General features: G+C 40.6%; 79 protein-coding genes and 2 pseudogenes. 75 read left to right on the forward strand and 6 right to left on the reverse strand.

Annotated features, from left to right (window positions below):
- Positions 1–146: 146 nt before the first annotated feature.
- From WMO18_RS02265 to WMO18_RS02275, 3 genes are all read right to left on the reverse strand, one after another.
- On the reverse strand, positions 147–719 hold the full coding sequence (locus WMO18_RS02265) for a GNAT family N-acetyltransferase (RefSeq protein ID WP_211147326.1): 573 nt from the start codon (positions 717–719) through the stop codon (positions 147–149).
- Positions 720–783: 64 nt separating this feature from the next.
- The gene (locus WMO18_RS02270; RefSeq protein WP_367286266.1) at positions 784–2,469 is read right to left on the reverse strand and encodes a HAMP domain-containing sensor histidine kinase; all 1,686 of its coding nucleotides are present in this window, start codon (positions 2,467–2,469) and stop codon (positions 784–786) included.
- Positions 2,456–3,130: a response regulator transcription factor gene (locus tag WMO18_RS02275; RefSeq protein WP_022505278.1), complete on the reverse strand. Its 675-nt coding sequence runs from the start codon at positions 3,128–3,130 to the stop codon at positions 2,456–2,458. The genes WMO18_RS02270 and WMO18_RS02275 overlap by 14 nt, the downstream gene beginning before the upstream one ends.
- Before the next feature lie 178 nt (positions 3,131–3,308).
- Here WMO18_RS02275 and WMO18_RS02280 point away from each other — a divergent pair, with 178 nt between their 5' ends.
- The 5 genes from WMO18_RS02280 to WMO18_RS02300 all read left to right on the forward strand — a co-directional run bounded on the left by WMO18_RS02280 (position 3,309) and on the right by WMO18_RS02300 (position 7,538).
- Positions 3,309–4,160 (forward strand): fumarate hydratase, encoded by an 852-nt coding sequence (locus WMO18_RS02280; RefSeq protein ID WP_329980397.1) that lies wholly within the window; start codon positions 3,309–3,311, stop codon positions 4,158–4,160.
- A 10-nt stretch (positions 4,161–4,170) separates the two neighbouring features.
- Complete coding sequence (locus WMO18_RS02285) at positions 4,171–4,668, forward strand: hypothetical protein (protein WP_022505277.1); 498 nt, start codon at positions 4,171–4,173, stop codon at positions 4,666–4,668.
- A gap of 13 nt (positions 4,669–4,681) precedes the next feature.
- Complete coding sequence (locus tag WMO18_RS02290) at positions 4,682–5,230, forward strand: Fe-S-containing hydro-lyase (protein ID WP_022505276.1); 549 nt, start codon at positions 4,682–4,684, stop codon at positions 5,228–5,230.
- Positions 5,231–5,233: 3 nt separating this feature from the next.
- Positions 5,234–6,646: an MBOAT family O-acyltransferase gene (locus WMO18_RS02295; RefSeq protein WP_022505275.1), complete on the forward strand. Its 1,413-nt coding sequence runs from the start codon at positions 5,234–5,236 to the stop codon at positions 6,644–6,646.
- Between the two features lie 139 nt (positions 6,647–6,785).
- On the forward strand, positions 6,786–7,538 hold the full coding sequence (locus WMO18_RS02300) for a dockerin type I repeat-containing protein (RefSeq protein WP_211147321.1): 753 nt from the start codon (positions 6,786–6,788) through the stop codon (positions 7,536–7,538).
- A gap of 51 nt (positions 7,539–7,589) precedes the next feature.
- On the opposite strand, the gene WMO18_RS02305 is transcribed toward WMO18_RS02300, so the two are convergent.
- Positions 7,590–8,096 (reverse strand): flavin reductase family protein, encoded by a 507-nt coding sequence (locus WMO18_RS02305; RefSeq protein WP_211147320.1) that lies wholly within the window; start codon positions 8,094–8,096, stop codon positions 7,590–7,592.
- A gap of 355 nt (positions 8,097–8,451) precedes the next feature.
- Between WMO18_RS02305 and WMO18_RS02310 the strand changes: the two genes are divergently transcribed.
- The 13 genes from WMO18_RS02310 to WMO18_RS02370 all read left to right on the forward strand — a co-directional run bounded on the left by WMO18_RS02310 (position 8,452) and on the right by WMO18_RS02370 (position 21,330).
- The gene (locus tag WMO18_RS02310) at positions 8,452–9,675 is read left to right on the forward strand and encodes an argininosuccinate synthase (RefSeq protein ID WP_211147319.1); all 1,224 of its coding nucleotides are present in this window, start codon (positions 8,452–8,454) and stop codon (positions 9,673–9,675) included.
- A gap of 147 nt (positions 9,676–9,822) precedes the next feature.
- Positions 9,823–11,196 (forward strand): argininosuccinate lyase, encoded by a 1,374-nt coding sequence (argH, locus tag WMO18_RS02315; RefSeq protein ID WP_211147318.1) that lies wholly within the window; start codon positions 9,823–9,825, stop codon positions 11,194–11,196.
- A 3-nt stretch (positions 11,197–11,199) separates the two neighbouring features.
- Positions 11,200–12,234 carry an N-acetyl-gamma-glutamyl-phosphate reductase gene (gene argC, locus WMO18_RS02320; RefSeq protein WP_022505270.1) on the forward strand — a complete coding sequence of 345 codons (1,035 nt, stop codon included), beginning with the start codon at positions 11,200–11,202 and terminating at the stop codon, positions 12,232–12,234.
- 56 nt (positions 12,235–12,290) lie between these two features.
- Complete coding sequence (gene argJ / locus WMO18_RS02325; RefSeq protein ID WP_211147317.1) at positions 12,291–13,514, forward strand: bifunctional glutamate N-acetyltransferase/amino-acid acetyltransferase ArgJ; 1,224 nt, start codon at positions 12,291–12,293, stop codon at positions 13,512–13,514.
- A gap of 87 nt (positions 13,515–13,601) precedes the next feature.
- Positions 13,602–14,453 (forward strand): acetylglutamate kinase, encoded by an 852-nt coding sequence (argB, locus tag WMO18_RS02330; protein ID WP_022505268.1) that lies wholly within the window; start codon positions 13,602–13,604, stop codon positions 14,451–14,453.
- Between the two features lie 13 nt (positions 14,454–14,466).
- Positions 14,467–14,886, forward strand: coding sequence for a GNAT family N-acetyltransferase (locus WMO18_RS02335; protein WP_022505267.1), 420 nt, complete (start codon positions 14,467–14,469; stop codon positions 14,884–14,886).
- Positions 14,887–14,900: 14 nt separating this feature from the next.
- Positions 14,901–16,073, forward strand: a complete 1,173-nt coding sequence (locus WMO18_RS02340; protein ID WP_211147316.1) for an aspartate aminotransferase family protein — start codon at positions 14,901–14,903, stop codon at positions 16,071–16,073.
- Between the two features lie 3 nt (positions 16,074–16,076).
- A complete protein-coding gene (gene argF / locus WMO18_RS02345; RefSeq protein ID WP_022505265.1) occupies positions 16,077–16,997 on the forward strand; it encodes an ornithine carbamoyltransferase in 921 nt (306 codons plus the stop codon).
- 53 nt (positions 16,998–17,050) lie between these two features.
- Complete coding sequence (gene nadA, locus WMO18_RS02350; protein WP_367286267.1) at positions 17,051–17,980, forward strand: quinolinate synthase NadA; 930 nt, start codon at positions 17,051–17,053, stop codon at positions 17,978–17,980.
- Positions 17,980–19,044: a tRNA 2-thiouridine(34) synthase MnmA gene (gene mnmA, locus WMO18_RS02355; RefSeq protein WP_211147314.1), complete on the forward strand. Its 1,065-nt coding sequence runs from the start codon at positions 17,980–17,982 to the stop codon at positions 19,042–19,044. Before nadA ends, mnmA begins: the two co-directional genes overlap by 1 nt.
- Before the next feature lie 116 nt (positions 19,045–19,160).
- A complete protein-coding gene (locus WMO18_RS02360; protein ID WP_211147313.1) occupies positions 19,161–19,712 on the forward strand; it encodes a biotin transporter BioY in 552 nt (183 codons plus the stop codon).
- A gap of 241 nt (positions 19,713–19,953) precedes the next feature.
- Entirely contained in the window at positions 19,954–21,084 is a 1,131-nt protein-coding gene (locus WMO18_RS02365; protein WP_022505261.1) for a cation diffusion facilitator family transporter, read from the forward strand.
- Between the two features lie 18 nt (positions 21,085–21,102).
- Positions 21,103–21,330, forward strand: a complete 228-nt coding sequence (locus tag WMO18_RS02370; RefSeq protein ID WP_022505260.1) for a type II toxin-antitoxin system HicB family antitoxin — start codon at positions 21,103–21,105, stop codon at positions 21,328–21,330.
- A 179-nt stretch (positions 21,331–21,509) separates the two neighbouring features.
- On the opposite strand, the gene ychF is transcribed toward WMO18_RS02370, so the two are convergent.
- The gene (ychF, locus tag WMO18_RS02375) at positions 21,510–22,604 is read right to left on the reverse strand and encodes a redox-regulated ATPase YchF (RefSeq protein ID WP_211147312.1); all 1,095 of its coding nucleotides are present in this window, start codon (positions 22,602–22,604) and stop codon (positions 21,510–21,512) included.
- A 106-nt stretch (positions 22,605–22,710) separates the two neighbouring features.
- Between ychF and WMO18_RS02380 the strand changes: the two genes are divergently transcribed.
- From WMO18_RS02380 to WMO18_RS02490, 23 genes and pseudogenes are all read left to right on the forward strand, one after another.
- The gene (locus WMO18_RS02380) at positions 22,711–23,085 is read left to right on the forward strand and encodes a thioesterase family protein (protein ID WP_022505258.1); all 375 of its coding nucleotides are present in this window, start codon (positions 22,711–22,713) and stop codon (positions 23,083–23,085) included.
- The gene (locus WMO18_RS02385) at positions 23,069–23,728 is read left to right on the forward strand and encodes an HAD hydrolase-like protein (RefSeq protein ID WP_022505257.1); all 660 of its coding nucleotides are present in this window, start codon (positions 23,069–23,071) and stop codon (positions 23,726–23,728) included. The genes WMO18_RS02380 and WMO18_RS02385 overlap by 17 nt, the downstream gene beginning before the upstream one ends.
- Positions 23,729–23,762: 34 nt before the next feature.
- On the forward strand, positions 23,763–24,248 hold the full coding sequence (locus WMO18_RS02390; RefSeq protein WP_296078005.1) for a DUF4830 domain-containing protein: 486 nt from the start codon (positions 23,763–23,765) through the stop codon (positions 24,246–24,248).
- Position 24,249: 1 nt separating this feature from the next.
- A complete protein-coding gene (locus tag WMO18_RS02395) occupies positions 24,250–24,954 on the forward strand; it encodes a pseudouridine synthase (protein ID WP_022505255.1) in 705 nt (234 codons plus the stop codon).
- A gap of 187 nt (positions 24,955–25,141) precedes the next feature.
- Positions 25,142–26,254 carry an ABC transporter ATP-binding protein gene (locus WMO18_RS02400; RefSeq protein WP_022505254.1) on the forward strand — a complete coding sequence of 371 codons (1,113 nt, stop codon included), beginning with the start codon at positions 25,142–25,144 and terminating at the stop codon, positions 26,252–26,254.
- Between the two features lie 309 nt (positions 26,255–26,563).
- On the forward strand, positions 26,564–27,649 hold the full coding sequence (locus WMO18_RS02405; protein ID WP_138156590.1) for a PucR family transcriptional regulator: 1,086 nt from the start codon (positions 26,564–26,566) through the stop codon (positions 27,647–27,649).
- A gap of 94 nt (positions 27,650–27,743) precedes the next feature.
- The gene (gene ftsE, locus WMO18_RS02410) at positions 27,744–28,778 is read left to right on the forward strand and encodes a cell division ATP-binding protein FtsE (RefSeq protein WP_022505252.1); all 1,035 of its coding nucleotides are present in this window, start codon (positions 27,744–27,746) and stop codon (positions 28,776–28,778) included.
- Between the two features lie 21 nt (positions 28,779–28,799).
- A complete protein-coding gene (ftsX, locus tag WMO18_RS02415) occupies positions 28,800–29,705 on the forward strand; it encodes a permease-like cell division protein FtsX (RefSeq protein ID WP_022505251.1) in 906 nt (301 codons plus the stop codon).
- A gap of 29 nt (positions 29,706–29,734) precedes the next feature.
- Entirely contained in the window at positions 29,735–31,027 is a 1,293-nt protein-coding gene (locus WMO18_RS02420) for a murein hydrolase activator EnvC family protein (protein ID WP_022505250.1), read from the forward strand.
- Positions 31,028–31,029: 2 nt separating this feature from the next.
- The gene (locus WMO18_RS02425; protein WP_022505249.1) at positions 31,030–31,434 is read left to right on the forward strand and encodes a hypothetical protein; all 405 of its coding nucleotides are present in this window, start codon (positions 31,030–31,032) and stop codon (positions 31,432–31,434) included.
- Positions 31,435–31,504: 70 nt separating this feature from the next.
- Complete coding sequence (locus WMO18_RS02430) at positions 31,505–32,332, forward strand: hypothetical protein (RefSeq protein WP_022505248.1); 828 nt, start codon at positions 31,505–31,507, stop codon at positions 32,330–32,332.
- A 69-nt stretch (positions 32,333–32,401) separates the two neighbouring features.
- Complete coding sequence (greA, locus tag WMO18_RS02435) at positions 32,402–32,875, forward strand: transcription elongation factor GreA (RefSeq protein WP_022505247.1); 474 nt, start codon at positions 32,402–32,404, stop codon at positions 32,873–32,875.
- Positions 32,876–32,942: 67 nt separating this feature from the next.
- Positions 32,943–34,436, forward strand: coding sequence for a lysine--tRNA ligase (gene lysS, locus WMO18_RS02440; RefSeq protein ID WP_367286268.1), 1,494 nt, complete (start codon positions 32,943–32,945; stop codon positions 34,434–34,436).
- A gap of 239 nt (positions 34,437–34,675) precedes the next feature.
- Positions 34,676–34,897 carry a DUF6462 family protein gene (locus tag WMO18_RS02445; RefSeq protein WP_008395358.1) on the forward strand — a complete coding sequence of 74 codons (222 nt, stop codon included), beginning with the start codon at positions 34,676–34,678 and terminating at the stop codon, positions 34,895–34,897.
- 8 nt (positions 34,898–34,905) lie between these two features.
- Entirely contained in the window at positions 34,906–35,364 is a 459-nt protein-coding gene (locus tag WMO18_RS02450; protein ID WP_008395356.1) for a DUF6462 family protein, read from the forward strand.
- A gap of 3 nt (positions 35,365–35,367) precedes the next feature.
- Positions 35,368–35,652 carry a DUF6462 family protein gene (locus tag WMO18_RS02455; protein WP_005340582.1) on the forward strand — a complete coding sequence of 95 codons (285 nt, stop codon included), beginning with the start codon at positions 35,368–35,370 and terminating at the stop codon, positions 35,650–35,652.
- Positions 35,653–36,168: 516 nt separating this feature from the next.
- The gene (locus tag WMO18_RS02460) at positions 36,169–36,348 is read left to right on the forward strand and encodes a hypothetical protein (RefSeq protein ID WP_367286269.1); all 180 of its coding nucleotides are present in this window, start codon (positions 36,169–36,171) and stop codon (positions 36,346–36,348) included.
- The gene (locus tag WMO18_RS02465) at positions 36,335–36,589 is read left to right on the forward strand and encodes a hypothetical protein (protein WP_077326156.1); all 255 of its coding nucleotides are present in this window, start codon (positions 36,335–36,337) and stop codon (positions 36,587–36,589) included. Before WMO18_RS02460 ends, WMO18_RS02465 begins: the two co-directional genes overlap by 14 nt.
- A gap of 51 nt (positions 36,590–36,640) precedes the next feature.
- Complete coding sequence (locus WMO18_RS02470) at positions 36,641–37,561, forward strand: ParM/StbA family protein (protein ID WP_367286270.1); 921 nt, start codon at positions 36,641–36,643, stop codon at positions 37,559–37,561.
- An 11-nt stretch (positions 37,562–37,572) separates the two neighbouring features.
- Complete coding sequence (locus WMO18_RS02475; protein ID WP_226801078.1) at positions 37,573–38,019, forward strand: ATP-binding protein; 447 nt, start codon at positions 37,573–37,575, stop codon at positions 38,017–38,019.
- Positions 38,020–38,074: 55 nt separating this feature from the next.
- A complete protein-coding gene (locus WMO18_RS02480) occupies positions 38,075–38,296 on the forward strand; it encodes a hypothetical protein (RefSeq protein ID WP_367286287.1) in 222 nt (73 codons plus the stop codon).
- 137 nt (positions 38,297–38,433) lie between these two features.
- Positions 38,434–39,222 (forward strand): ICP22 family protein, encoded by a 789-nt coding sequence (locus WMO18_RS02485; RefSeq protein ID WP_226801079.1) that lies wholly within the window; start codon positions 38,434–38,436, stop codon positions 39,220–39,222.
- Between the two features lie 352 nt (positions 39,223–39,574).
- Positions 39,575–39,781: pseudogene (locus tag WMO18_RS02490) on the forward strand (thioester domain-containing protein); the annotation flags it as partial.
- A 155-nt stretch (positions 39,782–39,936) separates the two neighbouring features.
- Here WMO18_RS02490 and WMO18_RS02495 read toward each other — a convergent pair.
- Positions 39,937–40,065 (reverse strand): hypothetical protein, encoded by a 129-nt coding sequence (locus WMO18_RS02495; protein ID WP_367286288.1) that lies wholly within the window; start codon positions 40,063–40,065, stop codon positions 39,937–39,939.
- A 199-nt stretch (positions 40,066–40,264) separates the two neighbouring features.
- On the opposite strand from WMO18_RS02495, the pseudogene WMO18_RS02500 reads away from it, so the two are divergent.
- From WMO18_RS02500 to WMO18_RS02665, 34 genes and pseudogenes are all read left to right on the forward strand, one after another.
- A pseudogene (locus WMO18_RS02500) lies at positions 40,265–40,432 on the forward strand (prealbumin-like fold domain-containing protein); the annotation flags it as partial.
- A 99-nt stretch (positions 40,433–40,531) separates the two neighbouring features.
- Entirely contained in the window at positions 40,532–44,692 is a 4,161-nt protein-coding gene (locus tag WMO18_RS02505; RefSeq protein ID WP_367286286.1) for a SpaA isopeptide-forming pilin-related protein, read from the forward strand.
- A gap of 73 nt (positions 44,693–44,765) precedes the next feature.
- Positions 44,766–45,761: a DUF5688 family protein gene (locus WMO18_RS02510; RefSeq protein WP_117813362.1), complete on the forward strand. Its 996-nt coding sequence runs from the start codon at positions 44,766–44,768 to the stop codon at positions 45,759–45,761.
- 109 nt (positions 45,762–45,870) lie between these two features.
- Positions 45,871–46,410 (forward strand): JAB domain-containing protein, encoded by a 540-nt coding sequence (locus tag WMO18_RS02515; RefSeq protein WP_004611525.1) that lies wholly within the window; start codon positions 45,871–45,873, stop codon positions 46,408–46,410.
- Positions 46,411–46,414: 4 nt separating this feature from the next.
- The gene (locus tag WMO18_RS02520) at positions 46,415–47,392 is read left to right on the forward strand and encodes a DUF3991 and TOPRIM domain-containing protein (RefSeq protein WP_117813360.1); all 978 of its coding nucleotides are present in this window, start codon (positions 46,415–46,417) and stop codon (positions 47,390–47,392) included.
- A gap of 393 nt (positions 47,393–47,785) precedes the next feature.
- Positions 47,786–48,307: a multidrug transporter gene (locus WMO18_RS02525; protein ID WP_106765270.1), complete on the forward strand. Its 522-nt coding sequence runs from the start codon at positions 47,786–47,788 to the stop codon at positions 48,305–48,307.
- A gap of 4 nt (positions 48,308–48,311) precedes the next feature.
- Complete coding sequence (locus WMO18_RS02530; protein WP_119224730.1) at positions 48,312–48,641, forward strand: plasmid mobilization protein; 330 nt, start codon at positions 48,312–48,314, stop codon at positions 48,639–48,641.
- Entirely contained in the window at positions 48,631–50,073 is a 1,443-nt protein-coding gene (locus WMO18_RS02535) for a relaxase/mobilization nuclease domain-containing protein (RefSeq protein ID WP_367286271.1), read from the forward strand. Before WMO18_RS02530 ends, WMO18_RS02535 begins: the two co-directional genes overlap by 11 nt.
- Positions 50,074–50,102: 29 nt before the next feature.
- Positions 50,103–51,287 (forward strand): hypothetical protein, encoded by a 1,185-nt coding sequence (locus WMO18_RS02540; protein ID WP_367286272.1) that lies wholly within the window; start codon positions 50,103–50,105, stop codon positions 51,285–51,287.
- Positions 51,288–51,296: 9 nt separating this feature from the next.
- Complete coding sequence (locus WMO18_RS02545; protein WP_006858865.1) at positions 51,297–51,701, forward strand: hypothetical protein; 405 nt, start codon at positions 51,297–51,299, stop codon at positions 51,699–51,701.
- Complete coding sequence (locus WMO18_RS02550) at positions 51,701–52,819, forward strand: PcfB family protein (protein ID WP_117606308.1); 1,119 nt, start codon at positions 51,701–51,703, stop codon at positions 52,817–52,819. The genes WMO18_RS02545 and WMO18_RS02550 overlap by 1 nt, the downstream gene beginning before the upstream one ends.
- Positions 52,820–52,825: 6 nt before the next feature.
- The gene (locus tag WMO18_RS02555) at positions 52,826–55,021 is read left to right on the forward strand and encodes a VirD4-like conjugal transfer protein, CD1115 family (protein WP_118263004.1); all 2,196 of its coding nucleotides are present in this window, start codon (positions 52,826–52,828) and stop codon (positions 55,019–55,021) included.
- A 123-nt stretch (positions 55,022–55,144) separates the two neighbouring features.
- A complete protein-coding gene (locus tag WMO18_RS02560) occupies positions 55,145–55,684 on the forward strand; it encodes a helix-turn-helix domain-containing protein (RefSeq protein ID WP_227701393.1) in 540 nt (179 codons plus the stop codon).
- Between the two features lie 267 nt (positions 55,685–55,951).
- Positions 55,952–56,332, forward strand: coding sequence for a hypothetical protein (locus WMO18_RS02565; RefSeq protein WP_040894197.1), 381 nt, complete (start codon positions 55,952–55,954; stop codon positions 56,330–56,332).
- 53 nt (positions 56,333–56,385) lie between these two features.
- The gene (locus tag WMO18_RS02570; protein ID WP_004611540.1) at positions 56,386–57,228 is read left to right on the forward strand and encodes a VirB6/TrbL-like conjugal transfer protein, CD1112 family; all 843 of its coding nucleotides are present in this window, start codon (positions 56,386–56,388) and stop codon (positions 57,226–57,228) included.
- 12 nt (positions 57,229–57,240) lie between these two features.
- Positions 57,241–57,651, forward strand: a complete 411-nt coding sequence (locus WMO18_RS02575; protein WP_367286273.1) for a DUF4313 domain-containing protein — start codon at positions 57,241–57,243, stop codon at positions 57,649–57,651.
- A gap of 12 nt (positions 57,652–57,663) precedes the next feature.
- A complete protein-coding gene (locus tag WMO18_RS02580) occupies positions 57,664–58,176 on the forward strand; it encodes a PrgI family protein (protein ID WP_367286274.1) in 513 nt (170 codons plus the stop codon).
- A gap of 90 nt (positions 58,177–58,266) precedes the next feature.
- Positions 58,267–60,648, forward strand: a complete 2,382-nt coding sequence (locus WMO18_RS02585; protein ID WP_367286275.1) for a VirB4-like conjugal transfer ATPase, CD1110 family — start codon at positions 58,267–58,269, stop codon at positions 60,646–60,648.
- Positions 60,649–60,732: 84 nt separating this feature from the next.
- A complete protein-coding gene (locus WMO18_RS02590; RefSeq protein ID WP_367286276.1) occupies positions 60,733–62,664 on the forward strand; it encodes a C40 family peptidase in 1,932 nt (643 codons plus the stop codon).
- Positions 62,665–62,714: 50 nt separating this feature from the next.
- Positions 62,715–63,611, forward strand: coding sequence for a hypothetical protein (locus WMO18_RS02595; RefSeq protein WP_367286277.1), 897 nt, complete (start codon positions 62,715–62,717; stop codon positions 63,609–63,611).
- A gap of 27 nt (positions 63,612–63,638) precedes the next feature.
- Positions 63,639–63,857 (forward strand): DpnD/PcfM family protein, encoded by a 219-nt coding sequence (locus WMO18_RS02600; protein ID WP_055062783.1) that lies wholly within the window; start codon positions 63,639–63,641, stop codon positions 63,855–63,857.
- Positions 63,854–64,222, forward strand: coding sequence for a hypothetical protein (locus tag WMO18_RS02605; protein ID WP_158344965.1), 369 nt, complete (start codon positions 63,854–63,856; stop codon positions 64,220–64,222). Before WMO18_RS02600 ends, WMO18_RS02605 begins: the two co-directional genes overlap by 4 nt.
- Positions 64,223–64,236: 14 nt before the next feature.
- Positions 64,237–71,889 (forward strand): helicase-like domain-containing protein, encoded by a 7,653-nt coding sequence (locus tag WMO18_RS10985; protein ID WP_367286278.1) that lies wholly within the window; start codon positions 64,237–64,239, stop codon positions 71,887–71,889.
- A 13-nt stretch (positions 71,890–71,902) separates the two neighbouring features.
- Positions 71,903–72,520, forward strand: coding sequence for a class D sortase (locus tag WMO18_RS02615; RefSeq protein WP_367286279.1), 618 nt, complete (start codon positions 71,903–71,905; stop codon positions 72,518–72,520).
- A complete protein-coding gene (locus WMO18_RS02620; RefSeq protein ID WP_367286280.1) occupies positions 72,513–72,911 on the forward strand; it encodes a hypothetical protein in 399 nt (132 codons plus the stop codon). The genes WMO18_RS02615 and WMO18_RS02620 overlap by 8 nt, the downstream gene beginning before the upstream one ends.
- A gap of 3 nt (positions 72,912–72,914) precedes the next feature.
- Complete coding sequence (locus WMO18_RS02625) at positions 72,915–73,604, forward strand: SpoVG family protein (protein ID WP_367286281.1); 690 nt, start codon at positions 72,915–72,917, stop codon at positions 73,602–73,604.
- Between the two features lie 60 nt (positions 73,605–73,664).
- On the forward strand, positions 73,665–74,585 hold the full coding sequence (locus WMO18_RS02630) for a DUF6674 family protein (protein WP_367286282.1): 921 nt from the start codon (positions 73,665–73,667) through the stop codon (positions 74,583–74,585).
- Between the two features lie 111 nt (positions 74,586–74,696).
- Positions 74,697–74,906 carry a helix-turn-helix domain-containing protein gene (locus WMO18_RS02635; protein ID WP_158707401.1) on the forward strand — a complete coding sequence of 70 codons (210 nt, stop codon included), beginning with the start codon at positions 74,697–74,699 and terminating at the stop codon, positions 74,904–74,906.
- Positions 74,907–74,954: 48 nt separating this feature from the next.
- Complete coding sequence (locus tag WMO18_RS02640) at positions 74,955–75,503, forward strand: RNA polymerase sigma factor (RefSeq protein WP_306779322.1); 549 nt, start codon at positions 74,955–74,957, stop codon at positions 75,501–75,503.
- On the forward strand, positions 75,490–75,852 hold the full coding sequence (locus tag WMO18_RS02645) for a DUF4179 domain-containing protein (RefSeq protein ID WP_118662832.1): 363 nt from the start codon (positions 75,490–75,492) through the stop codon (positions 75,850–75,852). The genes WMO18_RS02640 and WMO18_RS02645 overlap by 14 nt, the downstream gene beginning before the upstream one ends.
- Complete coding sequence (locus WMO18_RS02650; RefSeq protein WP_306779321.1) at positions 75,839–76,465, forward strand: histidine kinase; 627 nt, start codon at positions 75,839–75,841, stop codon at positions 76,463–76,465. The genes WMO18_RS02645 and WMO18_RS02650 overlap by 14 nt, the downstream gene beginning before the upstream one ends.
- Complete coding sequence (locus WMO18_RS02655; RefSeq protein ID WP_367286283.1) at positions 76,462–77,091, forward strand: PrsW family glutamic-type intramembrane protease; 630 nt, start codon at positions 76,462–76,464, stop codon at positions 77,089–77,091. Before WMO18_RS02650 ends, WMO18_RS02655 begins: the two co-directional genes overlap by 4 nt.
- Positions 77,092–77,249: 158 nt before the next feature.
- Positions 77,250–77,603, forward strand: a complete 354-nt coding sequence (locus WMO18_RS02660) for a hypothetical protein (RefSeq protein WP_367286284.1) — start codon at positions 77,250–77,252, stop codon at positions 77,601–77,603.
- Positions 77,600–82,341: InlB B-repeat-containing protein (locus WMO18_RS02665; protein WP_367286285.1), on the forward strand; the 4,742-nt coding region annotated here is incomplete at its 3' end. The genes WMO18_RS02660 and WMO18_RS02665, both read left to right, overlap by 4 nt.

Genomic DNA, 82,341 nt, shown 5'->3' on the forward strand with positions numbered 1-82,341 from the left:
TTGTAAATTTATTTACAATTCCATATTAGTTTAAACTATCAAATAGCACTACAAACCCAAATTTGCAAAACTAATTTATCGTAACGCAGAAACAAAATTGAAAAAACCAAATTTATATTACTAATCCATAAAAACAAAAATCAAAATTAAACATCCCTAGGTTCAACATAAATTCTTTTATAAAACAGGTTATAGAAGATTTTGCCGAAGAAGTTTTTATTTAGGTAGAAGAATTCCTTTTCTGTAACGGTCTTATTATCCTTATTGTAGCCTAGCATATCGTAGGTAACTGACTGTTCTGTCATTGTAAAGTTAAGGTCATAAAAACCGTTTTTGATGTAGAAATTCTTCCTCTTAATTCGTTCATCAATGTTAGGAGCATTTTGGTCAAGCTGTTCAATAGCCAACAAAATTCTGTAATTTTTGTACTTTTCTTTTAATGCTGAAAGGAAAGCTGAACCGTAGCCTTTGCCTCTTTGCTTTTCGTCAATAGCAAAGAAAAATAAATATGCAGTGTCCTTGTATGTAGCAACATATGCTAAGCCTACAAAGTCCTTTTTGTCATAAATACTGTAAAAATCTGCTGACCTTTTTCTGCTTAACAGTTTCATCATCCAATATGGCAGTTGTTCATCTTTCGGAAAAGCTGAGAAATACAGTTCCTTTACCTTATCTTTGCTTTCTTTTGATATGTTGTATTTTCTTAGTCTTAAATTCATAATATCCTCTTGCTAAAATGAAAAATGACTCCGAAGAGCCATTTCCCATTTTGTTTTCATTATTTTATTCCGGTGAGTCTGCTATTTCAAGTTCAAACCAGAAGTTACTTCCTTCACCGACAACACTCTTAACACCATAGTGTGCGTTGTGTCTGTCAAGAACATTCTTAACAATTGAAAGTCCTAAACCTGTACCTACAACAGAACTTTTGTGTTCCTTATCGACCTTGTAGTATCTGTCCCAGATATTTTCCAAATGTTCTTGGTCAATACCCTCACCATGGTCGATAACTTCAATAAGTACATTTTTGTCTTTTCTTGATTGACGAACAATAATATGTTTGTCTGTTCTTGAATAGTTAATTGCGTTGTTAACTAGGTTGTAAATTACCTGACTTATCTTGCTATAGTCAGCATTTACATAAATATCTTCATCATACTCAAAGTCTAGGGTGTAACCCTCTTGTTCCTTTAGCTTGTTGTAGCGTTGGAACATTTCCTTGATTAATGTTGTAATTGAGAAAACTTCCCTGTTGATTTCTGTTGCACCTGACTGTAGCTTTGAAATATCAAGTAAGTCTGTTACAAGCATATTCAGTCTGTTTGCTTCATCAATAATAATTTGGATATTTTCCGGAGTATTTTCTCCCGGTAAATCCCTCATTACTTCACCGTAACCTGTAATCATAGTCAGTGGTGTTCTTAGGTCATGGCTAATGTTAGCAATAAGTTCTCTCTGTAATGAATCAACTTTCTTTAATTCGGTTGCTGCATAATTTAGTGTGTTGTTCAGTTCGGTAACTTCAAGATAACCTGTGCTGTTAAACTGAACATCATAGTCTTTGTTAGCAAGTTTTAGTGCTGACTTTGTTGTGTCGGTAATAGGCTTACTAATCTTCCTTGCTGCAACAATAGCAATAAATACACCGATAAATAGCAAGATAAATGTAACAGTTACAAGTTGGTATCTTAGTGTGTTTACAACACTGTCAACCGGTGAACTTTGTGAAGTGATAATCAGCATATAGTTATTGTTACTGTCATCATCAAACAGTGAAGTATATACAACACCTTTGGTGTTTAGCTTATCCATTGGTGGTGTGTGACCTTTGATTTTGTGTAGTAGATTATCCTTACTGTTTTCTTCTTCGTCAATGTATCTTGTGTAGGTTTTGTCATCACTTGCTTTAGCTTGGCTATAGTAGTTATATGGACTTTCACCCTTAATTAGCTGATTGGTGCTAAATGATACATACTGTCTGTGAGTAATTGAACTGTTGCTATCACTTTCGTTGCTATCGGAATTTTTATTTGATGAACTGTTATCTGAAGATTTTTTGTCAGATGAATTTTTATCGGAACTGCCTGAACTTTTTGAACTGCTACCTGAATTGCTATCATTTGATGAACTGCTTGAACTGTCATAAATCATAATTTTCATAAATGATTTATCGGTAGAATAAACAGGTCTTACTGTAGAATCTGTAGTGTCATAAACATAAATCATAACATCATTTTGTTCTGCTAAGTTCTCTACCAATGTAGTAATGTTATTTGAATTAATATTTTCTTCAATTGATGATGCACATTTCTTTACTTGATTTACCCTGACCTTGCTATATACACTCCTAAAGCAAACCGTTTGGAAAACCCATAGTAAAACCAGCATTATCAAAGAGAAAAGTACAAACCACAACAATATTTTGTAATGTAGTGGTAGGGAAGACATTTTGCTCTTAAACCGTGTCAAACCTGTAGCCAACTCCTCTCAGAGTAACAATGCACTTGCTATATTCACCTAGGCTTTTTCTAAGTAGCTTAATGTGAGTATCCAGAGTTCTGTCATCACCAAAGAAGTCATAACCCCATACTTCTGAGATTAGCTTTTCTCTTGTTAGGGCAATACCCTTGTTTTTAACCATATAGAAGAATAGTTCATATTCCTTAGGTGTCATATCAATTCTTTCACCGTTAACAGTAACAATTCTTGCAGTAAAGTCAACAACAAGGTTTTCATATTTAAACACATCCTGACTAGGAGTGTCAGCACCGTTACTTCTCTTTAATACTGCGTTAACTCTCATCATTAGCTCCTTAGGTGAGAATGGCTTAACAACATAGTCGTCAATTCCAAGTTCAAAACCATGAATCTTGTCATACTCTTCACCTCTTGCAGAAAGCATAATAATAGGTGTGTTGCAATGCTTACGGATTTCTTTACAAGCAGAAAAGCCGTCAAGCTCAGGCATCATTACATCCATAATAATTATATCAAAAGTTTCTTTGTTGCAAATTTCAATAGCAGACATACCGTCAACTGCCTCAGTTACTTTATGACCTTCAAAATTTGCATATTTCTTAATAATCTCTCTAATTCTAAATTCGTCATCAACTACTAAAATCTTACTCATAATATGACCCTCACTTTCTTTAATTATAGAATAAAATCTAAATGTGATGATTTTATGTTGAAAATCTTAATATTTTCTAATAGTATTTTCTACATTTTATCATATTTTCAAATCCTTTTAAAGGAAATATTGAAAAGTTAGAAAAATAAAGTTATAATAGGTTAATGTGGGTGATTATATGGAAGCAAGAAAAATTAAAGCATCATTAATAACAGAAAAGGTTAAGAAGTTGTTTATGGATTGCAATTACTTTATAGGCAATGACATTTACAACGCATTACTAAAAGCCAGAGATACCGAAGAAAGCAAAACAGGCAAAAGTATTCTTGACCAAATTATTGAAAATGATGATATAGCAAGAAAAGAAGAAATACCACTTTGTCAAGATACAGGTATGGCAATTCTATTTGTTAAGTATGGTGACAAAGTTATTGTTGAGGACGGTTCATTTAATGAGGCTGTCACCGAGGGTGTTCGTAGAGCATATATTGACGGATACCTAAGGAAAAGTGTTGTCAGTGACCCTGTCTTTGACAGAATAAATACTAAGGATAACACTCCTTGCATTATTCATACTGAGATTGTTCCCGGTGATAAGATTGAAATTCTTGCCGGTGGCAAAGGCTTTGGTAGTGAAAATATGTCAAAGATTGCAATGCTAACACCAAGTAAGGGTATTGAGGGTGTTAAGGAATTTATCCTAAATACTGTAAGAGAAGCAGGACCTAATCCTTGTCCACCTATGGTTGTAGGTGTTGGTATCGGTGGTACTTTTGAAAAGTCAGCTTTACTTGCTAAGAAAGCAACCTTTAGAAGTATTGATACACATAATGAGGATAAACGATATGCTGACCTTGAGGATGAATTGCTAGAGTCTATTAACAAAATGGGCTTTGGACCTGCAGGTCTTGGTGGTACAACAACTGCCATTGGTGTAAATATCGAAACTTATCCTACTCATATTGCAGGAATGCCTGTTGCAGTAAATATTTGTTGCCATGCAGCAAGACACAGTACAACAACAATATAAGGAAAAATTTATGAAAAGAACAATCAGAATTACTGTAATAACAGTTATTATTATTGCTATTGGTTTAGTTACAATGTTTGTAACTCCCGGTACTTGGAAGTTTGGTACTAATGTGTATTCAAATGATTTTCAGAAAACACCGGAGGATAGCCTTTTTCATTACTACGATACAGTGCAGTTACAACAATCTATAGGTAAAGCTGAAACTGACAAAACTTGTCTTTATCTTTACTTTAATGGTAGTTCAATCAATGTGTGTGAAATGATAAAGAACAATGATAAGTACTGCTATTTCGGAGAGAAAATTAAGTTTAAATATGGCACAGATTATATGAGGTTTGATAAGAATCAAACCGTTATAAATGATGATGTGTATTATTGGGATATTATTTACGAGAACAGAAAGTACCTTATTAGGGATGACAAGTTTAAGTCCATTGATTTTACTGTTACTATCGGTAATGAAACCCGTAATCTGTCCTTTGTATATTACATAGATAAAAAGTAAGATGGTGAAGAAAATGAAACGATTAACTTTGCCTTTATCGGATAGCGACATTAAAGACCTAAAAGCCGGAGAAACTGTGCTGCTTTCAGGCACAATGCTGACAGGTCGTGATGCTGCCCATAAAAGGTTGTATGAACTTGTAGAAAAGGGAGAAAAGTTACCTATTGATATTAAAGGTGAACTTATCTATTATGTAGGACCTGCACCGGCAAAGCCCGGTTTTGCAGTAGGACCTGCCGGACCTACCTCCAGTTATAGAATGGATAAATATGCACCTACACTTTTAGATTTAGGTCTAAAGGGGATGATAGGTAAAGGTGCTAGAAACCAAGATGTAATAGATGCTATTGTAAGAAATGGCTGTGTGTATTTTGCTTGTGTAGGTGGTGCTGCTGCCTTAATAGCAAAATCAATTAAGAAGGAAGAGATACTTTGTTATGAGGACCTTGGTACTGAGGCTATCAGAAGATATACAGTAGAGGACTTTCCTTGTATTGTGGCAATTGATAGTTATGGCAACAATGCTTATACCGAAGGTCAGAAAGATTATTGTAGAGAGTGATTTATGTTATTTGCTAGTACAGTTTTTATATTTGTATTTTTACCGGCAGTTCTGTTGCTGTATTATACAGTTTTCAGAAAATGGAGAATGGGTCAAAACGTAATGTTGCTTATTGCAAGTTTGATTTTCTATGCTTGGGGTGAGCCAAAGTATGTTTTGATTATGATTGCATCAATTATTGTTAACTATGCTTTGGGACTTTTGGTTGATAAGGTAAGGTGCAGGAAAGTACTTTCAAGGCTTGTAATTGCACTTACAGCAGTACTTAATCTTTCCGTATTGTTTATCTTTAAGTATCTAATGTTTACTGTTGACAATATTAATTCAATTGCCAGTCTTAACTTGTCAGTACCAAACATAGCATTGCCGATTGGTATCAGTTTCTTTACTTTCCAAGCAATGAGTTATGTAATTGATGTTTATAGGGAAAAGGGTGAGGCTCAGAAGAATCCACTGAATGTTGGTCTTTATATTAGCTTTTTCCCTCAGCTGATTGCCGGTCCTATTGTTAGATACGAAACAGTTGCTTATCAGATTAAGCACAGAGTTGAAACCTTTGATAACTTTTCAACAGGTGTTGTAAGATTTATTATCGGTCTTGCAAAGAAGGTTCTTTTGGCAAATACAATGGGTGTTGTTGCCGATTATTCATTTGATATGCCAAACAGTGAACTGACTGTTGTAATGGCTTGGATTGGTGCAATTGCTTATTCACTACAGATTTTCTTTGACTTTAGTGGTTATAGTGATATGGCTATCGGTCTTGGTAAAATGTTCGGTTTTGAATTCTTAGAGAACTTTGACTATCCATACATAAGTAAGTCTATTACTGAATTTTGGAGAAGATGGCATATGTCACTTGGTACTTGGTTTAGAGATTATGTATATTTCCCACTGGGTGGCTCAAGAGTAAAGAGCAAAGCAAGACTTGTGTTTAACCTATTTGTAGTATGGTCATTAACAGGTATTTGGCATGGTGCAAACTGGACTTTCCTATGTTGGGGCTTAATGTACTTTGTACTGCTTGTAATAGAGAAATTAACAGGTTGGGAAAAGAAATATCCTGACAAAATGATTGTACTTAGAAGAATCTATACATTGTTCTTTGTATTGATGGGTTGGGTACTGTTTAGAGCAGACAGTATTACAGAAGCTTGGGCATATATTTGCACAATGTTCGGTAACGGTACTTTGATTAATGACAGTACAATCTACTATGCAATGAATTATTTTGTATATTTCCTAATTGCAATTCTTGTCAGTACACCTATTTTTAAGAATTTCTCTCTAAAGATAAAGGGTACAAACCCTGTTGCATATGTGGTTAGTTCTGTGGGATTTTTAGCATTGCTAGTTGTTTCCGTCAGTTACATTGTTAAGGGTGCTTATAATCCATTTATTTACTTTAACTTTTAATTTTAAGGGCAGACCTTTTGGTTTGTCCTTTTCTTTTAGTGATTTATAACAAATTGGTGATATGTATTTTGTAAAGTATATCCATTTAAAAAAAGTTAAAATATGGTATAATTGAACTATAAAGAAATAGGGTGATATTATGAAAAAACTATTTAAAAATATAATTACTATGACTTTAGCAACAGTAATGGCAGGTTCTTTTATGGCTGTTTCGGCTACTGAAAATAATCCTGAAAATTACCTTGCAGGTGATATTGTAAGTGATGGCAAAATTAATATTAAAGATGCAACGGAAATTCAAAGGTACTGTGCAAACTTATCTGCAAAAGTACGAACATTAGAGAAATATGTAACTATGGACTTTAACGGTGATGGTGTAGTAAATATTCAAGATGTGGCAGATATTCAGAGGAAGACTGTTAAGAAAAAGTATAACTATGCAAATGATATTTATCCTGTAAATTATGTTTCGGATAAAGTGGATGGCAGTAAGATTGATTTTTCTTTGATGTATGAAAATGATAGTTATGACGGTAAAGATAATAATTGCTTAGGTTACAATAGCTCTAGGGAACGTTACATTACAACTGTGATTAAAAGTTATGATGAATACACTTCATTCTTTAACAAGGGTGATAAGTTTGATGAAAATTTCTTCAAGGATAATGCTTTGGTTTTTGTTTATAGGAGAGATGCAAATTATCAGAATAGTTATGAATTGAAGAATATATCAGTAAAGGATAATCAGCTTAACCTTGACTTTGATGTAACATACAAAACTAAACATATCGCTGAGTCATTTACAAGTTACAACTTCTTCTATTCGGTTAAGAAGTCTGATGTAGAGAATATTGATACAATTAATGTGTATCAAAATATGATACCGGAATAAAAATAAGGGCTGTTTCGTTATGAAACAGCCCTTTGATGCTTTTGTAACAAATTATTCTTTAACAAGTACCTTTTCAATTTCTGAAATGTACATTTTGTGGTAGTCACTACCGTCAGGTACATATGCTGAGAATACACTTTCATCAACAACACTGTCGGAATTTAGACTTTGACCATACATTTTACGACAAATCAGTACAACCTTGCTTTCTGCAAAGTAAGGTGCTTTTTCATCGGTTACAGGTGTTAAACCTGTTTCCTTAACCTTGTCAATATCTCTGCCACTTTTTGAACCACAAATTTTGTGTACATCATGGTATTCATCAGGTAGGAAAGAAATAGCAAAGTATTCACCATTTTCTAGGTAGTCAAATGTGTATCTCTGTGGACGAATGAAAGTAAATGCAACAGGTTTATTCCACATAATGCCAACACCACCCCAAGAAACAGTCATCATATTGACCTTTTCTTTAGTGTCAACAGTAACAAGACCCCAATCATCACCAATAAGCTTAAATGGGTTTTCCTTTAGTTCTTTAGCAGATATTTCTTTAAACATTTTATTATCTCCTTTGATTATTTTATAAGATAAATATATCACATTATGGCTATCTTTTGCAAGAAAATGAATAACATACATTAAGAATGAATAATTATGCATAAAATTTGCATATATTCATTTTAAAAATCAAGGAAAATCTAGGCTGAATAAGGATATATTTGTATAATTCTTTGTTGTGATTGTATAAATTTACTGCAATATTCTGCGTATATGCAAACTTGTTGTCTTAATTCTACAAATTATTGGAAATTTGAATAAATATGCAAATAACCCTTGATTTTCTGTATAATTGGTGTATAATAAAAACATAAATTAATTATTAACCTCATTGAGGACGAAAGGAAATATTATCATGGCAGATAAAGATATTAAAAAAGTTGTTCTTGCTTATTCAGGTGGACTTGATACATCAATCATTATTCCTTGGCTAAAGGAAAACTACAATAACTGTGAAGTTATCGCAGTTTCCGGTAATGTTGGTCAGGGTACAGAACTAGACGGTCTTGAAGAAAAGGCTATTAAGACAGGTGCTAGTAAGCTATACATTGAAGACCTAACAAAAGAATTTATTGAAGATTATGTTTTTGAAACAATCAAGGCTGATGCAGTTTATGAAGGCAAATATCTTCTAGGTACTTCTTTTGCTCGTCCTATTATCGCAAAGAGATTAGTTGAAATTGCTAAGGCTGAAGGTGCTGATGCAATTTGTCACGGTTGTACAGGTAAGGGTAACGACCAGGTTCGTTTTGAACTTGCTATTAAGGCTTATGCTCCTGATATGAAGATTATTGCTCCTTGGAGAACATGGGAATTTAAGTCAAGAGAAGACGAAATTGAATACGCAGAAAAGATGGGTATTCCTCTAAAGATTAACAGAGAAACAAACTACTCAAAAGATAAGAACCTATGGCACTTAAGCCACGAAGGTCTTGACCTTGAAAATCCTGCAAATGAACCTAAGTATGATGACCCTAACTTCTTAGAACTAGGTGTATCACCTGAACAGGCTCCTGATAAGGATACATATATTACAATTCACTTTGAAAAGGGTGTTCCAACAGCTATCGACGGTGTTGAAATGGACGGCGTTTCTATCGTTAAGAAGCTAAACGAAGTTGGTGGTGCTAACGGTATCGGTATTACAGATATGATTGAAAACCGTCTTGTTGGTATGAAGAGCCGTGGTGTTTATGAAACTCCGGGTGGCACAATCCTTTACTATGCTCACAAGAAACTAGAAGAACTAACACTTGACAGAGATACATTCCACTATATGGAACTTGTTTCAAACCGTTTTGCTGAATTAGTTTATTATGGTCAGTGGTACACACCACTAAGAGAAGCTCTAACAGCTTTCGTTGATCAGGTAAACACAGTTGTTACAGGTGATGTTAAGCTAAAACTTTACAAGGGCAACATTATTGATGCAGGTGTTACTTCTCCATATTCACTATATGATGAAGATATTGCAACATTTGACGAAGACGAAGTTTATGACCAGAACGACAGTGCAGGTTTCATCAACCTATTCGGTCTTCCAATCAAGGTTCGTGCTAAGAAGGGCTTCATCAAATAATTGATGAAATTTCTTTAAATTGTAATTATAAAGTCCGTATGACCCATACGGACTTTATGTCATTTTCTAGGGGTATGAATTTTCTCCTATTTTTCGGTGTTTTTACATAAAAATACCTATAATTTTGCAAAAATAGAGGTGTAAGCAATGCAGTTATGGCAAGGAAGATTTAAGAAATCTCTTTCTAAAACAACTAACGATTTTAACTCATCCATTTCTTTTGACTCAAGAATGTTTAGAGAAGATATACAAGGCTCAATCGCTCATGCTACTATGCTAGGTGAAACAGGCATTATCAAGAAAGAAGAGTCACTTCATATTGTTGAAGGTCTAAAAGGTATTCTTGAAAATTTACTTTCCGGTAAACTTCACTTTGATATGGAATGTGAAGATATTCACACATTTATTGAGGGTGAACTAACAAAGAGAATCGGTGATGACGGTAAAAGACTTCACACAGCAAGAAGTAGAAATGACCAAGTTGCTGTTGATATTAAGCTATATTTAAGACACGAAGTAGAAGAGATTATTTCTTTGCTAAAGGACCTAATCAAGGTTATTGCATCTAAGGCTAAGGAATATTATGACACAGTAATGCCCGGTTATACTCATCTTCAGAGAGCACAACCTATTACATTCGGTCATCACTTATTAGCTTACGGTGAAATGTTCCTAAGAGATTTATCAAGACTTCAGGATTGTCGCAAGAGAATGAATATTAACCCACTTGGTTCTTGTGCATTAGCCGGTACAACTTACCCTATTGACAGACATATGACATCAGAACTTCTAGGTTTTGATGCTCCAACAAACAATTCACTTGACGGTGTTTCCGACAGAGATTATTGCTTGGAAATTGCAAGTGACTTGTCAATTATTATGGTACACCTATCAAGATTTTCCGAAGAAATGATTATGTGGTGTAGCTGGGAATTTAAGTTTGTGGAACTTGATGATGCTTTCTCTACAGGTTCATCAATTATGCCACAGAAGAAGAACCCTGATATTGCAGAACTTGTCAGAGGTAAAAGTGGTCGTGTATTTGGTGATACAATGGGACTGCTTACTGCTATGAAGGGCATTGCATTAGCTTACAACAAGGATATGCAAGAAGATAAAGAGGCTATTTTTGATGCAGTTGATTCTGTAAAAATGTGCCTAATTTCCTTTACTCCAATGCTAGACACTATGACAGTGTTAAAGAATAAAATGAGAAGTGCAGCAGCCGGTGGATTTATAAATGCTACCGATTGTGCCGATTATCTAACTAAGAAAGGTATCCCATTTAGAGATGCTTACAAGGCTACAGGTGCTTTGGTTGCAAGATGTATTGACCTTGGTACTGACCTTGAAAATTTACCTATGGAAGAATACAAGAAAGTACATTCTGCTTTTGATGATGGTGTTTATGAAGCTATCAACCTAGAGAAATGTGTTGCAGACAGAACATCCTTTGGTGGTCCTGCTCCACAGAATGTTATGAAACAAGCAGAAGATATGCTAAAGAAAATTGAGGATTAATTTATGATTAAGGTAGGAATTATTGGTGCAACAGGCTATGCCGGTGCAGAACTTGTTCGCCTTATTACAACTCACCCACAGGCTGAAATTGTGGCTATTAGCTCAGTTAGCTTTGAGGGTCAGAAAATTAGTGATGTATATAGAAGTTATGTAAATATAAACGATATGATTTGCGAAAATGCAGATGATGTTGTAGAAAAAGCAGAAGTTATCTTTGCTGCTTTACCACATGGTTTAAGCCAAGAACTTGCAAAGAAATGTTATGACAATGACAAGGTGTTTATTGACCTAGGTGCTGACTTTAGACTAAAGAGTGAAGAAGAATACAAAGAATGGTACAAAGGTGAATATGTACACAAGGAACTTCACGATATGGCAGTTTACGGTTTACCTGAATTTTATCGTGACAAGATTAAGGGCGCTAAGATTATTGCAAATCCGGGTTGTTATACAACTTGCTCACCACTTGCTCTTGTTCCTGCACTTAATGCAGGTGTTATTGACACTAAAGGTATTATCTGTGACTGTAAAAGTGGTGTTACCGGTGCAGGTCGTTCACTTTCTCAGGGTAACCACTATCCTGAACTAAACGAAGGTTTCCATCCTTATAAGGTCGCTTGTCACCGTCATACACCTGAAATTGAACAGACACTTACTTCTTTTGCTGATGAAAAGGTAACTATTACTTTCGTTCCACATTTGTTACCTGTAAACAGAGGTATCCTTGCTACTTGTTATGCTCCTTTAAAGAAGGACATTACAATGGAAGAACTAAGAAAGATTTATCAAGATTTCTATAAGGGTGAATATTTTATCAGACTTCTTGATGATGGTCAAGTAGCTGATATTCACAATGTTAAGTACAGCAATTTCTGTGATATTTCTCTTCACCTAGACAAGAGAGCAAACTTGCTTGTTGCAGTAGCTGCCATTGATAATATGGTTAAGGGTGCTGCCGGTCAAGCAATTCAGAATATGAATATTATTTTTGGTTTAGACGAAAAGACAGGTTTGGAAATCGTTCCTCCTGCATTCTAATATTTACAAATACTTCTTTACAAGGCGTAATAATAAATAAAAAATGAGGTATATTTATGGATTTTAGATTTATTGATGGAACTATCACAACTCCTCAAGGCTTTACCGGTGCAGCTATCTGTGGTGGTATCAAAGAGGGTAACACAACTAAGAAAGATATTATGATGGTAAAGTGCGACACTTTGTGTAATGCTGCTGCTGTTTATACAAAAAACCTTGTAAAGTCAGATGCTATCCTAGTAACTCAGGAACATTTGAAAAACGGCAAAGCACAGGCTATTGTTGCTAACAGTGGTAACGCAAATACTTGTAACGCTGATGGTTATAAGAAAGCATCAGATGTTTGCAAACTTTGTGCATCAACACTTAATATTGCCGAAGATGATGTTATTGTTGCATCAACAGGTGTTATCGGTGTGCCACTACCACTTGAACCATTTGAACAGAAACTTTACCTAATGAAGAAAATGATGAGTAGCGAAAATGGCTCTGACTGTGCCGAAGCAATTATGACAACAGATACAGTTAAGAAAGAAATGGCAATGGAAATGTCTATTGACGGCAAAACTGTTACTGTTGGTGGTATTGCTAAGGGCAGTGGTATGATTCATATTAATATGGGTACAATGCTTTCTTTCGTTACAACTGACTGTGCTATCAGCTCAAAAATGTTGGAAGAAGCACTTAAGGAAGCAGTAGAGGACAGCTACAATATGGTTTCTGTTGACGGTGATACTTCTACTAACGATACACTTGCTATTATGGCCAGTGGTAAAGCTGGTAATAAGGAAATCACAACTAAGAATGAAGATTACAAGACATTCGTTGCCGGTTTAACAGAGGCTTTCAAGTCACTTGCAAAGCAACTTGCTAAAGACGGTGAAGGTGCAACAAAGTTACTTATCTGTGATGTTAGTGGAGCTAAAACAAAGAAAGATGCAGTAGGTGTTGCAAAGACAGTTATCGGTTCTTCACTTGTAAAGACTGCTATGTTTGGTGCAGATGCTAACTGGGGCAGAGTGCTATGTGCTATCGGTTACAGTGGTATGGATGTTGACATTAGCAAGGTTAAAGTTACTTTCAAAAGTGAAGGTGGCGAGGTTCTTGTTTGTGAGGACGGTGCCGGTGTTGGCTTTGATGAAGATGAAGCAAAGAAAGTCCTTTCTTGCGATACTGTTATTATCAACATTGAACTTAATGACGGTGAAGGTTTTGCCGAAGCTTATGGTTGCGACTTAACATATGATTATGTAAAAATCAACGGTGACTATAGAACCTGATAATTATAATTTTGATATAAAAAGCAATCCGTTATTATGGGAAGATGATTGTTTTAGAAAAATAAGATAGAGAAAGAAGTTTGAGAAATGGATAGTAGTTTAACAGCAAAAGTGCTTACACAAGCAATGCCATATATTCAGAAATATGCCGGTGAAACAATTGTTGTAAAATACGGTGGCAATGCAATGCTTAACGAAGATTTAAAGGCTGCTGTTATGAGTGACATTGTACTAATGCAACTTGTTGGTGTAAATGTTGTTCTTGTACATGGTGGTGGTCCTGAAATTTCTTCAATGCTAAAACGAGTTGGCATTGAAAGTAAATTCATTAACGGTATGCGTGTTACCGATAAAGAAACAATGGATATTGTTCAGCAAGTTCTAGCCGGTAAGGTAAACAAAAGCTTAACTCAGCACCTTAATCATGCAGGTGGTAAGGCTATTGGTCTTTGTGGTCTTGACAGCAATATGCTTATGGCTGAAAAGATGGTTACAGGTGATGACCTAGGTTATGTTGGCGAAATCACAGAAGTAAACAGTGAAGTTATTAACGATGCTATCAGTGACGGCTATGTACCTATTATTGCTACAGTAGCCGGTGACTATAAGGGTAATGTGTATAACATTAATGCTGATATTGCTGCTGCCCATATTGCATCAAAGATTGGTGCTAAGAAACTTATTCTTATGACTGATATTAGAGGACTACTTCAAGATAAGGATGATGAAGATTCACTTATCTCTGTAGTAAATGTAAGTGAAGTCAGTCAGTTAAAGAGAGAAGGCATCATCAGTGGTGGTATGATACCTAAGATTGATTGTTGTGTTGAGGCAGTTCGTCAAGGTGTATCAAGAGCGCATATTATTGACGGTAGAATTGAACATTCTATTCTTATTGAATTGTTCTCCGATGAAGGTATCGGTACAATGTTCTATTAATAAGGAAATATATATGGATAATTTACAGATTAGAGAAATGACAATTGAAGACTATGATGAGATTTTTGCTCTTTGGCAAGTAACAACAAAGAGAGCCTTGTCTGATGCCGATAGTAGAGAAAATATTGCAAAGTACCTTGAACACAACAAGGGTATGTCGCTTGTTGGCATAGTTGACGGTAAGATTATTGCTACTGTACTTGCAGGTCATGACGGCAGAAGAGGTTTTATTCATCATATGGCAGTTAGCCCTGATTACCGCAGAATGGGTGTTGGCAGAAGTCTTGCTACTGAGGCTGACAAAAGAATAAAACAAGCCGGCATTAAGAAAACTCACATTTTCTGTTACAAAAACAATCAGCTAGGTCAGCCTTTTTGGAAAGCAATGGGCTTTACAAAGAGGGATGACATTGATGTATTCTCATTTGATTGATAGGATTGATTACAATGGATAATAAAAAGATTAAAGAATTAGATAATGAAAATATTATGCATACATACGGCAGATATGATGTTTGCCTAACTAAAGGTAAAGGTGTATATGCTTATGACGATAATGGTAAGAAATATATTGATGTTTCTTCCGGTATCGGTGTTAACTGTCTTGGTTACTGTGATGACGGTTGGGTAAAGGCAGTTAGTGAACAAGCCGGTACAATTCAGCACATTAGTAACTATTACTACAATAAGGTTGCCGGTGTTCTTGCTGAAAAGCTAACTAAGGCAACAGGTCTTTCAAAGGTATTCTTCGGCAACAGTGGTGCTGAAGCAAATGAATGTGCAATTAAGGTTGCAAGAAAATATTCATTTGATAAGTACGGTAGAGGTAGGGACCATATTATTACTTTGGTAAACAGTTTCCATGGCAGAACTATTGCAACATTGTCTGCAACAGGTCAGGATGTTTTCCATAACTACTTCTTCCCATTTGTAGATGGCTTTGATAATGCTATTGCTAATGATATTGAAAGCCTAAAGAACACTATCACAGACAAAACTTGTGCTGTTATGCTAGAAACAGTTCAGGGTGAGGGTGGCGTAAATATCCTTGACTCTGAATATTTACAACAGGTAAGAAAGATTTGTGATGAAAAGGACATTTTGCTTATTGTTGATGAAGTACAGACAGGTGTTTGCCGTACAGGTAAACTTTATGGTTATATGCACAGTGGCATTAAACCTGATGTTGTAACTTCTGCAAAAGGTCTTGGTGGTGGACTTCCTATTGGCATTTGTATGGTTAACGACAAGCTAAAGGATGTTATGGGTCCATCAACTCACGGTACAACATTTGGCAGTAACCCTGTTGTTTGTGCCGGTGCTAACTATATTATTGATACAGTAAACACTCCTGAATTTATTGAAGAAGTAAATAAGAAGGGTACTTACTTTAAAGAAAAACTAGAAAAAATCAAAGGTGTTAAGTCAGTTCGTCAACAAGGCTTAATGATTGGTATTGAAGTTGAGGGTAATGCAGGTGATATTGCAAAGAAATGTACAGAAAACGGTCTTCTTGTAATCACTGCAAAAACATTACTAAGAATGTTGCCACCACTAAATATTAAGTATAAAGAAATTGATGAAGCACTTGCTATACTAAAGAAGGTAATGGAGGAATAAAGGATGAAGCATTTATTAACACTTGAAAGTCTATCAACAGAAGAAATTAAGGATATTCTTAACCTTGCTGATCAGCTAAAGTATGAACTAAAGCATGGTATTGAACATCATCACCTAAAGGGTAAAACACTGGGTATGATTTTTGAAAAGTCATCAACAAGAACAAGAGTTTCTTTTGAAACAGGTATGTATCAGCTAGGTGGCCACCCACTATTCTTGTCATCAAATGATTTACAAATTGGCAGAGGTGAACCTGTAGAAGATACTGCAAGAGTTCTTTCAAGAATGTTAGACGGTATTATGATTCGTACATTTGCTCAGGCAGAAGTTGATGCACTTGCTGAATACGGTTCAATCCCTGTTATCAACGGTCTAACAGACTATTGCCACCCATGTCAGGTACTGGCTGACCTTATGACAATTCGTGAATTTAAGGGTAAGCTAAAGGGTCTTAAGTTAGCATTTATCGGTGACGGTAACAATATGGCTAACTCACTTATTGTTGGTTGCTTAAAGTGTGGTATGAGCGTTGCTATTGCTTGTCCTAAGGGTTATGAACCTCCAAAGAACATTCTTGACTTTGCAGACAATTACCCTGGTATGTTTGAAATGACAACAGACCCTCTAAAGGCTGCTGAAAATGCTGATGTTGTATATACTGATGTATGGGCATCAATGGGTCAGGAAGAAGAAAAGGCCATTCGTGAAAAGGCATTTGCCGGTATTCAGATTAATGCTGAACTAATGGAAAAGACAAACAAGGATTGTATGGTTCTACACTGCCTACCTGCTCATAGAGGTGAAGAAATTACTGCCGATGTTTTTGAAGCTCATGCTGATGAAATCTTTGAAGAAGCAGAAAACAGACTTCATGCTCAAAAGGCTGTTATGGTTAGACTAATGGCTGACAAACAACCTGAATAATCAACTAAATTTGACTTTATGGTGTGGATTTGATATAATCTATCCACACCAAAATGATAGGATTTGAATTTATGATTAAAGACATTCAAAAGCAGATTTTAAAATTAAAAGAAGAAAATGATGTGTGTATTCTTGCACACTCATATATGGCTCAGGAGATTAAGGAAATTGCCGATTTTACAGGTGACAGTTATGCACTTGCAGTAAAATCAGCTAAAGTACCACAGAAAACAGTTATTATGTGTGGTGTTCGCTTTATGGCAGAAACAGTAAAGATTCTTGCTCCTGAAAAGAAAGTTATCCTAAGCAACCCTGATGCCGGTTGTCCAATGGCAGAACAGATGGATAAGGAAACTATTTCTCTTGTAAAGGAACAGTATCCTGACTATGCAGTTGTTGCATACATAAATACCACTGCAAGTTTAAAAACTATATGTGATGTATGTGTTACATCATCTTCAGCTGTCGAGATTTGTAAGAAGTTAGATGCTGACAAGATTTTGTTTATTCCTGACTGTAATCTAGGTTCTTATGTTGCAAAGCAAGTACCTGAAAAGGAATTTAAACTTCTTCATGGTGGTTGCCCAACTCACGCAAAGATTTCTGAAAGTAAGCTACTTGAGGCTATGGAGAAACACCCAAATGCAAAGGTGCTTGTTCATCCTGAATGTCAGCCTGATGTTGTACAACATGCTGATTATGTTGGTTCAACTTCCGGTATTGTTAATTTTGTTAAGCAGAGTGAGGACAAGGAATTTATTATTGGTACAGAAATTTCTATTGCTGAAGAGTTACAGTATGCTTGTCCTGATAAGCAGTTCTACCCAATGTCAAAAGACTTAATCTGTCCTAATATGAAAGCAACTACGCTAATGGATGTTTATGGTTGCTTAAAGGGTACATTTGGTGATGAAATCACAATGGACGAAGAAAAGCGTTTACAGGCTAAAAAATGTATTGATGAAATGATAAGGTTAGGCTAATGAAAAAGGCTATAATTGCAATGAGTGGCGGCGTTGATTCCAGCGTCGCAGCTTTTATTATGAAAGAAAAAGGTTATCATATCATTGGTGTTACAATGAAACTTTATGATAACGATGACATCGGCATTGATACAGAGAGAACTTGTTGTTCACTTTCTGATATTGAAGATGCAAGAAGTGTTTGCTATAAGCTAGGTGCACTTTATTATGTTTTCAACTTCAAGGCTGATTTTAAAGAAAAAATAATAGATGATTTTATTCATACTTATGAAAACGGTGGTACTCCAAACCCTTGTATCCGTTGTAACAGATACCTAAAGTTTGATAAGCTAATGCACCGTATGAAAGAGTTACAGTATGACTATGTTGTTACAGGTCACTATGCAAGAATTGAGAAGAAAGGTGACAGATATATCCTAAAGAAAGCAGTTGACCTTTCTAAGGACCAAAGTTATGTTCTTTACAATATGACTCAAGAACAACTTGCTCATGTTCAGTTCCCATTAGGTGAAATGGAAAAAAGTGAAACTCGTAAAATCGCAGAAGAAAACGGCTTTATCAATGCTGATAAAAAGGATAGTCAGGATATTTGCTTTGTGCCAAATGGTGACTATGCTGCATTTATTGAGGACTATACAGGCAAAAAGTATCCTGAGGGCGACTTTGTAGATACAAGTGGTAATGTACTAGGTAAGCATAAGGGTATTATCCGTTATACTATCGGTCAAAGAAAAGGCTTAGGCCTTGCTTTGCCTTGCCCTATGTATGTTAAGGAAAAGAATCTTAAGGATAACAAAGTTGTACTTTGCCTAAATGATGAACTGTTTTCTAAGGAACTTTATGCTAATGATTTTAACTGGGTATCTATTGAAGAACCAAAGGAAGAAATCCGTTGTAAGGCTAGAATCCGTTACAACCAAAAGGAACAACCTGTTACTGCAAAGGTAATGGAAGACGGTAAAGTTAAGGTTACCTTTGATGAAAGCCAAAGAGCAATTTGCAAAGGACAGGCAGTTGTACTTTATGATGGTGATGTTGTTCTTGGTGGTGGAACAATTCTATAATTAGGTTGACAATTACCCATAGGTTAACAATTGTTAACAATAATCAATATTAAGGTTGACAATATTATAATTATGAGTTATAATACTCCTTGTGATATACACAGGGGGTATTTTTTATGAAGAACAATAAAATATTTGATATGGTAGTATGTGCATTATTTGCTGCTATCTGTTGTATCTTTTCAATCATCACTATTCCAATTGGTATGGTACCGGTTTCACTTGGTATTTTGGCAGTAGTATTTACAGCAGTAGTACTTGGTCCTGTAAAAGGTCTAATCTCTGTTGTTGTTTACTTACTATTAGGTTTATTCTTACCACTGTTTAGTGGTGGACAGACAGGCCTATCTACATATGCTAATATTACCGGTGGTTATGTTTGGTCTTACCTAATTGTTGTAGTTGTTGTTGGTTTGATTTGTAAAATTCCAACCAAGAATAAAGCACTTGAAATTATTGTTAGTATTTTAGCTTGTGCAGTTGGTGTTGTAATTTGTTACGCTTGTGGTACAATTCAGTTTATGGCTATTACAAAGTATGACTTAAATGCTTCTTTGGCAGCTTGTGTAATTCCATTCCTACCATTTGACGCAATCAAGTGTGTTATTGCCGGTGTGGTTGGCCCTTTACTAAAAATAGCACTTAGAAAATCAGGCTATATGAAATAATCGTTATTCTACCTTGGTAGTAAAATATTCATCAATCCCTTTGAAGAAAAGACCGATTTTTATCGGTCTTTTTCCTTGAAATTTTATATAATTAATGTTATAATCACTTTACTATTTAAGCATATAATGTATTATAAACTAGCAAGTTGTTTATACAACCGGGCCAAAGGGCAACAGAATTTTCTGTGGGACAGTTTTTACTGCCCCACTTTTTTATTATATATTGAAATGAGATGATTTTATGGAAAGTACTGAGGAAAGAAACAGAGCAAAGGTAGGCAAGTTAGCCGGTATAGTGGGAATAATCTGTAACTTTGCTTTAGCCGGTGGTAAGTTTGTTGTAGGTACACTTGTTTCTTCAATGTCAATTATTGCAGATAGTGTCAACAACCTTTCTGATGCAGCAAGTTCAATTGTCACTTTACTGGGCTTTAAGTTAGCAGAAAAACCGGCTGATAAGAAACACCCATTTGGTCATGCAAGGTTTGAATATTTAGCAAGTTTAACTGTAGCAGTAATGATTTTTGTTATTGGCTTTGAACTTGCAAAAAGTTCTGTAGAAAAAATAATTTCACCAACTCCTGTAAAATTTTCTCTGGTCACAATACTAGTGCTTGTAGTTTCAATTCTTGTGAAACTGTGGATGACATTATTTTATAAGAAAAAGGGTAAACAAATCCATTCCACAACATTACTTGCAACAAGTGCCGACAGTAGAAATGATGTGTTAACAACTACTTGTGTACTTATTGCAATGGTTGTGGAATTACTGACAAAGTGGCAGATAGATGGAATTATGGGTGCTTTGGTGTCACTGTTTATTTTGTATAATGGAATAGGACTTATTAGACAAACAATCTCACCACTACTAGGTGAAGAGGCTACTCCTGAATTTAGGAAAGAAATTATTGATTTCGTTAATTCATATGACAAGGTGTTAGGTTGTCACGACTTAATGATTCACGATTATGGTCCTGCAAAAAGATATGCAACTATACATGTTGAAGTGGATAAGGATGAAGACCCTATGAATTGCCACGATACAATAGACAGAATAGAAAGACAATGCCTGAAGAAATTTGGTATTCATATGGTTGTACACTATGACCCTATTGTTACCGATGATTTAAAAGCTGAAAAGTTGCAACTGAAAATTATGGAGTGCTTAAAGTCAAAGGACAGTAGGCTTTCAATCCATGATTTTAGAATTGCCAATTGCAGTAGTGGTACACTTCTTGTATTTGATTTAGTTTTACCGGAAGATATGATGAGTCAAGGCAATCAAATAAAAGATTATATCTTACATTCAATTAATAAAGGTAAGTCAAAATACCTACTTGATGTTACCTTTGATATAGATACAAATGATTAATAGGGAAAGGTGATGTTGATGGTTAGTAATATTCTTTACTATAAAGGCTACTATGGAAAGATTGAATATAGTGCTGAAGATAAAGTGATTTATGGGAAAATAATGGGTATACATTCATTGATTAGCTTTGAAAGTGAAAGTGCAACTGATATTGAAACTGAATTTCATAATGCAGTTGATGACTACCTTTCATATTGTGAAGAAGAAGGCATTGAGCCTGAAAAAACTATCTTAATGGAAGATTAAGTTCACATTTCTGAAAACTTTCAAATAAAATAATATTTAGATAAAAAGAAAGGCTGAAACTTTAATAAGTTTCAGCCTTTTATGTTGAGTATTAAATTCTAGTTTAAGTTTAATAAAATGTAATTTTTAGTTTAATGCAATAAATTGGAATTAAAACAGAAAATTAAAAAATTAAAAATTTAAACATTAAATCTAAATAGAACTACATCGCCGTCTTTCATAACATAGTCCTTACCTTCTGAACGAACAAGACCTTTTTCTTTACAAGCAGTCATACCACCATTTTCGATAAGGTCATCATAAGAAACAACTTCTGCTCTGATGAAACCTCTTTCAAAGTCTGTGTGGATTTTACCGGCAGCTTGAGGAGCTTTTGTACCCTTAGTGATTGTCCAAGCTCTAACTTCAGGTTTACCGGCAGTTAGGTAAGAGATTAGTCCAAGTAGTGAGTAACATTCCTTGATAAGTCTGTCAAGACCACTTTCTTCAAGACCTAGATCAGAAAGGAACAGTTCCTTTTCTTCCTTGTCCATATCAACAATATCCATTTCAATCTGTGCACAGATTGGTAGTACTGCTGCGTGTTCTTCACTTGCAATATCTCTAACTGTTTGTAGCATTTTGTTGTCCTGAATACCGTTAGTAAAGTCATCTTCACTCATATTTGCAGCGTAGATAATTGGCTTTGTTGTAAGTAAAGCAACTTCCTTTAGCCATTCTTCCTGTTCTTCTGTTGTTTCAACAGTTCTTGCACTTTTACCTTTGTTTAGTGTGTCAAGAACTTCCTCAAAGAAGTCAATCTGTGGTTGTAGGCTCTTGTCACCTTTAAGTGCCTTTTTAAGTCTATCAATCTTTCTTGTTACCATTTCTACATCAGAAAGGATAAGCTCAATGTCAATTGTTTCAATATCTCTTGCAGGGTCAACAGAACCCTCAACATGGATAATGTCATCATTTTCAAAACATCTTACAACATGAACAATAGCGTCACATTCACGAATATTGGAAAGGAACTTGTTGCCAAGACCTTCACCCTTTGATGCACCCTTTACCAGACCGGCAATATCAACAAATTCAATTGTTGCCGGTGTGATTTTATCCGGATTATACATTTCTGCTAGTTTGTCAATACGCTTATCAGGTACTGCTACAACACCAACATTTGGTTCAATAGTACAGAACGGATAGTTTGCGCTCTGTGCTCCTGCATTAGTGATAGCATTGAAAAGTGTACTTTTACCTACATTAGGTAAGCCTACAATTCCTAATTTCATTGTTTTTCTCCTTTTATATTGTATTGAATTAATTTATCAGATGATGTATTATTATACCATAGAAATTCTAATTATACAATGATAATCATTAATTGGAGGTTTAATTATGGAAAATTTTGTAATAGAAAAAGTTGTAACAGAGGATATGTTGGCAGTAAATGTTGGTTCAGGTAGCCTAAGAGTATTAGCTACACCAACTGTTGTTGCACTTATGGAAGAAGCATCAACAAAACTTGCCGATACTTTTCTTGATGAGGGTTTAACTACTGTTGGTACAATGGTAGAAATTCAGCACATCAGTCCTTCACCAATCGGTGCAAAGATTAAAGTGGAAAGTAAGCTAATCAGCAATGACGGTAGGTCATTTAAGTTTGAAGTTACTGCTTATGATAATGCCGGTATGATTGCAAACGGTACTCACAACAGAGTATCTGTAAAAAGTGAAAAGTTCCAGAAAAAGGCAGATGAAAAGTTTGAGTAAGTATGATATTATTTTGTTTGACTTAGACGGTACAATTTCCGAAAGTGCTACAGGTATTCGTTATAGTCTTGAAAAAACTATAGAGCAAATCGGTTGTGACACATTTGATACAAGCAATTATAAGTTGTATATAGGTCCACCACTACTTGATACTTTCACAAATCTTTGTCATCTAAGTGGAAAATCTGCCGAAGATGCAGTTGAGGTTTACCGTCATTATTATGATACTGAGGGTAAGCTGATGAATAAGCCTTATAAAGGCATAAAAGAAACTTTATTGGAAATTAAATCAACCGGTGTTAAGGTTGCAGTTGCTACCTCTAAGTATGAAAAATTTGCAGAAGAAATTGTTGAGAACTTAGGTTTAACAGAATGTTTTGATGCAGTATGTGGCTCTTTAGCCGATGGTAGCAGAAAAGATAAAAAGGATATTATTCCTTATGCAGTAGATAGATTAGGAAAAGATTTTAACAGTAAAATCGCTATGGTAGGGGATACTTATTTTGATGCAAAAGGTGCTAGGCTTTGTAATGTTGACTTTGTTGGTGTACTTTATGGCTATGGTGACAAAGAGTCAATGGAAAATGAAGGTGCTACTGTATTTGCAGAAACTACGGAAGATTTAAAAAATTATTTACTATAACATTTTATAGCAAGTCCTTGCATATGTATTTTATATGGAATACGGAAGGACTGATAAAATGTTTGTACTAACAGTAAAAACAAAGATTAATAACAAAAAGAAATTTTTATTTATGTGTGCTTTTGGGCTGATACTGATTTTGGCAGTAGTGTTTGTGTCTTGTGACAACACACCTAAAAGTGCATATTGTAAAGAAATAGGTGAGTATTCTCTCAGCTTTTCAACAAGTAATGATAAAAAAACTTTCTTGTCTTACTTTAATGTTACCGGACAACCTGTTACTATTGATAATGTGAGAATACCGGAAAACTTCAACTCTACATACGAAAGATATAATAAGATACAAAAAGCTATGGGTCTTGACCTAAATAACTTTAAGGGAAAGACCACTAAGCGTTACGTTTATAAAGGAAAGGACAACTACTTTGTTTCTATACTTACTTATAAAGGTAAGGTGGTAGGTTGTCACAAATCTAAGGAACTTTATGGAAGTGATTTTGTATCTTTGCTAAAGGAGTAAAATGAGAATTGATAAATTCCTTGTGTCACAAAACATTTGCACAAGAAAAGAAGCACAAAAACTGGTTAGAAAAGGACTAGTAAAAATTGATGGTGAAATTATAAAAAAGCCTGAAACTAAACTTGACCCTAATGTAAATAAGGTTACTGTAGATGGCAAAGATATTTCTTATCAAGAATATGTGTATATTATAATGAACAAGCCTAAGGGTTATATCTCTGCCAGTAATGATAAAAATGCAGAAACTGTTGTTGACCTTGTGCCAAAGGAAATGAAAAGGAAAAATCTTTTTCCGGCAGGAAGACTTGATAAAGATACTACAGGTATGTTGATTATTACTGATGATGGTGACTTTGCCCATAGAATGTTGTCCCCTAAAAAGCATGTTGAAAAGGTGTACAAAGCAACCCTTGACGGTGAAGTTACAGATGAAATGGTAGAGAACTTCAGGAAGGGTATTTCTTTCTATGACGGAACACTTTGTCTATCGGCAAAATTACTTCCAAACAAGGAAAATCCCCATATTGCAAGGGTAATTATACGAGAAGGCAAGTATCATCAGGTAAAAAAGATGTTTTTAACACAGGGATTAACAGTAAGAGACCTACACAGAGAGCAAATCGGTATGCTAAAATTGCCCAAAGATTTAGCCCCGGGTGAATGTAGATTTATGCAAGAGGATGAGAAGCGTAATATATTTTTGTAAGTTATAAACAAAAAATATGAACATTTTTTATATGTGTGGCTTTTTGCCTAAAATCTTGCGTTAATATTTAGTCAAAAATATAGTAGCCAAATCAACAAAAAAATGATATACTACATTATGATATACGAAACTATTGGTGAGGAATGGTAAAATCCTTGCTTATTTATACAGGGAGGTTATAGTTAGTATGGCAAATGTATCTTTAAGACACGTTTATAAAATCTATGACGGTGGTGTAACTGCTGTTACAGATTTTAACCTAGAAATCGAAGACAAAGAATTTATTATTTTGGTTGGTCCTTCAGGTTGTGGTAAGTCAACAACTCTAAGAATGATTGCCGGTCTAGAAGACATCAGTAAGGGTGAACTTTACATCGGCGATATGCTAGCAAATGACGTAGCACCAAAGGATAGAGATATTGCAATGGTATTCCAGAACTATGCTCTATATCCACATATGACAGTTTATGATAATATGGCATTTGGTCTAAAGCTAAGAAAGACACCAAAGGAAGAAATCAAGGAAAGAGTTCAGGAAGCTGCAAGAATTCTTGGTATTGAACAGTACCTAGACAGAAAGCCTAAGGCTCTATCAGGTGGTCAGAGACAGAGAGTTGCTCTTGGTCGTGCTATCGTTCGTGACCCTAAGGTATTCCTACTTGACGAACCACTATCTAACTTGGACGCAAAGCTACGTGCACAGATGCGTACAGAAATTTCTAAGCTATATCAGAGACTAGGTACAACATTTATCTATGTTACTCATGACCAGACAGAAGCTATGACAATGGGTACTAGAATCGTTGTTATGAAAGACGGTTTCATTCAGCAGGTTGATACACCTCAGCATCTATATGATTTACCTTGCAACGAATTCGTTGCAGGTTTCATCGGTTCACCTCAGATGAACTTTATTGATGCAACTCTTGCTAAGAAGGGCAATCAGATTTGTGCTGAATTTGCAGGTCATAGCATTCCACTACCTGCAAACAAGAACGAAGGTGGCAAGCTGGACGCTTATGTTGGCAAGGCTGTTAGAATCGGTATCCGTCCTGAACATGTACATGACGAAGCTGAACACCTAGAAAGACTAACAGAAAGTGTTCTTGAAGCTAATGTTGATGTTACAGAACTTATGGGTGCAGAAATTTACCTATATGTTAACATTGAAGGTATTCCAATTATCGCTAGAGTTGAACCAACTTCAAAGGCTCAGCCTGGTGACAAGATCAAGATTGCATTTGAAACTGAAAAGATTCATGTATTTGATCCTGAAACAGAAAAGACTATCACTAACTGATAACTTGATATTTATAACCCCCTCATTTGAGGGGGTTTGTTGTTATAATAAAAATTTTCTTTGTTAAGCATAACACAGAAATCACCACAGAAAAATTACTAAAACGGACAAATTGGTAAAAATGTATCACGAATATACCCACAAAATAGGGTGATTTGTGATTTTAGTGAAAATTCTCCCTGAAAATTGAAAATAAATATTGCAATTTTCTGAGTTTTTGTGTAAAATGTATATGATGAACAATATAATTATATGACTTGTAACGAAAGCGTTAGTCATTATCACCATATAATCAGGGAGGAAAATAATATGTCAAATAGACTCTTTCAAGGAGTAATACACCAAATGAGAGATACCATTGATAGAACAATCGGTATTGTTGATGAAACATCAGTAGTTATTGCTTGTTCAGAACTTGGCAGAATTGGTGAAGTAAACGAAAGTATAAATGCCGAAACATTGTCATCTACTGTTCCTTATGTTATTAACGGATATACATACAAATCATTTGGAGCAAACCAAAGACCAGAGTATGCAGTCTTTGTTTCCGGTACAGATGAGGCAGCCCAAAGATATGCGGGCCTTTTGGCTATTTCCCTGAATTCTATTAAGCAGTATTATGATGAAAAGTATGATAGAAGCAATTTTATCAAAAGTGTTATCCTAGATAATATCCTACCGGGGGATATTTATCTAAAGGCAAGAGAACTTCACTTTAACTCAGAAGTTACAAGAGTTGTTATGTTAATCAGAATTACATCCAAGACAGATATTTCTGCTTATGATGTTCTTCAAAACCTATTCCCGGATAAGTCTAAGGACTTTATAATTAACATTAACGAAACTGAGATTGCTCTTGTTAAGGAACTAAAGCCGGGTATTAAAGAAAAGGACCTAGAGAAGTTAGCAGGTTCTATTGTTGATACACTTTCTTCTGAATTCTATACTCATTGTACAGTTGGTATCGGTACTATTGTAATGGGTATCAAGGATTTGGCTCATTCATTTAAGGAAGCACAGGTTGCCCTTGAAGTTGGAAAGGTATTTGATAACGAAAGAACTATTGTCAGCTATGATAACCTTGGTATTGCAAGACTTGTTTATCAGCTACCAACTACTCTTTGTGAAATGTTCCTAAAGGAAGTTTTCAAGAAAGGCTCAATTGACAGTCTTGACCAAGAAACTTTGTTCACAATTCAGAAGTTCTTTGAAAACAACCTAAATGTTTCTGAAACATCAAGAAAGCTATTTGTTCACAGAAACACACTTGTTTACAGACTTGAAAAAATCAAGAAGTTAACCGGTCTTGACCTAAGAGAATTTGAAGATGCAATCGTCTTTAAAGTAGCATTAATGGTAAGAAGATACCTAGATGCTAACCCTACAAAATACTAAAATTAATAAGGACTCGCTTCTCAAATTCATTTGTGGAGCGAGTTTTGTACACATTGGTAAATAACATTTGTTACCATTTTGGAGAGATTTTTTTATGATAGAATTTAAAAATGTATCAAAGGACTACCCTTCAGGTACTCATGCGTTGCATAATATCAACCTAAAGATTAACAACGGTGACTTTGTGTTTGTTGTTGGTTCTTCCGGTGCCGGTAAGAGTACATTCCTAAAGCTAATTATGGCTGAAGAAAAGTTGACAAAAGGTGAAATTGTTGTTGATGGAATCAGAATGAGTAAGCTTAAGAGAAGAAAAGTTCCTTTCTTAAGAAGAAAGATGGGGATTGTTTTCCAGGACTTCCGTTTGATTGAGAAGATGACAGTTTACGATAATGTTGCTTTTGCTATGAGATGTGTTGGTGCATCTAACAAAACAATCAAAACTCGTGTTCCTTATATCCTAAAGCTAGTTGGTCTTGGCAGTAAGATTAAGAGTAAGCCTAACCAGCTTTCCGGTGGCGAACAACAGAGAGTTTCACTTGCAAGAGCTTTAGTAAATAACCCTGAGATTATCATTGCCGATGAACCTACAGGTAATGTTGATCCTGAAATGTCACATGAAATTATTGACCTGCTTTCTGAAATCAATAAGCAAGGTACAACAATCATTATCGTTACCCATGAACATGACCTTGTTAAGGAATTTGGCAAGAGAGTTATTGAAATTCATAAGGGTAAGATTATTCACGATACAAAGCTTGAGCGTAAGTCTGCTGAAGATATTGAGCTTATGTCATCATATGATCAGGAAATTTCCGATGATGAACTTAGCCCACTTCTAAAGATTGACCAAGAGTCACCTGAAGAAGTACAGGAACTACCTGTTCAGAAGCTAAGAATGTTAAACAAGATGGCAGAAGAATATACTACACCTAAGAAGCCTAAGACTAAGGTTGAAGAGGCTGTTGAAAACATTGACAAGATTGTTGAAGAAATCGAAACAGATGACAGAGAGGACTTAATCCATACAGTAACTCTTGATCCGGCAAAAATTAAGAGAATTATTGCTGCCGATAGAGAGAAAAAGGAAAAGGATGCTCAGGTAGATTCTGTTATTGATTCACTAAGGTAAAATAGAAAAGGAAATGTAAAAATGAAGCTTAGTAATTTAGGTTATTTAATCAAAGAAGGTATCAGAAATATCTGGTCAAATAGAATGATGAGCCTTGCTTCCATTGGTGTTCTTTTATCTTGCCTTGTACTGACAGGTGCTGCTGTTATGGCATCCTTAAATGTTAAAACAATTGTTGACAAAGTTGGGGATAGCAACGAAACAACTGTTTATATGGAAGATAAAGCAACTGATGCAGAAATCACTAATGCCGGAAAACAAATGGAAGGCTTAAGTAATGTTACTTCTGTTTCTTTCTTCCCTAAGGAAGAGGCTATTAAGGACTATAAGGATGTTCTTGGTGACAAGGTTTTTGCTGAAATGGAAGGTGACGGTAATCCACTTCCTGATGCTTATAAGGTTACTGTTAAGGACTTATCAAAATATGAGAGTACGGTAAAGCAAATCCAAAATATTAAGGGGGTTGCTACTGTATCATCTCAAACCGATGTTGCAGATAAATTAACAAGTCTAAACAAGATTATACAGATTCTTTCTGTTGCAATTGTTTTGGCACTTGTAATTATTTCACTGTTTATTATTTCTAATACAATTCGTATGAGTATGTATGCCAGAAGATACGAAATCAGTATTATGAAGTCTGTTGGTGCAACAGATACATTTGTTAGAATACCGTTCCTTGTTGAAGGTATTATTATTGGTGCATTGTCCGGTGTTATTTCAACATTTGGTTTAATGCTCATTTATGATTTGATTATAGAAGCATTGCAGTATGTAGTACCATTTAAGGCAATAACATTCAACTCAGTAATGTGGCCATTCCTTGGTGCATTTATTATTGCAGGTGTATTTGTTGGTATTTTAGGTGGTCTTATCAGTATTGGTAAGTACCTAAAGAAAGAAGGTTCAATTATCCTTGGTTGGTAATTGACTTTATCTCTGAAAGGAGTATAGCAATGAAAAAAGAGATAATCTCGGCGATATTGGCTTTGACTGTAGTTGGTGGCACATTTGCTATTGGTGCAAAGGTACAGCCTAGTACAGTTGTTGCTCAAGACTCTATTTCTGAACTTGAACAAAGACAGGCTGAACTAAGGCAAAAGTCAGAACAATATCAGAAAGAATTAGAGAAAAACAACAGTAAGATTGCTAAGACAAAGCAGTATCAAAAGACTTTGCTTAACAGAATTGATGCTGTTAGTGATGAAATTGTTGTAAGCCAAGAGAAAATTACAACACTTAACAATCAAATTTCAGCTAAGACAAAGAAAATCAAGAAACTAAATAGCGATATTAGTTCAAGAACAAATACTCTAAGAAAGAGAATCAAGACTATCTATATGTCAGGTGATGTTAGTTCTCTGGAAATTATCCTAGGTGCTAAGGACTTTAGTGATTTTCTTGATAAAGTTGAACTTGTTAGAAATGTAAGTAACTTTGACGAAAAGTTAATTTCTGATATTGAAACAGATATGAAAACTGTTAAGTCAGAAAAAGCTGCTTTAGTAAAGGATAAGGCAAAACAAGTTAAAGAAAAGAAAAATCTACAGGCTAAACAAGCTGACTTGCAGTCTGTTGTTGATGAAAACAGTAAAGTGTTAAACACTCTTTATACTCGTAACAAAAAGCAAGAGGCTGCTATTAAGGCTAATAACGGTGCTTTGAATGGTATTGATGACCAAATCCAATCATACTACGAAAAACAGGCTAAGAAGGCTGCTGCAAAGGCTAGAAAGAACAACTCAAGCACTGGTTCTAATGGCGGTTCAAACGACAATGGTTCTTCCAACAATGGTGGTGGCAGTTATACACCTGTAACACCATCAGGTTCAGGCTACACATGGCCTGTACCGGGACATACTGCACTTTCATCAGTATTCGGTGAGGACAGAGGTACTTATGGTCACGGTGCTATTGATATTTCAGACGGTAGCATTATGGGTGCAACAGTAGTTGCTGCTGACTCAGGTAGAGTTGTTGTTTCCAATAACTCTTGTACACATAACTGGGGTAAGTCCGGTTCTTGTGGCTGTGGTGGTGGCTACGGCAACTATGTATGGATTGACCATGATAACGGTAAATGTACAATCTACGGTCATCTTACAAGAGCAGTTGTAAGTCAAGGTTCTTATGTTTCAAAGGGTCAGGTTATCGGTTATGTAGGCTCTACAGGTTGGTCAAGTGGTCCTCATCTACACTTTGAATGTAGAATTAACGGTACAAAATATGACCCAATGTCAGAGTTCTGATTATGAGCAATAGAAGAGAAAGACGACCTGTTAAAAAGGGTGTACCACTAGGGGTTACTGTTACAATTGCAGCAATTTGTTCTGCTATTGCTTTTTCCGGTGCTTATGTTTATGCAATGCATACCTTTAATTCAAAGGTAACTGACTTAAACGAAAAGCAGAGAATGTTTACAAAACTTTATGAGGTTGACTCAGCAGTTAGAGAGAACTACAAAGGTTCAATTGATGAAGAAACTTTGAGAGAGTCTTTATCCTCTACATATGTTAAAAGTGTTGATAATGACAACATTCTTTATGTTCCGGAAAGTGACTATAATGAAGGTAAATACAGTAAGGACTACAAGAGTTTCAAAATTTCTGACGGTTCATATGTGCTAATTAAAAAATCTTCATTAAAAAATAATTAGTTCAACAAAATAAGCATAATTTTTCCCTCTTTGCATACTATTATAGAAATAGCGCAAAGGGGGATTTTCTTTGTTAACAACATTTAGAATTGAAAAAAGGAACCTAAAAGGATTGAAAAAATTAGTAAAGCCATTTATAAAGGATAAGTTACTTGAAGATTATGGGGAAGAAAAAAACCTTATTATCCGTCAGATGGTTTACATAAGCTATAACGACAAAATTAATTGGAAAGTTGTAAAGAACAGAGCAGGTTATCAATCAAAGTGTTTAGTGTGCAGTGAGAATATTTCTTTCCCAATAAACTCCAGATTACAAAGATTTGTTGACAGTACATTTTCAAAGATTATGACTAATAACTTTGCATTGTCACTACTGAAAACAATGGAAAATCCGGAGAAATTGAAAATTGTATATTACGATATTGACGGAAACAATAAATATTTTTTAAATGAACTTTGTAAGTTAACTGATAATTTTATTGTAGTGACAGTTAACAAGAAAAAGTACAAGGAAATTTCCGATAAATTGATGGATGAAATGGGTGTCAGTTTAGTTTATACCGACCGACTTTCAAGAATGAAAGATGCTGACCTTGTAATTGCTCCAACTCAAATCAGAAAAATTCTTGATTTAAACAGTAAAGCTATTGTGCTAACAAGTGAAAGACCTTGCTTTGATATGAATGCACAATGCTACTATGGATATAGTGTTGAAATTCCGGAAAATTTAGAAAAATACCGTCCTAAGGATATGGACAGTTTGTACTTTGCATCAGCTTTATTTTCAAAAGGTAGGCAACATTATATGGCTGAACTTATCCCTAAAACAACTTATAACGAAAATTGTACCTGTACGGTGAAAAGTATGGGAAAATATCTTGCTAAAGCAGTGGTTTAGGGGATTGACATAATCCTTATTAATGATATAATAAAATAGTATATTTATTTGAAAAAGGATGTGTTTTTAATGGCAAAGCAGGTTATGCTTACAGAAGAAGGCCTTAAAAAATTAGAGGCTGAACTTGAAGTCCTTAAAGGCGAAAAAAGAACTGAAATCGCAGAAAAAATCAAGGTTGCTCGTTCATATGGTGACCTTTCTGAAAACTCAGAATATGATGATGCAAAAAATGAACAGGCTATTCTTGAAGCTAGAATTGCAGATATTGAAGCAAGCCTTAAAAATGCAGTTATTATTGATGAAAGCGAAATCAGCAATGATAAAGTACATCTAGGTAGTACAGTAAAAATTAAAAATCTTGCTAACGATATGGAAATGACTATTCGTATTGTTGGTTCAAACGAAAGTGACCCTAAGAAGCTACAGATTTCTGATGAAAGTCCTGTTGGTATGGGACTTCTAGGCAAGTCAATTGATGATGTTGCAGAAATCGAAACTCCAGGTGGCGTTGTAGCTTACAAGGTAATGGAAATTTCAAGATAACTTAGATTAAATTGATAATTAAGGGCAGTTCTTGATACTGCCTTTTATTATGGAAAGGAAATAAAAAATGGGTGAACAGAATAACCAGAACAAGAACAACGGTGGTGACCTATTAAAGGTTCGCCGTGACAAGTTAGCAGAACTACAGGCTGCCGGTAACGACCCTTATATGGTCAATACTTCAGCCAGAGATACACTAAACAAAGATATTTCAGATAACTTTGAAAAATACGAAAACCAGACAGTAACAATTGCCGGTAGAATTATGTCTAAGCGTGGCAAAGGTAAGGTTATGTTTATGGATGTATATGACCGTACAGGCAAAATGCAGGTTTTCGCAAAGTTTGATGACCTTGGTGAAGAAACATACAAAGGTCTTAAAAAGTGGGATATTGGCGATATTATGGAATGTACAGGCTTTGTTTTCAAAACAAAGATGGGCGAAGTTTCTGTTCACGCAACAGGTGTTAAGCTTCTTTCAAAGTCACTTCTTCCACTACCTGAAAAGTATCATGGCTTAAAGGATGTTGACCTAAGATACCGTCAGCGTGAAGTTGATCTAATTATGAATCCTGAAGTTAAGGAAACATTTATCAAGAGAGGTAAAATTGTTTCTACTATCCGTAACATTATGGATAGCAAGGGCTTTGTTGAAATTGAAACTCCAACACTAAACACAATTCCGGGTGGTGCATCAGCAAGACCATTCGTAACTCACCATAACACACTTGACATTGATATGTATATGAGAATTGCAACAGAAATTCCTCTAAAAAGACTTATCATCGGTGGTATGGAAAGAGTTTATGAAATCGGTAGAATTTTCCGTAACGAAGGTATGGACCCAAGACATAACCCTGAATTTACTACTATCGAACTATATCAGGCATATACAGACTATAACGGTATGATGGATATTACCGAAGAACTTATCAACAAGTCTTGTATGGCTGTTAACGGTACAGAAGATATTACATACGGTGATTATGAAATTTCTCTAAAAGCTCCATTTAAGAGAATTACAATGATTGATGCAGTTAAAGAACAGACCGGCGTTGACTTTGGTGAATTTATGGGCGACACAGAAAAGGCTAAGGAAGTTGCAAAGGAACTTAAGCTGGAGGTTAAGCCAACTGATACTTGGGGTAATGTTCTTGCTGAAGCATTTGATGAATATGTAGAGGATAAGCTAATTCAGCCTACATTCGTAATTGACTATCCGGTAGAAATTTCTCCTTTAACAAAGAGAAAGAAAGATAACCCACTACTAGTAGAAAGATTTGAGATTTTCGTAGCAGGTGGTGAACTTGCTAACGCATATACAGAGCTTAATGACCCAATTGACCAGAGAGGTCGTTTTGAACATCAGATGATGCTTCGTGAAAATGGTGATGAAGAAGCTAATATGATTGATGAAGATTTCCTAACTGCTATGGAATACGGTATGCCTCCAACAGGTGGTATGGGTATGGGCATTGACAGACTTGTTATGCTACTAACTAACTCACAGACAATTCGTGACGTTATCGCATTCCCGACGATGAAGAGCTTGGATAAATAAACCTAGTGTTTATGCGGGATTGAGGCATTTGAGTACGTCAAAGGACGCATTAAAAGACGTATTTTGGCATAGTCATTTACATCAGTATGAAAGAGTACACAATCTGAAAAGAATAAGACTCAATCGAATATGAACTACTAAGAGGACATTTTCTAAAGAAATTTAGAAGATGTCCTCTTTTTTGCGTTATGGAGAAAATACGTCATTTGTTATGAAGTCAAAGTGAAAGGAGCACAGCAATGGATGAATCAAAGAAAAAAGATAGATATGAGGATGCAAAAAAGTTTGTAAGATATTCAGATGGTGCAAAGATGTACAGTATGGGAATGACAAAATTTCAAGAAGTGGCTAAGGATGCCAAGGCTTGTTATAAGATTGGTCAGCTTGTACTTGTTAATACAGAAATATTGGATAAGTATCTTGAAACTTTTCATATTACAGATTCTGAGTTTTATAAGTAGGTGATGTTATGGTAAATACATTGAGTGGTTCAGTTAGTGCCTATAGAAAAGAAATTGTAAAACCAAGATTTATTCGTATTGATGAAGTAATGGCTTTATTAGATGTAACACGAGATGAGGCAATGGATATAGCATTAGCTGCTGGAGCAAGATATCAGCTTGCAAAGATTATATTAGTACATAAGGAAAGGTTGATGAAATTTATGAAACATTTTGCAAGAGTGCCTAGTTCAAACAAAATCGTAGAAAAGAAGTTTGTAAGAATTGGGGAAGCTTCAATGACATATAGCATAGGGCATCATAGATTTATTGAAATGGCTAGAGCAGCGGGTGCTGTATATAAGATTGGAACAGCTAAGGGAAATACTATATTAATAAATTTGGAAATTTTTGATGATTATATGGAGCAATTCAGAGAACCGCCAACAGAAATGAAACATCCATTGCCAAATGTGAAAGGAGACTGATGAATGAGTTACTCATATAAGTGCTATTCAGATACAAAGGATTTTATGAAAAAATTTGTCAATGCAGAGGAAGGAGCGATTATTTATGGGATAAGTAAATCTAGAATCATAGTAATTGCGAGAGAGGCAGGAGCAGTCTATAAAGTCGGTAATTCAGCATTAATCAATACGGAATTATTTGAAAAATATCTTGAACGATTCAGAGAGCCGGCAAGAGAACTGCCTAAGCATACATGGAACAAATTAAAGGAAATGACAAATACACCAAAAACTGGTGAAAATTCGTAAAAATACACCAGTGGTGTCACTTCCGTAAAATTAAAGTGCATTGTAGAATATCAATTGTCCAAGAGAGATTGGACATAACAATTGAATAATCAGTTACAGATTTGCAAAGTAGTTTGCACTGCAGAGTATCTGTAGGTAGTAAATTTACGGGGTATGTACCTGGAGGATGAAAGTCACAGCTATCATATTAGTAGTCTGATGGATCGAAAGATGAAGGGCGAGAAGCTGGATGGAAATCTGGTAAAAGGAATAGGCATGTTGCGTAAGGATAATTAACCACAGAGGGCGAGAAGTTCGTCCTTATCCTCAAAAGGCTAAAAGAGGAGATAGTGCTTCTGATAATTCAGAAGGGCGTCGTGAAACACATTTTGTGGCTCGTCTGTAACTCCCGGAGGTGAGAACACCTCTTTGTACACGGGGCGATATAGGAGTCTAGAAGACTGGCGTGTACCTACATGCTTAGCGTTAAGCATAGCCATGTAGACTATATCACTTCCAAATTCAAATTCTGTCTATATGGCAACTAATTTGAAGGAGGATAAAGTGGTGATGGGATTTAGCATAGCATTAATAATTATTGTTCTTATCGTATTGTATTCGTTAGCTAGGACGGCAGGAGAGTCGGACAGGACAATGGAACAGATAAGAGAGCAATCATTCCTTGGAAGGGAGGAGAGCTCTGGTGGGAACAGTTGAAAAAAGAGATAAGCATAAGAAACGCAGGTTTGTATCTCCAGAAGAAAAGCTTGAAAGAGAATTAAAAGATTGTATGCATTGTAGATTCTTCTGGGGACATAACAACAGATGTGCCAATGGAACATGTTGTAAACCATCTAAGAAAAAGGAACAGAAACTTCCGACGGAATGTGTCGGATGTCCATATTATCGAGGGAATGGTTATTGTTTTCCTTGTATGCGAAAGCTGATAGGAAAGTAGGTGGTTAAGATGTTCAAGTGGCTGTTTAAGAAGAAAGGATGTGCAAAACACATGAATAACAAGTTAGAAGTAATCGGCATTGATCATGGATGGTCAATGATGAAAACAATCTCTCAGGTATTTGTCACAGGTGTTAAGGAGATTACAACAACTCCGGCACTTTTCGGCGATGTACTTGAGTATGAAGGAAAGTTCTATAAGGTTGGAGCTGTGAGGCAGGAAGTAAAGGATACAAAGGTCGAAGATGACAGCTTTTATCTTCTCACTCTTGCAGCAGTTGCTAAGGAACTTAAAAGAAGAGGTCTTGCAGAGGCAAAGGTATTTCTTGCTGTAGGACTTCCACTTACAAGATTTGGAGCAGAGAAGAATGATTTTATCAAGTACCTGACAAAGAATAAGCGTGTAAGCTTCAAATATGAGAATGAGTCATATCATATTGAAATTGATGATGTGGCAGTATTTCCTCAGTGCTATGCAGCAGTAGTGGACAAGATTCCTGCTATGGCAAAGAAAACACTGATAGTAGATATTGGAAGCTGGACAATCGACATTATGCCGGTAATCAACAAGTCACCGGATGAATCAAAGTGTGTGACGATTCCAAAAGGTCTTATTACCTGTATGCGTTCTATCAATGAGCAGTGTGTAAGACAGCTTAACGGAGAGGTAGACGAGTCAGAGATACAGAACATCATGCGATATGGCAGGTCAGATATTGATGATGGATACTTTGCCATTATCAAGGCTGAGATAGAGGATTTTGTTGATAAGGTATATAACTCAATCCGTGAGTTTGGGTATAACTTAAAGACTACACCGATTGTATTTGTCGGTGGCGGGGCAGTTGTGATGAAAAACTTTGGGAGCCACGATGCCAAGAACATTTCCTATAACCTTGATGTAAAGGCAAATGCAAGAGGATATGAGCAGCTTGCCACAATGGGACTTAAAAGCACTAAGCGATTATCATAAGGAGGCAGATGATGGGAAGAAGACTTGAATATGAAGTAAAAACTTCTGTCCGCCTCAACATGAGCAATCCCCAGCATGTGAAAATCAATGATGTGATTCAGAACCTTGATCCGAAGATTTTCAAATCTAAGAACCAGTTCATTATAGATGCGATTCAGTTCTACATTGATAATTATGGAAAGGAAACCTTTGTTATCAAGAAGAAGGAAAAAGAGAGGGCTGAATATATCCGGTCAGAAGATATTGATGACATTAAGGAAGAAGTCATTGAAGCAGCAACCAATGAGGCTAGAAAAGAGGTAATAAAGCTGTTAGGCGGAGTGATATCCGGGATGAATGTTGGTCAGCCGGTAATTATGCAGGCAGCCAATAGTGAAGCACAAGAACTTACAGAAGATGTTATGGACGATGCAGATGTTGCAGGTCTTGCAATGGGATGGATGTCGAAAGGAGACTGATTATTATGAGAAGAGTTATGGGAGCCGTAGGAACAGTGATTTTAGAGATACTCAAGTGGATATTAAGGATAATTCTTGGAGCTTTGAAGCTGGTCTTAGGACTTGCCAGAATAATTCTTCTTCTATTCGCAATGGTGGCAAGGGTATTTCTTTCATTCGTAAGAATGGGCACATTCTGAGAGGAGGTGAGCGTATGCAGGTAAAGGGTTTATTCTTAAATTATATGAAAAACAGAAGACTTATGCAGTATTTCTTTAAAATAAGAGAGCTGGTATAATGAAAGGAGTTTAAGATGCACAGAATACGGGACAGTCCTATGTGTCCCGTGCATTACAGATAAATAGTTCACTGCAAGGGTGGATGGCACGGAACACAAAGCCCGTCCCTCTTGCGGAGAAGGGATGGGTGATTACTATGAAGAAGATAAGTATTATCTTATTATCCGCAGTACTGGTCTTTTCAATGGCTGCCTGTAATGGTGGTAAGGAAAAGGCTGATAATCAGACAGAGAAACAGACGGAAAGCGTAAAGCCAACTGAAGAAGTAGCAATGGCAACGGAAGCTGTCACAGAGGTCACAACCGAAGCTGGAAGTGATGAGACAGAGAAAGATATTGCCGAGGCTAAAGATTCAGAAGAGAAGACTGATAAAGAAGATAACCGATCCGCAGATAATGAAACTGCTTCAAAGCAGGAAGAAAAGCCAAAGCAGAATGACGAGCCGGAACAGAAAGCTCCTGTAAATGATAATGAGGAAGCTGGCGGAAATCAGAGTAATGCAGGTAATGGTGGTCAGACTACAGACAGTCCGAAAGACAATGTGAGCAACCCACAGCCTGCATCCGTGGCATACAGTCCACAGAATGTTGTGTCACTTGCAACAGCAAAGTGTCAGGCAGGAGGAATGATTACCACACAGCAGAATTTACAGAACCATTTGAATGATGGCAGTATCACGCAGGAAGAGTACAATGAGTATTATCCTTACGATGGTATGGAAGGCTCTTATTATAGTGTGTTTGTAGAGACAGACCTTAACAAAGCAAGTACCATTGATGGACAGCGGTTATCATCTGAGGATGCAATCGCAGAATATATTGCAAGTATGTTACTTTTGGAAACAGATCCGGTATTCTACATCAGTTATGATGGAGTTTACACGACAGGCGGCACAGACTATTACGAGTTTCGATGTCACAGATAAATAAAAACGAATAGAAGCAGAAGGAAGAAAGATGTAAGCCATAAACTTATGTCTTTCTTTTTTTATGCGTAAATTAAGGAGGAAAGAGCACATGAAACAGAAACTAAAGCGTTTTATGGCAGGATTTATGGCTATGCTCACACTGGTTGGAACACTCTTTACGAATGGTACAACAGCATTTGCAGCCAGTCCGCAGGCAAATATTGCGTTCTGGAATGCATCAGTCAAAAATTCCGGAGAAGTAAGTGAGCTAAAGCCCGGATTTAATCATGGCAAGATTCTGTATTCAATTCTTGACGGAAATTCGGCATATTGTATGAATTTCGGATTAAGAGCAGATGGCGGTCAGCTTATGAACAGCTACGATGATGCGAGCACATCAATGTCAGCACAGCAGAGAAAGCTTTTAAGTTACTGCCTTTATTATGGATTTAACAGTACACAAAAGGCGGCACCAAGCAACAGCCAGTGCGATGAGTATATCGCAACTCAGGCAATGGTATGGGTTATTGTAGCAGATATCTTTGGAACTGGAAGCGGTGATTTAGCAGCAAGAAAGCTCTGTAACACAGCACCAAGTCCTGATTCTTCATACAGCTATTATGAGAGACTCAGGGACAATATCAGCAGCTCCTACAATGCAACACTTCCAAGTTTTGCATCACGCAGAACCAGTGAGGCACCAACTTATGAGCTGAAGTGGAATGAGGGAAGTCAGAGATTTGAAGCAACATTATCTGACAGCAATGGTGTCTTATCAGACTTTGATTTTGGCATCAGCGGATATTCTGTTGATAAGAATGGCAACAGTATTACAATCTCTTCAACGAGTGTGAATACCACAGCTACAACAGGAACATTCACATCCAATGCTGGCAAGGTTGAGACAACATCAAGCTGTGTATTCTGGCTTACAGGAAAGAGCGGATATCAGGAGTTTATTTCTGAAAGACCGACAGCAGATCCTGTCAAAGCCTATATCAAGGTCAAGACAGAGAACATCGGATATGGTGAGCTTACAAAGACAGATGAGTCAAGCGGAGTGAAGCTTTCCGGTGCAGTTTATGGAATCTATTCTGACAGCGGATGCACAAACAGAGTACAGACCATGACAACAGATGGAAATGGATATGCGAAGTCGGCAGCTCTTGTTGCAGGCACTTATTATGTTAAGGAGATTACAGCACCAAAGGGCTATGTTCTTTCGGATAAGGTTCATACTCTCACTGTAAGAGCAGGACAGACAACGGGAATTTCTGCTACAGATAAGGAGCAGCTTGGAGCAATCACAATCTACAAGGAAGGTGAAGTGCTCAGCGCATGGAATGGAAGCAACTTTATTTATGAGAAAAAGAAGCTTCCGGGAGCAACCTTTAAGGTGACAGCGGGGGCGGATATCTATAAGGCAGATAGAACTAAGGTCTACAATGCAGGAGATGTAGTTGCAGAAAGCCTTACAACAGGAACTGATGGACAGGTGGTATTATCTGACCTTCATCTTGGAACCTATGTGGTAACAGAGATTAAGAGCATTGACGGATATACCATCAATACAACACCACAGACTGTAAAGATTGAGTATAAGGACCAGACTGTTACAGTACAGTATGAGTCAACTACTGTTGAGAACACCAGACAGAAAGCGGATGTATCTGTAGTAAAGAAAGATTCTGATACAGAAAATCCTCTTGATGGCGGTAAGTACACACTTTACGCAGGAAACGACATCAAGAACTATGCAGGACAGGTCATTGTAACAAAGGGTACAGCCCTTGAGACAGTAACTACAGGTGAGGACGGAAGTGCAAGCTACAGCGTGGATCTGCCTATTTCAAACGGATATTATATCTCAGAGACACAGGCACCATACGCTTATATCAGAAACCAGTCTGATGTGTATAGTTTCAACTTCAATGTATTGCCTGAAACACAGGCAAAGGCAACATTCAGCCACACATTTAAGAATGACAGAACCACAGCAAAGATTCATATTTACAAGGTAGATAAGGAATCGGGCAAAGCAGTTCCACAGGGTGATGCAAGCCTTGAAGGTGCAGTTTATGGTCTTTATGCGAGAAACGATATCGTGCATCCGGACGGAGCAACAGGAGTCGTATTCAAGGCAGGAGATCTTGTAGCAACACTTACAACAGATAAGAATGGGGAAGCAGAGGTCAATAACCTTTACCTTGGAAACTATTATGTGAAAGAAATCACTCCATCAGAGGGGTATCTCTTAGACGAAGAGGAGCATGATGTAGTATGCGACTACGAGGGAGACTTAGTAGCAGAGGTATCAAGAAGTACAACTTCCGCAGAGCAGGTTATCAAGCAGCCATTCCAGCTTATCAAGGTATCGGACAATGGCGATGATACCGAAGCAGGACTTCTTGCAGGAGCAGAGTTTACAGCTTATTTAAAATCATCTTTACCTGTAAAGGAAGATGGAAGCTATGACTTTGATAAGGCAACACCTGTAATAATCGGAGAAAACGGTGCAACAACAATCACATCCGATGACAAGGGACATGCAGTTTCCATCGCAATTCCTTATGGAACCTATGTGGTAATTGAGTCAAAGACTCCTCACAACATGGAAACTATAAAGCCATTTGAGGTAAAGATTAAGGAGAACCATCCAACAGAGCCTCAGACATGGAGAGTTTTCTTAGACAGGGAGTTTACAGCAAAGCTTCGTGTAATCAAGAAGGATTCTGATACAAAGCAGACAGTACTTGTACCAAATGCTGAGTTTAAGATTTTCAATCTTGATAAGAACGAATATGTAACCCAGTACACGACTTATCCGTCAAAGGTTAAGCATACTTCATTCTTTACGGATGAGGATGGCGATTTAATCTTACCAGAAGCACTTAAAATCGGAAACTACCGCATTGAAGAGATAAAAGCACCATTCGGATATGTGGTAAACGATAACTATATCAACATTTCGGTTGATACAGACACAGCATTTGAGACTGATGGAGATACCAATGATGCCATCATCACAGTGGAATATTCTGATGCCCCGGCAGTAGGAGAGCTTACTGTTGAAAAGAAGGGAGAGGTACTTGACGGATTTAAGGGCGGACTTTTTGCAAACTCTGAGGATAAGGAGTTTGTCTATAAAGAGGGTTCACTTGCAGGAGCAGTATTCAAGGTGTATGCAGCGGAAGATATTTTCACAGCAGACAAGCAGAAAGACGCAGATGGCAACCGTACAAAGTATTACAGCAAGGGCGACCTTGTGGCAACTCTTACAACAGGAAAAGATGGAAAGGCAGTAGCCAAGAATCTTCCTCTTGGAAAGTATAAGGTTGTAGAAGTAACTGCTCCTAACGGATATGTATTAAATCCAAATGAGCAGACAGTCACATTTGCTTATGTGGATGATAAGACACCTGTTATCAAGGAAAGTCTTACTTTCTCTAATGACAGACAGAAACTTGATATGTCAGTGACTAAGCTTGATTCAGAAGATAATACACCGATTGCAGGTGCTGTATTTGGACTCTATGCAGATGAGGACATCAAGAATGTGGATGGCAAGGTAATCATCGAAAAGGGTACTTTACTTGAGAAAGCAACTTCTGATGAAAACGGAAAGATTACTTTTGTTAAGGATTATCCGTTTGCAAAGTATGTTGCAAAAGAGATTGAAAAGCCTGCCGGATATGTGACAAACGAAGAGGTAGTAACCTTTGATACCAAGTATAAGGGACAGGATGTTAAGACTGCTGTATATAACAGCGAGTATAAAAACACTCCTACAACCTTTGAGTTTACAAAGACGGATATTACAAGTGGCGCAGAGCTTAGTGGTGCAACACTTACTGTACTTGATAAGGATGGAAATGTGGTAGACACATGGACATCTGATGCAAAGGAAGCTCATGTAATCAAGAAGCTTGTAGTTGGCGAGACTTACACACTTCGTGAGGAGTTTGCTCCATACGGATACCTGAAAGCAACCGATATTCAGTTTACAGTAGAGGATACAGGCGATGTGCAGCATGTCGAGATGAAGGACGAGGTTCCGACAGGTTCTATCGTAATCAACAAGGATGGTGAGTTTGTAACAGATACCACTCTTATGAAGGGACACTGGTATGATTTCATTTTCAATTACTTCAAGGATAGTCTCGCAGGAGTAACCTTTGATGTATATGCAAAAGAGGATATTGTGAGTGCAGACGGACTTGGAACTGTATACCACAAAGCTGGTGACAAGGTAGCAACCATTGTTACGAACGATAAGGGCATTGCAAGAATTGATGACCTTCCACTTGGCAAGTATTATCTTGTAGAGACAAAGACATTAGATGGATTTGTGCTGGATGATACACCGATTGATGCAGACCTTTCTTATATCGACCAGAATACAAAGGTTGTATTTGCGGGAATGGATGTAACCAATGAGAGACAGAAGGTGCAGATTACTGTCACAAAGACTGATTCAGAGACGAAGAATGCTCTTGAAGGTGCAGTATTCGGCTTATTTGCGAAAGAGGATATCGTAAATAAAGATGGAAAAGTCATTGTCAAAGCAGATACACAGATTGAGAGAGGTGTTACTGGAAAGGATGGCAAAGTAACATTTACCTCTGACCTTCCGCTTGGACAGTATTATGTCAAAGAGATTGAGGCACCAAAGGGCTATGTGAAGTCTGATAAGATTTTTGATGTGGATGCTTCATATCAGGGAGATAAGGTAAAGGTTATCGAGTTTAAGGCAGCATTTGAAAATGCACCGATCAAGGTAGAAATTTCAAAGACTGATATCACAGGCAAGAAAGAATTGCCTGGAGCAAAGCTTTCGGTTATTGATGCTGATGGAAAGCTTGTTGAGAGCTGGACATCAGAGGCTGGAAAGACGCATATGATTGAGAGACTTCCTGTTGGAAAGTACACACTTCGTGAAGAATCAGCTCCTTATGGATACAAGGTGGCGAAGGATGTGACCTTTGAGGTAAAGGAGACTGCCGAGATTCAGAAGGTATCCATGAAGGATGAGCAGGCAGTAGGTAAGATTGTCATTGAGAAAACTGACAAAGTAACCGGAAAGCCGATTGAGGGTATTGTATTTGAAGTAAGGGATAAGGACGGAAAGGTGCTTGATACACTCACTACTGACAAGAATGGTCATGCAGAGAGCAAGGAGCTTCCTATCTGTACTTACAACGAGGATGGATCATTCAAAGAAGATATCCATTATACAGTTGTTGAGACTAAAGCAGCTGACGGATATATCCTTGATGAAACAGCTCATGATGTAACTCTTCGATATGATGACAATGCACCGGATGTTGTTGTAACAACTCTTAAGCTTGTCAATGTACCGACAGAGCCTAAGCTTCCACAGACAGGCGACAATGCAAATCCGCTTCTTTATCTTGGAATTGGTGCACTTGCACTTATTACAGGTGTTGGAGTCGGACTTCGTGGAAGAAAGAAAAAGAATAAACAGTAACAATTAACCTTGCGGGGAATGTAAGCCAGTGACTTATGTTCCCTGCTTTTTTAGATTAAGGAGGAATCGTAATATGATGAATTACGAGATTTTTAAGGAAGTAGTAAAAGAAAAGTTTATGGATTATATGCCTGAGAAGTTCAAAGGAATGGAGCTTGTGGCAGAGCCAGTGGAAAAGGTGAATGTGACTCTTGATGGCATCATCTTAAGAGAAGAAGGCAGGAACATTTCGCCTACGATTTATATCAATGACATGTATAAGAAGTATCAGGACTGTGGTGATCTTGAGGAAACACTTATGGCTGCATGTGACTTTATGGAAAGGGCATATGAGCAGGCTCCGGTTGTTGATGTGGACAGCATTATGAGAGATGCTAACGAGAAGATTGTATTCCAGCTCATCAATACAGAGCAGAATAAGACCTTTTTGGAACAGGTACCTCACAGGGAGTTCCAGGATCTTTCTATTGTGTACAAGGTAATTATCAGTGCCGATAAGGATGCGGTGCAGAGTTCAAAAATTACAAATGAATTTGCAAAAAGACTTGGGATGAGCGAGGAACAGCTCTTTAAGTGTGCTGCTGAAAACACAAGAAGGCTCTTTCCACCTGTAGTACGAAGCATGAATGACATTATGAAAGAAATGTTCGCAAGGGATGGGATGCCACAGGAGATTGCAGATATGATGATAGCCGAGATTCCACCGGAACAGACAATGTGGGTGATTTCCAATGAAAAGGGTATCAATGGCGCAGCATCCATGCTTTATGAGAATGAGCTTCATGAGCTGGCAGAGAGTTTAGAGAGTGACCTTTATATTCTCCCTTCGAGCGTGCATGAGGTTATTGCTGTATCTTCAGATATGGGAAGCCCTGAGATGCTTGCACAGATGGTAGTTGAGGTAAATATGCAGGAGGTGTCTTTGGACGAGAGACTTTCCAATCAGGTATATCACTATGATAAGGATTTAAGAAAACTTACCCTTGCAACTGATACACCGAACAAGAGACTTGATGGTATCGTTGCAGAACCTCCCCTTGTATATGATGCGAAGGAAAAGTCCAGATAGGAGGCAGTTATGGAGCAGGAACTTACAATGGAAGAACTCATTGCTCTCATAAACAGCCAGAAAGGTGACTTTGTTATCCGTGTCGAGTTTGGAGAGGAGGCGGTGTCTGATGCCAAAGAAGAATGACTTCAAGCTTGATGTGGTTTCGGTAAGACTTGTAAAGGATGCTCCGATTTATTCGGAGCACACCTTTAACAATCCGGCGGATATAGCTGCTGTCATGGGAGACTGTATGTGCCAGTTTGACAGGGAAGTAGTGTGTGTGGTCAATCTAAGGTCAGATTTAAAACCTATCAATGTGCATTTTGCAAGTGTTGGCTCTTTAAATGAGGCAATGGCACATCCGAGAGAACTGTTTAAATCAAGTATCTTAAGCAATGCTGCAAGCATGATGTTAATCCATTGTCATCCATCCGGGAACGTATTCCCAAGCAAGGCAGACACGATGATGACGGATCGCATGAACAAGCTGTGTGAGCTGATGGGAATACCTCTCATTGACCATATCATAGTCGGTGGAGACAATCGTGAATTTTTCAGTTTCAGGGAAAAAGGCATGATTGATAATCCTAAGATTACCCTGAGCACAGATTACCGGACACTTGATATCAAGTCACCGCTTGTAGCAGAGCAGGGAAAGGCAAGGTGAAAGCATGGATGGAAGATTTACGGATGAAGAGCTTGCCATAGCAAAGAGTGTTGACCTGTGTGCAGTTGCTGAAAGCCTTGGGTATACCGTAAAGAGGATTGGCAAATACCACACTTTAAAGGAGATGGATTCCATCCGTATCTATAACAGAAGCCATTGGTACAGATGGTCAAGGCAGTTTGACAAAGGCAACAATGGCGGCTCACAGATAGATTTCTTACGGGTATTTTGTGGAATGAGTGTAAAAGAGGCTGTGTTCTGGCTTTTAGATTTCGCAGGATACAAAAGAATTGAGAAGCCTGTAAAGCAGCCTCTTGTTCATCAGGTATCGCAGAAGCAGGCAGAGGAGAGAAAGCCATTTGTCCTACCGGAACCGGCAGGAGATAATTCCTATATTATTTCCTATCTGAATCAGGAGAGAGGAATCAGCAGAGCAGTCATAGATCTGTTTTTAAAAGAAGGACTGATTTATGAGAGCAGGCATTACCACAATGTTGTTTTCAAAGGAAATGATAAAAATGGAGTGACAAGATTTGCAAGTATGCGGGGAGTGTTTGATAAGCAGGGCAAGCCATTCAAGTGTGATGTCACAGGAAATGATAAGAACTATGGATTTAATGTGGTAAATGTTAACAGTACAGAGCTTGTAGTATTTGAGGCTGCAATCGACCTTATGAGTTATGTCGATATCTTCGCGGATTATGAATCAAATAAGCTGGCACTTGGGATGCTTGCAGATGCACCACTTGAGACTTTTCTTCGGGAACATCCGCAGATTACTTCCATCCGGTTCTGCCTTGATGGAGATGAGCCGGGGAGAAAAGCAGCAGCTGAACTTATGAGAAAGTATTATGAGCTTGGATATGAGGTAGAAGACTGTCCGCCACCTGCCGGATATAAGGATTACAACGAGTGGCTTGTAGCGGCAAAGCTTAATCTGAACAGGATGAATAAGCGAGCAGATGAACCAGTCAGGGCATGAGAAAACGGATTTTGATGTGTGGGGGCAGAAAGCGCCCCCAAAACAGCAAAGTGGGGGCAGAAAGCGCCCCCAAAATGTCAAAGTGGGGGCAGAAAGTGCCCCCACAATTTGGACACGACAAAATCCGGACTGAAGTAAAAATAAAAGTGGGGGCGGAAAGCGCCCCCAAAATAACAAAGTGGGGGCAGAAAGCGCCCCCAAAATAGCAAAGTGGGGGCAAAAAGCGCCCCCACTTTCATAAACAGAGGGTTTTAGGGAGATTTTCTCCCTAACTAGATGGCATTAGGACAGAGATGTCTCTAATGCGTATCTAGCCGTAAACCTAAGAGATTCAGACAGGCGTGTGGGTGGAAGAGATATACAAAACACGGATAAGGGAGGTGCAGGAAAGCAATGGATAAAGAACTTACAATAATCACAGAACCAGAGGAACTTATTGCCTGGGCAGACACATTTGATATCTTACTAAACCCTTCGATAGAAGATGCTGCAATTCTGCTTAACTATATGGAAGGACATGATTATGCCATTGGCATAGATTCAGATGGGAAGATGTACAGGCAGGATATTGCTGAAGAGAATGGCGAGATAGAACCATATTTGATTGATGATGTTATAGATATTGTCTGTGAATGGAACTATGAACTGATACTTGATGCGGAAGCACACAGGAGTGATCCAAAGGATTTTAACGACTATAACGAGTATCAGAGCAAGTATGAAAGTCTGAAAGCAGATGAAAAGAGACTGGACAGATTGTTTGATAAAACCAGTTATGGTAAGGAACTTATAGAAGTTGCTACAGAGCTTGCAGACAGGGTTATTGCCCAGCTGGGTAATAAAGAACTGGAAAAAGCTGCTGTAACAGTAGCAGAAGGAGTAAGAGAATACAGTACGGGTAAGAGAGGAAGGTGATTCTATGGCTGATAAAGTTCATTGTATAAGGAAAACACTAAGACTTATGCCACAGGAAGCGAAGGTACTTTCTGATAAGGCAAAGGCAAATGGAATGAATGAAGCCGAATATATCAGGCTTCTAATCAGTCAGAAACCAAATGATTATCCGGAAGTAAGGAAACTTCTTAAAGAGCTTATCAATGAGATAAACCGAATCGGCATTAACATCAATCAGATTGTATTTAACAGCAATGCACAGCTGTATTCCAAGAAAGATAAGGAACAGCTTGTGTCATATATGAAAAAGCTGAATCAGTCTGTCAGCGAGGCGGTGGTAAAGATTGGCAATTAGTAAGATACTTCACATGAAGGACAGCGGGAATTCTTTTCATGCAAGGCATTTAAAGCGGGCACTGGATTATGTAATGAATCCTGAGAAAACGCAGGGAGGAAGACTTGTGGGAGCCATAAACTGCCAGGCAGATATGGCTTTTGAACAGATGATGGATACAAAGAAACAGTTTGGAAAAACAGACAAGCGACAGGGGTATCACATCATTCTTTCCTTCAAAGAGGATGAGGTGGAACCGGACAGGGCTTTTGAGATAACACAGAAGTTTGTAGCAGAATATCTTGGTGATGCCTATGAAGCGGTATTTGTGGTTCATGATAATACAGACCATGTTCATTCACACATTGTATTTAACAGTGTAAGCTTTGTGGATGGGAAAAAGTATCGCTACGAGAAAGGTGACTGGGCAAAGTATATCCAGCCGATTACCAATAAGCTGTGTCAGGAGTATGGTCTTTCCATTATAGATGTGGAGGATGGCAGCAAAGAGAAACAGCATGAGAATTATAAGGATTGGAGCGAATATCGTGAAGGCAGCTTTGTGTGGGCAGATATGATAAAAAGAGATCTTGATGCCTGCATTTTACAGGCAAATGATTTTAGTGGATTTCTGGAGCTGCTGTCGGAAAAAGGATATGAGGTCAAGCAGGGAAAGTATCTGGCAGTCAGACCACAGGGGATGACAAGATTCAGAAGATGTAAGATTCTTGGCGAGAATTATTCACAGGAAGCTATTGTGGAGCGTATTGCTAAGGAAGATTTATCCTTTTACCAGTCACAGAATGAGGAAAGGCAGGCAGCGATAGTAAAGTGCTATGTCAAAAGATACCGCAGGGCGAAGATGTCAGGCTTGCAGAAAAGATATTATGCAAAGCTTTACCGGATTGGAAAGCTGAAAAAGAAGCCATATAGTCAGGTATGGAAGTATAAGGATGATATCCGAAAGATGCATAAGCTGCAGGAGCAGTATCTATTTCTGGTAAGGCATAAGATTGAGAGTGCGGAAGAACTTGTATCGGTACTTGATAATCTGACGGATAAGAAAAAAGAAGCATCAAAGGAAAAGAGTAAGACCTATAAGGCTAAGGAAAGATTCAAAGATATTTTTGACAAGGCTGAACAGATCCGGGGGCTTGATGATGCGGAATCGTGTTATCAGAGTGGGGATACCTTCTTTGAAGATGAGCACAATGCATGGGAAAGGCTTAACACTGAGCTTCTGGCACAGGGATACAGTGTGGAAGAGGTCGAGAGTCTTAGAAAAAAATATGAGAGCAAGTATGCACAGGACTGTAAGGCAGAACGGGCGGTATCAAAGGAACTTAATCTTGGAAGATCAATATGGAAGGAACTTACGGTATCAGCTTCGGCAGAAGAGAAGCAGTATGACAAAGAAACAATAAGAGACAGAAAAGAACAGCCGGTACGTTAGGCTGTTTTTTTAGTGGTTAGGAGGCATATATGGAAGAAAAAAGAGAGCCATTAAGTGAAATGGCGATTGAGAGAAAGATACAGATTCTTCGTAATAAGCATATGGACAGTGAGGTTATTGCTCTTGTCAAAAGCGATTATGAATATGGACTGACTGATGATGAAATCGGTCTGTATCTTAACAAAAGTTATGACATTGAGCAGATGAAGGTGTTATCAAAATGTCTGCATAAGGGTGTATCAGAAGAGTTGTTAACGCTGCTGAAAGATAGCAGGATGGCAGCACCTAAGATGCAGACAGCATTGGATTACTATGAAAAAGGTGTGCCGATTGATGCAATCAGAGAGGTAGTCCAAAAAGATGATACAGCAGTAAACATGCGCAGGATGTTTGATGTGGTATTAGAAAAGCTTAATAAAGCCAAAGAGCAGATGCCACAGGATTTAGAGTATGTGAAAAGTCTTGTAGCTCAGATGGATGAAGTGGTTGCAAAGATCAATCATCAGAATGAAAGGTATGATGCCCTGAATAAGAAGCTTTCTGAAATAGAAACTTCCAAAGATGACGAGGAAGTCAGGGAGCGTCTGGTCAAGGAGAACCAGGATAAGGACGCTCTTATCAACAGTCAGCAGAATGAACTGAATAAGGCAAGCAGTACGATTGCAAGACTCAGGGATGATATTGAGAAAAAGGATAAGGAGATGAAGCGTATGGGAGACAGAATAGAGTCATTGGAAGATAAGATCATAAGTGTTGCCACAGAGAATAAGAAAGAGGCAGAAAGTAAGGCAGAGCCGCAGGAAAGCCAGTCCGTATCACAGGCAGATAAAAAGATGGTTGATACAGTTGCAGTTCCTCAGAATATGCAGGCTGTGGCAAATGGAATTCCGGTCTATTATCAGATTCTGGTAGTTGATGGTACTGGAAATGTGGTGCAGAGACTTCCGATTGAGCGAAGTGTGAGAAAGAGCAGCAACAGCGGAGTGGCAAGTCTTTTTGCAAGACTGTCATTTAAGAAAAAGTCAAGAGCAGACATTGTAAAGCTGGTTGCATCGGGAGACCTTGTTCCGGCGCAGCTTGTGCAGATTAAGAGTGCAATAGAAAAGGGACTTACTGAGTCACAGCTTGTAGAGCTTATAAACAACAACATTTCAGCGGAAAAGATGAAGGAGATCATTGAGATTGCTGTGCTTGAAAACAGCATGGCAGATTAGGAGGAACTTATGAATTTAGCAGTAGTAAATGAAGCAGTAACAGAAATGAATGGTGTGGAGCATCAGTTTACAGAGGAAGAGAAAAACTTTGTTGTCCAGTTCGCATTCAGAAGTGGCAGCAAGGAAGACACGATTTCTCTTATTGAAGCTTTGGCACATTCAGCGGATAAGGCTGAGTCGGACGAGATTATGGTCACATACAGGTCCAAATATGATATGAAGCCTGCATGGGTGGAACAGGTGGAAAACCTGCTTGTGGCACTTGAAATGTATCGTATCGAGGAGGAGAAAGCAATCAATCATCTGGCAGATATTTTGACTGCTTATGGTATTGATGTATCAGCCGAGGAAATCCGTACTACAGAGACAGAAACGCTTAAAACAACAGTCAGAGAGAAAGTGGAGGTGCGATAATGGCAGAAGAGATTCAGGAAGCGGTGCAGATCATCCGTGTAGCTTATGATGGCATTGAGATTGCCATGAAGGTAGGAAGCGGCGGCATTGCTGCCATGCAGAAGGCAATAGATTTCTTAAAAGGAATGCTTGATTATGAAAAGTCACTTGGCAAGACATCCATGAGAAAGCTGATCTTAAAAGGTGGCGATTTACAGGTGTTGCAGTTTAATACCGAAGATATGAAAAAGGTTGAAAAGATGGCAAAGAAGTATGGAATCCTGTATTCGGTACTTCCAGACTGTAACAGGAAAGATGGACTGAGTGAGGTAATCTTTCATACAGAGGCAGTTCCCCGTGTGAATATGATGATACAGAAGCTCAAGTTTGGTAAGATTGCCACATTTGACGATTATCTGAAGAATGGAGATGAAAAATCCCTTGGCAAGCTGATGGATTTTTTGAAGAAACAGCAGGGAAACGAGAAAAGCCACACGATAGAAGGGGATAGGGTTAATACCGCTATTGACGGACTGATCGAAAAGGTCGGAATGTTTGCAATGGAAAAGAAAGCTATCAGTGTGGATCAGGTCAAGGAGAATTTCAGCATCAATGGTGAGCAGGCTGAAAGTGTTATCAAACAGCTTGAGACAATCGGTGTGCTTGGCAGCAAGAATGAGGATGGCACCCATACAGTCATGATGGACAAGGATGCATTTATCAACCGTGTCAGAGGCTATCAGGACCTTGCTGAGAGAATGAGGGCAGTTGCAGCATCAAAAAATGCGAACCTGTCAGATGTGACAATCAGCAAGAAGTTGATTATCGAAGAAAATGACCATGCTGTTAAGACCAGAGTTCCCGGCACATGGGGAGAAGAGGCAAGATATGTATGGCTCCGTAAGGAAAACATCATGGAGATTCATGGTGGAAAGACAATGCTTACCTTCCTTGATTCAACCAAGGATTATAAGCTCTACGATGAGCAGAATCGTGTGGTGACAACCCAGAAAGGAACCGAGCTTTATACTCACTACGACAAGGTGGAGTCATCTGTCAGGGAGCGTTACGAGAAAGTGCAGAAGCAGCAGAAAAAGACCACACAGAAGAAAACTGTTACCACAAAGAAAGCGAGGTAGCAGCCTATGCAGACAACAAAGAAAAAGCCGTCACTGATATTCATCCTTGTGGGTGCAGTGTTAGCAGGGTATCTTGGTTATCTGATAAATGGTGCGTGGACGGAAGGGATTGCCTTTAATGAATTTATGGACAGATTCAATGAAGTATGTGCTGTTCCTTTTGCCAATTATTACAATTCCAATACAGTAAAAGCAGTAGCCATTGCATTAGGTATCTATGCGATGGCTATTGTCATGTATTACACCAGTCAGAGAAACTATATGCCTGGCAAAGAATTTGGTACGGCGAGGTTTGAAAATCCGAAGCAGGTCAACAAGATACTTGCAGATAAGGATGAGAATTTCAATCGAATATTAAGCCAGAATGTGAAGATGTCACTGGATTTCAGGAGACTCAAGCTCAATGGAAATATCCTTATCTGTGGTGGATCCGGAGCAGGAAAAACATTTTATGAAGTAAAACCGAATCTTATGCAGATGCCGCATAACTGTTCCTTTATCTGTACCGATCCAAAGGGAGAAATCCTTAGAAGCTGTGGGCAGATGCTAAAGAATAACGGATACAATGTGAAAGTCATAAATCTGTTAGAGATGGATAAATCAGACTGTTACAATCCGTTTTCCTATATCAGAGAGGAAACAGATGTGGTCAAGCTGATTACAAACCTTATCAGCAATACGACACCAAAGGGAGCAACACCAAGTGATCCGTTCTGGGAAAAAGCGGAAGGATTGTTCTTACAGTCTATCTTTTATTATGTGTGGCTGGAGGTACAGCCGGCAAAGAGAAACTTCGAGACAGTACTGAAACTTCTTGGAGAGGCAGAGGTTACAGAGCAGGGAAAGGCATCAAAGCTGGATGTGCGTATGAAGTTTTTAGAGGAAAGTTCTCCGCTTGGAGCCAATCATCCGGCAGTAAAGCAGTACAACAAATGTATGAGAGGTGCAGGAGATACAGTCCGTTCCATTATCATCAGTGCCAACTCAAGACTTGCATTTCTTGAGAATAAGCAGGTTTTACGCTTACTATCAAAAGATGAGCTTAATCTGTCTGATATCGGCATTGGAGTAAATGGAGATGGTGAGACAAAGACAGCACTCTTTTGTGTAATCCCTGATAGTGACAAATCCTATAACTTTATTATCGGTATGTTATACACGCAGATATTTCAGGAATTGTACTATCAGGCAGACTTTAACTGTGGTGGAAGGCTGCCAATCCATGTGACATTTATGTTAGATGAATTTGCGAATGTCGCATTGCCAGATGACTTCTGTTCACTGTTATCGACAATGCGAAGCCGTGAGATTTCAAGTATTATCATTATTCAGAACTTTGCACAGTTAAAAGCACTTTTTAAAGATACCTGGGAGACAATTCCCGGCAACTGCGATACGTTCATCTATCTCGGTGGAAACGAGCAGAGTACGCATAAGTATGTGTCAGAGCTGCTTGGAAAAGGTACGATTGATAAGAAGTCAAGTGGAGAAACAAAGGGCAGACAGGGAAGCTCTTCAAGAAACTATGATGTATTAGGCAGAGAATTGTTTACACCCGATGAAGTCAGAAAGCTGGATAATAAGAAATGTATTATCTTTATCCGTGGTTTTGATCCTATCATGGACAATAAGTTCATACCGTTCAATCATCCGATGTTTAACCAGACAGCAGATGGCAAGGGAGAGCCTTATGTTCATCAGATAAGAGGAGCAGATAATCTTATCGGTCCGCCATTTGAGATTCTTTCAGACAAGGCAGTTAAGTATTATGAAAAGCTGAGGGATAAGGGCGAGAATGTGTATATAGATTCTCTTACCTATGAGCAGTTTATGATGCTTGGTGATGTGGAGTTAAGCAGAAGATTCTCCATGCAGGATGAGGCAGAGCAGAAAGCAAAGATTGACAGGGAGCAGGCAAATGAGCTTGAGTATGTCGATGAGTCACAGAAGTCTGATACTACAGAATGTGCCAACTCTTCTAATGGAAGTGCTGGTACTAAGCCTGTAAGGAATCCTGAGAGGGAAAAGCCTAAGTGGGAGGATACAATCACAAACCGAATGCTGCACTGGTCATATACACCGGAGCAGAAAGAGGAAGTGAAGAAGGCACTTGCGGCAGGAGTTCCGAAGGCAACGATTCTTACTTACTTTTATCCGGAGGTTACTGTGGAGAAGATGAGTTCATATCGAAAGAAGCAGTAATGTTTTTAGATATATTACAGAGTATATGATATAATTTGCTCACATGGTATGCTTCAGCTTATTGGACTACTAACATGTGAGCAGTTACAAAAGACAGAAATTATTTTATATTGGAGGTACAGGATGAATACGGAAAAGACTTTTGCAGATAGATTAAAAGAGTTGCGTAATATACGAAACTATACACAGGAAGAGCTGGGTAAGATAACAAATATATCTGTTCAGAGTATACGACGTTATGAACAAGGTAGACTCAATGAAGAGCCAAGTGCGTATAATCTTTTACAACTAGCAAAGGCACTAGATGTAACACCTGAATACTTATTGATAGGAGATAATAATATGACAAGTTACACAGAGGCAATTAAGAGAGAATTGAAGCAACTTAATGACTATGGACAAATATCTGAAATTAAAGAAACCGAGTTGAATTCCACGATTTTATCACATCTTGAGATGAGTAATGATTTAGTAGATGCTGTAAAGACGGATTGGAATGCAAAAGGCATATTTAAGAGGATAGAGAAAGAGGAAGATAAACAGATTGTGGTAGACAGTTATTGTACAAGACCTTATGTACAGGATGTCATATTACGATATTGCCAGAATAGATCTATATTTAAGACAAAGTTTGCAATAATTGATGGAATGCTTTTAGAATAAAGCAAATTTGAGAGTAAATTAGCACTTTAGCCAATATGGTTAAGGTGCTTTTTTTCATACCTTGAAAGGAGATGGTCACAGCAAAAACGCATCGGGGAAAGCCCGATTAACCAGTACAACAGGCATTGCCTGATTATCATAGAGTAACTATCAACAGGACAGAAAGGAATGCATATATTCCGTTCGGAAAGCTAGCCGGATTGGAATATGTGTATTCCTTTCTGGCTTTTTCCGCTTTTGTCACTTCAAAAAAGGAGATTAAACAACATGAGAAAAGAACAGGTTATTTCAACAACAAACAACAATCAGATGGAGGAGAAAGGCATGAAGAGTAGATTCATTCACTTAAAAAAGAGATTCGTTCCGGCATTATCCGGGGCACTTATGGGAGTAATGCTTATGAGCACTACTTGTTTTGCAGCAGGTACAGGTACTTCCGCAGTAACACAGCCACTTGAGAACTTAAAGACACTTATTATTGCTGTCATTGGTGCGGTCGGTGTCATTATTCTTGCAAAGAATGTTATGGAGTTCGCACAAGCCTATCAGCAGCAGGATTCATCTACCATGAACTCCGCTCTGAAAGGAATTGTAGCAGGTGTCATGATGGCTGGTATTTCAACAGTTCTGACATTCTTAGGCTTCTAAGATGGGGAAAAAGAGTTCCCCTTTTAGTAAAAGGAAAGAGGTGAATAACAAGTATGGATATTTTTAAGCTTGGAGACAAGATCCTTGCACTTCTTGAGGCGGTGTTTGGATTTTGGAACAATCAGATATCCCTGGTCTTTGCAATGCTTGGACAGTCACCGGTCAGTTTCAAGGGCGGAGGTCCTTGGGCAGTTATTGAGGGTATTGAGCCGGTCTTTGTAGCGGTTGGCTCATCCCTCGTTGTGCTGTTCTTTGTTATCGGTTTCTGCTCGGAAAGCATAGATGTAAAAGATGAGATGAGGTTTGAGTCTATATTTCGTATGCTTATCCGATTGGGACTTGCAGAATGGTTTGTTGCAAATAATGTCACGATTATGAAGGCATTTTTTACTTCCATAGGAAATCTGGTAGGACTTATATCTGCCGGGACAACGACGCAGCTTGCCATTGACAGTACACAGGCAGATATCATTAAAGGACTCGGATTTGGTGAAAGTCTGGTAATGCTGATACTTACAGCTTTGCTTGCAATCATCATTATTATCTGTGGATTTTTTATCATCTACACAGTGTATTTCAGGTTCTTAAAGATACTGATTATTGTGCCGCTCGGTGCGATTGCCTGTTCCACGATGGCAGGAAACAGAATGGTCAGTCATACAATGGCTACCTACTGCAAATATTTCCTGTCATGTGTGTTTGAGGCAGTAACGATGGCACTTGCGATTGTGGTATGTAATGCATTTATCAATGCAGGGCTTCCGGCATTTACAGGAAGTTATGCTGACTGGGCACAGACGCTTATATATCTGTGTGAAATGACATTTACGATAGCAATGACTGTTGGAAGCGTGAAGGGTGCACAGACACTTACAAGCAAGGCATTTGGATTATAGAAGGAGGCAGAAATGGATAATGAAAAGAAACAGGTTACTTATAATTCAAGTATAACCGGAGAAACGCAGGTGACATTTGATATCCAGCAGTATATGAATAACAGGGCAATGTTTATCGGTCTTATGTGTAATGAAGATGGATATGAGGAGCCTTTTGGGGATGTGACTGTGAATTTGCCGGTTGCAGCACCAAATTACTGCGGATATCTGAATGTGAATGACATGCCGGATATTGAAAAGTTTATTACAGACAATGACATTGGAGAGTTTACAGGATTCACGCAAAGGAGGGGGTTCTGCGAATATCCGCTTTATCTGTTCAATGTGGATAAGCTTAGGGAACTGTGTCCGGATGGAATGGATAAGTATGAGGCGAATATTGGAATGACAAGAAAGCCGGAAACAAAGGATTTAACAAGATAGGAGGTAGGGACAATGGTAATCGAAGTAAACAAGGATATTGACCGCTATCAGGAATCGGTTGCGATGGGACTTACTGCAAGGCAGCTTATATTTTCCATTGCAAGCGTAGTGGTCGGTGGCAGTATTGTCCTTCTTCTTTACAAGTATATCGGTCTTACGGGTTCTGCTTATGTGGCAATTCCATGTGTGGCACCGATTGCTCTTGGCGGATTTTATTCCTTTAATGGGATGAATTTCTACGAGTATATGGGAAAGAAACTGCATTTTATGTTTGGCAACAGGGCGCTTACCTATGTATCAACAGAGGGAGAGCCTGCAATAAAGCAGTTAGAAGCAGAGCAGAATGAACAGGTAAAGAAGAAAGGCAGAAAGGCTGAACCGAAGACTGTAACAGCTGATTCGGCTGTAAAGAAGCAGGAGGAATTTGAAGCGATGAAGAAAAAGACAAGAAATATGCTGCTTGGTCTTGTTGCAGTAATTGTTGCAGCAGTAGCAGGCATTGCAGCATATAAGGCGATGCATTAGATAAAAAGTATCTGACCGAAAGGTCGGGAACGCAGCCCGCAGGGTGAAGTTCCCGGCGGGCTTTCATTATAAGAAAGCGAGGTTAGAGACATGGGTTTATTTACAGACGGATTTAAGTTACTGAAAAAGGCGAGCGAGCCTTTGTATAAGACACCTAAATCCATTCAGGAAACCATAGAGATTATGGCGGTGGCTGAAAACGGCATTTTTGAAGTAAGCAAAAATAAGTATTCCAAATGCTACCGCTTTCAGGACATCAATTACACGACAGCAACCGAGGATGAGCAGATCGGTATTTTCGAGAGATACTGCAAGTTCTTAAATTCGCTGGACTGTAATTATAAAATTACGATCAACAATAAGAACAAAAATATGGATGAACTCCGTGACAAGGTTTTGATTGCTGAAAAAAACGATGGCTTCAATAATTACCGCAGAATCTACAATGACATCATTGAAGAGAAGATTATTGAGGGCAGACAGGGGATTGAGCAGGAGAGATACCTGACAATCACGATTGAGAGAAAGAACTTCGAGGAGGCAAAGGCACAGTTTGCAACACTTGAGGCAACGATACACAAGGCTTTCATTGAGCTTGGGGCAGAGATTGTGCCGCTTAATGGAAACGAGAGACTGAAAGTGCTCTATGACTATTATCATCTTGGAGATGAGGGCAGTTTTGATTTTGATATCAAAAAGGCAAAGAAGGTCGGGGCAGATTTTAGAAATGATCTGTGCAATGGGATGGTGAAATATTTCCCGGACCATTTTGAGGATGAGAGTAAATTCTGCAAGGCACTTTTTATCAAAAAGTATCCGAGCAGTTTGTCAGACAGATTCATCAATGAGATTACTTCCCTTCCGGTTCATTCCATCACGAGCATTGATGTGGTGCCCGTACCAAAGGATCTGACCACAAAGGTGCTTCAGAAGAAATACCTTGGTATTGAGTCGGATATCATTAAGCAGCAGAGAGTCCGTAATAAGAATAACGATTTTTCTACGGAAATCTCATATGCCAAGAGAACGGAGAAAAAGGAGATTGAGGAAATCATGGATGATGTCCGTGAGAATGACCAGTGCCTTTTCTTCGTGGGAGTAACCATTATTCTTATGGCAGAAAGCAAGAAGGAGCTTGAGAGTGTATGTGAGACTGTGGAGACCATCGGAAAGCGTAACAGCTGCACGATTGATACACACTACTTAAAGCAGAGGGAAGCTCTCAACACAGCACTTCCGATTGGTGTAAGACAGGTGGAGACAATGCGTACCCTTCTTACTCAGTCACTTGCGGTACTTATGCCATTCAATGTGCAGGAGCTTAATGACAGCACAGGCAACTATTATGGTATCAACCAGATCAGCAAGAATGTGAATATCGGTAACAGAAAGAAGCTCATCAACGGAAATGGCTTTGTATTTGGTGTGCCTGGTTCCGGTAAATCCTTCTTCTGTAAGATGGAGATGGGCAGCGTATTCTTGTCGGGTGATGATGAAATAATCGTTATAGATCCAATGAACGAGTACTTTGATATAGCTGATACTTATGGTGGAACAGTGGTAAATATGTCTACCTACACGGATAACTATGTGAATCCGCTGGAGATGGATGTATGGAGCCTTGATCCGAATGATTCCAAGGGAATGGTTAGAGAGAAGGGCGAGTTTATGCTTGGACTTTGTGAGCAGTGTATCGGGGACAGTTTAAATTCAAGACAGAAGTCAATCATCGACCGCTGTGTGAGAAAACTGTATATCGACATTGCAAGGAGCAAAGAGAAGTATATCCCTGTAATGAGTGATTTCTACGATATTCTTATGGCGCAGCCGGAGGACGAGGCAAAGGACATTGCATTGTCTTTGGAACTTTTTGTAAATGGTTCGCTTAACATCTTCAACCACCAGACAAATGTGGATGTGGATAACAGATTCACAGTATATGGCATCAGGGACTTAGGTACAGAGCTTAGTCCTATCACAATGCTTGTCATGATGGAGTCCATTCAGAACAGGATTGTTGAGAATGGTAAGAGAGGCAAGGCAACATGGCTCTATATTGATGAGTTCCATGTCCTGCTTAATTCGGAGTATTCTGCAAAATATCTGCAGCAGCTCTGGAAGAAAGTAAGAAAGCAGGGAGGTCTTTGTACCGGTATCACGCAGAATGTCGTCGATCTGTTGCAGAATTACACAGCAACCACAATGCTTGCAAACTCAGAGTTTGTAGCTCTCTTAAAGCAGGCGAACACAGACAGTTCCAAGATGGCGGAAGTTATCGGGGTATCAGAGGCACAGCTAAGATTCGTAACCAATACTGTATCGGGAATGGGACTTATCAAGTGTGGTTCTGTGGTGATTCCGTTTGATAATCAGATTAGCAAAGATACAGACCTTTACAGACTGTATAACACCAATATTCACGAGAAGATTGCAGAACAGAAGAAGCGTGAAATGCAGAACAATGTCGAATAATGTTGATAGAGGTCGCAATTTGCGACCTCAAAGCATAGCCATCCGGGAAGCTGGGTGGCTGTTTTGCATTTTGAGTGAAAGAAGGTGAGAACATTGAAGATAAAGAAAGTGGATGACAAGCCAATGGTCATTCACACCAAGGAGAAAGCCAAGATTCATGCCCACGAGCCAAAGGGTGCCAAGATTAAAGGCAACAACATCTATACAGTAGAAAGAGGTCCTAAGACTATCGGTGCAAAGGTATCTGATGATAACAAGAAGTCCTATCGAAAGAGTACCATTCATCAGTCAGAGCCGAAGAATAAGGGACTATCAAGATTCAAGCGAAACCTTAAAGAATCAAACACTTCCATCAAGACCAAGAATACCAATCTTCACATAGCAGGAAGAACAGGTGTACTTGCAGCCGGAGCTGTAACAGAGCAGGTGGAAGGCGGGCAGGAGGTATCACAGGCAGCATATCTTGCATATGAAGCAAGCCGACCTGTTACCGGAACTGCTTCTAAGGGTGCAGCACTTTTCAGGAAAAAGGCGGCAGCCGAGGCAAAGAAGCGGATCAAGAAGGTAGAGGCAGGAAAGAAGCTGGCAAAAAAGACAGCAAAGAAAGCTGCCAAAGATACAGCCAAGACGGTAGCTAAAGAGACGGCAAAAGAAACCGCCAAGACAACTGCCAAGGTTGCAACAAAAACTGCGACAAAGGCAGCTGCTACAGCGGCAGGAACAGCGGTTGCACCGGGAGTTGGTACTGCAATCGGCATGGCAGCCGGATATGCTGCAGGTGTGTCCATAGAGGTCAAGGATGAAAAGATGACCAACCGGAGCAGGAAGATAAAATTCTTTCTGGATAAGATGAAAGCACAGGAGAATCAGACAGACAGCGTGGCAAAGCTGGTAAAGGATCTGATTGTGCGAAAAGCGATTACCTGGGTAAAGGCAGCTGCACCGATTATCGGATTGGTGCTTTTATTACTTGTTCTTGTAGTTGCCATGATTGCGGTTCCGGTTATAGCGGTGATAGCAATCCTTTACAATTCTCCATTTGCTTTATTCCTGCCACCACTTGAATCAGGAGATACCGTGCAGACAGTAACGAGTGCCTATGTGCAGGAGTTTAACCGGGATGTGAACACGAAAGTGAATGAGCATACCGGATATGACCTTGGAGAGCTTGTATATGTGGATTATGAAGGTATGGAAGAAAATCCAAGCAATTACTATGACATCATGGCAGTCTATATGGTCAAGCATGGTGTCGGAGATACTGCAACAGTCATGAATGATACTTCTAAAGGCTGGCTGCAGGCAGTTGTAAATGATATGTGTTCATACACCACAAGCACCGGAACAAAGGATGTGGAAGAAACGGATGCAGACGGCAATGTGACTACTGTCACGAAGTCTGTTCTGTATGTGAATGTGACGCTGAAATCGTACAGGGATATGATTTCAGTCTATGGATTTAATTCTGATCAGGTGGAAATGCTTGAGCAGATCATGAGTCCGGAGTTTATGGGACAGCTTGGATATGCCGGAAGCGGAAGTGGCGGCGGAGGCGGAAGTCCGGGAGTAAGCTCCATGACTGAGGATGAAATCAATGCCATCCTTAGTGGAATTACAGACAGCAGGCAGAAAACAGTCTGCTCCTATGCACTTCACAGAGTTGGCTTTCCTTATAGTCAAGATTTAAGAGATAGCGGTAACTATTATGACTGCAGCTCCTTAGCCTATTATTCATGGAAAGATGCAGGTGTGGATATTAGTTACGGCGGTGCAACCACAGCGGCAGCGGAGGCACAGGGACTGGATGAAGCCGGAAAGACTGTCTCCTTTGATGAGTTACAGCCGGGAGACCTTATCTTCTACAGTTTTACAAGCAACGGAAGATATAAGAACATCAGCCATGTGGCAGTATATGTCGGAAATGGCAAGGTGGTAGAGGCACTTAATGAAAGTCTTGGTGTGGTCTATAGGGATGTGGCAAGCACAGGAAAGATTGTTGTGATAGGAAGGCCATAACAGGAAATTTGCAGAGAGGGCATAGTCCCTCTCTGAGACTGGAGGTAAGAATGGATTTAAACGATATGATACTGGTAACAGAAAACGACAGGGGAACAGAGACAAATATGCTGATGACTCTGGATGATTATAAGAGTTTTATAGCAGTTGATGACATGTCAGAGCTTGCAGACAATTTGTTGCAGCTTGGAAGAACACTTGGTGAAGCAGATAACTTCGCAGAGTATTACAGGGCAGCAAATGTAACTTTATCTGCGAGATTCTGTCTGGATGATATTCAGCTGGGACATTTTCTTCAGGGGTTTTATAACGATTCCAAAGAATTTCGGTTTGATAAAGAAGCCAGTTCTTCTGAATGTGTTGCAAAGCTTAAGGAGATTGGAATGACCGATAAGGGCTGGGTGGATGATTTTAACCTGCATTATGAAATGGAGAACCGCTCATTTGAAAGGGGACAGACATTTCATAACTTCAATGACCATGATTACATGGTGCTTGAAGCATTATCACCAAGGAATCTTGTGGTGATGGATATGAAGTCAGGTTCCCTTACAATCGCCCTTGGTGCGACAGAGTATAAGCGTTATCCGAAGGATGAGAAGCCTACAAAGGACAATACCACAATCGGGGTATCGTGGGAGCATGGCATTTATCTTGGTTCCACACTCTCAACCACGAATTTCAAGGCATACAAGAGGGAGTATGGCACACCGGAAAAGATAGAGGATATCTATGATTACAGGGCAAAGCTAAAGCAGAAGTTCTATTTTTTTCAGGATATGTCAAAGGATGATGATGTACCAAAGAAGCTGCAGAATGACTTCCTTCACCAGATGTATGAGGATTTCGGAACGATTGAAGAGGATTGTTTTTACGACAGGCTGGAAGATGGAAAGTACGATAAGGGCTTTAAGGAAAGACAGGTAAAGGAAGAAAAGAGCCGGTGATGAGATTTTTACAGGAGGCGATATCATATGGAACAGGAATTTGATGTTGAGATAAAAGAAGTGCTTTCACGAGTACAGAAAGTAAAGGCAGAGTCGCTTGACGATGCCATCAATAAGGCAATGGATATGTATTATGCAGAGCAGATAGTCCTTGGAGCAGAGGACATGAAGGGAGTTGATTTTGCGCCTATCAGCGAAGGTCAGCTCCCTTCTTCATTAAAAGAAAACGGAGGAAGAACAAGATGAAAAGTGATTCAACAACAGTAATTAAAAATATGGAGTTTTTGGTAAAGGAACTTCATAAGGAGTGGGACAGATCGGGTGCTTCTAAGGCATCCGTTATTATTTCCCTTGAGGAAGTAGATAGTATCAATGATAAGTTAAAAGAGATTATCTATCAGACACAGAAGTCAGTCGATGAGGATGAGCTGACCTTTAAACAGAGCATTGCAAATTCCAAGGAGTGCTATGTGCTTCTTCGTGTGGTGCGTAAGATTGCAAAGAAAAAGGATAAATGCGAAAAACAGGCAATCGACAATGAATTTGCAATCGAGCTGGATAAGGATGAGTTAAAGCTATTTAAGGGATTGTTTGCAGAGATGTTTAAGTAGAGGAGGACAAAGGTATGGGCGTTGATATGAAGGTCAAAGCGATATACGATTCTGAGATTGGTAACATCACCAGATCAGAAAAGAACTGGAAGGATGTGTTAAAGGTCGCAGGTCAGTTATACCGCTATGAATTTGACAATATCGTTATGGTAACAGCTCAGAGACCTCCGGAAAAAAGCACACTCATGGCAGATTATGATACCTGGAAAAAGGTGGGAAGATATGTAAAGCGTGGTGCGAAAGGCTGCGCTATCTTCCCATCAAGGGCACTGAATCCACGCATGAGGTATATCTTTGATATCAGTGACACCGGAGGGAAGAATGTTAAGCTGACATGGGACCTTGAGGGAGAAAATCTTAAAGATTATGTGGATTTTCTTGTATCAGAAGGTCAGATTGAGCAGTACGATAACAGCGACAGGGAGTCTCTAAAAAATATATTAAAACAGTTTACAGGAACAGATGTTTGGCTTATAATAAAAGAAGAGTTCAAAGACCAAATGACCGAGCTTATGCAGCTATCAGGTAGTGTGATAAAGGAAGAAAGTAAGAAACGCAATGGCTTACAGCAGGAAATGGACATGGAGCAGTTTGTATATGCAAGTGTCATGTATGCTGTAGGGACGAGATGCGGATTTGACTTATCTGTGCAAGAACAGGATTTTAGTCAGATCGTAAATATCAAAGCCGAAGAGATCATTTACCGTCTTGGTTCCATTGTATGCGATGTCTCCTGTAGTGTTCTTAGAGAATTTAGTCGTAACTTAAAGGTAATCGAGAGCGAAAGGAGAATTGGATATGTTAGAAGAAATGACTTACAAGGAAGTGGACGGACTGCTTTATCCGCAGATAGAGATGCCGGACGAGACGGAGGATCTCACGAAGCTGGGCAAATACGGAAGGATGGCGATGAACTATCTAAAGGAGAACGAGCCGGCAAGATACAAGACGCTGATGAGATTCGGGAAGATGTACGAGAAGATGTCAGCGGTAGAGGAGGAAGCGAACCAGCTGTACGACCAGCTGGAGATGCAGTATCTGGCGAAGCACAAGCCACAGAATCCGTCATCGACAATGGAGATGTGGAAGATAAGAGAGCAGGCGAAGATGCAGGCAGAGGAAGTGGTACTGAATCAGATAGTGATGCGATTCCACTAGAATCAGATGATACAGAACTGAATAGGGAACTTGATGAAATCAATTCATTGGGTGTTAGTAAGGAAGCCGAATATACACAGGCTTCCTTTTTTTTCGACCAGAACGGGCAGGCAAGCATTGGCACCATTCATACTGAGGATGAAAACAATAATCAGTTTATGCGTCAGTTCGAGCAGGACAGAAAAGCTGCATTAGCAGGTAAATACAATTACCTGAATCCCAAAAAGTCTGCAACAGTACCAGGTGAGTATATCAAACAGGTGCTTATGAGAGGTACGGGTTTTATCGGTGGCAAGGGCAGGGTATGCAAGATTTTTGAAACAGAGATTGATGCAGGAACCAGAGCAAAGCGTATCAAAGCAGAATATGGTCAGGGAGGTGCAGGCTGGCCGGTTGACGGACTGGGACTGCACGGATATGACACATTTCATGGGAATGGACTGCGTTTTCAGTGGCGAGATGAGGATGGAGAGGTTGAAGGATATGTTTCGTGGAAAGATATCGAAAAAGAGCTTGGTGTCCTTATTCTTACAGGGGAATACCAGCCTGAGACACCTCGTATTGATGAGCTTGCGATGGACGGACTCCGTGAGGATGATGAGGTCATTGATGCCGAATACCGGGAAGTGGAACCGGAGGAGGCAGAATCAGAGATTGATGATTATGCAATACCGGATGAGCCGGAGAGCTATGCTTCTAACAGAGATTATGTAAGTGCAAAAGGCATGACACCACAGGAAACTGCCGATGAAGACCGCATGGTAACACAGGCAGAATATGGTGCAGAGATAGAAGCTGAAACAACTGAAAAAGATCCATCAGAGCTTCAGTATATTACACCGATTGATTATGCCAAGCGTATTGCAGAGCTTGATGAAGACCTGCGTGATGCGGCGGAGATTCTTGTAACAGATTGCAGCTGCTACACTCCGTTTAGGGCATTCCTTATGGATGTGGTGCAGTCTGATTTTGCATTTATGCCAAATAAACTTGACCTTATCAGGGATATTGCATTAGGGACAGATAATGCAGAAAGAAAAGCATATTCCAACAATAAGTATGGTCTTGTGGAGTACTCAATCAGAAGCGGATATGTGAAGATCAGCTATAAGAACAGGAATGGTGTGCGAAAGGAAGGTGCTCTCGACTGGCGTGAGTTATATGAAATCTTATCTTATATGGTAAAACAGCCATTTTACTGTGGAGAAGACCAGAAAAAGTATTATCAGGAGACAAAGCAGAAAGCTGACAGGGATAAGATGAATCCGGTCTATAAGAGATTCTTTGATATCGAGGATAGTGTAAGAGCCAATCGTCTTGAAACCAGGGAAAGAGCGATTGCAAATGGCTGGAATACCAAGATCGATGAGAATGGACATGTAGTTTCAGATGATGTGGTATCAGTATCTGTGGATGATATTCAGGCTGATACAGAATCACAGGAAACTGTGGATTTTACACCAAAGCAGGAGCCAGTACAGAAAGTAGAAAGTCTTGAAAATGAGAAGAATGTTGACGGACAAACGAAGCACAATTTCCATTACAATCTCTGGGAAATGGAAAAAGGCGGTTCCAAGACCAGATACCAGTGGAATATGGATGCAATCCGCACTTTAAAGCAGATTGAATCAGAGAACAGGCTTGCCACACCTGAGGAACAGAAAACTCTGTCGAAGTTTGTCGGATGGGGCGGACTGTCACAGGCATTTGATGAGGAAAACGCAGGCTGGAGCAAAGAATATGCAGAGCTTAAAGACCTTTTATCTGATGAGGAATACAGTGCTGCAAGGGCAACAGTAAATAACGCCTTTTATACTTCACCGGAGATTGCCATGTGCATAAATTCGGCACTTGTCCAGTTTGGTTTCAGAGGCGGCAATGTATTAGAGCCATCTATGGGTATCGGTAACTTCTTTGGAAGTATGCCGGCACCAATGCAGAGAAGTAAGCTGTATGGGGTGGAGCTTGACAGCATTTCAGGAAGAATTGCAAAGCAGCTTTATCAGAATGCCAATATCAGTATCACAGGATTTGAGAATACCACATATCCGGATAACTTCTTTGATGTGGTTGTCGGAAATGTGCCATTTGGTGATTATAAGGTATTTGATCCAAAGTACAACAAGTATAACTTCCGTATCCACGATTACTTCCTTGCAAAAGCACTTGATCAGGTAAGACCGGGAGGCATGGTTGCAGTAATTACCACAAAGGGAACACTTGATAAGGCAAATCCTACTATCCGAAAGTATCTGGCTGAAAGAGCAGAACTTGTGGGAGCGATAAGACTTCCGAATACTGCATTTAAAGACAATGCAGGAACCGAAGTGACAGCAGATATCCTGTTTCTGCAGAAAAGGGAGAGAAAGATTGATATTGAGCCTGACTGGGTACACCTTGGTGTAACTGAGAATGGCATTGCAGTTAACTCTTATTTTGCAGAGCATCCGGAGATGATGCTTGGATCTATGGAATATGATACAAGGATTTATGGACAGGACAGCAGATATACAGTCTGTGTGAATAATGATGAGAACTTCAATATGTATGAAGCACTAAACAAAGCTATCGGTAATATCAAAGCACAGATGACAGATTTTGAGAGAGTGGCAGATGAGGCGGAGCAGACGGAGGAAGTTATCCCGGCTGATTCGGATGTGAGAAACTACACTTACACATTTTTTGAAGGAAAGCTCTATTATAGGGAAAATTCCGAGATGGTAAGAAAAGAGGTATCACAGACTGCCGAGGAGAGAATCAGAAGTCTTGACGAAATCAGACAGATAACAAGAGAGCTGATTGATATCCAGATGGATGGCTGCAGCGAGGAGGAGCTTTCTGATAAGCAGAGACTTCTTAATGTGAAATACGATGTCTTTATAAAGCAGTATGGAGCCATTACTTCAAAAGCAAACAGAATAGCTTTCAGGGATGACAGCGATTACCCGCTTCTTTGCAGCCTTGAGGAAGTAAATGAAGACGGGGAGGTGAAAAAAGCGGATATGTTTTATAAGCAGACGATTAAGGCAAAGACTGTCATAGACAGAGTAGAGACCGCTGTGGAAGCATTAAATGTATCCGTCAATGAATTTGGATATGTAAATCTTGCCTATATGCTCTCTATCTATGAGCCGGATATTACAAATGCAAAGGAAGAGCTTGCTGAAAAGTCCGGGCAGACAGCTGATGAGATAACATTTAGTGAAGATGCTTTGGCACAGCTTAGAAGGGCAGTTCTTGTGGAAGAGCTGGACGGACTGATTTTCCTTAATCCCGACCGATACAACGAGAATAATCCGGACATCGGCTGGGAGACAGCAGACGAGTATCTTTCCGGAAATGTGAGAGACAAGCTTCGTGTAGCAAAAGCTATGGCGGCTGATACAGACAATCCACAGGCAGAAAGATTTGCAGGCAATGTGGCAGCACTTGAAAAGGTGCAGCCGGAATGGATTGAAGCTTCAGATATTGATGTAAAGATTGGTACGACATGGATTGAACCGCTTGATTATGAGCAGTTTATCTATGAACTTCTCAATACACCAAGACGTGCAAGAGCAGTCAGAAGCCAGTTTTACAATACAGGCATTCAGGTACACTTAAATAAGATGAGCATGGAATGGTTCATCGAGAATAAGAGCATGGATAAGCATTCAGTGGCAGCTACTAAGACCTATGGTACAAGCCGCATGGATGCTTATTCTATTTTTGAGGATACGCTGAATCTTAAAACTGTAACAGTAAGGGACAGGATTGATGACGGTGATGGCAAATATCATTACGAAGTCAATAAGAATGAGACAATGCTTGCAAGAGAAAAACAGAACATGATCAAGGAGAGGTTCAAGGAATGGCTGTTTGCAGAGCCGGAGCGAAGACAGAAGTATGTGGAGTATTACAACGAGACATTCAATAACATCCGCTTGCGTGAGTATGACGGAAGCCATTTACAGTTTCCGGGAATGAATCCGGCGATTGAGCTAAAGCCTCATCAGAAGAATGCGGTGGCTAGAATCCTTCTCGGAGGAAACACACTGCTTGCACACTGTGTCGGTGCCGGAAAGTCCTTTGAGATGATGGCTGCCTGCATGGAGCAGAAGAGACTCGGACTTGCCAATAAGACAATCATGGTTGTTCCAAAGCCACTTATCGGGCAGACTGCATCAGAGTTTTTAAGGCTTTATCCGTCAGCAAATATCTTAGTTGCCACAGAGCGTGATTTTGAAAAAAGCCGCAGAAAGCAGTTTGTATCAAGGATTGCGACAGGTGACTATGACTGCATTATCATGTCACACTCGCAGTTTGAGAAAATCCCAATCTCCGCAGAGAGAAAGGAGCGAATGCTTAACGAGCAGATTGATGAAATCAGCTATGCGATTGATGAGATGAAGGAGCGTAACGGGGAGCGTTGGACTGTAAAACAGATGGAAAGCCAGAAGAAAAAGCTGGAGGAGCAGCTGAAATCCTTATCAGATGAGAGCAGGAAGGATGACCTTATAACCTTTGAGGAACTTGGTGTGGACTCTATCATGGTTGACGAAGCGCACAATTTTAAGAACCTTGCGATTTTTTCCAAGATGAATAATGTGTCAGGTATCAGCAGCAGTGGAGCTAAGAAGTCAACGGATATGCAGCTTAAATGCCAGTATTTGTCTGAGATAAATGATGGCAGAGGCATTGTATTTGCGACAGGTACGCCAATATCCAATACCATGTGTGAGATGTATGTCATGCAGCTTTACTTGCAGAAAGCAGCACTTGAAGAGATGGGAATCTATCACTTTGATTCGTGGGCAGCGAACTTTGGTGAAGTGACAACAGCACTGGAGCTTACTGTAGAGGGAAGCGGATTCCGTTTTAAGAGCAGATTTAATAAGTTTACGAATCTGCCGGAGCTTATGAATATCTTCCGTGAGGTAGCAGATGTGCAGACAGCCGACATGCTTGACCTTGATGTGCCAGCCCTCAGAGGTGGCAAGCCTATCATAGTGGAGTCGGAGCCTGACTGGTATGTGAAGCAGGTCATGGAAGACTTTGTTGTGAGGGCAGAGCGTATCAGAGGCGGTGGAGTTGATCCAAGCGTGGATAACTTCCTAAAGATTACCCATGAGGCAAGACTTCTCGGAACAGATGCAAGGCTGATTGATAAGGATGCACCAAATAATCCGGATGGAAAGCTCAATAAGGTAGCGGAGAATGTCTGGAAGGAATATGAGAAAGGAAATGCCAACGGTCATATAGGCTGCCAGCTTATTTTTTCGGACATCGGCACACCGGGACCGGATAAAGACTTTACCATCTATGATTATCTGAAGGAAACACTGGTGCAGTATGGTATTCCGGCAGATGAGATAGCATTTATCCATGATGCCAAGACCGATGCTCAGAGGGATGCACTCTTTAAGGAGATGAGGACGGGTAAAAAGAAAGTGCTTATCGGTTCTACGGACAAGTGTGGAACAGGTGTAAATGTGCAGACACACCTTGTTGCAATGCATCATGTGGACTGTCCTTGGAAGCCAAGCTCCATTGAACAGAGGGAAGGACGAGGCATCAGGCAGGGCAATGAAAATGAAGAGGTTGCAATCTACAGATATGTCACCAAAGGAACCTTTGATGCATACAACTGGTCACTCGTCGAAAATAAGCAGCGTTTCATCAGTCAGGTCATGACAAGCAAGGCGGTAAGCCGAAGCTGTGAGGATATCGACGAGGCAACACTTTCCTATGCAGAGATTAAGGCGGTTGCTACAGGCAATCCTTTAATCAAGGAAAAGATGGAGATTGACAATGATGTCCAGAGATTAAAGCTCTTAAAGGCATCCTATGACAATCAGAGATATGGCTTGCAGGATAACTTTATGATCAAGTATCCGAAGCTCATTAAGACAGCTACAGAAAAGCTTGCCAATGTAAGAGAAGATGTAAAGGCAAGGGATAAAGAACTGATTGATAATCCGGAATTTGCCATTACCATAGGCAAAGCAACCTATACTGAGCGTGTGGATGGTGGAACGATGATGCTTGAAGCAATCAGCAAGTGCAAGACCGGAGAGACAACTGCAATCGGCAAATTTCACGGATTTGATCTGCTTGTGGAAAAGAACTTCCTTGGCATCAATTATATGGTGCTTCGTGGAAAGACAGAGTATAAAGCAGAGCTTTCCACCAGTCCAGTCGGCAGTATGGTGAAGCTTGAAAACCTGTTCAATGGACTCCATGAGAACATTGATTTCTTAGAAAAGAAGATTGAGCAGTACCAGAATGACCTTGAAGCATCAAAGACTGAGTATGATAAGCCATTTGCATATAGCACGGAGCTGGAAGAAAAGCTGGCAAGACAGTGTGAACTGAATGTCCAGCTTGACCTTGAGAACGCAAAGGCTGTGGATGCAGACCTGAGCGGACCGGAGAAAGAAAGAGAAGCAGATGACAGGATGGAATCTGCAGCAATTGTAGCAGAGGATAAAGGTGCTTATCCAGCCGACAGAGAGGGCAGAACACGATAGGAGAGTGAATAATATGAGCATAAGAAAAGTGGTCGCAGGACTACTGATTACAGCAGGGATTGCCATTATGGCAGTCCCTTTTTTCTGGCGGGCAACCGGAGAAAAACAGACAGAACAGCTCATAAGTGAATTTGAGCAGACATTGGAGGATGATTACGATGAAGAAACAGATGTGGAGGAAGAGCAAACCTCCATTAGTAAAGAGGATGAAGCCATTCTTAAAGAAGGCGGTGTTATCGGTATCATTGAGATACCGGGCATAGATATCCGGTATCCGGTAATGGAAGGAACCACAAGTAAAGTGCTTAATGCCGGGGTCGGTCATATAGAAGAAACAGCAGGGATTGGGGAGAGTGGCAACTGTGTATTGTGCGGTCACAATGGCAGCAGATATGGCACATTTTTTACACCACTAAGTCAGATATCCATAGGTGATGAAGTAATGATAACCGACAAAAATGGGCTGAAGCATATTTATGAGGTAACAGAGACAGAGGTAGTAAATCCGTATGATAACAGCATCAAGACACAGGGCGATGAAAAAGAACTAACTCTTTTTACCTGTTCCCAGAAAGGAACCATGCGTTTTGTGGTCAGGTGCATTTATAAGGAGGCGGTGATGGATGAATAAGAGATACCGGTTAGGTGAGATAGAAGAGGCAGTATCGGAAATGGAAGAGCTAATTGACATCGAGGATGATATTGCAGAGATTGATGATGACTTTCAGATAGTCGTAAGCGGCTGGTCTGTGTATGTCGAAAGCCTGAATCTGACACTCAGACAGGGAATAGCCTGTGTATGGGATGCAGAGGAAGGATTATTTATGCCTGATTTTGATGTGACCCTCGTGTATGAGGGGAACATTGAAACACAGGAGTGGCTCTACTATGAGCAGGACGGAATGGTCGTTACACTTGGCAACTGGTTAAATGGCAGATTGTCTTGTGAACAGATAGAACAGCTTTGGTGTGAGCTTATCATACCGGAGCAAAACAAAGAACAAAAAGAAAGCGAGGAATAGCATATGAAGTATTCAATTAAGGTAAACGAAGTAAGGGCAAAAGAGGGCAGCAATATCAAAGGATTTGCAACAGTGGTATTCGGTGATTCATTTAAGATCACCAATATTGCAATCCTTGAGAATAAAGACAAGGGAGAGCTTTTTGTATCAATGCCTAGATACCGCTCCAATGAGCGTGATGAAAGCAATGGTGTGATCTATAAGGATGTGTGCAATCCTATCACAGCAGAGTTTCGTGAGGAACTCTATACCAATATCCTTGATGCCTATGCAAGATTCAAGGAACCGGAGAAAGAGGAGACACAGAAGCAGGACAGAACACAGGAAATGCCGGAGTTTTCCGTAACTGTGACACCTTATGAGAGGGAAGGCAGTAACATCAAGGGACTTGCCCGTATTTACTTTGAAAACAGTTTCATTGTAAATAATATCAATATCGTGCAAGGCAAAGAAAAAATCTTTGTATCAATGCCTTCTTATAAGACAAAGCAGGTGGACGAGCACGGCAAGCCAATCTATCAGGATGTCTGCTATCCAGTTACAAAGGATTTCAGGGAAAAACTCTATAATGAGATTATCTCGGAATATGAGAAAGCAAAGGATAAGAGCAACGAAAAGGCGAGGGAGAGTGCAGAGAAACATCATGGCAATCCCGATAAAGAGAAGGACAAAGAGGCAACACCCTTTCGATAATCAGTAATCAGAGTACAGGGGCGGCCAAGGCTGCCCCATTTACAGAATGGAGGAAACAGAATGGATATGGAAGCAGGAAAAACACTTACCAATGAGGAGGTCATAAGAGAACTTCTCGACTTATTAAAGAAAAATGCCATGAAAGAGCAGGCAAACGATGTATTTGAGATATGCAGCTATGTGGATGGACTGGAGAAAAAGATTGATTCCATGACGGAAGAACTCACTAATATGCAGAACCAGATTAAAGAAATGCAGGAAGATACTTTTGTCAATAATGCAAAAAAGGCATTGTCAGAAGCAAAGGAGCGACTTAATACCAGATGTGAGCAGATAAAGTCGCAGGTAATTGAAGTGAAAGCACAGGTCAAATCAACTGCTAAGAGCATAGTCGAAGAAGCAAAGGAAAAGGGAAGAGCTGCATTATACAGGGTGTCGGAGTTCTTAGGAATTAAGAAAAGAATTCTTGATATCCGGGAAAATGTAATAGGAGCAATCAAGACTACAGATAAGGATATAGCAAAGACAGCACTTCTTGCAAAAGGGTTTCGTGAAGCTAGGCAGACAGCAGCCAATGCATTCCGTACTTTTGCTGACAAGCCGGAGGTGGATTATTCTCAGAAAGAGCAGAAACATCCCATTACAAAGGCGGTGCTTGCACCTATGAAAGCAGTGAAAAAGATGCTTGTATCAATGAAGCTTCATCTGGACGCTTCGATTGATAAGCTGGATAATCTGGCGATGAATGTGCAGCTTGATAAGGAAAAGCATATAGAGAATACGAAGAATCTGAAACAGACAGAGCCGGAGAGGGCAGAAGCTGAGCGAGTAGAAGCAGAGATTGTAAATTCACCGATGGTCGCTGAACCACAGGAGTATCAGTATAATGCAGATGCATTTGAGGCTAGAGGTGCGGATGAGGTGAAGCGGGAAGCGTCACATAAGGAAGTATCAAAGGTAAGAGAAGATAAAGCCAGATAGATATGAGGACGTGGGAGAGATTCTGCGTCCCAACGTCCGTGTGGGCTTGCTTTTATTCGGATATTCGTATATAATGTATCGTATTGAGTATTATCCATGCGGAGGTGCGGTATGAACGGGATCAAGGGCTATATCTCCATTCGGGAGGCGTCTTACCGTTGGGGCGTGTCAGAGCGGCGGGTCAACCAATACTGCGCCGAAGGGCGGATTCCCGGTGCGTCCCGGTTCGGACGTTCATGGGCGATCCCGGAAAATGCGGAGAAACCGTCCGACCCGCGCTTTCAAGGACAGCACCGCGATTCCGGCAGGACAAGCACCTGACGGATACCCCTCTGCATGGGAAGCATCCGCAAAAAGGAGGTGAACGCTATGGCCTGCGACGAGAGCTTGTACCGCCAATATCTGAACGGCGACGACGAAGGGCTCAATGCCCTGATGAAAAAATACGGCGACCCCCTGACCCTGTATATCGACGGCTATCTGCACGACGTTCACGAGGCGGAGGAACTGATGCTGGACGTTTTCGCCTATCTGTTCACCAAAAAGCCGAAGATACGGGACGGCGGCTTCAAGGCGTATCTCTATAAGGCGGCGCGGCACATGGCGCTGCGCCATAAGAGCAAACGGAAGCCCCTGTTCAGCCTCGATACGCTGACCGGCGAGCCGGACGGACGGCTGCTGGTGGAGGAGGTCATTCGGACGGAGGAGCGAAACCGCGTTCTGCACTTCTGCATGGACGAAATGAACCCGGACTATCGGGAGGTGCTGTATCTCACCTATTTTGAGGATATGAGTTACGCACAGGCAGCGGAGGTCACGGGAAAAACGGTAAAGCAGATCACCAACATGGTGTATCGCGGAAAAAAGAGCCTGCGAAGGCTATTAGAACTGGAGGGAATCACTAATGCGGAGCTATGAAGAGCGTGTTGCGGAGACAAAGCGGCGCATCGCCAAAATTGAGCGGGAGAAACGGCTGCGTCGTAATACAATTACCATGGTTTCTGCCGTGGCGGCGTGCCTTGTGCTGCTCATCGGTGCGTCCCTCGCCATGCCCGGCATTGCTGCAAGCATCCGGACTGGGGATTATGTGGGCTTTGAAACGGCGGCAAGCATCTTTCACGACGGTGCGGCTTTGGGATACATCGTCATCGGGCTTCTGGCGTTTTTACTCGGCGTGTGCGTGACCGTTCTGTGCTTCCTGCTGCGGCAGATGAACCGAGAGGACAGACAGGATGAGGAAAGCGAGGATGTGCATGGAGCTGATTGAAAACCTGCTGCAACTGCTGGTCACATTCGTCGGTGCGCTGCTTTCGGGTATCTTCTACTGGAAAAGCCGCAGGCAGGCGGATTTTCTTCTGCTGTGTTTCTACGGTTGCTTTGCCCTCGGCGCATTCTACTGGACGCTGTATCTGCTGCTGTTCAATACCACGCCGCACGTTTTTTATGTATCGGAGTTCGGCTGGGTGGCGAGCCTCATCTTCCTGCACATTTTGCAAGAAACTCTCGCCACTCAGGACGAGCGCAGCTTCCGTAGCCGCTCTGCATGGCTTGCGCCTGCGTTTGGCGTGCCGCTGCTGGTGTTTTACTGCACCTTCGGGGACATTCTCTCCAACCTAATCTGGTGCGGTATGATGATATGGCTCTCTTACTGCGCCATTCGAGGGCTTGCCTATGCGAAAACGCAGATGGGCACGGTGCAGAATATGCGGTATTTCCATAGCGGCGTGCTGTGCTTTGTATTTGCGGAGTATCTGCTTTGGACTGTGGGCTGCTTCTGGTCGGATACCTCACCGGCAAGCCCTACCTTTTGGTGCGATATGATGCTGACGCTTGCGATTCTGGGGCTGCTGCCCGCCACGAGAAAGGCGGTGGAAGCGTGACCTACATCGAAAACATCTTTCTCTGCATAGTCTCTCCCCTGCTGGTAGCCGCTCTGTGCATGGGCAGGCGGCAGCTTCGCTTTTTCCTGTTTTGCATTGTCGGGATGGGGGTGTGCCTGCTTTCGGCCTATATTAACACCTTTCTTGCGGCGGTGTGTCAGGCGGACGCCCTTGCCGCCACGGCGGAGATTGCGCCGGTGGTGGAGGAAATGATGAAGCTGCTGCCGCTGGTGTTCTATCTTTTGGTGTTCGAGCCGGAGGGGAATAAAATCAAGGCTGCCGCCATCACGGTTGCCCTCGCCTTTGCCACCTTTGAAAACGTCTGCTATCTCATCCAAAACGGAGCGGACCGCTTTTCCTTTATTTTCTTCCGGGGCTTCGGCACGGGAGCCATGCATGTCCTCTGCGGACTGATCGTAGGCGGCGGTCTTGCATACACATGGCAGCGGACGTGGCTGAAGGTGGCCGGCACTTGCGGTCTGCTGTGTGCGGCGATAACATTCCACGCCACCTACAATCTGCTGATTGCCTACGGCGGTACGGCGCAGTACATCGCCTACGCCATGCCGGTGCTGCTGGTGGCGGCGGTAAGATTGTCTGCTTTCCGATTATCGCAGAGAAAATAACTGAACATCCTCTACTTGAGAGCTGCTTTTTGGCGGCTCTCAAATTTTTTTAAAAAATTTTTCGTTTTTGGTGAGAGTTTTTTCGATTTTTTGTACCTATATAAGTGAAAGGGTTTTTATTACAGTTTCAGACAAACCGGAAAGGGGGTTCAAACAATATGTATGATACCGCAAGACGGGTCGCACTCGTCAAGCAGCGGGTGCGGGAAAACACCCGCCGGAGGCAGCGGTGCGAGGCAATAAGCCTCTCCGCAGCGTGTATACTGCTGTGCGCGGCGCTGATGCAGACAGCGGGCACGGTCGTCACTCCGGGACAGACCGCCGCATGGGGCGTGTTCGGCGCGATGCTGCTGCGGGAGGACGCGGGCGGCTATGTGCTGGTGGCCGTCGTCTCCTTTGCAGCGGCGGTGGTCATCACCGCGCTGTGCTTCCGGCTCAGAAGCAAGGAAAACCGGAGAAAAGACGGGACGCATAAGCCGAACCAACACGAAAAGGAGGAGAAAAGCCAATGAAGAAACGAATACTCAGTATCATGCTTATATGCTGCATGGTGCTGACGCTGCTGCCGACAGCGGTCTTTGCAGCGGAGACCGGCGCGATGGATACTATCCCCACAAAATTTGATGTGGAGATCGATCTGTGCAATAGAACGAGCGACATCAACATCAAGGACAGCAAGACATACTATATCTATTCGTCCTCAAGCGATCCGGACTTTGTCTGGACCAAGAAGATCCAGATCAATGGAAAGAAGGCGGCACCGCACATTTTTCTGGACAACGTTAACATTCAGGTGAACAAGGACGCCAAGACACCGGCCATCGAGCTGCACGGAAAGGCGTCGGCGTATCTGTACTTTATCAACCGGGACAGTAAGCTGACGGGGGCCACCGGACGGGCGGCCATTCAGAAGAACCGCAGCGAGGGGCAGCTGTGCGTGCAGGTGATGGAGGGCACCACGGTGACGTGTCAGGGTGGCTATAAAGCGGCGGGCATAGGAGGAAGCTGGGCGACCCGCAATATCGCAGAAAGTCTGTTCAACCTGGATATGTACGGTCACGGCGCAAATATGCACTTCGGCTCTCAGACGAACCCATCGCTCTGGAGCGGCACCATCATCGCCAAGGGCGGCGATGGAGGAGCCGGCATTGGCGGCGGCAGAAACGGCAGCGGCGAGAAGCTGTATTTCTACTCAGGTAAAATCGAGGCGAAGGGCGGCGAAGCGGCCTCCGGCATCGGCGGCAGCTTCAAGGGCCGCGGCCGCGATATCTACATCTACGGCGGCGATATTTCCGCCAAGGGCGGCGATGGAGGAGCCGGTATCGGCGGGGGCTGCTGGAAATCGTTGCAGGACATGGATGGCGACACCGCAGCCTATAATATCAACATTTACGGCGGCAAGATCAACGCCCACGGCGGATACAACGGCGCGGGCATCGGTGGCGGTCAGTTCGTCCCGGCGCGCGATATCACCATCACCGGCGGCGAGATCACGGCGCACGGTACGCACGGCGCGGCCATCGGCGGCGGACGCTGGTGTCACGGTCAGAACATCACCGTGACGGACGCGAAGCTGAAGCTGACGACAGGATACTCTCGATACATCTCGGACGAGGCGGCAGCTATGGGCTACGGCGATCGTGTATACTTGGAAAAGGTATACGATATCGACGTAGGGAAAAGATATATAGGAGATCTTGTCAGGAACCCCCTGCCCGAAGACTACAAGTCCATCAAAATAGGCTCATACCATGGAAAGCTGGTGAAGCTGAAGGTTGAGGCGCAAGCCATCAACCGCGACGACGAGTTCGCCTTCTTCTGGAATCTCTATGATATTCTGATTCCCAATGAAAACGGGCGTATCGACGTGCAGCTGCTGACGCTGCCGTACGTGAAGAACTACGGCTGGGCGATCGAAGCGATGGAGATGGAGCTGATCGACGACCCCTGCAACGGGAAGCACGACTTCGGCTGGGTCGACCGGCAGTCGTGCCACGTCTGGGCATGCCGGAATATGAAATGTCAGGCGCGTGACCCGGTGGCGGAGATGTCCAAGCAAAACGGAAAGCACATCCCCGGCGACTGGAGCAATCAGAAGCAGCTCTGCACTGTGTGCGGCCATGTGATGGGAACGGACACGAAGGCGCCGGTGCTGGAGGGTTTGAAGGACGGCGAGAGCTACACCGTCGAGGATACCCTCGATGGAAATCCCGGCGCGTACACCTTCACCGTGAGCGACCCGGCGCTGAATGGTGAGACGTCCTCCGGCATCAAGTCGGTGACCATCAACGGCGAGCCGCAAGCCGGCCCCACCTATCGTCTCCCCGCGCCGGATGGCGGCAACAATGATGCGGGAGCGGAATATACCGTGGTTGCGACTGACAACGCGGGAAACGAGACTACGGCCACAGTCAGAACCTACAGGCGGCACCATGTGAAGGTCATCAGCCCGGACGGCAAAAAGACCTACGCCGATCTGATGCTGCCGCACAATGAATATCTGGTGCTCCAGATCAGGCTGCCGGCGGGCGTGTCGGCAACGCTGACCGATGAGGCAGACGGGACGAAAATCCCATATGACAAGGAAAAGGGAGAGTTCCGGGCAGGTCTGATCACCAAAAACCGGACGCTCGTGCTGAACTATTCGACGAAGCATCCAAAGGTCGAGCTTCGCTTGGGGACGGGTCAGTACTTCACGGGATATAACGCGGATTCGGACGAACCGTATTATCTCAAAGGCGCGTCCATGGATGAGAATTCCTATCAGATAGGCATGTGGGTCGACACGGACGCGAAGCCAGGCTATTACCTCAGCTCTCCGAAGCGCTACACGCAGGAAGAGCTGGCAGCGCTTGACGAGTCCCTCTGGAAGGAATACAAGATAGCGGAAGCCACGCCGGGATCGATCGTGCTGCCATTTATCTTAATCACAATAGACGCTGCGGCGTATGAAGAAAACGGCGGTTGGTATGTCTATGCCAAAGCCACGAACCCGACGGGAACGACCTATGTCTCTACGCCGAAGATGATCATTGACGTCGAGAACCCGAAAGCCATTGATCTTTCTACCGGAAAGGACCTGAAGAGCTATGGTAAGTATTACGGCGACCTGCGGTTCAAGGTAGAGGACTCATCGCCCGTCACGGTTCGTTGCCATACATCCCCGAGTGGGAAAGCTGAGCTTCTGACGCCGGATGAAAATGGCGTTTATACGATCCCGGCAGAGTATGACAACAGCATCCAACACACGCTTATCATCGAAGACGCCTGCGGAAATGTGGCCTCCTACAAGTCGTTCAGGGTTTTCTGGAACTACCTGACCAATGTGCGGGAGAAGGACCATTGGGATGTGGCGCCTGCGCAGCCGATCCGTATTTCCAGGGAACAGAATCTGAAAGAGGAGCTCTCCAAGGTCCAAATCGGGGTTTTTGCAGCTGACACCTCCGGTTTTATACCTGTCGAGGTTTCGTGGGAGATCCCGGCAGACTATGATCCGCAGTCCCAGCGGGAGCAGACCTTCACGGTCAACGGAACGGTGATTCTGGAGGGCACCGGAGCACGCTGCAACTCGGGGCTTGATGTTATCACACGTCCGGGAGAGGAGTGGAAGAAGAACATCTCGGTGCAGGTGACCGTGGAGGGCGACCCGCAGTATAAGGTGACGGTGCAGGATTGCGAAAACGGCAGAGTCAAGGTGGTGAACGCTGCGGGAACCGCCGAGGACGGCACGCCACTGTTCTTTAAGGGCGAGCTTGTCATGCTCTCCATTGACCCCGACGAGGGCTATATGCTAAGCACGCTGTCCGTCAATGGCAACCCTGCCGCCGTTGCGGTTGGGGACGATACCTATACCTTCACCCAGCCGGAGGGAGATGTTACCATCACCGCAGCGTTTGAAATGCGCAACGAGCATACCGTCACTTTTGACGCTAACGGCGGCTCCGAGCCTGAGGAGCTGCCCGAGGAGGTCACCACCGCAATGCCCGCTAAGAAGATATTGCACGGCAGCGAGTATTCTCTGCCGGAGTGCGAGTTTATTGCACCCGAAGGAAAGCAGTTCAAGGCATGGGAGATAGACGGTGCGGAGTATCCGGTGAACGCCCCTGTGACCGTCACTGCTGACATCACAGTCAAGGCGCTGTGGGAGGACGCACCTCCCGCCCCTGCCGAGTATACCGTCAGATTCAATGCCAACGGTGGCGGCGGCACAATGGCAGATGTCACCGGTATTTCCGGCAGCTACACCCTGCCCGCCTGCGGTTTTACTGAACCGGAAGGCAAGCAATTCAAGGGCTGGTCAACCAGTGCCGACGGTTCGGTTATTTCCGGCACGACCTATGAAGTAAGCTTGGATACTACCTTCTATGCAATCTGGGAGAGTAAAGAGTATCCCATCATCGTAGCGGACGGCAAAGCGACAATCGGTGCAGGAAGCGAAATCAGTAAAGCGGCGCAAGGTACAACCATTACTCTGACCGCAAATGCGGCTCCTGACGGTAAGGTGTTTGATAAGTGGGTAGTAGAAAGCGGCAGCGCTGCTCTTGAAGATGCGAACAGTGAAACCACTACTTTCATAATGCCTGCGGAAGCAGTAAGCGTGAAGGCGACTTATAAGGGCGCTCCGCATACCCATACTTTCGATCAGGAAACCATAAAGGATGAAGCACTCAAATCGGCTGCCGATTGCACAAACGACGCAGTGTATTACAAGAGCTGCGCCTGCGGCGAAATCAGCACAACAGAAACCTTTACAGCTGCGGATACTGCTCTCGGACACGATTGGGCAACTGATTGGAATAAGGACGCAGACAATCACTGGAAGGAGTGCAGTCGCTGCCACAAGAAAAAAGATAATGCGGCGCACGATTACGGCGAGGACAACATCTGCGATACCTGCGGATATGACAAGACCGTACCGCATACGCACAATCTGACCCTCGTTCCCGCAAAGGCTCCTACTTGCACGGAGAAAGGCAACACGGCATATTACACCTGCGACGGCTGTGACAAGTGGTTTGAGGATGCAACCGGTGCATCCGAAATTACCGACAAGACAAGCGTAATCCTTGCGGCAACAGGTCATAGCGCTTCCGACTGGAAGTCCGATAATACCGATCACTGGAAAGAGTGCACCGTTGTCGGCTGCGGCGTGATCATCGAGGGCAGCAAGGCGGCGCATACCGCCGGCGAATGGATTATCGACACCCCGGCAACAGCTACCACAAGCGGCTCAAAGCATAAGGAATGCAC

The organism is Ruminococcoides intestinihominis (assembly GCF_040096285.1).
GTDB lineage: Bacteria > Bacillota > Clostridia > Oscillospirales > Acutalibacteraceae > Ruminococcoides > Ruminococcoides intestinihominis.

Excerpts from the sequence above, each read along its gene's own strand:
- WMO18_RS02265 (WP_211147326.1), bottom strand. The coding sequence starts at position 719 with ATGAATTTAAGACTAAGAAAATACAACATATCAAAAGAAAGCAAAGAT.
- WMO18_RS02275 (WP_022505278.1), bottom strand. The coding sequence starts at position 3,130 with ATGAGTAAGATTTTAGTAGTTGATGACGAATTTAGAATTAGAGAGATT.
- WMO18_RS02280 (WP_329980397.1), top strand. The coding sequence starts at position 3,309 with ATGGAAGCAAGAAAAATTAAAGCATCATTAATAACAGAAAAGGTTAAG.
- WMO18_RS02285 (WP_022505277.1), top strand. The coding sequence starts at position 4,171 with ATGAAAAGAACAATCAGAATTACTGTAATAACAGTTATTATTATTGCT.
- WMO18_RS02290 (WP_022505276.1), top strand. The coding sequence starts at position 4,682 with ATGAAACGATTAACTTTGCCTTTATCGGATAGCGACATTAAAGACCTA.
- WMO18_RS02295 (WP_022505275.1), top strand. The coding sequence starts at position 5,234 with ATGTTATTTGCTAGTACAGTTTTTATATTTGTATTTTTACCGGCAGTT.
- WMO18_RS02300 (WP_211147321.1), top strand. The coding sequence starts at position 6,786 with ATGAAAAAACTATTTAAAAATATAATTACTATGACTTTAGCAACAGTA.
- WMO18_RS02305 (WP_211147320.1), bottom strand. The coding sequence starts at position 8,096 with ATGTTTAAAGAAATATCTGCTAAAGAACTAAAGGAAAACCCATTTAAG.
- WMO18_RS02310 (WP_211147319.1), top strand. The coding sequence starts at position 8,452 with ATGGCAGATAAAGATATTAAAAAAGTTGTTCTTGCTTATTCAGGTGGA.
- argH (WP_211147318.1), top strand. The coding sequence starts at position 9,823 with ATGCAGTTATGGCAAGGAAGATTTAAGAAATCTCTTTCTAAAACAACT.
- argC (WP_022505270.1), top strand. The coding sequence starts at position 11,200 with ATGATTAAGGTAGGAATTATTGGTGCAACAGGCTATGCCGGTGCAGAA.
- argJ (WP_211147317.1), top strand. The coding sequence starts at position 12,291 with ATGGATTTTAGATTTATTGATGGAACTATCACAACTCCTCAAGGCTTT.
- argB (WP_022505268.1), top strand. The coding sequence starts at position 13,602 with ATGGATAGTAGTTTAACAGCAAAAGTGCTTACACAAGCAATGCCATAT.
- WMO18_RS02335 (WP_022505267.1), top strand. The coding sequence starts at position 14,467 with ATGGATAATTTACAGATTAGAGAAATGACAATTGAAGACTATGATGAG.
- WMO18_RS02340 (WP_211147316.1), top strand. The coding sequence starts at position 14,901 with ATGGATAATAAAAAGATTAAAGAATTAGATAATGAAAATATTATGCAT.
- argF (WP_022505265.1), top strand. The coding sequence starts at position 16,077 with ATGAAGCATTTATTAACACTTGAAAGTCTATCAACAGAAGAAATTAAG.
- nadA (WP_367286267.1), top strand. The coding sequence starts at position 17,051 with ATGATAGGATTTGAATTTATGATTAAAGACATTCAAAAGCAGATTTTA.
- mnmA (WP_211147314.1), top strand. The coding sequence starts at position 17,980 with ATGAAAAAGGCTATAATTGCAATGAGTGGCGGCGTTGATTCCAGCGTC.
- WMO18_RS02360 (WP_211147313.1), top strand. The coding sequence starts at position 19,161 with ATGAAGAACAATAAAATATTTGATATGGTAGTATGTGCATTATTTGCT.
- WMO18_RS02365 (WP_022505261.1), top strand. The coding sequence starts at position 19,954 with ATGGAAAGTACTGAGGAAAGAAACAGAGCAAAGGTAGGCAAGTTAGCC.
- WMO18_RS02370 (WP_022505260.1), top strand. The coding sequence starts at position 21,103 with ATGGTTAGTAATATTCTTTACTATAAAGGCTACTATGGAAAGATTGAA.
- ychF (WP_211147312.1), bottom strand. The coding sequence starts at position 22,604 with ATGAAATTAGGAATTGTAGGCTTACCTAATGTAGGTAAAAGTACACTT.
- WMO18_RS02380 (WP_022505258.1), top strand. The coding sequence starts at position 22,711 with ATGGAAAATTTTGTAATAGAAAAAGTTGTAACAGAGGATATGTTGGCA.
- WMO18_RS02385 (WP_022505257.1), top strand. The coding sequence starts at position 23,069 with ATGAAAAGTTTGAGTAAGTATGATATTATTTTGTTTGACTTAGACGGT.
- WMO18_RS02390 (WP_296078005.1), top strand. The coding sequence starts at position 23,763 with ATGGAATACGGAAGGACTGATAAAATGTTTGTACTAACAGTAAAAACA.
- WMO18_RS02395 (WP_022505255.1), top strand. The coding sequence starts at position 24,250 with ATGAGAATTGATAAATTCCTTGTGTCACAAAACATTTGCACAAGAAAA.
- WMO18_RS02400 (WP_022505254.1), top strand. The coding sequence starts at position 25,142 with ATGGCAAATGTATCTTTAAGACACGTTTATAAAATCTATGACGGTGGT.
- WMO18_RS02405 (WP_138156590.1), top strand. The coding sequence starts at position 26,564 with ATGTCAAATAGACTCTTTCAAGGAGTAATACACCAAATGAGAGATACC.
- ftsE (WP_022505252.1), top strand. The coding sequence starts at position 27,744 with ATGATAGAATTTAAAAATGTATCAAAGGACTACCCTTCAGGTACTCAT.
- ftsX (WP_022505251.1), top strand. The coding sequence starts at position 28,800 with ATGAAGCTTAGTAATTTAGGTTATTTAATCAAAGAAGGTATCAGAAAT.
- WMO18_RS02420 (WP_022505250.1), top strand. The coding sequence starts at position 29,735 with ATGAAAAAAGAGATAATCTCGGCGATATTGGCTTTGACTGTAGTTGGT.
- WMO18_RS02425 (WP_022505249.1), top strand. The coding sequence starts at position 31,030 with ATGAGCAATAGAAGAGAAAGACGACCTGTTAAAAAGGGTGTACCACTA.
- greA (WP_022505247.1), top strand. The coding sequence starts at position 32,402 with ATGGCAAAGCAGGTTATGCTTACAGAAGAAGGCCTTAAAAAATTAGAG.
- lysS (WP_367286268.1), top strand. The coding sequence starts at position 32,943 with ATGGGTGAACAGAATAACCAGAACAAGAACAACGGTGGTGACCTATTA.
- WMO18_RS02445 (WP_008395358.1), top strand. The coding sequence starts at position 34,676 with ATGGATGAATCAAAGAAAAAAGATAGATATGAGGATGCAAAAAAGTTT.
- WMO18_RS02450 (WP_008395356.1), top strand. The coding sequence starts at position 34,906 with ATGGTAAATACATTGAGTGGTTCAGTTAGTGCCTATAGAAAAGAAATT.
- WMO18_RS02455 (WP_005340582.1), top strand. The coding sequence starts at position 35,368 with ATGAGTTACTCATATAAGTGCTATTCAGATACAAAGGATTTTATGAAA.
- WMO18_RS02460 (WP_367286269.1), top strand. The coding sequence starts at position 36,169 with ATGGCAACTAATTTGAAGGAGGATAAAGTGGTGATGGGATTTAGCATA.
- WMO18_RS02470 (WP_367286270.1), top strand. The coding sequence starts at position 36,641 with ATGAATAACAAGTTAGAAGTAATCGGCATTGATCATGGATGGTCAATG.
- WMO18_RS02475 (WP_226801078.1), top strand. The coding sequence starts at position 37,573 with ATGGGAAGAAGACTTGAATATGAAGTAAAAACTTCTGTCCGCCTCAAC.
- WMO18_RS02485 (WP_226801079.1), top strand. The coding sequence starts at position 38,434 with ATGAAGAAGATAAGTATTATCTTATTATCCGCAGTACTGGTCTTTTCA.
- WMO18_RS02510 (WP_117813362.1), top strand. The coding sequence starts at position 44,766 with ATGATGAATTACGAGATTTTTAAGGAAGTAGTAAAAGAAAAGTTTATG.
- WMO18_RS02515 (WP_004611525.1), top strand. The coding sequence starts at position 45,871 with ATGCCAAAGAAGAATGACTTCAAGCTTGATGTGGTTTCGGTAAGACTT.
- WMO18_RS02520 (WP_117813360.1), top strand. The coding sequence starts at position 46,415 with ATGGATGGAAGATTTACGGATGAAGAGCTTGCCATAGCAAAGAGTGTT.
- WMO18_RS02525 (WP_106765270.1), top strand. The coding sequence starts at position 47,786 with ATGGATAAAGAACTTACAATAATCACAGAACCAGAGGAACTTATTGCC.
- WMO18_RS02530 (WP_119224730.1), top strand. The coding sequence starts at position 48,312 with ATGGCTGATAAAGTTCATTGTATAAGGAAAACACTAAGACTTATGCCA.
- WMO18_RS02540 (WP_367286272.1), top strand. The coding sequence starts at position 50,103 with ATGGAAGAAAAAAGAGAGCCATTAAGTGAAATGGCGATTGAGAGAAAG.
- WMO18_RS02545 (WP_006858865.1), top strand. The coding sequence starts at position 51,297 with ATGAATTTAGCAGTAGTAAATGAAGCAGTAACAGAAATGAATGGTGTG.
- WMO18_RS02550 (WP_117606308.1), top strand. The coding sequence starts at position 51,701 with ATGGCAGAAGAGATTCAGGAAGCGGTGCAGATCATCCGTGTAGCTTAT.
- WMO18_RS02555 (WP_118263004.1), top strand. The coding sequence starts at position 52,826 with ATGCAGACAACAAAGAAAAAGCCGTCACTGATATTCATCCTTGTGGGT.
- WMO18_RS02560 (WP_227701393.1), top strand. The coding sequence starts at position 55,145 with ATGAATACGGAAAAGACTTTTGCAGATAGATTAAAAGAGTTGCGTAAT.
- WMO18_RS02565 (WP_040894197.1), top strand. The coding sequence starts at position 55,952 with ATGAGAAAAGAACAGGTTATTTCAACAACAAACAACAATCAGATGGAG.
- WMO18_RS02570 (WP_004611540.1), top strand. The coding sequence starts at position 56,386 with ATGGATATTTTTAAGCTTGGAGACAAGATCCTTGCACTTCTTGAGGCG.
- WMO18_RS02575 (WP_367286273.1), top strand. The coding sequence starts at position 57,241 with ATGGATAATGAAAAGAAACAGGTTACTTATAATTCAAGTATAACCGGA.
- WMO18_RS02580 (WP_367286274.1), top strand. The coding sequence starts at position 57,664 with ATGGTAATCGAAGTAAACAAGGATATTGACCGCTATCAGGAATCGGTT.
- WMO18_RS02585 (WP_367286275.1), top strand. The coding sequence starts at position 58,267 with ATGGGTTTATTTACAGACGGATTTAAGTTACTGAAAAAGGCGAGCGAG.
- WMO18_RS02595 (WP_367286277.1), top strand. The coding sequence starts at position 62,715 with ATGGATTTAAACGATATGATACTGGTAACAGAAAACGACAGGGGAACA.
- WMO18_RS02600 (WP_055062783.1), top strand. The coding sequence starts at position 63,639 with ATGGAACAGGAATTTGATGTTGAGATAAAAGAAGTGCTTTCACGAGTA.
- WMO18_RS02605 (WP_158344965.1), top strand. The coding sequence starts at position 63,854 with ATGAAAAGTGATTCAACAACAGTAATTAAAAATATGGAGTTTTTGGTA.
- WMO18_RS10985 (WP_367286278.1), top strand. The coding sequence starts at position 64,237 with ATGGGCGTTGATATGAAGGTCAAAGCGATATACGATTCTGAGATTGGT.
- WMO18_RS02615 (WP_367286279.1), top strand. The coding sequence starts at position 71,903 with ATGAGCATAAGAAAAGTGGTCGCAGGACTACTGATTACAGCAGGGATT.
- WMO18_RS02620 (WP_367286280.1), top strand. The coding sequence starts at position 72,513 with ATGAATAAGAGATACCGGTTAGGTGAGATAGAAGAGGCAGTATCGGAA.
- WMO18_RS02625 (WP_367286281.1), top strand. The coding sequence starts at position 72,915 with ATGAAGTATTCAATTAAGGTAAACGAAGTAAGGGCAAAAGAGGGCAGC.
- WMO18_RS02630 (WP_367286282.1), top strand. The coding sequence starts at position 73,665 with ATGGATATGGAAGCAGGAAAAACACTTACCAATGAGGAGGTCATAAGA.
- WMO18_RS02635 (WP_158707401.1), top strand. The coding sequence starts at position 74,697 with ATGAACGGGATCAAGGGCTATATCTCCATTCGGGAGGCGTCTTACCGT.
- WMO18_RS02640 (WP_306779322.1), top strand. The coding sequence starts at position 74,955 with ATGGCCTGCGACGAGAGCTTGTACCGCCAATATCTGAACGGCGACGAC.
- WMO18_RS02645 (WP_118662832.1), top strand. The coding sequence starts at position 75,490 with ATGCGGAGCTATGAAGAGCGTGTTGCGGAGACAAAGCGGCGCATCGCC.
- WMO18_RS02650 (WP_306779321.1), top strand. The coding sequence starts at position 75,839 with ATGGAGCTGATTGAAAACCTGCTGCAACTGCTGGTCACATTCGTCGGT.
- WMO18_RS02660 (WP_367286284.1), top strand. The coding sequence starts at position 77,250 with ATGTATGATACCGCAAGACGGGTCGCACTCGTCAAGCAGCGGGTGCGG.